Genomic DNA, 94,683 nt, shown 5'->3' on the forward strand with positions numbered 1-94,683 from the left:
GCCGCCGGGGGGGAAAAAGGCAAAGCTCGCCCTCACGGTATTCTCCCGATGAGGGTTTTTTCATGGCTACGCAAATGGATTCAGCCACGTCAACCGCCGCCCGCACCTCGCCCGTTCCGGGCACGCACGCGGCCGTGGTCGGGCTGCAATGGGGCGACGAAGGCAAGGGCAAGATCGTCGATCTGCTCTGCGAGCAGTACGACGTGATCGTCCGCTACAACGGCGGCGCCAACGCCGGGCATACCGTCGTCGTCGGCGACCAGAAATACGCCCTGCATCTGCTCCCCTCCGGCATCATCAACCGCAACAAGCTCAACGTCATCGCCAACGGCGTCGTCATCGACCCGGCCAAGCTGCTGGAGGAAATCGACGGGCTGGCGACGCGCGGCGTCGAAGTCGGCGACAACCTCCGCATCTCCGATCGCGCCCATCTCGTCCTGCCCTATCACAAACAGCAGGACCTGCTCATGGAAGCCGCGATCAGTAAAGCGCGCGGCGAAGGCAAGAAGATCGGCACGACCGGCCGGGGCATCGGCCCCGCCTACGCCGACAAGGCCACGCGCAGCACCGCCTTCCGCGTCGGCGAGCTTTACGACGAAAAGCACTTCACCGAGAAGATGGCCCAGGTCGTCATCATCAAGAACGCCATGCTCGAATCCCTCGCCAAACTCGCCGGCGAAACTTTCGAGCCGATTCATGCGGGGCATCTGGCCGAACAGTACCTGGAGTTCGGCGAGATTCTCAAGCCCCATGTCTGCGACACGACGCCGCTGCTTCATGATGCGATGCGCCGCGGCAGGAAGCTGCTCTTTGAAGGCGCCAACGCCTGCATGCTCGACATCGATCACGGCACGTATCCGTATGTGACTTCGAGCAACTGCTCGTCGCTGGGCATTTACCCCGGCTCGGGCGTACCCGGCGGGCGCGTCGGCCGCATGGTCGGCATCGTCAAGGCGTACACCACGCGCGTCGGCGGCGGCCCCTTCCCGACCGAACTCAATGACGCCGTCGGCCAGCGCATGCGCGACAAGGGCCACGAATACGGCACCACCACCGGACGCCCCCGCCGTTGCGGCTGGCTCGACCTGGTCGTCCTCAAATACTCCGCTCAAATCTGCGGCGCGACGGAGCTTTCGATCATGAAGCTCGACGTCCTCGCCGGTCACGACAAGCTTGATATCTGCACGGGCTACGAAGTCGATGGCAAAAAACTCGACCATTTCCCGGCGGATGCCGATGTGCTGGAGCGCGTCAAGCCGATCTATGAAACGGTCGAGGGCTTCAGTGAGGAAGTCACCGATTGTCGGAGTTTTGACGAACTTCCCAAGGCGGCCCAACGTTACATTCAGCGGATCGAACAATTCGTCGGAGCGCCGGTGAGCTTGATCAGCGTCGGCCCCGAACGCTCGCAAACGCTCAGGAAATGAACCCACCTTCGACCACTTCGACGCTGGAGCTTCCCGCCGGTCTGGATCGGCGGACGATGCCGCGTCATGTGGCGATCATCATGGACGGCAACGGACGCTGGGCCGCTCAGCAGGACAAGCCCCGCATGTACGGGCATCAGAAAGGCGCGCTCACCACGCAGCGCATCGTCGCCGAGTCCGCCCGGCTGGGCATCGGGTGTCTGACGCTCTACTCGTTCAGCATCGAGAACTGGAAGCGCCCCACGCCCGAGGTGCAGTTCCTCATGGACCTGTGCCGCGAGCGGCTCAAGGTCGAGCTCGAACTGATGATGGACAACAACGTCCGATTCGTTCACGTCGGCCGGCGCGAAGGGCTCGACGAGCAGGTGCTCGCGGACCTCGATGAAACGGTGCGACTCACAGCCGGGAACACGGGCATGACGCTCGCATTGGCATGGAACTACGGCTCGCGCGCCGAGATCACCAGCGCCGCCAAACGCATCGCCCAGCGATGCCTCGACGGCGAACTGACGCCCGATCAGATCACCGATCAAACCATCAGCGATCATCTGCTGACCGCCGGCCTGCCGGACCCGGACCTGCTGATCCGCACGGCGGGCGAGATGCGCGTGAGCAATTTTCTTTTGTGGCAGATCAGCTACGCCGAACTGCATGTGACTGATGTGCTCTGGCCCGCCTTTACGGCCGAGAACTTTCACGCGGCGCTGCGGGACTACGCCTCCCGTCAGCGCCGATTCGGCGGGGTTGATGCCGCCCATGAATAGCAGCCGCCTGATCATCGGACCCGTGCTGATTGTCCTGGCGCTGGGGCTTTTCTGGCTCGACGTGCAGCTTCAGAAGCCGGGCATGATCCTTTATGGCCTGCTCGTGCTCGTCTACCCGCTCGCGTCGATCGAGCTGGCGTCGATGGCCAAGCTCAAAGGCATGCCCGCCAATGCGTGGATCATGTGTCTGGCGGCGATCGCGCTGGCGGGGACGATGTATCTCTGCGACGACGTGCGGGCGCTGCCGACGATGATCGTGCTCACGTTCATGGTCAGCATCCTCTGGCACTGCCGCAAGGCGCAGCCCGCCGGCGCGATCGGCGCGGCGGGGGTGACGCTATTGGGCGCGATCTACCTCGGCGTCCTCGGCGGGTTCTATCTGATCATGTGCAAGGAGCACAGCGCCTGGGTCGTCCTCGCCGTGATCCTCATCACCAAGATGGGCGACAGCGGCGCGTATTTCACCGGACATGCGATGGGCAAGCACAAGCTCATTCTCTGGCTCAGCCCCGGCAAAACATGGGAAGGGTTCATCGGCGCGATGGTGTGGGCGGCGGCGTTCGCGGCGCTGTTCGCATGGATCGGCCGGTACATGACCCCGGCGCACGAATTCAACATCGCCGGGGCGGCCCTCGGCGGCGTCCTGCTGGCGATCATCGGTCACGCCGGCGACCTGACGATGAGTCTTTTCAAGCGCGACGCCGGCATCAAGGACTCGGGGGCCCTGCTGCCGGGCTTCGGCGGCGTGCTGGACATTCTCGACTCGATCCTGCTCACCGCCCCCGCTGCTTATTGGATGCTTCACCTGCTATGAAACACGCCCTCGCCCTCCTCGCTGTTTTGTCATGCGCGGTGTCGACCGCGCAAGCCGCCCAACTGACCTCGCCCGATGGGCGACTCGCCGTTTCGGTGAGCGTCAACGATGCGGGCACGATCCTGTATCACGTCACGCGCGACGGCAAAACAATTCTCGCCGACGCCCCGCTGGGCCTCGTCTTCGATCGCGGCCGGCTCGATCGTGATGCGAAACTCACCGATACGGGCAAGGTCATCGAGCACGACGAAACATGGAAACCCGTCTGCGGCGAGCGCGACAAGGTGCGCGATCACTACCGGGAGCAGTCGCTGATCTTCGCATCGACGACCTCGCCGGCGATGACCAACACCTTGACGCTGCGGGCGTACGACGAAGGCGTCGCTTGGCGCTACGAAGTGGCCGGCGGAAGCGAAGCGCATCTCATCACCGATGAAATCACGCAGTTCCGTTTCCCGCATGACGCGCCGGCGTGGGCGGTGTACACGGCTCAGGGCGAATACGAACGAACCTCCCTCAGCGCGATCAAGCCCGGCTGCGAGCGCCCGCTCGTCGTGCAGCTTGACGACGCCTGCTATGTCGCCCTCGCCGAGGCGCGGCTCGTCGACTACGCACGCATGAAGCTCTCGCCGGTCGTAGGAGCGCCGCTGACGCTTGTCAGCGATCTGGCCGGCCATGTCGTCATCGGCGAGCATCTGGCCACGCCCTGGCGCGTCGTCATGGTCGCCGATTCGCCCGGAAAACTCCTCGAAAACAACGATCTGATCCGCAACCTTAATGACCCGTGCGCGGTCGCGGACACAAGCTGGATCAAGCCCGGGAAGGTCATCCGTGAAGTCACGCTGACGACCGACGGGGCGAAGCGCTGCGTGGACTTCGCGGCCAAGCATCACATCGCCTACATGCTCTTTGACGCTGGGTGGTACGGCAACGAATACAACCCCGCCTCCGACGCGACGACGATCAGCGTCGACCCGGAGCGTTCGCCCGGCCCGCTCGATCTGCATGACGTCATCGACTACGCCAACCAGCGCGGCGTCGGCATCATTCTCTACGTCAATCATCTCGCCCTCGAACGCCAGCTCGACGAGTTGCTGCCGCTCTACGAGAAATGGGGCGTCAAGGGCGTGAAGTTCGGGTTCGTGAACGTCGGCGAGCAGCAGTGGACCGCGTGGCTGCACGATGCGATCCGCAAGGCGGCGGCGCATCATCTGATGGTCGATGTGCATGACGAATATCGCCCGACGGGATTCAGCCGCACGTATCCGAATTTCATGACGCAGGAGGGCATCGGCGGCGACGAGACCAGCCCGAGCGCGGCGCAGACGCTCACGCTGGCGTTCACGCGCCTGCTCGCCGGCGCGGCGGACAACACGATCTGTTACTACGATCCGCGCGTCGATGCGAATGCGAACCACGCGTTTCAACTCGCCAAGGCGGTGTGCCTGTACAGCCCGTGGCAATGCCTCTACTGGTACGACAAACCGGCGGGCCCGGGGGCGGACGACAAGCCCGATGGGATGAACCACGTCATCGGCGACGAGCCGGAGCTTCGGTTCTTTGACGAGGTGCCGACGGTGTGGGACGAAACGCGCGTGCTGGACGGCGCGATCGGGCAGTACGCCCTCATCGCCCGTCGCAGCGGGACGGACTGGTACATCGGCGCGATGAACGGCGACGAACCCCGCACGTTCACCGTCAAGCTCGACATGCTCCCGGCGAAGCAGACGTACCGGATGAGCGTCTACGCCGACAACGACAAGTCGGGCACGCGCACGCATGTGAGCATCGACCGGCGGAACGTCATGCGCGACGCCACGCTCACCATCGCGCTCAAATCGCACGACGGTCAGGCCATTCATCTGACCCCCGCCGGCGAAACCGATGCGCGGCTCCAGTCCGACGGCCCCGGCTGGCGGCTCCAACAAGCCAACATCGTCGACCCCAACCGCCCCCGCGTCCTGCTCATCGGCGACTCCATCGTCAACGGCTACGCCAGCCCCGTCATCGCGGCGATCGGCGACAAGGCGTACGTCGATGCGTGGATCAATCCGTACTGCCAGGGTTCGTACAAGCTTGACGAAATGGTGCGCGATGTGCTCGCACACGGGCCTTACGATGTGATCCATTTCAACATGGGTCTGCACGGCTGGCAGAAAGGGCGCATCCCCGATGGACAGTTCATTCCGCTCACGCAGAAGCTCGTCGACACGATCCGCGCCGCCAATCCGAACGCAAGTCTGATCTGGGCCTCGAGCACGCCGGTCACGAAGAAGGACCACCCCGGCGAACTGGAGCCGGACATCAACCCGGTGATCGTCGAGCACAATCGCATGGCGGCGCAGGTCATGACCGACAATCACATTCCCATCGACGACCTGTACGGGCTCATGTCGACCCACCTGGACCTCGCCCGCGGCGACAGCTTCCACTGGACCGGCCCCGGCGTGAAACTTCAGGCGGAGGCGGTGACGAAGATCATCCTTGATACGCTCGCCGATCGTGCGAAGAAGTAGGTCGTCCTGTCCTGATGCTTTTCAATGACCATTGACAAATGCCTCATGCCTGATGACAAATGAATTGGTCATTAGGCATTAGGCATTTGTCATTGGCCATATCGGATCGCCCCTTTGGTTCTCCTTGTCCGGTCGTCCATGGTTCTCCCTCACGTTTGAACTTTGCCGCCCGCCGATTAAACTCTGTCAATGCGGGAACACATTGACAGGGTGCTCATCAATCGTCACATCATCGCCCGGCGGGTCGGGGAGATGGCGGATCAGATCGCCGCCGACTTCAAGAAGGCCGAAGGCGACGTCCCCACGCCGCACATCACGCTCGTGCCGATCCTCACCGGCTCATTGATCTTCCTGGCCGACCTGATGCGGCAGCTTCCGATGATGATGCGGATTCAGCTTGTCACGGTCAGTTCGTACCCCGGCACGGCGACCAAGTCGCAGGGCGTGCAGCTCAAGGGGCAGCTCCCGGAAGACCTTACCGGGCATCACGTGCTGGTCATCGACGACATCCTCGACTCGGGGCACACGATCGCCTTCGTCATGGACCTCATCAAGCAGCGCAATCCCGCCTCGTTCAAGTCGTGCATGCTCCTCCGCAAGCAGATTCCCAGCGCCATGAACACCCACGCCGACTATATCGGCTTCGACATCCCCGATGAATTCGTCGTCGGGTACGGGCTGGACTACAACGGGTTCTACCGCAATCTGCCGGATGTTTGCGTACTCAAAAAAGAGGTGTTCGGGTGAACGCCAACGCGCCCGATCCGGTGCTGGGCCTGACCGGCGACCGCGCCGCGGCGCTCTTGCCCGCCGACCTGCTTCAGGGCGACGAGACGATCATCCTGCTGCTCAAACCCAGCCCCTTGTACATCCTCCTTTCATGTGTGGGCACGCTGGGCGTGATCATCGTTTTGACGATGGCGGCGTTATGGGTGCACCGGCATCTGGGGCTGGGCGAATATGACCCGAGCAGTCTGATGACGCTGGCGGTCGGGCTGATGGGCTTGCGGCTGTTCTGGCAGTTTCTGGAATGGATGAGCCGGACGTACGTGCTGACGGATCGGCGGGTGATCCGCATCAAGGGCGTGCTGCGCGTCGAAGTGTTTCAGGCGGAGCTTGGGCGCATTCAGCATACGGACGTGATCATGAGCGTGCGCGAGCGGCTCTTCGGGCTGGGCACGATCAGCTTCGCCACCGCCGGCACGGGCTTCCCCGAAGCGTACTGGCTCATGCTGCGTAGACCGTACACCGTGCAGAAGCAGATTTTGCAGGCGATTCATCGGTATCGGTAAACGAAAGGCGTCAGTCATCAGCGGTCAGGTATCAGCTCAAAAGCAAGAACACGCGGACCGGAGTATGCTCCTGCTGACACCTGAACGCTGAGAGCTGAAAGCTTTTCGATGAACTACAAACTCCTCGCGCTCGATCTGGACGGCACCCTGCTCGATTCCAACGGCCACGTGCCGGAGGCGAATCGGCGGACGATTGAGCGGGCGCGGAAGGCGGGGATGATGGTGGCGCTGTGCACGGGGCGCGGGTTGGCCGAGTCGCGGCCGGCGATCAACGCCATCGACCACGTCGGGCCGGTCGTGCTGGCGGGCGGGGCGCTGGTGAGCGATCCGACGACGGGGCGGACGCTGCATCGCGCGACGATCGAGCCGCGCCTCGCGGCGGAACTGACGGAGCATTTTCTGCAATCCGGTCAGGCGGTGCTGATTCTCGTGGACCCCGATCCGCTCGATCACGATTATCTGGTCATCCGCGGCGACCGGCTGACGCCCAACACCCGATGGTGGTTCAAAATGATCGGCACGCGCGAGCGCTACGTCGACACGCCGACGCTGGAGGATCTGCATCACGTCCTGCGCGTCGGCATCGTCGGGCCCGAATCGGTCATGCCCCCGCTGACCGCCTCGCTGACCGACACGTTCGGCGAGCGCGTGTGTCTGCAAAGCTTCATGGCGGTCAAACTCGAGGATCATGAAGATGTGCATCTGCTCGAGGCCTTCGCCGGCGGAGTCAACAAGTGGTCGGGCCTGACGTGGCTGGCCAACGAGCACGGGATCGACCTGTCGCAGGTGGCGACGATCGGGGACCACGTCAACGACCTGGCGATGATCGAAGCGGCCGGCTGCGGGATCGCCATGGGCAACGCCATCGACGCCGTCAAGGCGGCGGCCAAACGTCAGACCGGGACCAACGACGAAGCGGGCGTGGCGACGGCGATCGAACGGCTGCTCGACGGGACATGGTGAGGGTCAAAGTGCGCGGACGGGATGGGCGGTGCCTTCTGGCGACTTGGCCAATGACGCCAGGTGCAGGTTTCTGCTGAGCATGGAATACATGGTGGGCCACGAAGGCGCGAAGACGCGAAGGAAGGCAGGGAGGAAGAGTGTGATGCGCGCCTCCTCCGTTATTCTTCTTCGCCTTCCTTCGCGTCTTCGCGCCTTCGTGGCCCATTTCGCCTTCGTCCACGCCCGTCATCTGGTGACAAAATCGCACATGGCGTCATTGAGAACTCGAAACCCCGAAACCAGCCAAACCCCGCTGCCGATTTCATGAGCCAATCGGGCGTTTGCGGGGGGCGTTTGTGGGAGCGTGACCCTCGATTTTTTGCTGGCAATGCGCGGGGGCCTGGGGTATAATTCGCTCGATGCGGATTCCTCACATGGAGGTGGACGAATCCGGCGAGCGACGCGGCCTGTGGGTGCGGCGTCCGTGAGAGAGATGGATCCCATGATGCGTAACACGTTTGTCGCCATCGCCCTGACCGCTGCCCTTGCATCCGTCGCCTCCCCGGCGAAGGCGGTGCTGCTCAATTTCGACACCGAGACGGCGACGACGATTCCGTCGATGACGCCCAATTCACCGACCCGCCCCGGCGCCCTGACGAGCATCAGCGGCGTGGTCGACGGGATCACGGTGACGATCTCCCGCTCCGGCGGACAATCCTTCGACATCATCGACAATGCCCAGCAGGGCAACCTCAAGGCGCCCAACGAACTGAACAACGGCAAGTGGGGCGCCCGCTCGATCGACCCGTTCATCAACACGACCAAGTCGCTGATCATCAGCTTCGACACCGCGGTGCACACGGTCTCGATGCTCATCGGCGACTTCGGGGCGGACACCGATGCGGTGCAGCTTAAGGCCTATTCCAACGCCAACGCCACGGGGCTCATCAAGACGACGACGACGGATCTGCCGACCTCGCCGACCGTGCCGGGGTCCAACAAGTTCACGGAGAAGCGCGTGAGCGTGTTCTCGTCGGCGGTCAATATCCGCAGCGTCGAACTGATCGCGGGAGCGGGCGTCAACAATGACCTGTTGAGCGTGTTCATCGATCGGCTGTTCTTCTCGGCGACGCCGGAAGTCGTCGACGCCACGCATATTCCCGACATTCCGATCAGCACGACGGAAGTGAGCTTCATGCTCAATTTTCTGGGCGTGGACAATCCGCTGAACCTCGGCGATCAGTTTTTCGTGGCCGGGGACACGGTGCCGGAGCCGACGGGCTTGGCGATGTTGGGGCTTGGCGCGGTGGCGATGATGCGTCGTCGGCGTCGGGCGTAAACCCCCTCCAAAACAGGCCGCGAGCGGCCTCGCTGAACAGATGAAATCGATCGCTTGACCGGGGGCGGTCAGCGTGCAACAATAACGGTCTCGACGCCTCCCCGGTTTGACTCCGCAATGGATGCCGGGGCGATGAGACACTCGGCCGGGACGGTTGCCCTCCCGGTGGCGAAACGAGACAAGACATGCAGCGTGCATTGTTGAACCCGAAACAAAGCGGCAACAGGATATCGAATCGACATGGCCAACTACACCGGTCCGAAGGTCAAGCTTTCGCGTCGCGTCGGCGTTCCCATCGCTGACATCCCCAAGCACACGCAGGTCCAGCTCGTCCCGCCGGGACAGCACGGGTTCCGCGGTCGCCGGCTGCGCGACTACGGCGTGCGTCTGAACGAAAAGCAGAAGCTGCGCTACCACTACAACGTGCTCGAGAAGCAGTTCCGCCGCACGCTCGAAATCGCCAGCCGCACCAAGGGCAACACCGGCGTCGTGCTGCTGATCCTCCTGGAAAAGCGTTTGGACAATGTGCTGCGCCGCCTCGGCTACGCCCGCACCATCTGGGCCGCCCGGCAGATGGTCGCGCACGGGCATGTGCTCGTCAACGGCCGCAAGACCGACCGCCCCAGCTACGTCGTGAGCGTCGGGGATCAGATCACCGTCAAGGAACGCGCTCACAAGCTCGTCCGCGAGAACCTCGAGTCGATGGCCGGCCATGACGTGCCCGCCTGGCTGAGCTTCGCTCCCGCCGACCTGACCGCCTCGGTCGTCGCCGAGCCGACCGTCGATCAGGTCCCCTTCGATGTGAACATGAACCTCATCGTCGAATTCTACCGCTGATCGAATTCGCTCAATCAACAAAACGGAGCGACCCGCGTCGCTCCGTTTTTTCATGCGCGCTCAAAATGACATTCCAACATTCTCAAAAATGTTGGAATGTCGCTTTGATAATGAAATGGTGTCGGCGTTCGCTCATCGCCACGTCATGACGCCATGTGCTTCACGCCGTCGCTTCGAGGATGGGGGCGATGTCGTGGTTGAAGACTTCCTGCAGAAGCTCGGCGGTGAGGCCCTGCGTCGAGTCGTGGTAGTGCACGGTGCGAGCCAGACACGCGACGCGTTCGCAGCTTGCGGCGATCGAGCGCAGATCATGGCTGACGATCACGACGGTCAGCCCGAGCTGCGCGTGCAGATTATGGATCAGGTCGGCGAAGCGGCGCTGACCGGCGAGGTCCACGCCGACCGTCGGCTCGTCCATGAGCAACACCTTCGGCCCCGCCGCCAACGCCCGCGCGATGAACACCCGCTGCTGCTGCCCGCCGCTCAGTTGCCCGATGGGCCGGGTCGCCAGTTCGCCGACGCCGACGAGCTTCATGAGCTCTTCGACGCGCTCCAGGTCCTCGCGCCGGTGCTTGCGAAAAAGCCCCGTTTTCCCAGCCAATCCCATCGTGATGACCTGCCGGACATTCACGGGAAATCGCCGCTCAAAATGATGCTGTTGCGGGACGTACCCGACGACGTCGCCGCGGCGGGTCACTTCGTCGGGGGTGAGCCCCATGACATGCACCGAGCCGGTGTATCCCGTAAGCTGCCCGAGGATGATTTTCAGCAGCGTCGTCTTCCCGCCCCCGTTGGGTCCGATGATCCCCAGGTTGCATCCCGCTTCAATGTGCAGCGTCACATCGCTCAGCGCCTCGACGTTCCCGTAGCGGTACGACACATGATCCAGACACACCGCGTCCACCCCCGCGTGATGCTCGCTGAGCGATCCGTGATGATGACAGGCGTGCAGCGAAGCGGGCGCGTGAGCGTGATCATGCGCATGGTCGTGCGAATGATCGTGGTCGTGGCCGCAGCAATGGTCGTGATCGTGCGTCATGGGCCGGACAGGGCGTCGACAAGCGTCCGCAGATTATATCGCATCAGATGTTGCCACGTATCCGCGATGGTCGAATTGGGATTGCCGATCGGGTCGAGCGTGTGAATCCTGATGCCCGTCTCGCGCGCGATGACATCCGCCACATCCGGCGGAAACTGCGGCTCGGCGAACACCGCCTGAACCCGCTTGTCATTGATCGCCTTCAGCGCCATCTCCAATCGCCGCGGCGTCATCGCCCCCGGCGCATCGACCGGCGAAAGCGTCACGACGACCTTGAGCCCGTAGCGAGCCGCGAGGCGATCGAACGCATTGTGAAACGTCACGATCCCCGCCCCCGGGAATTTCGCCAGCGCCGTTTTGTATTCCTCATCCACCGCCGCCACATCCGCCGCCAGCTTCTCATCGAGCGGCACACCGAGCTTCGCCGCCAACCCCGGCAGCGCCTTTTCGATCAACACCGGGTCGAGCCAGAGGTGCGGATTGGCCGCCAGACTTTCGTGATCCTCGTCATCGTCGTCCGCATCGCCGTCCTGATGATGATGCGCATGCCCCGTCAGCGCCCGATCGTCGATCCCCGCCAGCTCCGCCAGCGATACATGCTTGGCATCCTTCCCGCCCGTCGCCGCAAGCGACCGCTCCGCCCATGTGTCAAAACCCATCCCGACATTGACGAGCAGCGTCGCCCGGCTCAGTGCATCCGCATCCGCCGCCGTCGGCTCAAACCCGTGCGGACTGACCCCCGCCGGAACCAGACATACGACTTCCATCTTCTCCCCCACCATCTGCCGCACCAACGACGCCAGCGGCCAAATCGTCGTCACCACGACCGGCTTCCCCCCCGCGCCGGGAGCCGGATCGTGATGACACCCCCCAATCAACAACATCGCCACAAGCGCGGTCGCAACAGACAAACGATGAGCATTGACCATGGTGAACCTTTGATGTGCATGCCCATGCCCCGGTTACGCTCCGTCAAAGATCAAAGTTCGCGCTCCTTGCCGCCGCCCGGTCGCCTGTATACACTACTTCCTTCCCTCACGGGGCGGTAGCTCAACTGGGAGAGCGCCTGAATCGCATTCAGGAGGTTGTGGGTTCGATCCCCATCCGCTCCATTCTGCGACGCTCAGCTTCGCTGAGCTATGCAGAATGCCCTGCGTAGCACGGCGTCAGCCGGGCGAAGCAGGGCCGAACGCAAGTCATCTTCCGGGCTTCGGCATGTACGTTTACCAGATCCGATCCATCGCGAGCCCCGATGAGCGGTACATCGACTCGAGGCACAACCTCAAAAAACGCCTCGCCGAGCACAACGCCCGCTGCTCGCCTCATACCAGCAAACACGCCCCCTGGCGTCTTGAAGTGGCCCTGCACTTCGCTGACCCCGCCAAGGCCGCCGCCTTCGAGCGCTACCTCAAGCATGGCTCCGGCCACGCCTTCGCCCACCGCCACTTCTGGTAACCCCCGACTAACCCTCCCCCAACCCCCCCCTCTTTTTTGTATAGATTCCCCTCCGTCGACGAACCTATTTGACGGAGAGTTCCATGCCCATCGATCAGCACACGCTTGTCCGCACGCTGCTTCGCGATCGCAGCAAGCTGTTCGCCTACATTCTCTCCATCGTCCGTGATGAGCATCTGGCCGAGGATGTGTTTCAGGATGTGAGCATCCTCGCCCTCGACAAGTGCAGCGAGATCCGCGATGTCCAGGCCCTGCCGGTCTGGATCCGCCGGGCCGCCCGGTTCAAGGCCCTCGCCGCTCTGGAAAAAGACGCCCGCACCCCCGCCAGCTTCGACAACGAACTGCTCGACCTCATCGACGGTGAATGGCCCCGCTTCGACGCCCTGGCCCCCAGCGACCTCAACGAAGCCCTCCGCCAGTGCCTTTCCGAGCTGACCCCCAACAATCATCAGATCATCGAGATGCGCTACGGCCAGAACCTCAAGTCCGGCCAGATCGCCCAATCCCTCGGCCGCACCGCCCACGCCGTCTACATCGCCCTCGCGCGCATCCACAAACAACTCGCCGCCTGCATCGAGCACCGCCTCCGGCAGGAGCGCGCCGATGCCTAAAGCAGCCCCCTCCATCGCCGAACTGACCTTCGCCTACCTCGAGCGCGACATCGCCCCCGAGTCCCTCGCCGATCTGCGTGAGCGGCTCGCCGCCGACTCCGCCGCCCGCCGCACCTTCATCCTGACCTGCCTCCAGTCCCGCCTCCTCGTCGACCGATTCAACGAACGCACGGATCAGACGCTTCGCCGCGAAGCGCCGCTTCCTTCGGCCAAGCTCAAGGCAGGCAGCGCCGGCGTGGGCCTGCCACAAGCGACTTCCGCATCCCCCCACGCCGACGCTGAGCCCGCCCCGGGGCGAAGCGTCTGGTACACCAAAGGGTTCAGGGTTCAGGGTTCAGGGTTCAGCTTCAAAGCAGCGATCGCCGCGCTCATTCTCCTCGCCGCCGCGCTGCTCTATGTCTTCCTGCCCACTGCTCCGAACTCCCCGCTCCCCGCTCCCCACTCCGCCGCCCCGGCATCTTTCGCCATCCTCTCCGACCGCTCCGACGACGCTCAGTTCGCCGATGCCGACCTCTCCCTCGGCGAAGGCCTCAACACGCCAATCAAACTCACCGCCGGCCGCGCTCAAGTCATGTTCAAGTCCACCGCCGTCGTCGATCTGACCGGCCCGTGCGAGTTTGCGATGACCGGCCCCAACCGCGGGCGTCTCGCCTCCGGCAAACTCGAAGCATACTGCCGTCCCGAAGCGCGTGGGTTCACCGTCGATTTGCCCGACGGCTCGCGCATCGTTGATCTGGGAACCGCCTTCGTCCTCCAGATCGACCCGGTCGGCAATGCGTTTGTTCAGGTTACCGAAGGTCACGTTCGACTCGAGGGTCGCGCTGACAAACCGATCGAACTGGCCGCCGGCCAGCGCGGCACGATCGATCGCTTCGGACGCGCCACCGACACGGATCAGCTCGCCGACGATCACCTGGCCGGCGTGTACGACTTTGAATCCGCACAGGCCAGTCCCCGCGGCGTGCCCCTTGATCAGCCCAACGGCAACGACGGTTGGAAACGCGTCGGCGGGACCGGACAGAACCACACCATGCGCGTGCGCAATGACCATCCGCCCGATGCGAACTTCAAAGGCAACTACCTCGACGCCCGCGCGGACAACGCCGGCGATGAAATGTACGTTCGCCCGGCCGATGCCGCGTTCGCACCCCGCATCGCCTCCGATGCACAGGTGGTGTCCGTCTCCTTCATCGTCAATCAGGCCGAGGACCCCCTCGCCCAGGCCTTTGTCGGCATCGGCTCGCCCGGTGCCGGACATATCCGCTTCGGCATGACGCATCTGAACCAATGGACCGTCCGCAACACCGACGAAACATTCGCATTTGAGGCGCCCGGGCCCGGCCCCGCCCGGATCGACCGTCAACCCCGAACCTACCGCGCCACGCTCAACATCTTCATCAATCACGATAACCCCGCGCAAACCACCGCCAGTCTGCGCGTCGAGAATCTCACCGACGGCGGGTCGACCTTCGTCGCCTCGCGCATTGCCCTGCCCTTGTCCGCCGCCGCCGCCGATCCGTCGAAATGGACCAGTTTATCTGCCCGCGTGCGCCGCGCCGCCGTCGATGACATCGTCATCGGCTACACGCTCGCCCCCCCATCCGATCGATCTGAACCCACATCCAAAGCACCGGCCGATCGCCATCGCGAAGCGACCGCCCGAGGCCCGCTCCCGAAGGAAGTTCCTTTCGGAGAAAAATGACCCTTTCTGGAGATTCAAGCATGACACAACGAACACGCCTGTTGATGATCCTCGCCTTGGCGACCGCAGGGCTCGCCGCGCCCGCCTTGGCGAACGTCATCACGGTCAACGCGGGAACCTACGACTTCTCGACCGCCACCGCCTCCGCCGCCGGGGTATCCATCACCGGCAACGATAACTGGACCCGGATTGGCGGCACCGGCATCGGCACCGACGATCTGGTCCGCAGCGCCGGCCAACCGGATGCCAACTTCGTGGGTAATTGGCTCTCCGGTTCCGGTGGCGACGACCTCTACACCCGTGCCAATAACGGCGCCTTCACATACAGCGTCCCCGCCACGGCCCTGACCGTCTCGCTCGCCTACACCCTGCGGACCAATAACGCCACGCAGGTCATCTTCGGCGTCAATACGACGGGCGGGATTCTGCAATTCGGGACCAACGCCACCGATGACTGGTGGTTCCGCGAGTTCAACGGCACCATCCACACCCTCGCCGACGGCTCGGGCACGCCCGACGACCTGACGGCCACCCTGCGCACCTACCGCGCCACGCTCACCGTCGACGTGGCCGCCAAGACGGTCTCCCTCTCGGTGGCGAACCTGTCGCTGGGCGGGTCGGCCACCGTCGCCAGCGGCGTCGCGCTCGACAGCGCCACGTTCGTCAATCCGTCGAACTGGAACGGCCTGTTCACGCGCACCCGCGGCGCGATCGACAACTTCAACATCAGCTACACCGTCCAGGAGATACCCACTCCCGCGGCCCTGCCCGCGGGACTGCTGCTGCTCACCTTGGCGGCGCAACGCCGATGGCGGTAACCGCGCTGCCGGACCCGGGCCGGGCCCGGCGCGTCCGGTCCGCACAGACCGAGCTGACCATGAAACGTTCCCCACATGGCTTCACCCTCGTCGAACTGATGGTCGTCGTCGCGATCATCCTCGCACTGCTGGCGATCCTCCTGCCGGCGATGGGGCGCGCGCGGGAGGCGGCCAACCGCGCCACCTGCGCGTCGCGGCTCCATCAGCTCGGCGTCGGCTCTCTCGTCTTTGCCGGCGACCGGTTCGGTCGACTGCCCGATCTGGGCCCCGGAACCGCCTCCGTCTCGCAAGGCAACCACCCTGTCATCTTCATGTGGAGCATCCCCGACACCGACATCCTCCTCGGCGGATATCTGGGCAACGACTACCGTCTCATGCAATGCCCGACCTATGACGCCGCATTTGACCTCGCTCACCATCTCAGCGGCAACCCCGACGCGCACGGGTTCAACTACCGCTACGCCGGGTTCATCACGACGCTGACCTATCGCTGTCAGCCGGCGTATCCCAACGGCACGATCGATCTGAACGGCGATGGCATGGGCGAGCGCCTCCGAGCACTGACGCTTCACGACCAACTGGTCGTCGAGCCGATGCTCTTCGGCGACATCGTCACCGAGTTCACGCCGGGCATTTACTCCTGGAACGGGATGCCCGTCTCGCACGCAGCGGGCAGCAGCGCCAAACCGGCCGGCGGCAACAATCTCTGGCGCGACGGCCATGTCGCCTGGACCGACTTCGACCAGATGACCGCCAACTACTCCCACGCGTCGCCGCCGGGCGTAGGCACCGGTCTTCGAGACATGTTCTGGCGCCTTACCCCCTGATCGATCGCGCGACATCGCCCGGCGATTTCCCCCGTCCTCCATGACTTCGACCACGCGCCGACCACCGACTTCACCCACCTCCGGTTGGGTCATTTCACCCATTTTGCGCACAACCGTTTCGTCATTCGCGCACCGGGAAGGCAAATCGGACGCGGCGGTGCGCACGCGTTTTTGTAAGTCCTTATTCGATCGCGCACCGGCGCGCCGCGATTGCCGCGCCGATGCGCACAGGTCCGCCCGGTGCGCGCGATGGGCCGTGATGATGCGTCAAATCCCCGATTTTTGAGCCGGCAACGGGGGCGCACGGGAAGGGCGAAAAAACGCGGACCTGCCGCGCCCGTGCGAACGGGTGATCCGCCCCAAAACTCAGAACACGCGGTTGAGCCCGTTGAGCGCCGCGACGCGGTAGGCCTCGGCCATGGTGGGGTAGTTGAAGGTCGTGTTGACAAAGTAGTCGAGGGTGTTTTGCGGAGCGGGTTGGGTCATGATGGCCTGACCGATGTGGATGATCTCGGGGGCCTGGTCGCCGAAGCAGTGAATACCGAGGATTTCCAGCGTTTCGCGGTGGAACAGGAGCTTGAGCATGCCCATGGTGTTCCCGGTGATCTGAGCGCGGGCGAGGGAGCGGAAGAGCGCCCGGCCGACTTCGTAGGGGACCTTCGCCTCGGTGAGCTGGCGTTCGGTGCGGCCGACGCTGGAGATGCCGGGGGTGGTGTAAATGCCGGTGGGGATGTACTGGACGAGGTGATGATGGACGTTGGGGTCGATGATATGCGACGCGGCGAATCGGCCTTGATCGTAGGCGGCGCTGGCGAGCGCCGGGGGGCCGATCACGTCGCCGACGGCGTAGATGTGCGGCAGCTTCGTCTGATAGTCCTGATTGACGGCGATCTGCCCGCGGTGGTTGGGCTCAAGGCCGATGTCTTCGAGGCCCATCCCATCGGTGTTGCCGGTCCGTCCGTTGGCCCAGAGGAGGGCTTCGGTCTTGAGCGCTTTGCCGGACTTGAGGTAGAGCACGACGCCATCGTCGAGCGGCTCGATCCGCTCGCATTCCTCGTCGTGACGAATCAGCGTGCCGGTGTCGCGCATGTGATACGCCAGCGCGTCGATGATCTCATCGTCGAGAAATTCCAGCAGTTTCGAGCGTGTATTGACCAGGTTGATCTTCACATCCAGCCCGCGGAACATCGAGGCGTATTCACAGCCGATCACCCCGGCCCCGTAGATCGTCAGCGACGAGGGCGTGTCGCGCATCTTCAATACGGTGTCAGCGTCGAAGATACGCGGGTGATTGAAATCGACGTCGACGGGCCGATAGGGACGAGAGCCGGTGGCGATGATGAAGTGGGCGGCTTCGTAGTGCTCCTCGATGCCGTGATGGGTGCGGATGCAGATGGTATTGGCGTTGTGAAAGCGGGCGTGACCGGCGATGATCGGGACGTTGTTGCGGCCGTAGAACCCCTCGCGCATGGACACCTGCGAACGGACGACGGACTCGGCGGTGCGGACAATCTGTCCGAACGGCGGGCGGTCGTTGTAGCCGCGCGGGGCGAAGGGGGAGCGGAGGCATTCGTTCATGCGGGCGATGGCATGGCGCAGGGCTTTCGAGGGGATCGTGCCCCAATGCGTGCATCCGCCGCCGACGGTGGCGTAGCGTTCGACGACTGCGACGCGCTTGCCTTCCTTGGCGGCCTTCATCGCCGCGCCTTCGCCGCCGGGTCCGCTGCCGATCACAATCACGTCAAAATATCGTTGGGTCATGGCTCATCCCTGAGTTCATCATCGGGCCGGTGAAAGTGCATGTTAAGCCACTGGACCGCGCCTGTCATTGTGGGTAAGTTAGATTCCGACGCGAACACGCATTGCGGGTCCGGTGCGTTGGGCCCATCGAGGTCGGCAATGATCGTCGGTATTCCGCGTGAAACCTATCCGAACGAGCGTCGGGCGGCGCTAGCGCCCGAGGCGATCCCCCTGCTGCAAAAGCTCGGCCTTTCCGTGCTGATCGAACCCGACGCCGGCGCCGCCGCCGGGTTCACCAATGAGGCCTACCGGCACAAAGGCGCGACGCTGGCAAGTGATCGCGCCGAAGTCTTCGCGAAAGCAAACATTGTTGCCCAAGTCCGATGCCCCGGCGCCAATCCCGAGCATGGCCCCGCCGACATCGCCCTGCTGCGTGCGGATCATGTGTTGATCGGTCACTCCGAACCGCTTCTCGCATACGAACTCAACCAGTCGATCGCCCGCTCCGGCGCGACGCTTTTCGCCATGGAGCTGATCCCCCGCATCTCGCGGGCTCAGTCGATGGACGCCCTGTCGAGCCAAGCGAATCTGGCTGGCTACAAGGCCGTGCTGCTTGCCGCCGAGCATATGCGGCGGATTTACCCCATGATGATGACCGCCGCCGGGACCCTCAAACCCGCCCGCGTCTTCGTCATCGGCGCCGGCGTGGCGGGCCTGCAGGCGATCGCCACGGCCAAGCGCCTCGGGGCCGTCGTCAGCGCGATCGATGTGCGGCCGGACGTGAAGGATCAGGTCGAATCGCTCGGCGCCCGCTTCGTCATGCCGCCGAGCATGGCGGAGGGCGAAGGCGGCTACGCGAAGGAAATGACCGACGCGCAGAAGCAGGAGCAGCAGAAGATGATGGCCGACACGATCGCCGAGTCGGATGTCGTCATCACCACCGCCGCCATCCCCGGTCGCCCCTCGCCCAAACTCATCGCCGCCGAAACGGTCGACCGCATGGCCCCGGGGTCCGTCATCGTCGACCTCGCCGCCGAGCGCGGCGGCAATTGCGCCCTGACCCACCCCGACAAAATCATCACGCATCACGACGTCACGATCATCGGCATCAACAATGTCCCGAGTCTCGTCCCGCAGGACGCGACGACGATGTACGCCGGCAACATCACCAAACTCCTCCAGCACATCGTCAACAAAAAAGGCGAAATCGTCATCGACATGACCGACGCCATCACCGGCGGCACCGTCCTGTGTCGCAACGGCGAAGTGGTGCATCCGCGCGTGCGGGAGTTGATGGGGTTGCCGAAACTCGAAGCTGCTAAGCCGCCGTCAGATCCCGAGCGGGTCGAGGGGCAAGCGGCGGGAGGAAATCCGTAATGGACTTCATCATTCTTCTGACCGTCTTCGTGCTCGCGATTTTCATCGGGTTTGAGATCATCACCAAGGTCCCCCCGACGCTGCACACGCCGCTCATGTCCGGGTCCAACGCCATCTCCGGCATCACCATCGTCGGCGCCCTGCTCGCGACGCACCTCGAAAACACATGGGTCGGCACCACCCTCGCCTTCTTCGCCATCGTCATGGCGATGATCAATGTCGTCGGCGGATACATGGTCACGCACCGCATGCTTGGCATGTTCAAAAAGAAATAGCCGTCTATGCCTGACTGGCTCATCAATCTCGCGTACCTCGTCGCCTCCGTGCTGTTCATCCTCGGCATCAAGGGCATGACGCACCCGCGCACCGCCGTCCGGGGCAATCTCATCAGCGCCATCGGCATGGCGATCGCCATCATCGTCACCCTCGCACACGGCGGGATCAACTACGGCGTCATCGCCGGCGGCGTCATCGTCGGTTCCGCCATCGGCGCACTCTTCGCCATCCGTGTGCCCATGACCGGCATGCCGCAGATGGTCGCCCTGCTCAATGGTTTCGGCGGCGGCGCGAGCGTCTGCGTGGCGTGGGCCGAGCTGATCAATCCCGCGACGCATTACGAGGTACAGGGCACCAGTGCCATCGCCCTGACCGGCTTCGTCGGCGCGATCACGTTCTGGGGCTCCGGCGTGGCGTGGGCGAAACTTGAGGAAATCAAGCAGTTCAAGAACCCCATCGCCTTCCCGATGCAGCAGCTTGCCAATGCGGTGATGATGCTCATCGTGATCGGGCTCGGCGTCTGGATGGTCCTGCAACCGGAGCACGGGCTGATTGCGTTCATCTTCATCGTCATCGTGTCGTCGGTCATGGGCTTCACACTGACGAGCCCCATCGGCGGGGCCGACATGCCCGTCGTCATCGCCCTGCTCAACAGCTACTCCGGCATCGCCGCCGCCATGGCCGGGTTCATCATCGACAACACCGTCCTCATCATCACCGGCTCCCTCGTCGGCGCGTCGGGCGTCATTTTGACTTCGATCATGTGCAAGGCGATGAACCGCTCGCTGGCGAATGTCATCTTCGGCAACATCGACGCCTCCGCCGCGACCGCCACCGCCGACGAAGTCTACGAAGGCAAGATCAAAGCCGTCAGCCCCGAAGAAATCGCCATGATGCTCGACGGCGTGCAGCGCGTCGTCATCGTGCCCGGCTACGGCATGGCCGTCGCGCAGGCGCAGCACGCCGTGCGCGATCTGTATCAGCTTCTGCAGGACCGCGGCGTCAATGTCGAGTTCGCCATCCACCCCGTCGCCGGCCGCATGCCCGGGCACATGAACGTCCTGCTCGCCGAGGTGGACATTCCCTACGACAAACTCATCGAAATGGACCAGATCAACGCCGAGTTCGCGCAAGTCGATGTGGCGATCGTGCTCGGCGCCAACGATGTCGTCAACCCCGACGCCCGCAAGACCAACAGCCCCATCGCCGGCATGCCCATTCTCGACGTCGACAAGGCCCGCACCGTCATCGTCGTCAAACGCAGCTTGAGCCCCGGCTTCGCGGGCATCCCCAATCCGCTCTTCGCGGCGGACAATTGCCTGATGTACTTCGCTGACGGCAAAAAAGCCGTCATGGACCTCATCGCGGCGATGAAGGAGAATTGATCGCGAAGGGCTTCCCGCACTCCCGCGGGTTTGGGGGATCAGGATCGAATTGACCAATGACAAATGCCTAATGACAAATTGAATCGGTCATCAGGCATTAGGCGTTTGTCATTGACGCCATGTGCAAGTTTCCGCCGGGCATGGAATCCATTTTTAAGACAGCGTGGGCCACGAAGACGCGAAGAAAGACAGGGAGGAAGCGTGTGATTCGCGTCTGTTCGGTCATTCTTCATCGCCTTCCTTCGCGTCTTCGCGCCTTCGTGGCTCATTTCGCCTTCTTCCATGCCCGTCATCCAATGACAAAAACCCGCACATGGCGTCATTGGGCAATTTCGACCAGCATCTAAACCGAACGAACCATGTTGATCGTAGTGGATTCTTCTTGCCGGCGTGATGCGGTACAATCTTCATCATTGACCACCCTGAATCGAAGTGCGGGTCCGTACATCGCCCCTCGGTCGTGTCGTCTTTTATCAGGAGTTCCCGATGACCTCTCCCAATCATGTCGAAGACGCGGTGCTGGAGCGATACGCGCGGGGCGCTGAGGCCGTCGAACCGGCGTTGTGTTGTCCGGTGGAGGATTATGAAGGTCAATACCTGGCCGCGCTGCCGAAGGAGATCATCGAAAAAGACTACGGCTGCGGCAATCCGTCGCGCTGGGCGCGCGAGGGCGATGTCGTCGTCGACCTCGGCTCCGGTGCGGGCAAAATCTGTTACATCCTCGCGCAAAAGGTCGGTCCGATGGGGCAGGTCATCGGCGTCGACTTCAACGACGCCATGCTCAACATCGCACGCAAATATCAGAATCCCCTCGCCGAGCAGTTCGGCTATGGCAACACGCGCTTCGTCAAGGCGAAGATTCAGGACCTGGCGCTCGATCTGGATCGCATGGCGGCGTGGCTGGCGGAGCATCCGGTCACGTCGATCGCGGACATGCAGCGCTATGAGGCCGAGTGCGATCGGCTTCGGAGCGACGAGCCGATGATCGCTGATGCGAGCGTCGATCTGGTCGTGAGCAACTGCGTACTGAACCTGGTGCGGGCGCGGGACAAACAGCAGCTTTTCGCCGAGATTTTCCGCGTGCTCAAGCGCGGCGGGCGAGCCGTCATCAGCGACATCGTCTGCGATGAAGACCCGACGCCCGACATCATTGCCGACCCCGAACTCTGGTCCGGGTGCATCAGCGGCGCATTCCGCGAAGATCGATTCCTGGCCATGTTCGAGGAAGCCGGTTTCCACGGCGTCGAGATTCTTGCGCGGGCCGGCGAGCCGTGGCGAACGATCGACGGCGTGGAGTTTCGCTCGATGACCGTGCGGGCGTACAAGGGTAAGGACGGTCCGTGCATGGATCGCCGTCAGGCGGCGGTGTACAAGGGGCCGTGGAAAACGGTCACGGATGATGATGGTCACACCTATGTGCGCGGACGGCGGATGGCGGTGTGCGAGAAGACGTTCGCACTGCTCACCGAGCCGAGCGGGCCGTACGCGGCGCAGATGATCGGCATCGAGCCGTACGACACGGTGCCGCACGAGCGCGCCGAGCCGATGGACTGCCGGCGGAATATGTTCCGCGCGACGACGGAAACGAAAGGCGAAGCATATCCCAAGACGGACGGCGAGCCCGATGCGTCGTGCTGCGATCCGGGCAATGGCAAGTGCTGCTGAGCGGAAGGATTGATGATGGCAACGATGGGTCACACGACGAGCGATCCGAATGCGTTCGATGCGGCGGTCGGCGGCGAACTCCGCGCAGCGGAGGCCATCACGACGATTCAGGTCAACGTCGGCCTGACGTGCAATCTCGCTTGTCATCATTGCCATGTCGTGTCGGGGCCGAACCGCACGGAGCAGATGCGTTGGGCGACGATGGAGCATGTGCTGGCGGCGGCGGCCCGGAGCGGCGCGACCTTGCTGGACATCACGGGCGGCGCGCCGGAGATGAACCCCCACTTCCGCGCGTTCGTCGAGGCGGCGCGGCGCATGGGCCTCGAGGTGATGGTCCGTACGAATCTGACGATTCTGCTTCAGGCGGACTGCACCGATTTGCCCGGGTTTTTCCGACGTCATCGCGTGCATCTCGTCGCATCGCTGCCGTGCTACCTTCAGAAGAATGTCGATCAACAGCGCGGGCGGCATGTGTACGTCGAGAGCATCGAGGCGATGAAGCGGCTCAACGCCGTCGGGTACGGCATCGATGCGGACCTGCCGCTCGATCTGGTGTACAACCCGCTGGGACCGAGTCTGCCGCCGGATCAGGGGTCGCTCGAAGCGGACTACCGGCGCATGCTCGCGTCGATGCACGGCGTGCGGTTCACGCGGCTGTTGACGATCACGAACATGGCGATCGGTCGGTTTCTGCATGACCTTGAGCGCGACGGAAAGGCCGAGGCGTATCAGCAATTGCTGCGCGAATCGTTCAACCCCGCCGCCGTCGATCCGCTCATGTGCCGGCATCAATTGCATGTCAGCTTCGACGGGCGCGTGCATGATTGCGACTTCAACTACGCGTTGAATCTGCAGTGCGATCCGGCGCTGCCGGCAACGATCGATCGCTTCGACCCGGCGGCGTTCGCGCGACGTCGCATCGTCACGGGCGACCACTGCTTCGGCTGCACCGCCGGCTGTGGATCGAGCTGCGGCGGCGCCCTCGTCGAAAGCGCGCCGACGGGATGAAATCGCTCCGGCCCATCCTGATCGGCATCGTGCTCATCGCCGCCGCGGCGTGCCTCTTCCTCCTGCCGGTCAAGACGTACCTGCGGGACTTTCTGCAATGGGTCGACGGGCTGGGCGTGTGGGGGCCGGTGCTGGTCGCCGCCGTCTATGTGCCCGCCACCGTACTCTTCATCCCCGGCTCGATCATCACACTCGGCGCCGGCGCGATCTTCGGCGTCGTCGTCGGAACCGTCGCCGTCTCCATCGGCAGCACGCTCGGCTCGACGTGCGCGTTTCTGATCGCCCGCTTCGCCGCTCGCGACTGGGTCGCCCAAAAAGTCGCCGGCAGCCCCAAGTTCGCCGCCATCGACCGGGCCGTCGGCCGCGAGGGATTCAAGATCGTCCTGCTCACGCGACTTTCCCCCGTGTTTCCGTACAACCTGCTGGGCTATTTGTATGGGATCACGAACGTGAAGCTTCGTGATTATTTTCTGGCGAGTTGGGTCGGCATGATTCCCGGCACGGTGTTGTACGTCTATCTCGGTTCGCTGGGCGGCTCGCTCGCCAAGGTCGCCGCCGGCGAAGCGCCCAAGGCCGGGGCGCTGCAGTGGTCGCTTTACGCGCTGGGCTTCATCGCCACCGTGTTCGTCACCGTGCTCATCACGCGCATCGCCACGCGTGCCATGCGAGCCGACCTCGACCTGTCCGAGGAAGCGCAGGCATGAGCAAACCTGTGAACGTTATGCCGATGGATGCCTACAACGCGCGGCTCGTTGAAGCCGTGCATCCGCCGACGTGGGTGAACCCCAAGCCGACGGGCGTGTACGACATGCTCGTCATCGGGGCCGGCACGGCGGGGTTGGTGACGGCGATCGCCTGCCGCGGATTCGGCAAACGTGTCGCGCTGATCGAGCGTCATCTGATGGGCGGCGACTGCCTGAACGTCGGCTGCGTGCCGAGCAAGGCGCTCATCCGGGCGGCACGCGCCGCGGCGGAGGTGCGCGATGCGGAGAAGTTGGGCGTGAAGATCAGCGGGTACGCGGTGGACTTTCCCGCCGTGATGGAGCGGATGCGGAAATTGCGGGCGGAAATCGCGCCGCATGACGGGGCAAAGCGTTTCGCGTCGCTGGGAATCGATGTGTTTTTGGGTGATGCGAAGTTCGAGGGACCGGATTCGGTGAGCGTCGGCGGGACGACGCTGGAATTTCACAAGGCGTGCATCGCCACCGGCGGTCGCCCGGCCGCGCCGGACATGCCGGGGCTCGCCTCGGCGGGATATCTGACGAACGAGACGATCTTCACGCTGACTGAACTGCCCGCGCGGCTGGCGGTCATCGGGGCCGGGCCGATCGGGTGCGAGATGGCGCAGGCCTTCGCGCGATTCGGGTCACAAGTGACGCTCATCACGACCGATCACGGCGTGCTCCCCCACGAGGAACCGGCGGCGAGCGCGATCGTCCGGGCATCACTACATCGCGACGGCGTGACGATTCACGAAGGCGGGCGTCATGCACGCATCGAAACGCACGGCCCGACGAAGCGGATCGTTCTCGGTTCAAACGTCATCGACGTCGATGCGATTCTCCTGGCCGCGGGGCGGCGGCCCAATGTCGAGGGCCTGGGCCTGGAGCGCGCCGGCGTCGACTACGACCCGCGCGGCGTGAAGGTCGATGACCATCTGCGAACGACCAATCGTCGCATTTTCGCGGCGGGCGACATCTGTTTTCCGTACAAGTTCACGCACGCCGCCGATGCGTGTGCGCGGATCGTGACGCGCAACGCCATGCTGCCGTGGCTGCCGTTTGCAGCGAAAGCGTCGAAGCTGGTGATGCCCTGGTGCACGTACACGGACCCGGAAGTCGCCCGCGTCGGCCGATCGGCGCTCGAACTGACGGAGGCGGGCGTCGACATTGAGACGGTGACGATCGAGATGGGCGAGGTCGACCGGGCGATGCTCGATGAGCAGACGAAGGGCGTGCTGATCGTGCATGTCAAACGACGCTCGGGGCGTATCCTCGGGGCGACGCTCGTGTCCGCTCACGCCGGCGAGACGATCGGCGAATTGACGGCCGCGATGACGCATGGATTGACACTGCAATCACTTTCCAAAGTGATTCATCCGTACCCGACGCAGGCGGAGGCGATCAAGCGGGCGGGCGATGCATACTTCCGCATACTGCTTTTGCGATGGCGCGACCGGTTGACTCACCTTTTTTCCGGGAAGTCGGTAAAGTAGCGGCATGAAGCGCCGCCTGATCATCTTCACGCGCTACCCCGAACCAGGCAAAGTCAAAACTCGTCTCATCCCGTCACTCGGCCCCGAGGGCGCGGCGAATCTGCAACATCAACTGACGCATCACACGCTGGGCTGGGCCGACGAGGTGCGCGATATCGAAGTCGAAATGCGCTACACCGGCGGCGATGCACAGCAGATGGCGTCGCTGTACGGCGCGCGGCGGTACGTCGATCAGGGCGACGGCGATCTGGGGCAGCGGCTGGCGCGGGCGTTCAGCGAGGCGTTCGCGGAGGGCTGTCAGCGCGTGGCGGCGATCGGGACGGACTGCCCCGACCTGACCGACCGCGTGATTCACCGGGCGCTGGAGCTTCAGAACAACGAAGTGCTCATTCGGCCGGCGACCGACGGCGGATATTGTCTGATTGCGCTGTCGGGCCCGCATGTCGCGGTGTTTGAAGGCATCGAATGGGGCACCGGCCGCGTGTTCGCGCAGACGTTTCAGCGCGCCGCGGCGCTGGGGCTTGTCGTCAAGGACGATCTGCCGGCGTTGCACGACATTGATCGGCCGGAGGATCTGGTTCACTTTCCGTCTCTGAGTGTGATTGTGCCGACGCTCAATGAGGAAGCACACTTGGCGTCGACGCTGGAGCGTGTGCGGACGGCGCCGGGCGTCGAGGTCATCGTCAGCGACGGCGGGAGCACGGACAGGACGCTCGCCGTCGCCGAGCAACTTGAGGCGCAGATCATCACGGGTCCGCCCGGACGGGCGCGACAGATGAATGCGGGAGCGGCGGCGGCGACGGGCGCGATCCTGATATTCTGTCACGCCGACACGCTGCTGCCGACGGGGTACGAGCGGTATGTGCGACGGGTATGCAAGGACCCGAAGATGATCGGCGCGTTCGGGCTGCGCGTGGACAAGACGGGGCTGTCGATGCAGCTTATCGAGAAACTCGTGAAGATGCGGCGCACGCCTTACGGCGATCAGGCGCTGTTCATGCACCGCGCGGCTTTTGAAGCGCTCGAAGGTTTTACCGACATGCCGCTGCTGGAGGACGTGGACCTGATCCGCCGGGCGCGGCGGAACGGCTGCCCCATCGAGTGGCTCGAACAGCATGTCACGACCAGCGGGCGATTCTGGCGGAAGCACGGCGTATGGCGCGCGACGATGATCAACCAGATGGTGCTGCTGGCGTACACGCTGGGTGTCAGCGTCGACAAACTGGCGCGCTTCCGCGGGGGGCGGTGAAAGAAAAACGGCGGGACTGAAGTCCCGCCGCCTTGGGGAAGCATGTTGAATGGGTCAGGCCGGCGAGGGGAAGGCATTGCCGGTGTCGGGACCTGGGTCGATGCGGCGGCCGGTCTTCGGATCGGTGGTGCGGACGGGGGGCTTGGTGTCTTCGGCGTCGAGCATGTCCGAGACGCTGGGCTTGCGAAGCTGTTCGCCACGCATGAGTTTGTCCACGTCGTCGGCATCGAGCGTTTCATATTTGAGGAGCGCTTCGGCGATGGCGATGACCTTGTCCCAGTTTTCCTCGATGACTTTCTCAGCGTCGCCGAACGCTTCGTCGATGAGGCGTTTGACTTCTTCGTCGACGATCAGCGCGGTCGATTCGGAGTAGCTCTTTTCGGGCATGATGGATTCGGGATTGTCGTGACGCGAGTAGTCGACGAACCCGAGACGGTCGCTCATGCCCCATTCAAGGACCATGTGCCGGGCATAGGCAGTCGCCATGCGGATATCCATCGAGGCGCCGCTGGTGATGTCGCCGGTCTTGCGCTGCTCGGCGATGCGCCCGCCGCAGAGGACGCGCATCGTGTCGGCGATGTAGCGGAGGCCGTATCCGTAGCGGTCCTTTTCGGGGAGACTGAAGGTGGCGCCCATGGCCTGACCGCGCGGGATGATGGTCACCTTGTGCAGCGGGTCGGCATTGGGCAGGAGCTTCTGAATGATGGCGTGACCGGCTTCGTGGTAGGCAGTGCCGACACGCTCGGTTTCCTCGATCTTGCGGCTCTTGTTGGCCCGGCCGAAGCGGACCTTGTCGCGGGCTTCCTCAAGGTCGGCCTGCTCGACGAAGTCCTTGTTGGCGAGGGTCGCGATGATGGCGGCTTCGTTGATGATGGCGGCGAGGTCGGCGCCGCTGAACATCGGGGTGCCGCGCGCCATGCGCTCCAGGTCCACCTGCGGGCTCATCTTGACCTTCTTGGCGTGCACCTTGAGGATCGCGAGTCGACCGGCGACATCGGGAAGGTTGACGGTAATCTGTCGGTCGAAGCGGCCGGGACGCGTCAGGGCGGGATCGAGCACGTCGGCCCGGTTGGTGGCGGCGATGACGATGACCTGATCGTTGGTCTCGAAGCCGTCCATTTCGACGAGGATGGCGTTGAGCGTCTGCTCACGTTCATCATGACCGCCGCTGGAGAAACCCGACCCGCGGCGACGACCGACGGCGTCGATCTCATCGAGGAAGATGATGCACGGCGAGTTATCCTTGGCCTGTTTGAACAGGTCGCGAACACGGCTGGCGCCCACGCCGACGAACATTTCGACGAAGTCGGAGCCGCTGATGGAGAAGAACGGCACTTCCGCTTCACCGGCGACGGCCTTGGCGAGCAGGGTCTTGCCGCAGCCGGGGGAGCCGATGAGCAGCACGCCGCGCGGGATGCGTCCGCCGAGGCGCTGAAAGCGCTTGGGGTTCTTGAGGAACTCGACGATTTCGCCCACTTCGTCCTTGGCTTCCTCGACGCCGGCGACGTCGGAGAGCGTCACATTGGTCATCTCCTTGGAGATGATCTTGTGGCGCGAGCGGCCGAAGTTGCCGAGCATCCCGCCGCCGCCGCCCGCTCCGCGCAGACCGCGGAAGAGGAAGAACCAGATGAGGGCGAAGAACAGGAGCCACGGCAGGATGTTGATCATCACATGGAAGAACAGCCCGCTGTTGGGGTCTTCGGAGACGATCGCCGGATTGAGCTTCATCAGCTCCTTGAAGAGGTAGTCCTTGCCTTCGGAGCTGACCTCGACGTAGATATGGCTGTTGCGGACGGCACCCTGATGGTCGTCTTTCAACGTCGCTTCGATGCGGTCGGCCTTGAAAATGACTTCCTTGACCTGATCGCTGTTGACGAGGTTGATGAGTTCCCCGGGCTTCTTCTCGTCGGCGTTGGACTGGGCCCGGGAGAGGAAGACGAAGAGGATGACCACGACGGCGATGAGCATCAGCCAGCCGAACATCCCGCGATTCATTTTCGGGGGCGTGGGCCCGCCGCGGCGCGGAGAATCACCCTCATCATCCCGGCCACTTCGATCATCGCGATAGTCGTCCACGTCGTCCTCGGCAAATGGGCGCCGGAGTCCGCTCCGACGCGGGGTGGGTCACGCAGGATGTACGCCTGTGCGGACCTGTGAGTTCTATATCGGCTTACCAGTCGTTTCGCATAACCGAAACAATTTCGCGCGCCAGTTCCGAAACCGCCCCGTACCGGGCGACCTCTTCGGGCTCGCCCACGGGTGCACGGGGCACGTATTCGGCGGCGCCGACGACGCTGGAGCGCTTGCGGATGATCTTGCCGGTGCGCAGATCCTTCCACTCGATGCTGGCGGTGATGACCACCTGCGCTTCCTGCGTCACGCCCGAGTCGAAATCACGGCTCAGGAGCCGCTTGTCAACGCGGACGATTGTACCTGTGAGCATGGTATCCGCGTCGCTGCCACGGGTCACCTTATAGGGCGTTCGCGATTCGATTTCCTTGATCAGGGCTTCGCTGAGCTGAAATTCCGTTTCGCGGAAGAAGCTTCGATTGGCGAAGATGGGGACGGCGACGGTATGGATGTTCGGATCAAAGGTCTCGCCGGTCTTGTACGCGCCGTCGGAGGCACAGCCGCTCAGCAGAGCCATCGCCGCAAGAAGCAATAATGAAGCGTGCTTGAGCATCATGGCGCGGCGGCCTCTTTCTTGACAGGTTCGGACCTGGAGGGCTCGATCGGCTCGGACTGATCGGGCGAGAGACTCACGCCCTTGACCTGCGTCGCCTTGACCGGCGGCTCGACGGCCGGCTCCTGTGCGAAGCGCTCGGGCTCAAGGGCCCGAAGCGACGCCAGCGCCTGTTTGGCCGCGGCGGAGCCGGGGTGGTCGGTGATCACGCGCTGGTACATGACGCCGGCGCTGACGCGCTTGCCGGTGTGCTCGTACCACCGGGCGACGAGCAGGTCGCGCGTGGCGAGCGTTTCGTCGACGCGCGTCAGCATGGCGTCGGCGCCGATCTGCTCGGCGGCGGCGGGATACGACTGCTTGTAGTCCTGCAGACGGCGCTGGGCTTCGATCAGGCCGGTGGCGTCGAAGGTCGGGCCTTTGAAGGTCGCGAGATTGGAGAGAATCTGGCGCTGCATGGCGTGCTCACGCCACTGACTTTCGGGGAAGTTCTGAAGAAACAATTCGTAGGCGTCGGCGGCGGGGCCCATCTGACTCGCGCCATAGTAATAGTCGGCCAGCGCGATGCCGGCGCGCTCGGCGATCTTGGAGCCGGGGGCGCGCTCCTGAATGCGGATGTAAAGTTCCTCGGCTTCGCCGTACGCCGGGAGGATCCGCATGCCCCATAGCCGGCGCTTCACGCCCGACGCGAAGGTGTCGGCCACCTTCAACTCGCGATCGAGCGCGATGTCGAATTGCGACGACTCGGGGTACTGGCGGCAGATGTACTCGTAGTCGAAGAGGGCTTTGAAGAAGTGATTGACGCTGACCCGCGCATCGCCGCGGAGCAGATAGGCCTCGGGCAGCAGCGGGTGATTGGGGTGATTATCGATCCAGTCCTTGGCGGCTTCGACCGCGTCCTTGCCCTTGCCGTCGGCGATGAGCCGGCGGATCGCCATCAGTTCGCCTTCAGGGCTCTTGGGGTCGGGCTCGGCGACCTTCTCAAAGCCCTTCTCGCCCAGCTCGAAGGTTTGCTTTTCCTGCGCGCCCGCCCGCAGCGGCATCACGGCCAGACACACCGCGAAGGCGACGCCCGCGATGAATCGGCCGCGTGTTGACATCCGTGTTAACAGCGAATGCTTCATGAGTGTTGAGCATGATAATCGTGGCGAGGCGATGCGGCAAACGATGACGATGCATTCGCGGGGACAAATAGAGCGGATCAACGGCCGTCGGGAGCAGCGGCACATCCGACCTTTCGAGCGGCGGTCGCCAGCGCACGGTCTAGCGTCCAAATCGCGCATCCATCCAGCACACACGACGCCAGCAGATGCACGTCCACGAGGCCCAACCCGGCGCCAGCCAGTTGATGTTCATCGATGAAATGCAGCACTTCGTCATCGTCCGCCTTGCCCAGCGTGGGCAGCGCCGCAAGGAGCGTCAGAAAGGCGGTTCGATCCCGAATGCCGCCGCACGCCAGTTCGCCGATGACGAACGGATGCGTCGCCGCCCACTCAGCGTGCAGAAGCGCCGCCAATCGGGTGTTGCCGCGTCGCAGATGATCCACCCAGATCGACGTATCGACGAGAATCAAGCCCCGGTCCTCCGGCGACGAATCGGCTTGAGCTTTCTATTGCTGCCCCCCATCTTCGCCAGTCGTGCCGCGCTCTCCCGCGCGATCAGTGCATCCAGCCCCATCTTCACCAGCGTCGTCTTCTCGCTTACCCCCGTCAGTTCAGAAGCCCGCGATAATGCCGCGTCGTCGATGTTCAGTGTCGTTCGCATGCAGCATTGTATGCATCGTTCGTATGCACCGGTCAAGCGGCTCAGGGTGCGACAAACGCTTCGCGCAGCAGCTTGGCCATTTCGTCGGGGTTGTCCGGGAGCGATGTGAAGCGGCTTTCGCCGGCGAAGAAGCCGGGCAGGCGATGCACCTTGAGCCGCGCGACGATGTCCTCGTCGCGCGCGATCATCTTCCGCACGCGGCCGTCCGTGCGGTTCGCCTCGAAGAATGAAATGCCCGCCAGTTCATGCGCCTTGTCGAGGGCGTCCTGACGCGAAATCTTCAGTTGGTTCTCGAACAGCCAGTCGTGATACGCCGCATACTTGCCCGGATCGGTGAGCCACAGCGCCTGCGCCAGCTCCACGATAAAACACGAATCGACGAACCGCGGCTCCGTCTCCTCCACGCTCGGGTTGCAATCGGCATTGAGCGGGAACGTGAGCACGAGGATGGCATAATCCGGCCCGAGCTTCGGCAGCGTGTCGCGCATCAGTTCGTAAGCGTGCAGACAATGCGGGCAGTTGTAGTCGATGGCTTCGACGATGATATGCTTGGCCGTCTCGGAGCCGATCATCGGATGGCCGGCGGTGTCGAGCACGATCGCGCCGCCGTCGAGTTTGACGGCGTCTCCGGGCGCGGCGTCTTCGACGTAGCCCTTGTCGCCTTCGGTCTTGCCGATGACAAGCTGCTTGTGCACGTAGGTCGGCGTGTGAAGAAGCTGCCCGCCGATGAGGATCGCCGTGGCGAGTAGGCCCAGTCCGACCGCCCCGCCGACGCGCCGCGGGCGGCCCACACGATGCACGAAGATCAGGAACGCCAGCGTCAGGCCGATGGCGTGTTCAGCCATGCAGTACTGACAGATTTTGCCGATGGCGAGAAGTTGGATGCCCACGAACCACAGCGCCGCCGTCGCCGCCGCGACCGCCCCCGCCGCCAGCCACCATCCGATCCGCCCCCGCCGTGCGTCCGACTTCGCCTTGTCGACGAGGCCCAGTCCGATGAGCATGCCCAGATAGACGACGACGCCCGCCATAGAGACCGGAATGCCAAACCAGTTGGACCAGCGCGGATGCGAAATGACCGTCTCGCAATCGAGCCACGAAAACGCAGAGCAAAACGGCACTTTCGCGGTCTGCTGCTTGATGGACCACGCCACGTCGATCGTCAACAAAAAGACGCCGATCGCCAAGGCGACGAGCGTCAGAATGCGCATCGTCCAGAGCACGGAACGCGACGGAAGTTGTGGGGAGGGTTCATTCATGAATGACCAAGCACCAATGACCAAGGAAGGAACGGCCTGCGGCCTTTTGACATTGAAGCATTTGAACATTCCCTTGGTCATTGGGATTTGGTCATTGGTCATTCCCGCCACCGGCGGGCCTTGGTCATTTGCGAATCTGACCATTGCCGCGCACGACCCATTTGTACGTCGTCATGTCGGCCGCGCCCATCGGGCCTCGGGCGTGCAGCTTGTCGGTCGAGATGCCGATCTCCGCGCCGAGGCCGTACTCGCCGCCGTCGGAAAAGCGCGTCGATGTGTTGACCATGACGTTCGCCGAGTCGACCGCCCGGACGAACGCGTCGGCCGCGCGGACGTCGGCCGTCAGAATGGCGTCGGTATGCCGCGAGCCATAGCGATTGATGTGCGCGATCGCCTCGTCCAGATCGTCGACGACCTTGATCGCCACGATCTTGTCGAGAAACTCCGTCGCCCAGTCCGATTCGTCGGCGGGCTTGGCCTGCTTGACGATCGCCCTTGTCCGTTCGCAGCCGCGCATCTCCACGCCCGCCGCCGCCAGTGCTTCGCCCACCTTGGCGAGCAGGTCCGTGGCGTCCGCATGGAACAGCATCGACTCCGCCGCGTTGCAAACGCCCGGCCGCTGCACCTTGGCGTTCACGCAGATGTCGATCACCGTCTTCTCGCCCAGCGCCCCGGCGTGCTGATCGACGTAGACATGACAATTGCCGGTGTAGTGTTTGATGACGGGAATGTGCGACTGCTCGACGACGGCGCGGATCAGCGACTCGCCCCCGCGCGGGATCACCACGTCGATGCGATCGTCCATTTTCAGAAGCGTCCCCACCGCCGCGCGGTCCGGCGTCGATACGAACTGCACCGCATCGGCGTCGATCCCCGCCGCCGTCAGCGCCTCGCGAATCACCGCCGTGATGGCGGCGTTCGATTCGCTCGCTTCCTTGCCCCCGCGGAGGATCAGCGCGTTGCCGCTTTTGATGCACAGGGCCGCCGCGTCGCTGGTGACGTTCGGTCGGCTTTCGTAGATGAAGAACACCACGCCCAGCGGCACGCGCACCTTCTGAATGCTCAGCCCGTTGGGCCGCACGTACCCTTCGATGACCTGCCCCACCGGGTCGACCTGCTGGGCGATCTGGCGCACGCTCGCCGCCATCTTCCCGATGCGCGCCGCGTCGAGCTTGAGTCGGTCGATCATCGCCGCCCCGAGCCCCGCATTCTCCGCCCGCATCAGGTCGCGCGCGTTTGCTTCGACAATCTCCGGTGTCCGCTGCTCCAATAGCACCGCCATGCGCGACAGCGCCGCGTTCCGCTGCTCGCCGCTGAGCAGCGACAGCTTCCGGCTCACCGCCAGCGCGCGGTCCGCAAGGCCGTTGCAGTATTGTTCGAGGTCCGGTTCCGTTTGGGTATGTGCGTGCGTGGTCATGGCGGGGTTATTCTACCCGCCTCACGACGCCCGATCGTGAAACGCACGCTCGTCACCGTCGTCTGAATCGCCAGCGGCGCGGGAATATCGAAGCGCACCGCCCCCGTCGTCTCCGTGCCGACCCCCTTGGCCAGATCGTCGCTGCTTAAACGCACCGTCGCGATCACCGGGATCAACCCGTCGCGCACCTTCTGCACCATATCCGACGGCCCCGTCACGACGACATCCTTGAGCACGCGATTGTCGTCCGACAGCTTCACCGTGTACTTGTCCGTGTCCTCCGGCGGCAAAGTCACCCATACCGGCACGCTCGGCAGCTTCACCGTGTCTTCCTTCTTGTCGATCGTCAACGTCATCTCCACCCGGTCCGGCGAAAGCTTCACCTGCGGATCATCCCCCAGCTTCGCCGGCAGCTTCACGCGCCCCGTGATCGTCTGCTGCACGCCCGGCGCCAATGTCCGCAGCGGCGTCGCCGGCTCCGCTTCGAGCGTCAACTTGTCCAGGTCCACGCCCAGCGACGCGAGCTTGCCCTGCGGGGCCGTCAGCGAAACCGCCTCCGGCGAAATCTTGAGCGACCCCGTCACAAGCTGCACCTCCGCCGGCGTGAACGTCACCGGCACCGACTTGGTCACCAGCTTGTCCACCACCACCGTCAACGCCGGCGGATCCACCCGCGCCAGACTCACGCGGATGTCCTGCATCGACTCGGCCCGAGGAATCATCTGCTCCAGCGAAATGTTCTTCTCGCCCGGCTCCGTCGCATCCAACGGAATCGTCAAGCCCGACGGCAGCACGCGCCGCAGCTTCATGATCTCCCCGCGCGCCCCCTTGCACTCGAGTTTCACCGACGGACGCGACTGACTGACCACCACGAGCTGCGGCGAAGTCAGCGAGATCGTCACCGGAATCGCCTCCTCCGGCGCATACGACTCGACCGTCCGCCCCTCCGCGTAAAGCCAGACGAGCACGGTGATCGCCGTGACAAGCGTGTAATCCTGTAATCGTCGCGTCAGTGTCATTGCTTAAACTTCACGCCGCGGTTTTGTCGGCGGCGGCGGGAGGTTCCTTGTCTTGATCCGCCTTGTCGCTCTTGGCGGGCGGCGGCGCGGCGGCGGATTCGCCTTCGGGCTTGGGCGTCTGCTGACCGAGTCCGCGACGCAGCATCGCGCGCAGTCCGTCCGCGGAGAGCCGGCGAAGCAGTTGCCCGCGTTCGGCCAGACTGATCGCGCCGCTTTCTTCGCTGACGACGACGATCAAGCTGTCGGTTTCCTGGCTGAGCCCCAGCGCCGCCCGGTGGCGCGAGCCGAGTTCCTGGCTGATCTCCCCGCCTTCGGCGAGCGGGAACTGCACGCCGGCGGCGAGAATCTGATCGCCGCGGATGACCACGCCCATGTCGTGCAGCGCGCTGCCGGGCCAGAAGATCGTCTTGAGCAGTTCCGCGCTGACCTTCGCCTCCATGCGCGTGCCCGCTTCGACGATACCTTCGAGCCCCACATCGCGCTCGATGGCGAGGATCGCGCCGATCTTGTTCTTCGACAGATACTCCGCCGCCTTGACGACTTCCTCGATCACGCCTTCGCGATCGACGCCGGTCCCTCGGAAGAGCCGTGCTTCGCCAAGACGCACCAGTCCCCGGCGCAGCTCCGGCTGAAACACGATGACCAGCGCGATGGTGGCGAAGCCCAGGAAGTTCTCCAGGAGATACCGCAGCGGCAGGAACGTCGAGTTCTCCCCGCCGAGCACCGCGACGAGCACCATCGCCAGCGCCAACACCAGCCCGACCCCCTTGAGCACGCGCGCTCCGCGCGTCCCGCGCAGGAAGCGGAAAATGATGTACACCACGACCCAGATCATGGCGAGCTGGATCAGCACTTCGAAGGGGTTGTAACCTCGAAGTCGGGTGGCAACCTGTACAAGCCGCTCGAGCAAAACGGGTGTTCCTTACCGGGTGTCGGTGGGGCACTGCGCACGTGAGGGCGGACTCATGCCCCGTTGAATTATACACTTATCGGTTGCGTTGCAAAATTTTGTGCAACCTATAAAATCGATCAGATTGTCCGTGAAGATCGTCACGGACGCAGAGAATTCCAGCCAGGGAAGGCGAACCATGCCCAGTTCCGCGACCTCGTCCATGTCCAACGCTTCCAAACCGCGCGGCCGCGATGCCGACGCGATGGCCCAACAGCAACGCGAGATCTCCGTCAGCGAGTTCTTCGCCAAGAACCGACATCTGCTCGGGTTCGACAATCCGCGCAAAGCCCTGATGACCACCATCAAGGAAGCGGTCGACAACGCGCTGGACGCCTGCGAGGAGGCGGGCATCCTGCCGGACATCTTCGTCGGCATTGAGCAACTTGGTGAGACGCGCTTCCGTGTGACCGTCCGTGACAACGGGCCGGGCATCGTCCGCAAGCAGGTCGAGAACGTGTTTGGCCGGCTGCTCTACGGATCGAAGTTCCATCGCCTGAAAATGTCGCGCGGCCAGCAGGGCATCGGCATCGCCGCGGCGGGCATGTACGCACTGATGACCACGGGCAAGCCGATGGTCATCCACACCAAGCCGCACAAGAACAAACCCAGCCACAAGCTCACGCTCGCCATCGACACGAAGAAGAACAAGGCGGACGTCGGCGATGAGGAGGAGCGGCACGACTTTCCGACGCCGACCGGGACCGAAGTCGCGCTCGAACTGGAAGCACGTTATCAGCGGGGCAAGCAGAGCGTTGACGAATATCTGAAGCAGACCGCCATCGCCAACCCGCACGCCCAGATCATCTATCAGCCGCCCGATGCATGCGTCACGAAGACCGACGAGAGCGGCGCGCCGACGACATTGATGCCGACCCGCGCGGAAGACTACAGCACCGCCGAGGAAATGGCCAAAAGGATCGGCGAAACCGAATCGACGCCGGGCGGGACGGTGGTGTTCCCGCGGGCGGTGAAGGAACTGCCGGAGGAGCCCAAGGAGATCAAGCCGCACCCGTACGGCATCGAGATGGGCACGCTCCTGAAGATGCTCAAGGATTCGACGCACAAGCATCTGGGCGGGTTTTTGACCAACGAATTCTCGCGCGTCAGCTCGAAAGTGTCACAGGAGCTTTGCGACAAGTCGGGGATGACGACGCGGACGTGGACCAATGCGGTTACGCACACGGATGCGGAGAAGCTTTTCAAGGCGATTCAGGACACGAAACTCATGTCCCCGCCGACGGATTGCCTGTCGCCCATCGGCGCCAAGCATCTGCTCGCCGGCCTGCTCAAGGGCGAGAAGGCCGAGTTCTACACGGCCACGACGCGCCCGCCGGCGGTGTATCGCGGCAACCCGTTCCAGATCGAAGTCGGCGTGGCCTTCGGCGGATCGCTCAGTGCCGACGACCCGGCCCGCATCATCCGCTTCGCCAACCGCGTCCCCCTGCTCTATCAGCAGTCGGCCTGCGCGGCGTTCAAGGCGGTCGGCGACACCACATGGCGCAACTACGGCATGAGCCAACCCAAGGGATCGCTGCCGGTCGGCCCGCTGGTCGTCATGATCCACATGGCCAGCGTGTGGGTCCCGTTCACCAGCGAATCGAAGGAAGCCATCGCCGACTATGACGAAATCCGCAAGGAGATGAAGCTCGCGCTGTCCGAATGCGGGCGCAAGCTCAAGACCTACCTGTCGCGCCGCGCCCGGATGCGACGCGAAGGCGAGCGGCGCGACGTGTTCTTCCGCTACATCAGCGAAGTCGTCCGCTCGCTCAATGTCATCAACGCCAAGCTCGATCCCGTCAAGCTCAAGTCGCAATTCGAGGCGGTGGCCAAGCGGGCGACGATGCAGGCGGACATGGAGTTCGATGCCGACGGCAATCCGATCAAGCGCAAGAGCGGTCGCGATGAACTGGCCGCCGATGAGACGACGGTCATCATCGAAGACCGCAGCACACTCAGCAGCGAGATCGACGATCTCGCATCCGATGGCGAAAGCGCCCCCGCCCCGAAGAAGTCCAAGCGCGACGCCGATGATGATTACGATCAGGAAGGGCTGTTTGACTGACTTTGCCTTACTCCTCCCCCTCCGAGGGGGAGGTTGGGTAGGGGTGAATCACATCAGACCAAGTCTGCGCCCGCATCGAAAAGCACAATGATACAACTGATTCGCTTCACCCTCCCCCCGCCCCACACTCAAGGGCGGGGAGTGATGCCGAGCGATCATCGCACACGACGATCCGGCACGCGGGTGTCGAGCGGCGGGGAGCCGACGCGGGAGTTGATCGGGCCTTGCATCGGCAGCGGGCGGTAGCGCATCGGCTCAGACACATCGACTTTCTTTTCCGCCGCGAAGCTTCGCAGATCAAACGGCTCCGTCGACACATGCGACACGTCCAGCGTGCGGCCGTCGATTTCGACGATGCGCTCGCCAAAGGCGGTCAGGTTGTCGCCGCGGCGGCGCAGATGAAGCGGGCCGCGCCATGCGTCGGGCTCAATGGTTCGGGTCACTTCGCCGCTCCGTGGGTCGAACACGCGCACCGCCGCCGGTTCGTCGCCGATGACGACCAGCCCGCCGGGCACCAGCGCCATGCGCTGACGGATCCACGGCGAGACGGCCTGCGACGCGCCGTTCGGATCGATCTCGTCATTGGCGCCGCGCAGGAGGGTCATCCATGTAACCGCCCCGCTGTCGGCGCCGAGCCGCCCCACCGCCACGGACCCGAACGCCGCGTACAGTCCCCCATCGCCGATGGCCAGCTCGCAGAGTTCGGACTTCGGCGGGCGATTCGAGGCGGAGGATCGGCTCAATAGCCGCTTGGACCAGAAGAGCGAACCATCGGCAAACCGCAGGGACACGACGATGTACTGACGTAGATTCGCCGGGCCTGTCAACGCCAGCGACGCGTATACGCGATCGCCCGCCAGCAGCGGCCGCCCCGCCCACGCGGCGTCCTTCCAGGTGGCATTGAGCTCGACCGGCCGCCGGGTCCAGCCGGCGTCCGCGCCGCCGCGCGATTCGCAGATGAGCACCAGCGGTTGGGACGGCTGGCCGTTCCAGTTGTCGAGCCGGAGCCGCACGCCCGGCCGAGGGTCGTCCGCGGCGGCGACGTCGAATGTCTTGACCCGCCGGACCAATGGCAGCAGATCGTCGAGTCGATCGCCGGCGTTCAATGCCTGAAGCTGCCGACCATGCTCGGCGATGGCGGGCAGGTCATGGCGATATGCGGCGGCGAGGACGGCGAGTGTGTGAGCGTCGGCAGCGCGGTCTGCGAGACCGGGTTGATCGATGAGCGCGTCCATGAGTTCGGCGGCTTGGGCGAAGTCGGCGCGTTCGATGAGCAGTCCCGCCGCCTCCAGCGCCGCGCGCTGGCCGGCGACGGTCCATGCGAACCGGTCGAACACGGAGCGCATCGCCGCGACATCGCCGCGGGCGTGATCCAGTGCCCGCGTCGCCTCGTGTTCATCATGGGCCCGGATCGCCGCAAGCAGTTGCGGATGTTTCGTCGCTTCGTCGAGCACGACGCGCTGCACGCGCACGAAGCGCTCGTCATCGTCGCTGACCAGCGCCTCGCGGTGATGCAAGAGAAGATCCCCCGCCGTCCACGCCGCCTCGTCCCACTGCTGATCGGCCAGCAGATCGCGCAACTGGCGCAGCGCCCCGCGCGACTCGAGCGACTGCTCGACGAACACCTCCGCCCGGCCTGAGGTCGAGATGACCAGCAGGCCCAGCGCGACAAGCATCGTGATGCGGCGGGTTGGCCCCATGCCCCTATCCATCGGCACATTGTAGGAACGCATGACAACACGGCCGGGAAAATTCGGGGCCCAAGCTCATCGCCGGCGAATTGACGCCTCAGCGGCGGCGGCGACGCACGGCGGCGGCGCCGGCGAGGACGAGGCCGATCACGCCGGCGCCGGGCATCGGCACGGCGCTTTCGACGTTGCCGACCAGGCCGTACTGGTATTCGTTGCCGTCGCCTCCGAAGGACGCATCTTCGTCGGTGAGGATCGATAGCGTGGCGGCGTGCAGACCGTCGGTCATGTCGCCGGTGAATTTAAGCGTCAGGGACAGCATGCCGCCCTTGGCAATGACGCCGGGCACGAAGCCGACCACCATGAAGTCATCGGCGTCAGGCCCGCTGATGAGGGCGTCGAGAATCGACAGCCCGGTCAGGGCGATGTCATCGGGGAGGTCGAGCGTCACGTTGAAGATATCCAGGCCGCGGGTGCTCATGGCGCCGGTGCCGACGGTGCCGAAGTCGATGATGCTGCTCGGCACGGGCGTCGAGTCATAAACGGGGCCGACGCCGGTGCCGCTCAGGGCGACGTTCTGCGTGATGGCGGAGTTGGAGCCGTCGGGGTTGCCATTATCGAGGGCAAGCTGGACGTTCGTCGAGTCGGTGGTGTGCGCGGTCGGGGTGTAGGTGAAGTCGAAGGCCTGCATCGAGCCGTCGGTCAGATTGAGCAGACCGCCGGAGCCGTTGAAGGCGCCGGCGCTGGAAGCAAGGGAGCCCTTGAGGTTGGAGATGTCGCCGAGGCCGGATTCGTTGCCGTCGCCGATGTTGTTGACCTTGGCGGTGGCGGTGCCGGTGGAGCCGATGCGGACGAAGCCGGCGTCGCCGTCGACGGCTTCGGCGACGGGGGCGACGCCCTTGCCCATGAGCGTCAGGTTCTCGGTGTTGTTGTTGGAGGTGATGGTCAGTGTGTCGGAGGCATCGCCGCGGCTGGCGGGCGAGAAGGTGTAGTCACGCGTGGCCTGCTCGCCGAGCTGGAGCGGGCCGTAGGCGGCGTCGCTGGCGGGGGCGAAGGGACTCGACACGGCGCCGAAGGAGCCCGAGAGCGTGCTGCCGTCATCGCCGACGTTCTCGGCGGTGACGGTCTGCGTGCCGGTCTGACCGACGAGCACCGCGCCGAAGTCGACGGGGTTCGGCGACGCACCGAGGATCGGGCCGACCACCTTGCCCGTCACAAGCAGTTCGATCGGGCTCAGGGCCGTCATCGACGAGGCGTTGTCGGAGCTGGGCGAGAGCGTGAGCGTGTGCGAGAAGGTGCCGGTCATCGCGTCGTGCAGCGTGACGCTGAATCCGCCCTGCGCGGTCTGGCCGGCCACGGCGCTGAACGGATCGAAGCCGCTGAAGGCGAAGGCGCTTGTGGCGCCGCCGAGGTTCCAGGCGCCCGAGAGCGTGTCGGAGTTGGCGGCGGGCGCATCGTTGGCGACATTGAACATCGCCAGCGCATCGCCGCCGTTGATGTTGATCGCGCCAAGGTCCAGCACATAGTGCGTCGCGTCATTCTGCATGAGCGTGCCGACGCCGGTGAGGCCATTGAGGATCGGGGCGGCGAAGTTGTTGACCTGGGCGTTGATGTTGATCGTCTGTACACCCAGCGGAATGTTGGTCCCGAAGCCGAAGTCGGACCCGTTGGACTCGAAGGCGAAGGTCGCGGTGCCGGACTTGGCGCCGGCGGTCGAGGTATCGGCGGCGACCTTGAAGACGTTGTTGCTGGCGCCGGGGGCCAGGTCGTTGAAGTTGCCGAAGGCGGAAACGGCCGGTCCGCCGATCACCGTCGTCGCCGAGCCGACGAGCTTCTCGCTGAACCCGTCGTTGGCGGCGGTGTTGGTGACCATCAGGTTCTGCATGACCATGCCCGACCCATCGCCGACATGCACGACGCCGAAGTTGACGTCATTGAGCATGCTGGCGGCGGCGGGACGGATGACGCTCGCGGTGACATGGACGGTCTGGCTGGGCAGATTCGTGATGCCCAGGCCGCTGGACCCGTCGCCGTTTGAGGCGAGACTGATCGTGGCGGTGCCGGACTTGGCGCCGGCGGTCGAGGTGTCGACGCCGACCTTGAGCGACGCGTTGTTCGTCGCGCCGGGGGCAAGCTTGCTGATCGACCCGCTGGCGGTGATCGGCAAGCCGTCGGTGGCGATCGACGCGTCGAGCGCTTCGCTGAATCCGTCATTGGGCACGTCGTTGGTGATCGACAGATTCTGATTCACCATCGCGCCCAGGCGTACATTGCCGAAATTGACGGGCTCGGGGCTGTGCGCGGTGGGGTTGGCGTAGCGGAAGGCAGCGCCGGTGATGTTCAGGTCCGTGCCGGCGACATTGTCGAAGTTCGATTCAAAGTGCAGGGTCTGCCCGGTCAGCGCGCCGGCGGAAGTGGCGTTGAAAGTCACGCTCTGCGGGCCGGAACCGGAGCCGGCGGCGATCGGACCCAGCAGGCCTTCGCTCGCGCCCGCGCCGCTGATGCGGCCGTCGGTGATGTTGCCGCCGTTGACGGCGGTCTGCACGGCGACGCGCACGTCGGGGCTCTGATCCACCGTGCCGTCGTTGAACACTTCGTAGCTGAGCATGTTCACATCGCCCACGTGCACATTGCCGAAGGCGACATCGCCGCTCGTCGAAATCGTGAACGGATCGCTGGCGAGAATCTGGCCCGTGCCGCTCACGTTGGCGCGCTTGTTGAAGCTGTTGCCCGAGCCGAAGTTCGCATTGTTGTAGTCCTTGCGAACGAGGAGGTCGTGCGAACCGAGGTTCAGATCATCGCCATTGTGCGTGAGGAAGTCGGTGTCGGAGTCGCCGCCGGTGCCGGACAGGTCCAGCGAGGCGCCGGGGTCGACGATGATCGTGCCGGACTGGCCGTCGATGATGCCCTGCGCGACGAGGGTTCCGTTGGCAGCCCGGACGGTGCCGTGATTGAGAACGATGTCGGCGATGACGCCGTGACCGAAGATTTCACCATTGTTGATAATCGACCCGTTGGAGTTGAGGGTCGCATCCAGCAGGCCCGCGCCGCCGAGTTCGACGACGCCGGCGTTGGTGAGCTGGTTGGCCATGTTGAAGGTGTGATTGTCGTAGATCTTGAACAGGCCGTTGTTGGTCGTCAGCGAGTTGAACAGGTCGAGGCCGCCGCCGGTGCCCGCGACGAACTTGGCCTGCACGCCGGACATTTCGACGGTGGTGCCTTCGCCGATGGTGGTGATGGCGGTGGAGGCGGAGCTGAGGAAGTTCATCAGCGGCGCGGTGTTGATCGCCGGATCGAAATCGACGACGCGGTAGATCCCGCCGCTCAGCACGCCGCCCGAGAGATTGGTCAACGTGGCGTTGTTCCCGGTCAGGATGGTCGAGCCGTGGCCGAGGACTTCAAATGTGCCGTTATTGGTAAAGGTTCCGCCGCCATTGCCCGAGAGATTGAGCTGAGCGCTGTTGGACGCGCGGACGATGCCGGTCGTGTCATTGATGAACGCATCGGCGACGTTCGCGGGATCGACGGTGATGTTGCGACCAGCGACGTTGGACTGGATCACGCCCTTGTTAGTGATCGCCATCGAATTGACGCCGATCTGACCGATGCCCTGGATCGTGTGGTTCTGACCATTGGTCAGACGGCTGGTTCCGTCGGGGGCGAAGATACGGTTGGCGTCGCCGTTGTTCATGTTCCAGACGCCGTTGCCCGCGAAGGTGGTGTCGCCCTGAATCTGGGCATCGGTGTTATTGCCGCCGGTGTTCTGATTGACCGACCCGTTGTTGGTGAACAATCCGACGAAGATCGGATCGATGTCGTTGGAGATGGACATCTTCGAGCCGGTCGTGAGCGTCACGTGGTCGAGCTTCACGGAGTTCTGGGTGATGCGGATGTCGCCGGTGCCGCTCGTCGAGAGATTGCCGCCGACGATGGTCGCCCCGGCGAGCAGGTTCACGACCGACCCGTCGAGGGCTTCGATCGTGCTGTTGTTGGTGAAGGTGCCGTCGGCAAGCTGCAGGGTGCCGCCGGCCGATGCGCGGAGGATGTTGTTATTGACCACACCCGGACCGGCCGAAGGATCGATCGTCAGTGTGTTGGACACATTGGCGATGATGAGCCCGTTGTTGATCAGGCCCATGCTGTTGGCGCCGATCTGACCGGCGCCCTGGATGGTGTGCCCGGCAGCGTTCGTGAGCACATCGTTGGCGTTGTTGAAGGCGAACATGCGATTGGCCGTCGTGTTGGACATCGTCCACGTGCCGTTGCCGGTAAAGGTCGTGTCGCCGTCGATGCGGACATCGGTCGTGTTGCCGCCGGAATTCTGGTGCACCGAGCCGTTGTTCGTGAACATGCCCGTGAAGATCGGGTCGATGTCGTTGGCGATGTTCAGCGTCGAGCCGGCGGTCAAGGTGGCGTTCTGAATCGTCACGAGGTTCTGCGTGATATTGATCGACCCGGAGCCGGACGTCTTGAAGTTTCCGCCGACGATGGTCGCCCCGGACAGCAGGTTCACGACGGACATGTCCTGCGCTTCGATGTCGCCGTTGTTGGTGAACGTGCCGCCGGTGAGCTGGAGCGAGCCGCCGGCGGAGGCGCGAAGCGTGCTGTTGTTGATGACGTTGGCGATCGAGGGATCAATGGTCAGCGTGCTGCTGACGTTGGCGTCGATGAGCCCGTTATTGATGATGCCCAGCGAGTTGATGCCCAACTGGCCGGCGCCCTGGATCTTGAATCCGCTGGCGATCGTCAGCACATCGGTGGGCGTGTCGGAGAAGATGCGGTTCTGGATGCTGTTCGACATCGTCCAGACACCGGTGCCCGTGACCGTCGAATTGCCGACGATGTGGACATCGGTGGAGTTGCCGGCCGAGTTCTGAAGCAGCGAGCCGTTGAGGGTGATCAGGCCCTCGAACTGCGGGTCAATGTCGTTGTTGATGATCATCGAGCTGCCGGTGGTCAGCGTGATGTCGCGCAGTCGGACGGTGTTGCCGACGATGCGGATGAAGCTGTTGTTGCCGCTGTCGGTGGCCAGCGAGCCGCCGAAGATGGTCGCGCCGCCGGCGAGTTCGACTTCGCCGTCGTTGATCGCCTTGATGGTGCCGCCATTGTTGTTGAACACGCCGCCGACGAGCTGGAGGATGCCGTTGTTGTCGGCCTGCATGAGACCGGCGTTGCGGACATCGGAGCCCAGTCCGTCGACATCGGCATCGCCGGGATTGATGAACAGCCGATTGCTGCTGTTGTTGTTGGCGATAATCGTGCCGTTGTTGATCAAGCCGATAGTGCCGGTGCCGATCTGCCCCGAACCGGTGAACGTGTGGGCCGCACTGTTAGTAAGGATATCGCCCGCCGTCAGACCGAAGATGCGGTTGTTGACATTGTCGGACATGGCCCAGGTGCCCGACCCGGCGAAGGTCGTCGAACCGTCGATACGGACATCGGTGGCGTTGCCGAGGGAATTCTGATGGACGGTGCCGTTGTTGGTGAACAGGGTCTTGAAGATCGGGTCTTGGTCATTGTTGATGACGAGGTTGGAGCCCGAAGTGAGCGTGGTGCTTTCAAGCGTCACGAAGTTCTGGGTGATGCGGATTTCACCGGTGCCGGAGGTCTTAAGGTTGCCGCCGACAATGGTCGTCCCGGTCAGCAGATTCACGACGGACATGTCCTGCGCTTCGATATCGCCATTGTTGGTGAACGTTCCGTCCGTGAGCTGCAGGACGCCGGCGGTCGTCGCGCGGAGGGTGCCGTTGTTGAGCAGGCCCGCGGCGGAGGGATTGATCGTCATCGTGTTGCCGGCATCGGCGACGATCAGGTTCTTGTTGGTGATGCCGATCTCATTGGCGCCGAGCTGGCCGCCGCCGCTGATCTTGGCATTGGTGTCGACGGTCAGCGTGCCCGTGCCGCGTACACGGTTGTTCACGTTGGAGCTGATGGCGAAATTGCCGTTGCCGGTCAGCAGCACATCGCCGTTGAGGACGAAGTCCGTGGCGTTGCCGAGGGAGTTGATCTGGAACGTGCCGTTGTTCGTGAACGTGCCGGTATAGACGGTGCTCTGGGCATTACCGATCCGCATGAGACTGCCGGCGGTGAGCGTGACGTTCTGCAGGCCCGACCCGCTGAACAGGTCGATGGCGCCGGAGCCGGTCGACGAAAGATTGCCGTTGGAGACGACAGCGCCGCCCTTGATCTGGACGAGGGAGGCGTCCTGCGCGAGGATGGTTCCGGCGGTATTGATGTAGGCGCCGGACTGGAATTCGAGGGTGCCGCCGGCGGAGGCGCGCAGGGTGCCGTCATTGGTGACGCTGGCGAGGGGATCGAAGGAGAGCAGAGCGGCATTGGCCTCGACGACGCCGTGGTTGACGACGTCGATCTGGTTGAGGCCGATCTGGCCGCCTCCCTTGATGGTGTGCGTGGCGCTGTTGATGAGCGTGCCGGTGCCGCGGATGCGGTTGTTGATATTGCCGCCCATGACGACCATACCGGAGCCGTCCAGTGTCAGGGCGGTGTCAACGACGATGTCGGTGGCGTTACCGATGGAGTTGAGCTGAAGGGTGCCGTTATTGGTGATCGTGCCGGAGAGGGTCGGGATCTGATTGTTGTTGATGCGAACGAGACTGCCGGCGGTGATGGTCAGGTTCTTGGTGGTCGAGCCGGTGAACAGGTCGATGCTGCCCGAGCCGCTCGTGCTCAGGTTGCCGCCGGAGACGACGGCTCCGTTGAGGACCTGCACAAGCGAGGCATCCGCGGCGGAGATGGTGCCGTTGGTGTTGTCGTACATTCCGCCGCCCAGATTCAGCGAGCCGCCGCTGACGGCGCGGAGCGTGGCGTTGTTGGTGAGGATGGTGGCGGGGTCGATGGTCATCGTGGCGGCATTGGCTTCGATGACGCCGTTGTTGACGATGTCGATGGCGTTGGAGCCGATGGCCCCGCCGCCGGTGATGGTGTGCATGGCGCCGTTCGTGAGTGTGCCGGTGCCGCGAATGCGATTGTTGGCGTTGGCGCCGAGGACCAGCTTGCCGGAGCCGCTGAGCGTCAGGTCGGGCGACGCGCCGCCGAGGATGAGTTCGGTGGCGTTGCCGACGGAGTTGAGCAAGATCGTGCCGTTGTTGGTGACGTCGCCTGCGATGGTCAGCGACTGAGCATTGTTGAACGTGAGCTGATCATCGGAGCCGATCGTCAGATTGTTGATCGTGCGCGAGACGTTGAGGAAGACGGTGACGGCGGTGTCGCCGTCGTCGATGATGGCGTTGAACGTATTGTTGATCGGCTCACCGTTGTCCCAGTTGGCGCCGGTGTTCCAGTTGCCGTCGCCGTTGAAGGTCCATGTCGAATCGACGGCCATCGCCATCGGCTCACACACCAGCGCCGACATCACCGCCGCAATCACCGCGCCTTGACCCATCCGCCGACCGACAGCTTTGAGCTTGTTCATCTATCTACCTTTCTCGATACACCGCATCGTTCATCGACGTGCGGCCCGGACCATCGTCTTTCTTTGGCACACCCGTCAAGACTACCCAATGCCTCACAAAACGCCCAATATAGTGCCACAGCGGCATATAGACAGCAAGTGAAAATTTCCTCACAGACGCGTTTACAAACCTCTAACGAGCGATGGCATCATTCCCGCCGCCGAGCGCTCCGCTTCCGTTTAACGCGAGTGAATTTTCTTCACACGCCGACTAACCAACAAAAGTCAACGACTTACATCACTTGCCCGCGCGGCGGGCCGTCGCATGTTCTTAACAATCCGGGGCATTGGGGGGGAGCGCGGCCGCGAACTGCGGCCATGAAAAAACCCGCAAGATTTCTTGCGGGTTCGGAGGGTTAAAACCATTAAAAATGTCGCCCAATCACCGGCTGACTTTCGCGCCGCCGACGTTGACGTTGATCTGCGGGCGGACTTCGGCGCGGTCGAGAATGTCGCGGACGCTGCGGGCGATGCCCTCGGCGTCGATGCCCGCCTCGGCAAGCTGGCCGCCGCGACCGCCCTGATAAATCCAGCGATCGGGAAGGCCGATGCGGTGAATGAGCGACGTGTTGAGCTTCGCTTCGTGCGCCGCTTCGAGCACGCACGAACCGAACCCGCTCACGAGCGCGTGATCTTCGACCGTCAGAATCGGCGTGCCGGCTTCGATGAGCTTGGTGATCAGTTCGATGTCGACGGGCTTGGCGAAGCGTGCATCGTACACGGCGACGCTGTACCCCTGCTCGGCGAGCTTCTGACGCGCGACGAGCGCATGATTGGCGGGGAACCCGTAGGCGAGGATCGCCAGGTCCGTGCCTTCGGCGATGCAGTGCGCCTTGCCGAGTTTGAACGGCGGGGGATTGTCGTTGATCGAAGGCGTGGCGACATTGTCGCGCGGGTAACGACAAGCGGAGGGACCGGCGTCGTAGTGGCGCATGAACTCCAGCGCGCCGCGGAGCGTCGGCTCGTCGATCGGCGCGACCAGCGCCATCTTCGGGAACACGCGCAGGAAGCCGATGTCGCAGAAGCCATGATGCACTGCGCCGTCGCCGCCGACGACGCCCGCGCGGTCCATGCAGAAACGCACGGGCAAGCCCTGCAGCGCACATTCCTGAAAGACCTGGTCGAACGCGCGCTGCATGAACGTCGAGTAGATCGTGACGAACGGCTTGAGTCCGGCCTTGGCCATGCCGGCGCACATGTCGGTGGCGTGGCTTTCCGCGATGCCAACGTCGAACGCGCGGTCGGGGAACTTGGGGATCACATGATTGAGACCGGTCCCGTCGGGCATGCCGGCGGTGACGCAGGTGACTTTCTCATCGCGCTCCATCAGGTCGATCAGCGCCTCGGAGTACGCGGCCGTGAAGCTGCGCCCGCCCTTCTGCACTTCGACCCGGCAGCCCTCGACGCGGAAGGGCTTGGGCGAATGGAACTGCGTCGGATCGTTGGAGGCGAAGTCAAAGCCCTTGCCCTTGATCGTCTTGGTGTGCACGAGCACGGGGCGATCCAGGTCCTTCACTTCATTGAACATCTCGATGAGACCGGCGACATCGTGCCCGTCGATCGGCCCGACGCACAGCAGGCCGAAGTGCTCATAAAGATGCTCGTGCGAGATGGCCGCCTTGGTCATCTCACCGAGGCGATGATAGATGCCTTCCAGCACCGACCCGCCGGGGATCTGCTTGAGCATTTCATGGGCGCGGTCCTTGATGGACTTGTACGTCGGGTTGAGGCGGACCTTGTCGAAATAAGTGGCGAGGGCTCCCTGCGGCTGCCCGATGCTCATGCCGTTGTCATTGAGCACGATGAGGAACTGCCGCTTGAGCGTGCCGGCATTGTTGATGCCTTCCATCGCCAACCCGTTGACGATCGACGAGTCGCCGATGAGCGCGACGGTGCGGCGGTCCGGTTCGCCATTGATCTGATCGCCGCGCGCCATGCCGACGGCCGTCGAGATGGCCGTGCCGGCGTGACCGACGCTGAACAGGTCGTATCCGCTCTCGCGCGGCTCGGGGAACCCGGCCATGCCGCCATTCTGGCGCAGCTTGCCGAGCAGGTGCTGGCGACCGGTCAGCAGTTTGTGCGGATAGCACTGATGACCGACATCAAAGAGGAAGCGGTCATGCCCGAAGTCGAACACATAATGCAGCGCGATCGTCAGTTCGACGACGCCGAGGTTCGGAGCGAGGTGTCCGCCGGACTTGGAGACCTGATCGCAGATGGCTTGACGGATTTCCCCGGCGAGCTGATCGAGTTGTTCGATTTTGAGCTGTTTGAGGTCAGCGGGGGATTTGATCGTCGAAAGCAAAGTCTCAGACATGCGCGGGGTCCTTCGCGGGGGTGGCGATAGCACGGCCGTCAGTGGCTGGCCGTGTGTTTGATCCATCGGGCGGCCTTGCCCTTGGTGGTTCGGATGGGGGTATGCGGACGCTGCATAATTGCCATTAGGGTATGCTTATTTGGTCCTTACGGCAAGGAAGTCGCACAAATCTCTCAGATGCCCCGCCGCCTCGCCCAGGGGCTCCAAAGCCGCATGCGCCTCGACCCGCAGGGCCTCGACCTGCCGCCGGCTCTCATCGAGCCCGAGCACCGCCGGGTAGGTCAGCTTGTCCTGCTCCACGTCTTTCCCAGCCGTCTTGCCCAGTTGTTCGGTCGTCTGCGTCACGTCCAGCACATCGTCGACGATCTGGAACATGAGCCCGACCGCGTCGCCGTAGCGTGTCACCGCTTCGAGCTGCTTGCCGTCCGCCCCGCCGCACAGGGCGCCCATGCGCACCGACGCCCGGATGAGCGCCCCGGTCTTGTTGCGGTGAATCGTGCGGAGCCGCTCGACCGGCGCGACCGTTTCGTCGAAGTCCGGCAGCGTGTCGTAGACCTGACCAGCGATCATGGCGTTCGTCCCCGTCGCAAGCTCCGTGCAGATCGCGGCGGCGAGCGAAGCGGGCGAAAGATGCGTGACGATCAACTCGAAGGCCAGGCCCATCATGGCGTCGCCGGCGAGGATCGCCATCGCTTCGTTGGTGTGCTTGTGCAGCGTCGGTCGGCCGCGCCGCAGGTCGTCATCGTCCATCGCCGGCAGGTCGTCGTGGATGAGCGAAAAGCAATGGATCATCTCGATCGCCGCCGCGGCGGGCAGACACTGATCGATCGTCCCCCCCACTGCTTCACATCCCCGCACCACCAGAATCGGCCTCATCCGCTTGCCCGGCCCAAGCAGCGAGTACGACATCGCCGCCACCAGATTCCGCGGAAGCGCCTTCTGCGCCGCCATGTAGTCGGCCATATACGCTTCGACCCGCGCCGCCGGAGCGGTCATGTCGTTACTCTTCGTCTTCGTCACCACGAGCGCATCCCTGTTCAAGTTCACGTCCAACCGCCGCCGCGCCCCCCCCCGCCGCTTGCGGCCTGGCATCCCCAATCGGGCTTCAAGTATAGACCATCCCCCTCGCTCACGCACCCGCCCCCCGCTATGCTCATCGCACCGGAGTCCACCCATGCTGCCCTGGCCCGAGTACCTTAAGTTCCTCATCTCCGTGCTCGTCATCATCGACCCGCCCGGCGTGGTCCCCATGTTCCTTTCCGCCACCGCTGATCAAAACCGCATCCAGCGCCGACGCACCGCTCGCGTCGCCGCCATGTCCGTCGCACTCATCCTCATCGTCGTCGCCATCGGCGGCGGCCCCGTCCTCGAATACCTGGGCATCCGCATCGCCGCCTTCCGCATCGCCGGCGGCATCCTGCTCCTGCTCATGGGCATCTCCATGCTGCATGCCCGCGTCTCCCCCGCTGTCCAGACACCCGAGGAAGCACGCGAAGCTGAACTCGCCGACGACGTCGCCGTCGTCCCCCTCGCCATCCCACTCCTCGCCGGCCCCGGCGCCATCAGCGCCGTCGTCATCTACTCCCTCCGCGAGCAGACTTGGATGCACATCGCCGTCATCTGCGGCGTGCTCGTCATCGTCGCGATCATCACCTGGCTCGTCCTCCGTCTCGCCACCGCCATCGAACCGATGATCTCCCGCACCGGTCTCAAAGTCGTCACCCGACTCTTCGGCCTGATCCTCGCCGCCATCGCCGTCGAGTTCATGGTCCAAGGCCTCCTCGAAGTCTTCCCCGCACTCGGCTCACCGCCTTGATCCCTCAAATGGAAAATGGAAACTGGAAAATCGTGTTCATTTTCCATTTTCCATTTCCCGTTTTCCATTTATCATGAAGAAGTTCACCCGCCGTGTGCCTCTCCGCGCCTTTTTCAGGAGCCCCCGATGTCCAAGCAATCCTTCCTCCTCCCCCTCCTTCTTTTGACCTGCACGGTCTTTGCCGCCGACACCGTCACGCCCTTCAACGGCAAAGACCTGGCCGGCTGGACCGGCCGCGGCAAAGATGGCGCGACCGGCGGATGGACCGTCGGGGCCGCACGCGTCTCCCCCGATCACCCCGACCAGCTTGTCGCCGACGCCGGGGGCGATCAACTCATCAACATCAGCGCCGGGCATGGCAAGAGCGTCGACCTCTTCACCCAACAGAAATTCGGCGACGTCACCGTCGAACTCGAACTGATGGTCCCCAAGGGCTCCAACTCCGGCGTCTACCTCATGGGTGAATACGAAGTGCAGGTTCTCGACTCGTATGGCAAGGACGACTCCGCCGGCAAGGGCGACCTCGGTGCGATCTACAACGTGCAGGCCCCGACGAGCCCGCACTACAAAAAGCCCGGCGAATGGCAGACGCTCAAGATCGAATTCCTCGCCCCTCGCTTCGACACCGCCGGCAAGAAGATCGCCAACGCCAAATTCACCCGCGTCGAACTCAACGGCTCCGTCATCCAGACCAACGTCGAAGCCCCCCACCCCACCGGCTCCCAGCTCTCCAACACAGAAACCCCCACCGGCCCCCTCATGTTTCAGGGCGACCACGGCGCCGTCGCCTACCGCAATATCAAAATCACCCCCGCCGACTAAGACACACCGCCGCGGAGATTTCGTCATGGCCGATGCTGATCTATCCATCGGTTCCTCCGCACGTCCGAGCGGCTGGCGCATCCTCGGGTTCGGCAAACATCCGCAGATGGCCGCCGCCGTGGAAGCCGAGCTGCGCGCGGTCGGCATCAACGCGACGAACTTCGCGCTGACCAATGATCAAGCCGGCGACGCCCGCCTTGTCGCCGCGCTCAAGCAAGCCGACTACGACGGCGTCGCCATCGAGCGCGTCCTTGGACACACCACCTCCCGCCACCGACCCGTCCTGAACCTCAACGGAAAATCGGAACCCGAAAGCGCCCGGTGAGAATGCGGATTCGTTTTCCGTGACCCCGGCAAACGCGCACCCCCATCGCCGGCGCCCCGGGCGTCGAGGCCTTGGGCATGGCCTTGCGCGGCGCCCCTTCGGATATGATCCAAGGCCGTTGGACGAGGGGTCCAGGTCGGGCGGAAGACTGGGGAGCGGATCCATGCGGAAAAAATATTCGGAAAATGTGGAATTGGATGTTGAATGATGGTCGAGTGATGTGCGTAATGAGGTGGAGTTCACTCATGGCGATCAGCGGTCCTGAGATTGTTCGCGAGATATCCCGGTTGAGGCCGAATCTGCTGGCCTATGCGGTTTCGATTGTGGGGGATGAGCATCTGGGCGACGATCTGCTGCAGGACGTTCTGGTGTCCGCGTACGAAAAACGCGAGACGATCGCCGACGTCGATCATTTTGCCGGTTGGGTCCGCGTGGCGGTGCGGCACGCCGCGCTGAATGCGATCCGCAATCGCCGCAATAAGCCCACGCTGGATCCGAGCGTGATCGACATGATGGACGCTCATTGGGACAAGTACGACAAGGTCGATCATTCGTCGACCGTGGAGGCGCTGCGTCGGTGCATCGGCGAGCTGTCGGAGTATTCGCAGGAGATCGTCCGTCTGCGCTATACGGAAGGCCTGATGGGGCAGAATCTGGCGGATCGCCTCAGCCGTAAATTGCCCGCGGTTTATGCGGCCCTGACGCGGACGCACAAGGCGCTGGCCGAGTGCGTGCGGCGGCGGATTGCCGATAAGGGGGCGACATTGTGAGGGAGCAGGCGGCAATCCAGCGTTCGATCTGCGATATGGACAACGACCGTTTCCTCGCCGCGGTATTGTCGTACCACGATGGCCTGGCCACCGAGGCCGAGGTCAGCATGCTGTCCGACACGCTCAGCGCCGATCCGTCGATGCGTGACGTGTTCGCTTCGATCCTGATTCATATCCGTCAGGTTCAGGAAGCCGGCGCCTCGCCGAATATCGCGCCGAGTCGGACCCGAGGGAAAGTCGTCGCCGCGCGTCCGCGCGATCATCGCCTTGGTTCAATCGGCAAGTCGAACCCCGGCATGGCGTGGACGCGCATCGCCATCGCCGCCGCGGTTCTGCTCGTCGGCGCGGTTGTCGCGGTCTACGTGCTTAGCACGAATCGGCCGGCGAAGCCGACCCGTGACTGGTCCGCCGTCCGCACATCGCCCTCGATCGCCACATTGACCGACCTGTCCGACAATGCGACGTTCGGCGAATCGACGGCAGATGGCGAAGCGATGCGACTGGGCAAGGATCTGTCGGCCGGTCCGATCAATCTGGTTTCCGGCAAGGCGCAGATCATGTTCGCCTCCACGGCCGTGGTCGAGATCACCGGGCCAAGCACATTCGAAATGACCGGACGGAATCATGGCAAACTGAGCATGGGCACACTCAATGCCTACGTCCCCGCGGCCGCGCACGGGTTCACCGTCGAGCTTCCGAGCGGCGTCCGGATCATCGACCTCGGCACGGCGTTCGAACTTCGGGTCGGGGCATCGGGCGGTGCGCGACTCTTCGTGCGTCAGGGACAGGTGTCTGCGACGAATGCATCCGGCGCGCCTGTCACCGTAGGCGCGGGATATGGCGTTGCTTTCGATGCTGCGGGCCGGCGGGTCGACAGCGATTCGGATCCATGGCTGCGACGGCGTCTGGCGATCGCGGCCTTGCATCGCGATCCGTCGATGGTCCGGTTCATTGATCCGGAATCGGGCGCGTCGCAGGACGGCGTGGTGGTCGTGCGCGAAGGCACGGATGATGCCGCGTTGAAGTTTGACGGAAGCGGCGCGCAAGTGATGTTGACGGACCTGGGTGTGAAGGGATCGTTGACGATTGCCGCGTGGATCAAGCCGGCGCGGGTAGATTCAGAGTTTTCGGCGATCGTGATGACGCCCCATTGGTTGCCCGGCGGCGTTCATTTTCAGCTTCACAACGATCAGCTCAAGGTCAACCTGCATGATCAGGTCGAACTGGCGGCGAAGACGCCGATCATCGCGGGACGTTGGCAATACGTCGCGGCGGTGATCGACATGGCGGCGCGTCGCGTTCGGCTGTTCATCGACGGGCGCCCGGCTGGTGAAGCGGACATTGCCCAGTCCATCGCGCCGGACATGGACAAGGCCAGCGTGGGTGTATGGGTTTCAGATGTCCAAAACGGCTCACCGGTGATCAATCGTCCCTACACCGGAGAGATGAACGACGTGGCGATCTTCGACAGAGCGTTGAGTGATACTGAAATCACCGAGTTCTATCAGGCCACAAATCCGCTTCCGTGAGCGGGCACACACCCTTTACTTTCGAGGAACTGACATGAGAAACGAGAATGCGTCAAAAGTGATCTGGACCCTGACGGCCGCCCTGTGCCTGTCGATCGGCGCCACCGCCCATGCGGCGGTGACCGACCTGGCCGTGTATCACCTGACGGGAACAGCCGGCGACCCGGCGGGGTTGCCGGTGGACAGTTCGGGCAACGGCAACGACTTCGCCGGCGGCACCGTCCCGCCGGCACCGGTCTATTCAGGCGACGTGCCGGTCGGCACCGGAGGCGGCACATCGGTAAGTTTCCCCACCGGCCCGTCGGGCTTCTACTTCACCACCGCCGCGTTCCCGGAGGACAACTTCGGTTTCGAAGTCTGGGCGAAGACCACGCAGGCCGCCGCGGATGGACACCTGCTGGGCAACTCCTCCAACGCGTCGGGCATCGAAGTCGGCACGACCGGCAATAACTTCTACGCCGCGATCTCCAGCGTCGCCTTTGTCGCGCAGGTTCCGATTGTGGACAATGTCTGGACGCACCTTGCGCTGGTCCGCGACAACGGCACGACCAGCTTCTACATCAACGGTGTGTTCATTGCTTCCAGCGCGCTGGCCCCGATCCCGCTGCCGAATTCTGGTCCTCCATTCCCAATCGGCGCCAACGCTCACTTCGGCGTCGATGCGGGCGGATCGAGCGGATACGAAGGTCTGGCCGACGAGGCGCATTTCTTCACATTCGATCCCGGTGCTTTTGAAGTCGGCGACTTGTCCTTCTTCGCCGCCCCCGCGCCGGCGGCGCTTCCCTCCGGCCTTGTGCTGATGAGCATGCTCGCAGGCCGTCGGCGTCGCGCCTGAACCGTCATGACTGTCGCGATGGCGCGGCGAGAGCCGTGCCGTCGCCTTGATCGACTTGGCAATACCCCAACGCTGAAAGCTGCTTCATGCGTCGAAACGCATTCACTTTGATCGAACTGCTCGTCGTCGTGAGCATCATCGCCATGCTCATCGCGATCCTGCTGCCCTCGTTCGACAAGGCGCGTGAGACGGCGCGCCGGGCAGTGTGCCTGAGCAATCTGCATCAACAGCATGTGGGAACGATGGCGTTCGGCGTGGACAACAAGGGCGTGCTGCCGCCGGACCCGCATCTGTACTGGGGTCCGGGCATCGGCGGCGGGGCGCTGATGATGGTGCCCGCTGTCTACGACAAGCAGCCGTACGGACACTACTCGAGCCAAGGCATCCTGATGCGGCGCAACTATCTGCCCATCAACGGACGCATCCTCTACTGCCCGAGTTTCCGCTACCCCGACATGCAATTGGAAACATGGACCGGCGCCTTGGGCGTCGGATTCCAGGCGGGCCTGACCACCGGCGGGGGCTGGTGGCCGGACCCGGCGAAAATTCCCGCCGGTCAGGACTGGCTCAAGTGCGCGTACATCTATCGCAACAACGCGTTCGCGCCGACCGGCTCGTGGCAGCCGCTGTCGATGACCAGCAAGGGCGCCGAGCCGATGATCGCCGACCATTTCAATTTCATTCCCGCGATCATCTCCGAATACCAGCACGGCGGTAAGGACTACATGACCATCAACATCGGCGGCTCCGGCTACGCCGTCCATGACGAGTATTACGAAATCCGCGACCAGCGGGGCGGCGCGACCTACAACGTCAACGCCGATCAGCTTGTCACCGACGCGGTTTGGGAAAACTACTTCAAGAACCCCCGCTGACCGCAAACGAGAGCATTTATCCATGAAACAACTCCTGCTTCTGACAGTTGTGACTTGGCTTGCGATCGGGATCGCCCCGGTCCGCGCCGCGGACATCGACTACGCGCGCGACATCAAGCCGATCTTCGCCGAACATTGCTATCAGTGTCACGGGGTCGACAAGCAGCGTCATTCCCTGCGCGTCGACAATCGGTCCGCGCTGCTGCGCGGCGGCGACAGCGGGGAGCCGGGCGTGATTCCCGGCGATGCGGACGGCAGTTATCTGATCAAGCGGCTGACCGATCCGGATTCCGAACATCGCATGCCGTTCGACAAGCCCCCATTGCCCGCGGCGCAGATCGATCTGATCAAACAATGGATCAAGTCGGGGGCGCAGATGCCCGGCGACGACGGCCCGCTCGACACGACGACGCATCACTGGTCGTTTCAGCCGGTCATTCGCCCGCCTGTGCCGGCGGGAGATGCGGGGGACGCCAATCCGATCGACGCATTCATCGGCGCCCGTCTGCGCGAAAAGGGATTGAGCTTTTCGCCCGAAGCGGATCGGCGGACGCTGATTCGTCGGCTGTATCTAGTCATGCTGGGTCTGCCGCCGACGCCGCAACAGATTGATGCGTTCGTCGCCGACACATCGGCGGATGCGTGGGCGAAGCTCGTCGATCAGGTGCTGGCCAGTCCGCACTACGGCGAGCGCTGGGCGCAGCACTGGCTCGATGTGGTGCGCTACGCCGACACGCATGGCTTTGAAGTCAATACGCCGCGTGAGGACGCATGGCCGTATCGCGATTGGGTGATCGCGGCGATCAACAGCGACATGCCCTATGACCAGTTCATGTTCGACCAGGTCGCCGGCGACAGCGTGCGGGCGGACGCGGCGACGGGCATGCTCGTCGCGGGCCCGGTCGTGCTGCCCGGTCAGGTCGGACAGGACGAGGCGTCCATCAAGATGGCGCGGCATGATCAGCTTGATGAAATCGTCAAGGGTGTGAGCGGTACGTTCCTCGGACTCACCATCGGCTGCGCCAAATGCCACAACCACAAATTCGATCCGATCACGCAAGCTGACTACTACAAGATGCAGGCGATCTTCTCGGGGGTTCATTTCGGATCGCACCCGATGCGCACGGACGAGGATCCGGATCGCGCCGCCAAGCGAGCGGCGATCGCCGCGCAGATCGAACAACTGCAAAAGCGTCTGTCCGCGATGGCGTCCCCCGCGTGCCCCGGCCGCACGATCATGATCGATGACGAAGATATCGGGCGCGTCGAGCTGCTCGCCGAAAAGGCGGGCAATGGCGTGAACCCCGAAGGCGTGGAGCGGGGATTCGCCGGCGATCCGGGCGGCGTGAATCGCGTGCCGAATCTGAGCGGCGGGCGCTACACGTGGTTCCAGGGCACGGGCCTGCGCGATGTGATGGCGTATCGGCCGCAGGCGAGCGGGCGGTTCCGGGTGTGGCTCTCGTGGGGCTGCGGGTGGCATACGCACTGCGCCGATGCGCGCTACGTGCTCGACACGGACGGCGACCCTTCGACGACCGACGACCAGCGCGTCATCGCCACGGTCGATCAGCGCCTCTTCGCCGACGGCTCGGGCCAGCCGGGCTCGACGCCCCTTTGGAGCGGTCTGTACGACGCCGGCGTTCACGAAATGACGCCGACGACGCGCCTGATCCTGCGTCGTGGCGAGAGCGGCGTGGCGACGACCGCGGACCTGGTCGTCTTTCAGGAAGAACCCGCCGGCGCCGCCGATCCCATCCAGCCGCACCTCCGCCGGCCGGTCGACGCCGCGCATAACCTCGATCGCTTCGCACCAACGACGACACGCAGCGTCCGATTCGTCGTCGAATCCACCAACAACGGCAATAACCCATGCATCGACGAACTGGAAGTCTTCGCCGGCGATCGCAATGTCGCGCTGGCTTCGCTTGGCGTCACCGCCACATCGTCAGGCGACTACGACAATGGGACGATGCATCGCCTGTTGAACATCAATGACGGACTGGGGGGCAACGATCACAGTTGGATTTCCAGCGAAGCCGGCCGCGGCTGGGTCGCGCTGCGGTTTGCCGACCCGGTTACGATCGACCGCGTCGCCTGGGCACGCGATCGGGAAGGACGCTTCAACGATCGGCTTGCCGTGAGCTATCACATCGACGTCATGAATGAAGATGGATCATGGCGCACCGTGGCGGGTTCGACGGACCGGCTGGCCCCGATGATGGTGCATGCTCCGTTGGATCAATTGGCGCTGAGCGGGCTTGGCGGCGCCAAGCGGGACGAAGCGGTTCGAGCGATCGGCGAACTGGCGAATCTTCAATCCGAAGCCGCCAAGCTGACTCCGGCACAGCAGACCGTTTATGCCGGCGTCTTCAGCATGCCCGAAACGATCCATCGACTCTATCGCGGCGATGCCATGTCGCCGCGCGAGCAGGTCGCGCCCGATACGCCCACGGCGCTGGGCACGCTGGGCATGACGGTCGACGCGCCCGATGTGGATCGGCGCGTGACGTTCGGCCGCTGGCTGGGGCGGGCGGACAATCCGCTGACGCCGCGCGTGATCGTCAATCGCATCTGGCAGGGTCAGTTCGGCGCCGGACTGGTGGCCACGCCCAGCGACTTCGGCGGCAACGGAGTCGCGCCGACGCATCCGCAACTGCTCGACTGGCTCGCCGCCGAGCTGATCGAGCACGGATGGTCGCTCAAGTATCTGCATCGATTGATTCTCACGTCGCGCACCTGGCGGCAGGCGGACCTTGCTGAGCCCAAGGCGATGGTGGTCGATTCGCACACGCAGCTCTTGTGGCGCTATCCGCCGCACCGGCTCGCCGCCGAACCGATTCGCGACAGCATGCTTGGCGTGTCGGACCTGCTCGATCCGTCGATGGGCGGGCCGGGGTTCAGCATGTATGAGCCCAATGACAACTACGTTCGCAATTACGAACCGCTTGAGAAATGGGGCCCGGCCGAGTTCCGCCGCATGATCTACGCCGCCAAAGTTCGCATGGAGGTCGTGCCGGTCGTCGGTGCCTTCGACTGCCCCGATGCGGGCCAGAGCCAGCCCAAGCGTGCGCGATCCACAACGCCCATTCAGGCGCTGAACCTGTTCAATTCGACGTTCACACTGACCGTCGCGGATCATCTGGCGCAGCGGATTCGTCGCGAAGCGGGCGACGATCCCAAGGCGCAGATCGACTGTGCGTTCCGCATCATGTTCGGACGCAAACCGACCGCCACCGAGCAAAGCGCCGCCGTCGAATTCCTTGATAGTGAGGACCTGGCGGCATTGGCGCGCGTACTGCTCAACACCAACGAATTTCTGTTCATCCCGTAATTCATGCGAAAGGAGTCTCCGCATGCACAATCCCGAATCCATCTCCCCCAACGGTCGCGATCTTCTGAACCGCCGTCAATTCCTCGGCCACACCGGCACGGGCCTCGGCGCGATCGCATTGGCAAGTCTGCTCAACAACGATCGACTGCTCGCGGCACCAATTGCGCCCGACATCGATCCGAGCCGACCGCAAGCCGCTCGCAAGCCGCACTTCGCGCCGCGCGCACGCAACGTCATCGTGATCTTCTGCTCCGGGGCGCTGAGCCATATCGACACGTTCGACTACAAACCGACGCTCTATAACTACGATGGCAAGCCGCTGCCCGGCTCCGCCGCGAATTTCAAGACGTTTCAGGGCGAAAACGGCAACGTGGCGGCGCCGCTCTACAAGTTCCGACCGCGCGGGCGATGCGGCAAAATGACCAGTGACCTGCTGCCCCGCCTCGGCGATCTCGCCGACGAGTTCTGCTTTATCCATTCGATGACCAGTCGGACCAACACGCATGGCCCCGGCGAAAACTTCATGTCCACAGGCAATGTCCTCGACGGTTTCCCCTCCATGGGCGCGTGGGTGAACTACGCCCTGGGCTCCGAGGCCGACGACCTGCCTGCTTTCGTGGCGATCCCCGATCCGCGCGGCGTTCCGCAGAGCTCCGTCAACAACTGGGGCCCCGGGTTTTTGCCGGCCGTGTTTCAGGGCACCCCCTTCAGCGCCAGTCATCCGATCCGTAACCTCAAGGCACCCGTCGCGTCGGCCCATGACCGCGCCGCTCGTGATCTGCTTGCACGCTTCAATGCCGAACACCTGGAACGCAATCCCAACGACAACGAGCTGGCCGCACGCATCGCCAGCTACGAACTCGCCGCCAAAATGCAGTTGTCCGTCCCGAAAGTCATGGATATCAGCTCCGAGCCGGCCCATGTGCTTTCGATGTACGGCGCCGATTCGCCCAGCAATCCCGTCAAGGCCGGGTTCGCCCGCAACTGCATCCTCGCCCGCCGACTCATCGAGCGCGGCGTGCGATTTGTGCAGCTATTCAACGGCGCGTACGCCATGGGCGAAGGCGTCGGCAACTGGGACGGCCACCGCAAGCTCAAGCCGCAGTACGACATTCATGGCGAAATCCTCGACCAACCCGCCGCCGCGCTCATCGCCGACCTCAAGCAGCGCGGCCTGCTCGAGGAAACGCTCGTCGTCTTCTGCACCGAGTACGGCCGCATGCCCACCTTCCAGAAAGGCGCCACCGGTCGCGACCATAATCCCGACGGATTCACCTGCATGCTCGCCGGCGCCGGCGTCCGCGCCCCGTTCAGCTACGGCGCCACCGACGAGTTCGGCCACAAAGCCGTGCAGGACGTGGCCTCCGTCTACGCTTACCACGGGACGATTCTCAAACTCCTCGGCCTCGACTTCGATCGCCTCAGCTACTACTACGACGGCTTCGAACGCAAACTCACCGACGTCCACGGCCGCGTGATCGAGGACGTCATCGCCTGAACCCGCCCAACCCGCCTGCCGACAGCGCACGCGCCATGTGACGGCGGCAACACATGTTCATCAGACATGTTCCATCCATGCACCCCAGAACCACCCGTAGAAATGTCCAATCACTGTACGTCGAATCGGGGCGGCCGGATTTGAACCGACGACTTCGTGCACCCAAAGCACGCGCTCTACCAAACTGAGCTACGCCCCGCGATGGTGTTACGGTGGATTAGCGTATCGCGGAGTTGAAGGGTGGTCCAGTGGAGCGGAAAAGCACGCCGCGAGCGGCGTCGCTGAACGGGGGAGGGGGCAGCGTTATTCGCTCGGTGCGGGGGCGGGCTGACGCTCGATGTTCAGGGCCTTGTAGACTTCGTCGAGCAGGTCGTCGACCTTGAAGGGCTTGTAGAGCACGGCTTCGAGACCCTCCTGCGAAGCGCGGACGATCGCGTGGTTGGGGTCGTATCCGAAGCCGGTCATGAGGATGACGGGCAGCGTTTCGGAGATGCGCCGGGCGGCAGCGAAGATTTCGTAGCCGTTGCGATGCGGCATGCGGATGTCGGAGATGATCAGATCGAGCGGCTGCGTCTCGATCAGGTTCGACGCTTCATGTCCATCGCGACACGTGAACACCTGGCACTCGAACTTCTTGAGCACATCGGTGATCGTGTTGCGGATGTTCGCTTCGTCGTCGGCGACGAGAATCCGCTTGCCGGCGAGCGGCGAGGCGGCGTCGGCCTTGACGTCCTTGGAGCCGAGCACGGTCTTGGGGCCCTGCGTCACGTCCTTGACGGCCTGCCGAATGGACTCGACATGATCGATGATCTTATGCAGGCGGTGACGCATGTCGTCGTGGCCGATGTACTCTTCGATGAGACTTTGCGTTTCGGTGATGATGTCGTTGAGCGGCGCGGACATCTCGCGGACGATGTTCTGAGCCATCCGGTCGGCGAGCGTGTAGCGTTCGACGACCATGAGGTCCAGCACGTTGAGGGCGACGGCGATGTACCGGCCGAAGATTTCGGCGAACTGGCGATCGTCTTCGTTGAAAGTGCCCGGCTGCTGGCCCTCGATGTTGAAGACGCCGATGACCTTGTCGTGCAGGCGCAGCGGGACGGTCAGCGAGCTTTTGGCATGGCCGAGCCCCAGCACGTAGCGCGGGTCTTTTTCCACGTCATGACAGATGTAGCTGCGGCCGGTGGCGGCGACGTAGCCGGAGATGCCGTTCCCTTCGGGCTGTGCGTAAAGATCGACCTCCAGCGCTTCGGGCGGCAGGCCCACGCTGATGACCGGCTCGAGCTTGTTGTTCTTCTTATTGAGCAGGCGGATGATGAAGTGATCGAAATGCATCAGATCGCTGGTGTAGCGGATGATCTTCTCTTCCAGAAGGCGCAGGCGCTCGGCGACGGTGAGCTTGCTGATGGCTTCAGCTTCGAGGCGGACGAGTTCGCGGCCGGCGGCGTCGATGGCATCGATCTTCTGTTGAAGTCGTCGACCCGAAGAGGCGTCCCACACGACCGCGACGACCTGCGTCACATTCCCGCGATCGTCGATGACCGGCGAGACATATGCTTCGTAGTATCGATCGGATCCGACCTGGAAACCGAACTTCTTTGACCGCTTGCGGAGTCGATCGGTGGGCTTCATCGGCGTGACCTGCTCGGCGAAGATCTGCCGGGCGCTGATGCACGTCTGCTTCACCCGATCATAAACCTCCGGCGGGAAGGCCTGCATGCGATTGTTCGCCCACACGCATTCGCCGTGATCATTCACCACACAGACGCCTTCACCGATCGTGTTGAGCACGAGCGACGCCTGCTGCTCGACGAGCGCACGCTCGAGCGGCAGGAAGTCGCCGACGTCGGCGAAGATCGCATGATACATGGCGCCGGAACGAAGCGATGCCATCGCGGCGTCGACATCGTTGAACGTATCCACATCGAACTGCTGGCGCAACTGGTCCGCCACCTGATGGCAGCTCGTCAGCTTACCCGCCAGAAACAACACACGCGGACGATAGTCACCCATGCGGTCGGACTCACCAATGCCGGATTGAGCAATTTCGCAAACCTTAGATGCTATCGGCCATCCGTCGATGCTGTCAACGAATTTCGGGTAAACCCTGCCTGTTTTATGCGGCGGGGGGAATGTTGGGGTTTCGCCCCGCATTGGTCCGATAGAATCTGTAAACGCGAGGTTTACGCCGATCATGACCGTCGAAACATTGCTTGCGAAACTGCCGATCCGGCAGGTCTGTGGCCCCGCCGAGGTGGCGTTGCGCGGCGTGTCGGACGATTCGCGTTTGATCGAGCCGGGCTTTTTGTTCATCGCACGGACCGGTCGCACCGCCGATGGAGCGCGTTTCATCGACAGCGCCATCGAGCGCGGCGCCGTCGCCGTGCTGACGCATCAGCCGGTCACGCTGCCCGGTCACGTTACAGGTCTCGTCGCCGATGACCCGGCGAAGCTCGGCATCAACATCGCCAACGAACTCTACAACCGCCCCGCCGATCGACTCAAGCTCATCGGCGTCACCGGCACGAACGGCAAGACGACGACGGCGTTCATGATCCGCCATCTGCTCGGAGCCGCCGGTCATCGCTGCGGGCTCATCGGCACGATCGAGATCGACGACGGCTCTAAGCCGCGAACGGCTGAATTGACGACGCCCGGCGCGGTGCAGATGATCGCGCTGCTGGGGGCGATGGTCAACAATGGATGCACGCACGCTGTGATGGAAGTGTCGAGCCACGCGCTGCATCAGGGCCGTGTGAGTATGCTCCGCTTTGACGCCGCGATCTTCACGAACCTGTCCGGCGACCATCTGGATTACCACGGCTCGATGGACGCCTATGCCGACGCCAAGGCGATGCTGTTCGCGTCGCTCGCGCCGACCGCGACCGCGATCATCAACGCCGACGACCCGGCGGGCGAGCGTATGCGGCGCAACTGTCGCGCGAACGTGCTGACGTTCGGGTTCAACAGCGGGCGCGACATTCGCGCGACCGTGCTGGCCGCTTCGCCGCGAGGGACGGACTGCGTGTACGACGGGCCGTGGGGCAAGCTGCCGGTCGCCCTGCCGCTGACGGGTAAACACAATGTCATGAACATGGCTGGCGCTCTCGGCGCGATGCACGCCCTGGGTTTGAACGTATCGCGACTTGCCGACGCCATCGCCGACTGCGCCATCGTGCCGGGCCGACTGGAGCCGGTGCGTGTCGCGGGCGTGCCGTTCACCGTGTTGGTCGACTACGCACATACGGATGATGCTTTAGCGAATGTGCTCACCGCACTACGTCCACTGACGCAGGGTCGCCTGCGCGTTCTCTTCGGTTGCGGCGGCGATCGCGATGCGACCAAGCGCCCGCGCATGGCGAAGGTCGCCGCTGAGTTCGCTGACGAACTTGTCATCACCTCCGACAACCCCCGCACCGAAAATCCGCTTTCGATCATCGATCAGATTCTCGCGGGAATTCCTGCCGCTCGGCGTGAGCAAGTCGTCGTCGAACCCGACCGCGCCGCGGCGATCGAAGCGATCATCACCAGCGCCAAGAGCGGCGATGTCGTGCTGCTGGCGGGCAAAGGTCACGAAGACTATCAGATCATCGGCACCACCAAGCGCCACTTCGACGACCGCGAAGCCGCGCGGGCTGTGCTCGAGAAATTGTTCACACGGGCGCCGGGCGTCGGCATGGAGAAGTAGGATGTTCTGGTCGCCGCAGAATCTTCAGACAATCACCGCCGGTCGGTTCCTGATCAAGCCCGCCGACGGATCGCCCCCCGCCGCGATGACCGGCGTCAGCACCGACAGCCGCGCCCTTCGCCCCGGTCAGGTCTTCGTCGCCCTGCGCGGCGAGAAGTTCGACGGGCACGATTACCTCAACATCGCGATCGAATCGGGGACGCCGATGCTGATCGTCGATCGGGCCGAGTCGGCCAATGAGCTGCGCCGCGGGGCGTATCACGTTCTGCTCGTCGACAACACGACGACCGCGCTGGCGCAGCTCGCCGCCGCGTATCGCAATACGCTCCCCGGTCGGATCATCGCCGTGACGGGCTCCGTCGGCAAAACGACGACGAAACAGATGATCGACACCGTGCTGGGCGTGCGTTTCACCGGACGGGCGTCGCCCAAAAGCTTCAACAATCACATCGGCGTTCCCCTGACGCTCCTCAACGCCGAGCCGACCGATGCGTACATCGTCTGCGAAGTCGGCACGAACGCGCCCGGCGAAATCGGGGCGCTGGCGAAGATCATCCGACCCGACATCGCCATCATCACCGCCGTCGGCGTCGCGCATCTGGAGGGCCTTGGCGACCGCGCCGGCGTGCTGCGCGAAAAAGCTTCGCTGCTGAGCCATCTCCGCGAAGGCGGCCTCGCCATCGTCAACGGCGACGTGCCCGGCCTGACCGACTATCGCAAGGTCGCCCCGTCGATGGTGACCTACGGGCGCGGAACCGATTGCGACATGCGCCTCACCGACTACCTCGCCGAGGCGGACAGCTCGTTTTTCGTGCTCAATAATCGCTGGAAATATCACCTGCCGCTATTGGGCGAGCACAATGCGTTTAACGCGCTGGCGGCGATCGCCGTGGCGCGGCACATGAAGATGACCGAGGATCAGATCGCCGCGGGCTTCGAGCGTGTCACCCCCCCCGCCGGTCGTCTCGCCACGCAAACCATCGGGCCGATCACGATCATCGACGACTCGTACAACGCCAACCCCGATTCGATGGCCGCCGCGCTGAGCGTGCTCTCGAAGCTCCCGACGAGAGGGCGGCGCATCGCTGTGCTCGGCGACATGCTCGAACTGGGCGAAGCGTCGCCGCAGTTTCACCGGGAACTCGGCGAGGACGTCGTCGCCTCCGACATCGACCTGGTCATCACGATCGGCCGTATGACCATGTTCACCGCGGAAATCGTCACGAAACAGTGGCCAGGAGATCGCGTGTACGCCGTCCCGACGTGGACCGACGCCGCCGGCGAGGCGATCGTCGATCGACTCGCGCCCGGCGACACCGTACTGCTCAAGGCATCGCGCGGCATGGCCGTCGAGCGACTCGTCCCCATCATTCGCAAACGCTTCGAAACCAATCACACCGCCGGCGTCTGACACCGTACGCCCCGGAATCGGAATGCGATGATCTACAACTTCATCAACGCCTGGCACGATCAACTGGTCCACATCGGACTCTACCGCTACTTGCAGGTGTTCCAGTACGCCAGTTTCCGCACGCTCTGCGCCATCATCTTCTGCTTCGCCTTTATCCTCATTTTCGGCCGGCGCACCATCCTCTGGCTCATCAAGCAAAAGATCGGCGACAACCCCGACTTCGATCACGCGGACCTCAACCAGCTCACGAAACAGAAATCCAACACGCCGACGATGGGCGGCATCCTGATTTCCTCCGCGATTCTTTCATCAACGCTGCTGCTGGCGGACATGACGAACTTCTACGTGCAGGCGGCGATGGTGTGTCTGGTGGCGTATACGGCCGTGGGGTTCGCGGACGACTATCTGAAGCTGACCGCCGCGCGGCGCGGGCCCGGCTCGCGACAGGGACTCCACTCGTGGGAGAAATTCCTTTTCCAGATCGGCTTCGCCCTCATCCTCGGATTCTTCATTCACTACCACGGCTCCAACAACCCCGACACGCAGGTCTTCAACATCTTCAACATCTTCTTCCAGCGCACCTACGACCCGCACACGTTCGACCCCGAAACCGGTCTGCAACTATCGAACAATCTGATCCGCCTCGGTGCGTGGGCGTTTGCGATTCTGACGGTCATCGTCATCGCCGGGGCGTCCAACGCCGTCAACCTCACCGACGGGATGGACGGCCTGGCGTCGGGCATCATGAGCATCATCGGCTTCGCGTTCCTGCTCCTGTGCCTCATCAGCGGGTCGGCCCAGTGGGCGCAGAACATGCTCGTCCCGCAGGTGCCCACCAGCGATGAATTGGCCGTCGTGTGCGGCGCGATCGCCGGGGCGTGCATCGGATTTCTCTGGTTCAACTGCCACCCGGCGCAGGTCTTCATGGGCGACACCGGCTCGCTCCCGCTGGGCGCCCTCATCGGCTACATCGCCATCGTCATCCGGCAGGAACTCCTGCTCTTCCTCATCGGCGGCATACTCGTCGTCGAAACGCTCAGCGTCATTCTCCAGGTCGGCTACTTCAAACTCTCGGGCGGCTCGCGCATCTTCCGATGCGCCCCCATCCATCACCACTTCCACCTCTCCGGATGGACCGAACAGCAGGTCGTCGTCCGCTTCTGGCTCATCACCGCGCTGTTGACGGCGATCGGACTCGCGTCGCTGAAGCTTCGTTGAACCATCGAAAAAGCGGGGTGACTCAAGTCACCCCGCCTCTTGAATGTGCGTAGCAATTGCCTCAGCGCCGACGGCGTGAGCGCATCGGCGCGGCGAGGCCGAGCAGCCCCAAGAGCGCGATGCCGGTCGGCTCGGGCACATTGGACACCTCGACGCTGCCGGTCAGAATGACTTCGTCACCGGGGGAGATGAGGAATTCGAGCTGCACGCCGAGGTTGTTCCACGGTGGATCATCGCCGAAGCCCGCGAAAGGGAACGTCACCGAATCGATGTAGTCGGCGAACGGCTGCGTCATGCGGGAGAAGTGAAACGTCTCATCACCGCCGGTCGGCACGGTGATGGGCGCGTCCTCCAGGCCGTTGGAGAAGCTGAATCCGAACGTAGACACGCCGGCCCGAATCCCACGGAACCCGTCCTGAATCGTGGTGCTCAGAACCCCGGTGATATTGCCCACCGCATCGTGATCGAAGAGCGTAAAGTGCGGCGTCAGCGTCGCGCCGTCGCCGTTGCGGTCGATCAGACGCACATCGAGCTTCTCAATTGCATGAAAGAGCGGCCCCTGAAAGATGGCTGAATCTGTGCGAAGCAGAAGCCGACCGCCGAGCGTCTGATCCGATTCGTTCTGAAAATCCAATTGGTACTTGACGAATGGATCCTTGTTAACGTGAACATCGTGCAGATCGAAAAGCGCTTCCAATACCGGCGTGCCACCGCTGAAGAATCGCACGATGTCAAAATCACCGGGTTGGTCGAAAAACTGCTTGTTCGGCTCGGGAATGGTTTTATCATCGCCGGCCTGCCGGTTGCCGTCGGCATCGATGATGCCGGCGGAGTAGATCAAAAAATCCTGTGCGAACGCTGCCGGTGCGGCGGCAAGGGCGCCGATCGTCAGACAACCACCCACGACAAGAGCCGACCGTAAGTTCATCATTTAATTTTGTCTCCGATCTCGATCGAATTGGGCCGGACGATGCCTGCCGCTTTCAATGTATCGCGCCAGCCCTGATTTCGACAAGAAAAAAATCCCCGCTGAGCGACAGCGGGGATGAAACAGACGATCAGGGAAACAGCTACATCGCGAGCGGATTGGGGGGTCAGAACTTATAGCGAATCTCGAAGCGGACGCCGGCGACGGGGTCGGCTTCTTCGCGCCAGCCGTACATGGTGTCGAAGCGGAGGATGACGGCGTTGGAGATCGGGTGCTGATAGCGGAGGCCGACGGCGTACTGATCGCCGGGGGCGTTGCGGGTCTTGTTGTCGTCGAAGGCCTGCACGAAGGCGAATTCGAGGACGAGCTGGTTTTCGAAGTTCTGGCCGAGCAGATTCACGCCGAGGGCGCCGCCCCATGTGTTGTTGGCGGTGGCGTCGAGCGTGGGGTAGCCGGTCAGGCCGTCTGATTCGAAGTTGATGCCGGTGTTGACGAGGACGCCGCCGGCGCCGGCGTCGCGCGCCAGGGGCTGCGGGCGGTCGAAGCCGACGAAGAAGTTGAAGTATGGGACGAAGTTGGAGGGGGCGTCGGTGATGAGCGAGTTTTCGAACAGCAGCAGCACGCCGTCGGCGGTCTGCGTCAGCCCGCGATGCGGATGCTGACCGGCGTTGCCGATGAACCGGACGGAATTGGAGAGCCAGCCGAAGTAGCGATGCGTGAAGGCGATTGTGAAGTTGTGATAGTCAAAGCCGTCGCCGTTGTCGTCTTCGGTGTAGCCGTAGCCCGCTTCGATGTATCCGCCGAGGGTTTCAAAGAATCCGGTCACGCCGTAGATGCGTGCGGTGTGATCCTTGCCGGGCAGGGCGCCGGTGGTGACCTTGTCGAAACCGGCAAAGAAGGTGATGTCGAAGTTGGAGATGTCCAGTGCCCGGCTGTTGCGGGCGGGGATGGTGAAGGCGAATCCCTGAAAGGCGTCCTGCACCCAGATGCCGTTCTGGAACAAAAGCGGAATGAGACCCGCCGCGATGGGCATGTCGAATTTCGATTCGGTGTTCGTCAGCCCGCCGATGATCGCGCCGGCGTCGCCCTCGAAGAACAGCGCGTCGGCATTGCCGTCGATCTCGGGATCGAATTCGTGATTATCGCCGGAGAAGTCCAGGCGGGTGAACTGGCCGTTGCGGTCAAGCGGGCGGAAGAAGGCATGCACGCGCTCGGTGGCGGTGATGCGGCCGTCCACGTCGAGGTTCAGGCGATGGGCCCACGTGCCCTGCTCCTTGGCGCCATTGTCGTTGTAGGCGACGGCGGTGCGATAATCGCCGAAGACGAGCAACTGCGGATCAAGCGGATTGGTCTTGCCCAGCCATTCGGGCTGCTGCTGGAACGGCCCATACTGATAGAGTTCGCGGCCGAGTTCGACCAGCGGGCGCTGATTGGGATTCATGTGCTTGGCGCCATAGATATCGAGCTGCGCCTTGGGGTCGTAGTCCTTACCGGAGTAGTCGGGGTCGGACTTGAACACGCCCGGGTCATGCGGCACAAGGAGGAATCCTTCGGGCACTTCGGGCTTGTGTTCGATTTCCTCGGGCGGGACGATGCGCGGCTTGGCGTTCGACTCGGCGCCGATGTGCGTGCCTTTGATCTCCTGTGTCGGGTGCTCGACGGGCTTGGGCTTGGCCTTGGGCGCCGGGGCCGAGTCGTCGAGAAGGTCGTCGCCGCCGCTCTTGGGCGCGTCTTTCTTCGGCGCCGGTTTGGCCGAATCGTCCAGAAGCGCATCGTCCGCCGCGCGGACGGGCGCCCCGCCACAGTGCATCGCCGCGATGATGATGACCAGCATGGCTGATAAGCGTGTATTCACGTTGAGAGATCCCTGAACAAGAATGGAGGGAGGTACCCGACGCATTCGATTACTTGACTTCGAACTCCACGGTGTACGCATGCAGGTTGATCATCCACTGATTCATCGCCTGCTCCATCTCCGTCGTCGCACCGCAGAACGCCATGAAATAGATCGGCTCCGCCCGGCTGCGCATCCGCACCGCAAGCTTGTATTTGCCCGGCTTGGCCATCACGTCGCCCGGCACGCTGTAGCTGGCCTTGCGATCCTTGAGCGGCGGCAGCGAGCGGCTTTCCATGCGGATGAACGGCGGATGGTTCATCACCGTCGTCGGCTGACCGGCGGGACGGATGAACGGCAACTGATCGATATCGAGATTGACCGGCAGGTACATCTCGCGGTCGGTGCCCTTGACGTTGGTGATCAGGAACTTGGTCTGGAGGTTCACAAGCTGATCGTCATGCGGAATCTTGCCGGTGCGGACGTCGCGCGAATGCACGTCGCACATGTCGCCGAACGAGTCGACGTAGCCGGACTCCCAGACGGTTTTGCCATCGGGATCGACGAGCGCGACGTTGATCCATAGCTCCGGCTGAGCGCCGAGCGAACCGCTGGGCAGGTTATGCCCGGGGTTGATGTTCGTGACGCGGTAGTAGAAATCCAGGTCTTTTCCGGCCTTGGGCGTACCGGACATGAAGGGTCCGTCGATCTTGGAGCCGTTTTCCATCACCTGCCGGCGCAGATCTCGCTTCTGCTCGAGTTTCTTGAGGTTTTCCTCGATGATCTCGCGCGCGTCGTAGCGGTCGTCGGCGTTGGCCCATTCCGGCGGGAAGGTCGGCTTGATCTTGCCGGTGTCCACATCATGCTCGAACGCCTCCGTGCCCCAACCGGCGCGGTAGTCGAACTTGAGCCAGGTTTCGATGGGGAAGCGCGTGTTGCGCGGGTTCTGAGGGAAAATGCCCGGATGCGCGATCGGATAGCCGGGGCCGAAGAATGCGTGGTTGTGATGCTCGCGCTCCGGTTCGATGGGCTTTCCGGCGATGACGGCGACGGGACCGGTGTTGTAGCCATCGTTGACGCCGGGCGTCTTGCCCATGTGACACGCCTGACAGGTCACGCCCTCTTTCGCCGCCGGCGAACCGCGGTACTGGTCCCACACCACTTCGAGCTTGATGCCCGGGTGCACGGCGACCTGGTGGCACGAAAGGCAGAAGTCGGAGCGAGAAAGCTGCTCGAACTGAATCGCCGCGGCGTGAATCTTCACGCCGGGGCCTTTGTCTTCCTCGGACGGCTTGACCTTGTAAAAATCCTTCTGCTCGAGCACCTTCGCGAGCCCGCCGCCATCAGAGATGCCGTAGACCGGGTCGTGAATGTCGCCCTGCTCGATGCGACGCTCGCCGTTGACCTTGCTGAACTCGATCTTGACGCGGTGGCAGGTCACGCAGGTGATGCCTTCGCGCGAGACGGGGGCGCGCTCCCAGAGGGGCATGTCGCGCTGCTCCTTGAGCGTCGTGCCGACGGAGGCGTGACAGCGCATGCAGAAGTAGCCGATCGTGCCCTGGGCCAGATCGTTGATGCGCTGCTCGAACTTGTGGAACATCGGGGAGATCGAGGCGTAGGCGTGGTTGGAGCTGGCCCACTCGTCGTAGATCTGTTTGTGACAAGTCGCGCACTGGGCGGCGGAAGGAAATTCGTTCTGCGCATACAAGGCGGCATGCGCCGCTTCGGCGTCGGTCTTGGGCGTGATGGGCTTGGCGCCGCCGCCGGTCTTTTCGGGCGCGGGGCCTTCCAGCAGCGCGTCGCCGCCTTTCGCCGGCGCGTCCTTCTTGGACGCATCCTTCTTGGCGGGCGGGCTGTCGAGCAGATCATCCGCCGCGATCGCGGACGATGCGAGCCCGCACCCGAGCGTCAGAGCCGCCGCCAGCATGACGAGATTCAGTTTTCCAAGACCACGACGATACGACATACAGCGCTTCACCATATCCACAGACCTCCGGGCCTTTCGCCGCAGGACTGACCCTACTGACCGCGTTCACTTTTGGAAGACCTTACACCACCCTGCACAACAGCATACTTATCGGCCACATCCATCATAATCATCAAAAACCTGGCCGCTTTCTGATCAACTTTTAAGTATTATAACCATGGTGTCCCGCAAAACGCAATAGGCCCGCACGTGGTCACGCCTGGACCTTCTCGCGTTCATGCCGCCCGTCCCCGAGCAGTGACTAGAACTGATAGAGCACTTCAAAACGGGCGCCCATGCCCGGCTGCTGGTTGTTGGTCGCCTCACCGAAAAGGTCGAACTGAATGACCCAGTTCTGGCCGAACGCCTGCTGGTATCGGCCTCCGACGGCGATGGTGGACTGGTCCATGTCGGTGCGGGTGCGCCCGCCCAGTTCGAGGATGAGCTGCTGGCGATGATCGGCATCGAGGAACATCTGATAGCCGATCGCCCCGCCGGCCGAGTCGTCGACGCGATTACCCAGCGCCGCGCCGTACCGCCCCAGTCCCACGGCGGCGAACATGATGCCGACGTTGCCGAGCGGCCCGCCGGTCGTCGCGCCGCGCGCCGCCGAGGCGAATTCGTCGATGCCGTAGAACGCATTGATATACAGGAGGTCATCGGAGGCGGGCATGGTCCATGAAAGCTGACCGAACAGCAGATGTCCGCTGCTCATCGCCGCCGACTCGCTTTCCAGCGCCTGCGAGCCGAGGTAGCGCAGCGTGAGATTCGTCTTGCCGATGCGCGACACGCTGCTCAGACCCCAGAAGAATCCGTCGCTCGCTTCGGTCGGGTCGTGAATGTAGACGAAGTCGCCGGTGAGCGTCGCCCAGGGCGTATCCGCCTGATTGAACAGGCCGTACATCTGGGCCGAGCCGTGATCGGTGTTGTCATCGCGATCGATCTCGTTCCATGCGAAGATGAACGTCGAGCGGAGATTTGATCCGCCGGGCAACAGGATGTTGTTGCGCGTGAAACCGACCGCGTCCATCGAATCGTTGATGAGCATGCCGTCCTGAAACGACAGCGGCTGGCGCCCGACGGAAAAGCCCCAGTCGCGCGCGCCAAGGTCGGTGAAGTCGGGGAACATTTCGCCGATGTTGCCCTCGAAGAACAGCGTCGAGAGCCGGCTTGACGTATTGTCCTGCCAACCTTCGGGCGCGCCTTCGATGTTGTACCCGCTGAACTGCCCGCTTTCGGTGTTGAACGGCTGGAAGCCGACGAGCACGCGCTCCGTGCCGGAAAGCTGAAGGTTGCCGAAGATGTCCAGGCGATTGGCCCATTCGCTGTTGGCGTTGCCGTTGATGCGGAACGTCTGCACCGCGCTGCGCAGCGTGCCGAACACGTAGAACGACGGCTGCCACACCTGCCCGCCCGGCAGCTTGAATCCGGGGTCGATGTTGCCGTTGCCGAGGAAGGCGTTGCCGATTTCGATGATCGGCTTGGGACGCAGCACATCCTCCGTCTTCATCAGCGGCACCGGCTCGTCGGAAAGCCGCGGCTCGTGCCCCTGCTCGGCCATCTCCTTGTGCCCGTCCTTCACTTCTTCTTTCTTCATCTCAGGCGCCGCCGCATCGTCCGCCGCACGCGACGAGGCGCTGAGCGACAAAAGCAACACCGTCATCCCGATGAGCATGCGATGCGAAAAGGCAACCGCCCACCGACCGCTGACATGGTTCCGATTGATCATGTTTTACCCGCTGTCCGTCAGTTCTTGGAAGGAATGTTCACATCCAGCGTCCGCGTCCAGACAATCTGGTGCCCCGCCACAACCGCATCCGCCACATCGCGCGCGCTGAGCCCGTAATCGAAGCCCACCGACGAAATCGCATCGACGAGATTCACCGGGATCATGCCCGCCTTGAGTTCGACGGTCACGTGGTATGGCCCGCTGTGACCTTTGAGCATCTTCGAATCAACGCGGTAGTTGGCCCACCGTTCGCCGCCGGGCTCGATGCCCATGCGGTGCTTGCGCGCATTGCCCGGATCGCCTGTCAGAATCGTCGACCGCGTCTGCGGACGAAGGAACGGCAAGGGGCTCAGCGAATAGTTGACGGCGATGACCTGCTCGCGCTCGCCGCCGCGGATGTTCGTCGTGAGGAATCGGCTCTGGAGACTGAAAAGCTGATCATCGAGCGGGCGCAGACCGTCATGTACGTACAACGAGTGCGTGTCGCGGACGTCGCCGTTGGGGTCCAGATCGCCCGACTCGAACACCGTGTTGCCGTCCTTGTCCGTCACGACGGTGTGGAGCCAGACGAGGCGCTCGGCGTCGAATCCGGTGGGCACGCCGTGCCCGTCGGTCCCGTTGGCGATGCGAATCTTGAAACGAAGGTCATCATCGCTCGCGGAGATGAGAATCGGATCGTCGAGCTTGTATCCGTTGCGCAGCAGTTTGAGCCGCTCGCCCTTGACCATATCCAGCAGCTTGAGACTCTGATCGATGATGGCCCGGCCGTCGTATCGGTCGTCGATCGTGCGCCAGCGTTCGGGGAACTTCATGTCCTTGGTGACCTTGTCCTCGAACGCATCGGTGCCCCAGCCGGCCTTGTAGTCGAAGGTCAACCACTGCCGGATCGTCGCCAGCCCCGGCGCCGTGGGGTCCTGCTTTTCGCTTTCTTCACGGATGGCATTGGCCGCCTGCGGGAAGAGCGCGGGGTGCAGCGCCGAGTAGTCGGGGCCGACGAACATGTGGTTCGACAACTTGCGCGGCGCGGTGGGCTTGCCGCCGACGACCGCCGCGGGGCCGATGTCGTAGTTGGTCTTCTCATCACCGCTGAACACGCCCGGCTCCTTGCCCATGTGGCAATCCTGGCAGGTCACGCCGTTCCTGGCGGCGGGCGAATTGAGATATTCGCTGTACGCCTCTTCGAGGCGGAACCCGTTGACGAGCGTGACATCGTGGCACGTCCCGCAGAATTTGGGCGAGACGATCGAAAAGAACCGCTTGGCCTCGCCATGAATCTTGCGGCCGTACTTCTTCGGATCGGGTGTCGCGCCGTTGGCGTGAATCACCTTTTGAATCTGCTCGTTGTTGCCGGTCGGACCGTAGACCGGCTGCGTCAGGTCGCCGGTCACGATCGGCAGTCGCCCGCTGATCTTGCCCAGCGATTCGTCGACGCGATGACAGACGATGCACGTGATGCCTTCGCGGCTCGTCGGATTGCGGTCGATGTTGGACATGAAGATCGGTTCGCTCAGATTCATGCCCACCGGCGTGTGGCAACGGATGCAAAAGTCGCCATTCGTCCCGTTGGTCTGCTTGAGCAGCGTGCCGGCGAAGGCGTTGAACACCGGGCTCATCTGCGCGTATGCATGCTGCGAGATCGACCACTGCCGATACTGCGTCGGATGACAGCCGGCGCACTGCGTCGCTGACGGGTACTTGTTGCGCGCGATCAGATCGGCGTGCACCTCCGCCGAACTCTTGCCTTCGTCTTCCTTGGCCGGCTCTTCATACTTGTCGCCCTTGTCGGCGGGCTTGGTGGTTTTGGCGGGCGGCGCGTCGAGCAGCAGGTCGTCGCTGCCGCCTTTCTTGGGCGCGGGCTTGGTGTCGTCGAGCAGCAGATCGTCGCCGCCGACGTCCTTTTTCATGGGCTTCTTCGGTTTGGCCGGCGCGTCGTCGAGCAGCAGATCGTCGCCGCCTTTGGGCGCTTCCTTCTTCGCCGCATCCTTCTTGGCGGGCTTGGCGGGCGTATCGTCAAGCAGCAGATCGTCCGCCGCGTAGGTCAGATGGCCGACCCCCTGCGCGACGATCACGAAAAGCATGACGAAAAAACTGACTTTCCATAGATCACGACGGTGACCGGTCCCTGATCGCTTCGACATGACTTTGTCTCCGGGGCGGAAAACCACCCGAACGGAACGGAATCAATAACTACCCTCGCACCATGACCACTGCAACTTCAGCGCCCATCGTAACGGTCACCCGAAACCGTCGCAACCATTTCCGTTGATTTTGCGCAATAATTACGGCTCTTTTTTTAGTCGCCGCTAATTAGGTTAAGCCCCTGCATCCAACGCACCAATAGCTCCGGCCAGAGATTGAGCTTCGGATCATTCGCCGCCAGCCCCACGCCGTGACGGCCCGTGCGGAAGATGTGCATCTCCGCCGGCACGCCCGCCTCGTGACACGCAATGTAGAACCTGACCGAGTTCATCACCGGCACCGCGCCGTCGTCGCTTGTGTGAAAAATGAACACCGGCGGCGTGTCCTTCGTGACCTGCTTCTCCGCCGACATCTCATCGACAAGCTCCTGCGGCGGATTGTCGCCGAGCAGATTCTTGCGCGAGCCCATGTGCGTGATCTTCTCGTCCATGCTCAATACGCCGTAGCACAACACCGAAAAATCCGGCCGGCACGACACGCGGTCGATCGGGTCCGCCGCGTTCGGATCGCCGGCGTCGTAGTGCGTCGTGACCGACCCAGCCAGATGCCCGCCCGCCGAGAAGCCCATCACGCCGATGCGCTTCGGGTCGATCTTGTACTGCTCAGCATGCGCGCGGACCCAGCGGATGGCACGCTGCGCATCGTGCATCTCGACCGGATGACGGTACCCCGTCGAGCCCAGCCGATACCGCGTCACGAACGCCGCCACGCCATGCGCCTGATAAAACCGCCCGATGTCCATGCCTTCATGTCCCATCGCCAGCCCGCCGTACCCCCCGCCGGGATACACCACCACCGCCGTCCCGTTCGCCTTGTCCGCATCGGGCAGGTACAGATCGATCGTCGGCGTATCGAGTTCGCCCTCGCCCTTCGCGTCCGGCGCGCCATCGGGCCAGAGCTTGATGCGCTCGATGCCCTCCGGCGGCGGACTCGCAGCACCAAGCCCCGCTTGCGCGATCACCGTCAACGTCATGATCCACATCAGCGTCAGTGCATTCCGCATATCAGTCCTTTCAAAAGGCGGCTCGCGCCGCTACGACTCGTCGACCCAGTGGGCCTCGTCGATGACCTCGATCACGTATCCGTTGGGGTCCCGGAAAAAGAATCGCTCAAACGGCGTCGGGCGGATCGGGTCCATCAGCTCCGCCCCGCGCGCGACAAGCCGTTCCTTGAGCGCGGGGAAATCGGGGCCGGGGTGGAACACCGCCAGGTGACGCCCGAACTCCGCTTCAAACGGCGAGGGTTCGAATCCGTCGACGCCGAGGATGTGAATCGCCTGGTTGGGTCCGATGCGGATCCACGCCGCTTCGATCGGCGTGTTGCCCGGAATTTTGATGCGCCGCCAGCGCAGCGTCGCCTCGTAAAAGGCGCACGTCCCCTCCACATCGCGCGTCGCCAGCGTCATGTGTGCGAAACTCATTCCGCGAGTCTACCGCTTCGCCGAGGGCTCACGCAAATTGCCTCAGGCATTGACCAGTTTCTCCGACACGTTGCCCTCGTTCATGTCGATGCGCTCGGGCCGGCCCTTGTGCAGATACAGCAGCTTCGTGTGGTCGAGCCCCATCATGTGGCAGATCGACGCATGAATATCGTGTACATGCACGCGATCCTGCACGGCGTGCAACCCGACTTCGTCCGTCGCGCCGATGACCCGCCCGCCGGGCAGGCCCGCACCGGCCATCCACATCGTGAACCCGGTCGGGTTGTGATCGCGGCCGTCGCCCTTTTCGCTCATCGGCGTCCGCCCGAACTCGCCGCCCCAGATGACCAGCGTCGATTCGAGCAGCCCGCGCTGCTTCAGATCGCGCAGCAGCCCGGCGACCGGCAGGTCCATCTCGCCGCACAGCTTCGTGTGATTGGATTCGATGTGCGAATGCGCGTCCCACTGACTGCCCGCCCCGTGATAAAGCTGCACGAAGCGCACGCCGCGCTCGACGAGCCGGCGCGCCAGAAGGCATCGCCCGCCAAAGGATTCGGTTTCCTTGCGGTCCATGCCGTACATCGCGCGCGTCGCCGCCGACTCGCCGCTGATGTCCACCACGTCCGGCGCCTCCGCCTGCATGCGGAAGGCCAGCTCGTAGCTGCGGATGCGCGCATCCAGCTCCGTGTTGTCCGCGTGCCGGTCGGCGAAGGACTGATTCATCGACGCGAGCATCGCCAGCTTGCTGCGCTGACGGGCATCGCTCACGCCGCTGGGCGACATGAGGTTGGGAATCGGCTCGCCCCCGCTGCTTAAGCGCATGCCCTGATACACCGCGGGCATGAACCCGGCGCCCCACATGCGCGGCCCGCCGACGACCTGCGCCTTGCCGTCGAGCATCACCACGAACGCCGGCATGTCCTGGTTTTCCGTGCCCAATCCGTAGGTGATCCAACTGCCCAGCGACGGCCGGCCCACGACCAGCGAGCCGGTGTTCATCTGACACACGCCGCCGGCGTGATTGATCCCGTCCGAGACGCACGAGCGCACGATCGTCATATCGTCGACGCACTCGGCGATATGCGGCAGCCAGTCGGACACTTCGATGCCGCTCTTGCCGTACTTGCGCCACTGACGCTTGGAAGCGAGAATCGGCGAGCCGGCTTCGCCCATCGCCGTGATGACCTTGCCGAAGCTCGCCGGCACGGGTTTGCCCGCCAGTTCGTTGATGAGCGGTTTGTGGTCGAATGTGTCGAGGTGGCTCGGCCCGCCTTCCATGAACAGGAAGATCACGCTGCGCGCCTGCGTCATAAAATGCGGCGGGCGGGCAGCGAGCGGGTTGACTGCGCCGCCGAGCGTCGATGATGCATTGGCCTTGTTGAGCCCGAGCAGATACGTCAGCGCCAGCGCCCCGAATCCCCCGCCGCCGCGCACGAGCATGTCGCGCCGGCTCATGGCGGGAACGTAGTGCGGTTGACGGAGCTTTTCATAATCATGGGGAGTCTTCATGTTTGTCACTCCACGTATACGAATTCGCTGGAATTCAAAAGCACATGGCAGAAATCGACCAGCGCCGCGTCCGACGCATGCGGGTCGCTTCCCTGATAGCCGGGGGCGAGCGTGCGGTCGTGGCCGGACTCGTCCTTAAGGACGCCCGGCTTGTTCTCGAATCGCCAGTACGCCACGGTGTCGGGCCGGCTGTGCGCCGAAGCGTTGAGCAGTTCATCGGCGCCGAGCACGCGGTTGCTGATGCGTACTTCGTCGATGAGTCCGTCCCATCCGCTGCTGCTGCGCCCGTTGCGCCCGCCGACGATCAGCGGGGATTTGGATGTGTATCCGCCGATGACTTTGTGCTCGACGTGCGCGGTCTGCATTTCGAACGTCGGGTCCGACAGATCGCGCAGATAGAACGTCACGCCGCCGGCCGATGCGTCATTGGGGTCGAATGCGAATCCGACGTAATACGGCCGGCCCAGTTCAAGGTGCAGCCCCGAGGCGAGCACTTCGTACTTGCGCTCGCCCTTGCCCGTCTGCCCCACGATCTGCACGATCAGATTCCGCGGCGTGTACGCCGACTTTTCGCTGGTCACGCCCAGCGACCAGCCCGGCTCGCCGTTGTCGCCGTTCCACTGCGATGCGATGATCCGCACCGCGGCGTTCTCGTAAAGCGAATCAAGCTGAACGACCGCTTCGACCGTCAACTCCTTGCTCGGCAGCGTCGGGTCGTAGGGAACCTCAAAGCGATCCTCCGCCATGCCGTTGCGGATGACGATCGCCTGTGTGCTTTCGCCGGGGAAGGGCTTGACGACGTAAGTCGACGCCTTGACCTTCCGATCCGTGATGACGTCTGTCTGCTGATTGATGAACGCCACGCCGATCTTGCGCTCGTCGGTGGTGGCGGATCGTCCGTAGGCCAGTCGATACGCCAGGTCTACTTGGGCCGCGCGATCGCCCGGGTGCGCTTTGCTGACACGTTCGGCCAGCGCCGCCGCCTGTTTGATCGGCCAGTCGCCGTTGAGCATGAGCAGCGCCTGCGAGGCGGTCGTCGTGACATTGCGCGTCGGCGTCGAACCAAGACCGTCCGCCCCGTCGAAGGCATTGAGCAGTTCGTCGGGCGTAAGCCGGCGATTCTGTACGTAAAGCGAGCGGCGGGGTTCATTGCCGCTGACGCTGCGCCCGCCCATGTCCTCCGACAGCGACCCGCTGACCATGAGGATCGCATCGCGGACCTGCTCCGCTTCGAGGCGCCGCGTGTTCATGCGCCAAAGGAGCCGATTGGACGGATCGATGCGGGCGGCAAGGTCGGGCGTGTCGCGCTCGGCGGTCTGCTGATAGGTGGCGGATAGGACGATGAGCCGGTGCAGGTCCTTAAGTGACCAGTTGTGCTCGATGAACGTGGCGGCGAGCCAGTCGAGCAATTCGGGATGCGACGGCGGCTCACCGAGCTTGCCCAGTTCGCTGGGCGTGATGACCAGTCCCTGCCCGAAATGCTCCTGCCAGATGCGATTGACGATCACGCGCGCCGTCAGCGGGTTCTTCGCGTCGGCGATCCAGTTTGCCAGCGCCGTCCGTCGGCCCGTCGACGCGCCGGTGCTCGGCGGATGGATGGCGGCGGGCTCGGGGTCGAGAATGCTGATGAACCCCGGTTCGATGACGCGATTGCGTTTGTCGCCGGGAATCGTCGTCGGCGGAGCGCTGGGGCCGATGTCCGTCGCCGTCATTGCCGACGGCAACTCGCCGGGCTTCAGTTCGTCGAACTCCTTGAGCTTCGCGTTGATCTCATCGCGCTTCTTCTTGTCCTCGTCGCCCCACTTGACGCGCTCCCGCTCGTAATCGACCTGCCGCCCGATCAGGTAGCACATCTGCTTCTCGAACGGCGTGCGCTCCGCTTCGGGCTTCTTCCACATCGCCTGAAGCTCCTCCGTGAACTTGATCACCGCCGTGTGCGCCGCCTTGTCGTCGTACTTCCGCTCCAGGGGCTCCAGTTCCGCGCGGAGCGAAGCGGTCTTCTCGTTCCACGCCGCCAGCTTCGCGTCATGCTTCTTCTTTTCCGCCGGCGTCACGGGCGCGACATCATCCCGCCAGACCACCGGCTCGAAAAACGCACGCAGCCGGTAATAGTCCTCGTGCAGGATCGGGTCGAACTTGTGGTTGTGACAGCGGGCGCAGCCCATCGACAGCCCCAGAAACACATCGCTGGTCACCGCCGTGATGTCATCGAGAATCGTGTTTTCCTGCAGGTAGCAGTCGCGCTGGTTCCATTCATACACGCCCAGCCGCAGATACCCCGTCGCGACGAGCGCATCCGGGTCGTCGGGCGCGATCTCGTCGCCGGCGATCTGCTCGCGGACGAACTGGTCATAGGGCTTGTCCGCGTTGAAGGACCGCACGACGTAATCGCGATAGCGCCAGATGTCGGGCCGGTACCCGTCCGCCCGGTAGCCGTCCGAGTCGGCGTAGCGCACCAGGTCGAGCCACTGTCGCGCCATACGCTCGCCGTACTGCGGGCTGGCCAGCAGGCGATTGACCACTTTCTCATACGCATTGGGCGACGTGTCTTCGACGAACGCGTCGATCTCCGCCATCGTCGGCGGCAGCCCGGTCAGATCGAACGTCACGCGGCGAATCAGAGCCGCGCGGTCGGCGGACTTGGCGGGCGTGAGCCCGTTGTCGATGAGCTTCTGATAGACGAAGCGGTCGATTGGATTGCGCGACCAGCCGTGATCGTCCATCTCCGGCGGCTCGGCTTTTCTGACCGGCTGAATGGCCCACCAGGCGCGGTCCTGCTCCGTGAACTGCGGGCCCGGTCGAATCGGGCCGGCGCCCGGCCAGGGCGCGCCGATTTTGACCCATCGCACCAGCGTCTGGATTTGTGCGTCGGACAGTTTGGGCTTGTCCTTGGGCATCTGAAGGTCGGCATCGACATGACGGATCGCGCGGATCATCTCCGACTTGTCGGGGTCGCCGGGCACGATGACCGGGCCGTTTTTCCCGCCGTTGATCATGCCCGCCAGTGAATCGAGCCGCAGGCCGTTGCGCTTCTTGTCGGGGCCGTGACATTCGTAGCAGTTGTCCGCCAGCAGCGGGCGCACTTCGTTTTCGAAAAACTTGATCTGCTCGGCGGTGGGCTCGGCGCGAACAGCCGCCGCGCCAAGCAGCGTCAGCACGCCGGCGGTGAAAAACCAATGCCAAATGCTCGTGCGATGTTTCATGCGTCTAACCATTCAATACCGTGAGGAAGCGCGGGGCAAACCCGAATCGGCAATTCACCACCAGTAGGCGCGAATTCCGGAGGGATTGCTCGCGGTGAAGGTATCCCGGACGATCATGTCGGCGAGCGGCTTCCATACCGCTGATCCATCCACCGACGCGACGTTGCCGCCAAGCGGAGGCCCGCCCGGGTATTGAGGGTGAGGCGGACAGGAGAAGCCGACGAAACCCGGCACGTACCAGTCGTTGGTGATGCTCAGCGTGACGTCCGCCAGCAGCATGCTGCCGGCCTTCGCGTCCACGAGATTCGACACGCGCTGCGGGCCGTTCGGATACGAGATGTACGTGCGGGGCGTGGTCTTGGGATCGAGAATCAGCGCGGTGCCGACGAAGTAGGAGGTCACGCGTCGCAGCGGCATGAAGTTCCGCCAACTGTTGTTGAATTCCCAGAATCCCTCGCGCGTAGTGTAGTAGTTGGTGTTGCTCTTCATGTAGCCGGGGCAGTAGAAGAGGCGCAGGTCGCCGTGCAGGTAGTTGTCGAGCATGTCCAGCGCGGGGTCCTTGCCCCACGAATGCAGCACATCGCTGTTCTGCGACGCGGTCATCGAATCGGGCAGGACGCCGTGGCTTTCGATGGCCCGGGTGATCATCGCCGCGGCGAACTGATGCTGCTGCGCGGCGCAGAGGGTGACGTTGGCGGTGTCGCGCGCCTTGGCGAGCGCGGGCAGCAGGATCGCGATCAGCAGCGTGATGATGCTCACCACGACAAGCAGCTCGATCAGCGTAAATGCGTTGGGTCTCGTGTTCATGTTGCTCATCACAAGATCATGCGATCCGAGTCGCAGCACCGGCTCACCACCAGAACTGCCATCCGCCGCGCGTGGCCTCCGGGGCCATGTCGCCGAAGTTTTTCCATTCCACGTGCCCGTCGAGATAGCCGACGTTCGTACCGGTGGGGCCATCGACGACGTCGTCGAAATGGTTGGAGCCCCGCGCCTTGTCGAAGCGGTACCAGCCCACGCCGCCGATCTGCCGGTTCAGGTCGGCCCAGAGCGTCTGATACATGGGTTTGTCGGTGACGCGGTCGGCGAAGGCGTCGCGCGTTCCCGCCAGATAGTTCCACATGCCAAACCCCTTCGGCGCCGCGGCGGTGTAGATGTATCCGAACACCGATTCGAGCGAACCGAAGTTCCAGAAGTCATCGCGGTTCCACCAGTCATCGTGATTCGACGGACAGTAGAACATGTCGCGCACCAGGCCGTAGGTCTTGAGCATGTAGTCCCGAGCATCGCGGTCGAACGTGTGCAGATTCGGCTCGGAAGGGAACATCCAGTTCGTGCCCCACCGGCCCGAGTCATTGTGCCAGTCCGGATACTGCCCGCGCCATTCGACGCTGTAGGCGATGCTCACCGTCGAAAGCTGCCGGATGTTCGCCGCACACGTGACGGTCTTCGCCGCGTCGCGCGCCCGCTTGAGCGAAGGCAGCAAAATCGCGATCAGCAGCGCGATGATGCTGACGACAACCAGCAGTTCGATCAATGTAAAGGCGCGTCTGATCATGTTCATCCGTGTCGGCGTCGGAGCGAAAACAGTCCTAGAAGTCCCAGACCCGCCGGAAGGGCGGTCGGCGTGGGCACGATCAACAGTTGACTGGCCGTGAGCACCGTGTTGGAGAGCCGCACTTCGTCGATCGCCCCGTTCCACGGACTCGACGAGCCGTTGAATGTACCGATGCGCAGGAACGTGTTGGAGTCGAAGAGGGAGGCGATGGTGTGGCTCTTGGTGACGACCTGAAGCGGGCCGCCATCGGTGAGGTTCTGGATGTAGAACGTCACGCCGGAGGCGAAATTCGATTCGTCGAACGACACGGCGACGTAGTAGTCCTTGTTGAGCGCGATGTCGATGCCGGAGACGACGACGCCGGCATCGGAGCCCGCGTCGCTGAGGCCGATGAACAGATCGTTTGCGCTGCCGGGATTGCCGCTGATGTCGCTCGTTCCCGCCACGCCGAAGGACCAGCTTCGCTGGTTGCCGCTGACGAGCCACTGCGAGGCGATGTACTGCGTGCCGGACGTGTTCGCCGTCTTGGTGATGAACGCTTCGGCGGTGAAGTCGTGCACCGTAAGGATCGGGGCGTCGGCGACGGCGAGGTATCCGCCGTTGGGGAAGGTCGCCGCTTTAGTGTTCGACTGCGAACCGCTGGGGACGGGATTGGGATACTTGGAGCCCGTTCCGCTACCCGGCAGGTTGTACTGCGTGACGGTCGGCGTCCCGGCGGTGCTCAGCGCCAAGCCGTTGCCGCTGTAGTCATCAAGAAAATCATTGTTGGCGCCCGCGGTCACCGTCGCCGCGCCTTCAAAGCGCCAATAGCCGACGGTCGCGCCGATGACCGGTGTGCCGCCCATGAAGGGCAGTGCGAAAAGCGATGCGACGATGAAAGTCCGTTGAACTTGCCTCATTGATCAATTCTCCAATGGCCGACGCGGCCGCGCCGACGCAACGTCACGATACCCATGAGCATCATCCCCGCCGACAGCCCCATCGGCGTCGGCACGGGGTATGCCTCCACGGTGATGTTGTCGATGCCGAAGCCATCCGAAGCGTTGGAACTGCTGATGACGACCTGATCGAACGCGAAGTCGGTCGAGAAGTAGAGCGTGGTCGCGTTGAGGTTGGGAATGTTGCGGACATAGTACGCCTGCAGCTCGCCGTCGCGGAAGAAATTGAAAGTGAAATCCGCCACGGCCTGGTCGGCGAAGACGATGCCGATCAGGTTGAGCGTATGATCAAAACTCAAGGTATAGATCTGCCCGCCGCCAAACGTCGTCGACGCACCGTCCTGAATGACCAGGAACTGCGAGCCGTTGTAGAACAGCGCCTTGTTGTCGGGTGTCGCGTTATTGAATGCGTCGCTGGAGCCGGCGCCGCCGGTCGCCGTGACGGTCAGGCCCAGCGTCGGGAACGAACCGCTGAGCGACTGACCATTGGAGAATGACTCGAAGTCCACGACCTGGGGGTCGATGAAGTCGCTCAGCGCCGCATCATGCACGGCGTCAAAGAGAATGTTGTCGATGCCCCATCCGTCCCCCGCCGCTCCGCCGGAGATCACCACGCGATCGAACTCGGCGGCGCTTTCGACGACGAAGCGCGTCGTGGCGACCTGGGCGATGCTCTTGGTCTCGGACCCGATGAGCGTCGCGCCGTCATACATGTCGATCGTGAAATTGCCGGCGACCTGGTCGGTGAAGCTCACGCCGAAGGCCTTGTGCCCGCGGGCGAAGTCGATGGTGAAACTGGTGGTTTCACCGAAGGTCGTCGTGTTCTCGTTGGCCTTGAGGATGAACATCTCGCTGGCGCTCGCGTACAGGGCCGCCCCGCTGCCGGCGTTGTTCTGCACGTCGGACCCGTTGGCGGCGACGGCGCTGACGCCGGAGATGCCCACATCGGAAAAGAGCGGCTCGGCGCCGGTGACGACGGTCTTATTGATCGCGTCATAATCGGAAAAGTCGATCGTGTACTCGCCGGTCACCGCGGCGGTCGAACTCTGATACGTCACAGGCACGACGTCGTACAGCTTCGTGCCGAGCTTCAGTTCGTCCACGGCCCACCGATCGTCGGACTCGTTGTTGGCCGTACGGATGCCGATGGCGGAAATGGTGTTCGAACTGGACCCGATCACGCCGGAGGAGTCGGGCGTCTGCAGCGCCGCGATGCTTCGCGCCGCCGCCCCGGCGTCAAACGCCCACAATTCCCACTTGTCATAGTCGTTGGCGTTCGTCGAGTTGCTGCCCTTGGACAGGTGCGCCACGATCAGGAACGCATTGGTCGACGTGCTGCCGCCGGCGGTGGCCCATGACGACGAATTGGAGTTGCTCAGCCGTGCGACGAACTGGTTGTTGTTGGTCGTCTCGTCGTAGACGCCGATATTGCCGACCGTACCGTGCCCGCCGCTGGTAGTGTTGTCGAGCCACCAGACCGCAAAATCGTCGAGCGCGCTGTTGTTGGCGGAGGAGCCGGCGGTGCGCTGGATCAAAAAGCTCATGTACAGATCATTGCCGCTGTAGCTCGAAGCGAGCGTCCGAGTGATCAGATTGTCGTTGTTGGTTCCCCCGATTTGAAGTGCCCGATCGCCCCCGTTGATCGAGTCGCCCTGCGTGAACGTATACGAGAGCGAACTGCCGGTCGTGTCGATGACTTGTTGGCCCGATACGGCGGCCCAGTTGGCGGACCACCCCGATCCCGAACCCTGCCCGTTGAGACTTGTCGCAGCCGTCAACCCCTCGAAAGACTCGTCCGCCAGCGGCGCCGCCCACGCTTGCGTCCCCATGAGCGCGATCAGCGCCCCCGCCCCGAACTTCATTCTCTTGCTCATTGCGATTCTCCTGTTTCGCGCTTCACTTTCCCCACGCCGAGGCGCGACGCCTCATCCGATTCATACACGCGCACATGACGGAACCACGCATCCGCCTTCCCGTGCGCATCGTCGTCCGCGAAGAACACGATCTGCTTCGCGCGGCCCTTGAAATGCTTGCCCATCGCCACACGGTACAACTGCCACTGCGACGGCGCTTCGTCGCTGTAATAGGCGCTGCTCGCGGACGGATGCTGCTTGTCGTGACCGGCCAGCAGCAGCATGTGCCTGCCCGTGCCGACGTTGTTATCGTCGTCCATCCCGATGCCGAGCATCTCGCCCGGCGCGTCGGAGCGGAACTCGAATTCGAGAATCGTCCGGTCCGTCACGTCATAATCGACGTCGATGTGCTTCCACGCATTGCCCCAGATGTGCAGCGTGCCGTCGCCGTCGAGGAGCGCCGCATTGGTCGGCTGACCCATGATGCCGTCCTGATTGGAGTACGACGGCAGGCCGAACGGCGGGAACATCACGCGCCCGCCGGCGTCGAGCGAATGCCAGGTCGTCGGAATCGGCGGGTCGAAGCGGCCGTAGTGATTATTGAATCGCGCGACCGTCGCCTCGTGCGGATCGAGCCGCACCGATTCGTCGTGATTGACGGTCACCAGCGCCGGCGCCCGCCTGGCGTCGCCCGGCAGCGTCGCCATCACCTTGCCTTCCATCACATGCACCTCGACCCGCCCCGCGTCGTCGACGTTGACGTCGAACACGGTGCCAAGATCGGTGATCGAAATGCCCGCGGCGTTGATGGTGAACCCGCTCGTGCCTTCCTGCACGGCGATCGTCACCCGCCCGCGCGTCAGTTCCATGTGCATCGCATCGATGAGTCGCGCCTGCACCTTGCCGATGAAGCTCACGTTCACGCCCGACAGCAGGTACACCTCCGACCGTCCGCCCTCGGAGTTCATCGGGCCGGCGCTGAGCGACTGGCCCTGCGTCAATGCTTCGTCGTCGCCTGCGGCGCCGGAGCGCCAGAGCGTGTCTTCGCCCTGCACGACGACGCCGACCGCCGGCCCGTCATCGTGATGACGCGCCGCCGTCGTATCCGTGTCGCGCTCGCCGCGCCATGTCTGCATCACGTAGCCGACGCTGACGATCAGCGCGATCGCCGCCGCCAGCGCCGTGATCGGCCGGCGCCATCGCGTCCGCGGCCGCAGCGCCGCTTCGTGCGCCGTCGAAACCGCCGAGTCGATCCGGCTCACCGTCGCGCGCCGCCGCAGCGACTCGCGCATCGACAAACGCTGCTCCGCGATTTTCACCAGCAGGTTCGCCGCCGTGCCGTCCGATGCGATCGTGTCCGAAAGCTGCGCGATGTCCGCGTCGCTCGCCGACTGATCGAGGTAGCGCAGAATCAGCTCGATCGTCGCGTCGCGGGCGTCGCCGGGCTGGGCTTCGAAAATTTCCATCGCATCGCTCATCGTGTATCCGTCCGTCGGCCGAGCCGCTCATCGACGCAGTCGGCCAGCGTGCGATGAATGCGGCTCAAGGCCACATAGATCGTGTTCAGTTTCCGCCCCACCTTCGCTGCCAGATCCGTCCCGCTCACGCCTTCGCCGTAGCGCAGTTCGACGAGCCGGCGGGCGTACGGGCTCAGTCCGTCAATGCAGTCGCGCAGCGCATCGGAGCGATCGCTTTGCTCGTGCGTCGCCGGCTGGGCCCAGACCTGTTCGAGTTTGTCGAGCACCGCATCGTTGAAAACGATCGGCCGGCGCGCCAGTTTCCGCACCGCCGCGATGCCGTGAAACCGAGCCGCCTGCCGCAGCCACGCCTCCAGATGCTTCACATCCGAAATCTCGCCTCGCTTCCGCAACACCGCCACGCTCACTTCCTGAAACACATCCTCCGCCAGGTGCTCATCGCGCACGATGACCTCCAGATACGACAACAGGGCGATCCGTTGTCGCCAAAGCTCGCGTACGATCGTGGCCTCATCCAGCGCCATGCATCTGCTCCATCCTTTAATAGCGCGCCGCCCGACGGACTTTACATGAGCGGCCCCAATAATTTTCCGCCGGCTTTCCGGCAGACCTATCCAAAGATAACATCAATGGTTACATCCCACCGCCGGCAAACGCCTCTTCGGAGCCGCTCATCGAACCCTCTGATCCATCCCCGGTTCCCCCGCCCTCGCCGATGGCCCGACTCATCGACTTCCTGGGCATCCGACGCAGCATCGTCGGCCTGCTGAGCATGGTCATCCTCGTCGGCCTCGGCGAGCACATGGCCGAGCAGTTCCTCCCGCTCTACCTCGTCGCGCTCGGCGGCGGATTCATCTCCGTCGGCTTCCTCAACGGCATGGACAATCTGCTGGGCGCGATCTACTCCTACTTCGGCGGATACCTCTCCGACCGCCTCGGCGACAAACGCGCTCTGCTTCTGTTCAACATCCTTTCGATGATCGGATTCCTGATCGTCGCGCTGATCCCGACGTGGCAGGCCGTGCTCGGCGGCGCGGTGCTGTTTCTTTCATGGACCGCCATCTCACTGCCTTCCACCATGAGTCTCGTCGCCCGCGTCCTGCCCAAGAACAAGCGCACCATGGGCGTGTCCGTCCATTCGCTCGTCCGCCGCGTGCCCATGGCGCTGGGCCCGATCATCGGCGGTGCGTGCATCGGCGTCTGGGGCGTCGAAGCCGGCGTGCGGATCGCCTTCGTGTTCGCGCTGGCGATGGCGATCGTCGCGGCGATCGCGCAGCAGGTGCTCATCGAAGACGATCCCAAACGCGACGCCCCGCCGGCGCGCCGCCTCGCATCCTGGTCCGACCTCGATGGCGATCTGCGGCGTCTGCTCATCGCCGACATCCTCGTGCGGTTCAGCGAGCAGATTCCCTACGCCTTCGTCGTCATCTGGGCCGTGGGCACCGCCGATCATCCCGGGCCGATCAACTCGCTCGAGTTCGGCGTCCTGCGCACGATCGAAATGGCCACCGCGATCCTCATCTACATTCCCGTCGCCTACCTCGCCGACCGCGGACACAAAAAGCCCTTCGTCGTCATCACCTTCATGTTCTTCACCGCCTTCCCCCTCGTGCTGCTGTATTCGCATTCGATGACGATGCTCGTGATCGCCTTCATCGTGCGCGGCCTCAAGGAGTTCGGCGAGCCGACGCGAAAAGCCCTCATCATGGACCTCGCCCCCGACGATCGCAAAGCCGCCGTGTTCGGGCTTTACTACCTGATCCGCGACGTGATCGTCTCCATCGCGGCGTTCGGCGGGGCGTTCCTCTGGCAACATTCGCCGGCGACGAATCTCCTCGCCGCCTTCGCCTGCGGCGTGATCGGCACCCTCTGGTTCGCCGCCTTCGGCCGCGATCTGAAGCGCGCGTGATCACACTCATTCGCAATGCGGCCGGCGATCGTCGGGTATGATCTGAAGTCACGAGGACACGCCGCATGCGATCAATCGTTCCCGCCGTCATCGGACTACTGCTGTGCCGGCTCGCCGCGCCGTGTTGGGCCGAGGCGCGTGTCGTCTCGGTCGATGTGTGCATCTACACCGCCACGCCCTCGGGCATTCTCGCCGCCGTCGCCGCGAAGCAAGCCGGTCGTTCGGTCATCATCGTCGAACCCGGCCGATGGGTCGGCGGCATGCTCGGCGCAGGCCTCAAACCCATGCAGGACTGCCCCAACTTCGCCGCCACCGGCGGCATGACGCATGACCTGCTCGCTTCGCTCGGTCAGCCCCACGATGACTCCCCGCGCCGCAGCACCAGCCAGCTCAACCCCCGCGACATCGAAGCCGACTTCGCCGCCCTGCTCCACCAGCACGGCGTCGAAGTGATCTTCGATCATCGCATCGCGTCATGCGACAAGCGCGGACCGACGATCGCCGCCGCCTTGTTCGACCGGGCCCCGTTCGACGAACTGGGCTGCCCGGTCGCCGAACCCACCGAGCGCGGCGACCTGCGCGTGACGGCGAAAGTGTTCATCGACGCCGGGTACGAAGGCGACCTGATGGCGGCGGCGGGCGTGTCGTATCGCACCGGGCGCGAAGCGGCGGACGCCTTCGATGAACCCTACGCCGGCGTGCAGCCGCCGATGGAACTCGCCCCGATCGACCCGTTCGTCGAACCCGGCCGCCCCGACAGCGGACTGCTCAAGTGGGTCGAGAACGATCACGGCAAGCCCCTCGGCGCCGCCGACGAATACACGCAGGCCTACAACTACCGCTACTACACCACCGCCGACCCCGACCATCGCATTCCCATCTCGCCCCCGCCCAACTACGCGCCCGCCGACTTCGAACTCGTCGGCCGATACGTCGCCTACCTCGTGCAGGCGACCGATGACCCGAAGAAGCTCCACGATCAACTCGTGGGCATCTGCCCGGGGTGGAGGAATTCGGGCGAATGGAATTATCAAAGGTCTTCGCTCTTTTCGATGGCGCCCGTCGGCGTGAGCCAGATCTACGCCGATGCAAACGCCGCCGAAAAGGCCCGCATCTGGAAGCTGCATCAAAACTATCTGCGCGGGCTCTTCGAATTCATGCGCACCGATCCCCGCGTGCCCCAAAGCTATCGCGATGAGCTTGCACAACTCGGTCTCGACGATCGCATCCACCCCGATACGCACGGCTGGCCGCACCAGCTCTACATCCGCGTCGCCCGCCGCCTCAAAGGCCGCTACACCATCACCGCTCACGACGTCTACAACAAACACAGCGACATCGATGACCCGATCGGCCTCGCCCAGTACGGCATCGACACGTACCCGGCGCGCCGCATCTGGATCGAGCGCGACGGACAAATCTTCGTCGGCCTCGAAGGAAAAATGTTCGTCGGCGGCAACAAGGGACCGACGAATGTGCCTTACCCGATCCCCTATCGCGCCATCACCCCCCGCGCCGACGAATGCACCAACCTGCTCGTGCCCGTGTGTTTCTCCGCGACGCACCTGGGCTACGCCTCGGCTCGCATGGAGCCCGTCTTCATGATCTGCGGCCAATCCGCCGGCATCGCCGCCGCGCAGGCAATCGCGCAAAACGCCGCCGTGCAGAACATCGACATGACCCAATTCGAATCCGCCCTTCAGCACGCCGGTCAGAAACTCCGATGGGACGGCCAGCGCGATCGATCGACTGACGACGACGCCGGCGACTCCGCCCTGACGTTCGCCCGCCTGCTCGGCGCCGCCGACCGCGATGGCGACAAGCGGGTTTCACCCGAGGAATGGAACGCCGACAAGCCCGGCTGGGAATGGCTCTTCGCCGTCATCGACACCGATCACAACCATCGGATCGACGCCAACGAGTACGACGCCTTTCAGAAGTACAAAGCGGCGCACCCCGACTGGCGGAAGCTGCGGCCGGCCCAATGATGCGAACATCGCGCGTCAGAATTTGCGATCCAGCAGCCGATACTGAATCGCCTCTCCGACATGGTCCACGCTGATCGCCTCCGCCCCGGCCAGGTCGGCGATCGTCCGCGCGACGCGACGCACCTTGTCGTACGCCCGGGCCGAGAGCCCCAGTTCCGTCATCGCACGCTGCATGAGCTGCGATCCCGCCGCGTCGAACACCGCCAGCTTGTCCAGCTCGCGCCCGCGCAGATGGCTGTTCGTCCGCAGCGGTCCGCCGTTGCGCTGCGACTGAATCTGCCGGGCGCGCATCACCTCCGAACGCATCGTCGCCGAGTTCGTCCCCGTCGGTTTCGTCGCGAGCTGATCGTACGGCACGCGCGGCACTTCGATGTGAATATCAATGCGATCCACCAGCGGACCCGACACGCGCGACAGATACTTGTCCATCTGCTGCTGAGACGCCTCGTCCGTCGCGAACTCGCCGCCCGGCGTCGGGTTCATGGCGGCGACCAACATGAACCGCGCCGGAAATCGAATCGTCGAATGCGCCCGCGCCACCGTCACGACCGCGTCTTCGAGCGGCTGACGCAGCGTCTCCAGCACGCCCCGCGGAAACTCGGGCATCTCGTCCAGAAATAGAATCCCGTGATGGGCCAGACTCACCTCGCCCGGCCTCGGAATCGCCCCGCCGCCGACGATGGCGGGGCTCGAAGCCGTGTGATGCGGCATCCGAACAGGACGACGCGCCATCAGCGACGTCCCACGCTCGATCAGTCCCGCCGCCGAATAAATCCGCGTCGTCTCCAACGCCTCATCCCGAGACAGCGGCGGTAAAATCCCCGGCAACGCCTTGGCCATCATCGTCTTGCCCGTCCCCGCCGGACCGATCATCAGCACGTTATGACCCCCCGCCGCCGAAATCGTCAGCGCCCGCTTGACCGCCTCCTGACCCCGCACATCCGCGAAGTCGATCTCCGCCGCCGTGTCGACAATCACACGCTCCGCATCCATCTCCGGCAACGGCTCCAGCGCACGCACATCATTCAGATGCCCCACCACGCTCGTGAGCGAATCCGCCGGATAAACCTCGATCCCCCCGACCGCCGCCGCTTCGGCGGCGTTGTCGAGCGGGACAATAATGCCCCGCACGCCCAGTTGCCGCGCCAGCATCGCCATGCTGATCACGCCCCGCACCGGACGCAGCCGCCCGTCCAGCGCCAGTTCGCTGGCCATGAGCAGGTCGCGATGATGCTGCGTCTCGATGGTCTGATTGGCGATGAGCAGGCCGACCGCGATCGGCAGGTCGTACATCGGCCCTTCCTTCTTCACATCCGCCGGCGCCAGATTCACCAGCAGCCGCGACACCGGAAAAGGAAACCCGCAATTCATCGTCGCCGCCCGGACGCGCTCAATCGACTCCTTCACCGACGCGTCCGGCAAGCCGACAATCGTCGTCTTCGTCAATCCTCTGTCAGCGACGTCGACTTCGATCTCGCACGGCGCAGCTTCGATCCCCTGGAGCACAAAACTATGAACCTGTGAAAGCATGGGCAGAGTGTAACAACGCCCCCCAGACCGGCAAGCCGACCGCCGATCCCTCCCGCAAACCGCCGCCGAACGCCCCCCTGTTCAGCGACGCCGCCTCCGGCGTGTTCTTCCCCACAACCCCACCCGCTCCGCCCTCAGCACGTTACGATCCACCTGCCGCAATTTCATACGTCCAGCCCAGCCCGAACACGAAAGACAAGTTGCTGATCGACGATCGTTGAATGTTCATCGCGTGACGCATGTTCGTTTGTATCATGTTTGCAGGATCGTCATTCGTGTCCGGGCAGGCCCGGAGCTACACCGGAGCCGGACCTACGGCACTTGACGGGTTAGAATGGTTGAACTACTACAAAAGAAGCCGCACTTGATGCGGGGGGGGATTCGTGGACTTCACACGCGCGTGCGGCGAGGTTGTGGATTGTGTTCGTGACGATCGAGGCGCGGGGGAGAAGCGGGGAGGAAGACCGGCCCGGGGGCGGGCCGGCTCGGAGAAGGCAGGGCTCGGAGAAGGCGAAGGCGGCTCGGAGCGGGCGGGACGCGGGGCGGATTCTGTTTTTGTCTTATCAGAGCCGGCCCGCCCTCGGGCCGGGGATCGC

General features: G+C 63.7%; 70 protein-coding genes, 2 tRNA genes and 1 pseudogene. 39 read left to right on the forward strand and 34 right to left on the reverse strand.

Annotated features, from left to right (window positions below):
- Window positions 1-74 precede the first annotated feature (74 nt).
- The 9 genes from GC162_15175 (at window position 75) to rpsD (ending at window position 9,931) form a co-directional block, all read left to right on the forward strand.
- Window positions 75-1,427 (forward strand): adenylosuccinate synthase, encoded by a 1,353-nt coding sequence (locus GC162_15175; GenBank protein ID MBI1369983.1) that lies wholly within the window; start codon window positions 75-77, stop codon window positions 1,425-1,427.
- Window positions 1,424-2,191: an isoprenyl transferase gene (locus GC162_15180; GenBank protein ID MBI1369984.1), complete on the forward strand. Its 768-nt coding sequence runs from the start codon at window positions 1,424-1,426 to the stop codon at window positions 2,189-2,191. Before GC162_15175 ends, GC162_15180 begins: the two co-directional genes overlap by 4 nt.
- Window positions 2,088-3,005: a hypothetical protein gene (locus tag GC162_15185; GenBank protein MBI1369985.1), complete on the forward strand. Its 918-nt coding sequence runs from the start codon at window positions 2,088-2,090 to the stop codon at window positions 3,003-3,005. The genes GC162_15180 and GC162_15185 overlap by 104 nt, the downstream gene beginning before the upstream one ends.
- Window positions 3,002-5,521 carry an alpha-glucosidase gene (locus tag GC162_15190; GenBank protein ID MBI1369986.1) on the forward strand — a complete coding sequence of 840 codons (2,520 nt, stop codon included), beginning with the start codon at window positions 3,002-3,004 and terminating at the stop codon, window positions 5,519-5,521. Before GC162_15185 ends, GC162_15190 begins: the two co-directional genes overlap by 4 nt.
- A 189-nt stretch (window positions 5,522-5,710) precedes the next feature.
- Complete coding sequence (gene hpt / locus GC162_15195) at window positions 5,711-6,268, forward strand: hypoxanthine phosphoribosyltransferase (GenBank protein MBI1369987.1); 558 nt, start codon at window positions 5,711-5,713, stop codon at window positions 6,266-6,268.
- Window positions 6,265-6,813 carry a PH domain-containing protein gene (locus GC162_15200; GenBank protein MBI1369988.1) on the forward strand — a complete coding sequence of 183 codons (549 nt, stop codon included), beginning with the start codon at window positions 6,265-6,267 and terminating at the stop codon, window positions 6,811-6,813. Before hpt ends, GC162_15200 begins: the two co-directional genes overlap by 4 nt.
- A gap of 108 nt (window positions 6,814-6,921) precedes the next feature.
- On the forward strand, window positions 6,922-7,776 hold the full coding sequence (locus tag GC162_15205) for an HAD hydrolase family protein (GenBank protein ID MBI1369989.1): 855 nt from the start codon (window positions 6,922-6,924) through the stop codon (window positions 7,774-7,776).
- Window positions 7,777-8,119: 343 nt separating this feature from the next.
- Window positions 8,120-9,094: a PEP-CTERM sorting domain-containing protein gene (locus GC162_15210; protein ID MBI1369990.1), complete on the forward strand. Its 975-nt coding sequence runs from the start codon at window positions 8,120-8,122 to the stop codon at window positions 9,092-9,094.
- Window positions 9,095-9,334: 240 nt separating this feature from the next.
- A complete protein-coding gene (rpsD, locus tag GC162_15215) occupies window positions 9,335-9,931 on the forward strand; it encodes a 30S ribosomal protein S4 (GenBank protein MBI1369991.1) in 597 nt (198 codons plus the stop codon).
- Between the two features lie 160 nt (window positions 9,932-10,091).
- On the opposite strand, the gene GC162_15220 is transcribed toward rpsD, so the two are convergent.
- The gene (locus GC162_15220; GenBank protein MBI1369992.1) at window positions 10,092-10,970 is read right to left on the reverse strand and encodes an ATP-binding cassette domain-containing protein; all 879 of its coding nucleotides are present in this window, start codon (window positions 10,968-10,970) and stop codon (window positions 10,092-10,094) included.
- On the reverse strand, window positions 10,967-11,899 hold the full coding sequence (locus tag GC162_15225) for a hypothetical protein (protein ID MBI1369993.1): 933 nt from the start codon (window positions 11,897-11,899) through the stop codon (window positions 10,967-10,969). The genes GC162_15220 and GC162_15225 overlap by 4 nt, the downstream gene beginning before the upstream one ends.
- A gap of 110 nt (window positions 11,900-12,009) precedes the next feature.
- Here GC162_15225 and GC162_15230 point away from each other — a divergent pair.
- The 6 genes from GC162_15230 (at window position 12,010) to GC162_15255 (ending at window position 16,383) form a co-directional block, all read left to right on the forward strand.
- Window positions 12,010-12,082, forward strand: a tRNA-Ala gene (locus GC162_15230).
- Between the two features lie 34 nt (window positions 12,083-12,116).
- The gene (locus tag GC162_15235) at window positions 12,117-12,425 is read left to right on the forward strand and encodes a GIY-YIG nuclease family protein (protein MBI1369994.1); all 309 of its coding nucleotides are present in this window, start codon (window positions 12,117-12,119) and stop codon (window positions 12,423-12,425) included.
- 83 nt (window positions 12,426-12,508) lie between these two features.
- Window positions 12,509-13,036, forward strand: a complete 528-nt coding sequence (locus tag GC162_15240) for a sigma-70 family RNA polymerase sigma factor (protein MBI1369995.1) — start codon at window positions 12,509-12,511, stop codon at window positions 13,034-13,036.
- Window positions 13,029-14,738, forward strand: coding sequence for a hypothetical protein (locus GC162_15245; GenBank protein MBI1369996.1), 1,710 nt, complete (start codon window positions 13,029-13,031; stop codon window positions 14,736-14,738). The genes GC162_15240 and GC162_15245 overlap by 8 nt, the downstream gene beginning before the upstream one ends.
- A 20-nt stretch (window positions 14,739-14,758) precedes the next feature.
- Window positions 14,759-15,556, forward strand: a complete 798-nt coding sequence (locus GC162_15250) for a hypothetical protein (GenBank protein ID MBI1369997.1) — start codon at window positions 14,759-14,761, stop codon at window positions 15,554-15,556.
- The gene (locus tag GC162_15255; GenBank protein MBI1369998.1) at window positions 15,547-16,383 is read left to right on the forward strand and encodes a prepilin-type N-terminal cleavage/methylation domain-containing protein; all 837 of its coding nucleotides are present in this window, start codon (window positions 15,547-15,549) and stop codon (window positions 16,381-16,383) included. The genes GC162_15250 and GC162_15255 overlap by 10 nt, the downstream gene beginning before the upstream one ends.
- A gap of 366 nt (window positions 16,384-16,749) precedes the next feature.
- Here the strand turns inward: GC162_15255 and GC162_15260 are convergent, their stop codons facing one another.
- On the reverse strand, window positions 16,750-18,144 hold the full coding sequence (locus GC162_15260; protein MBI1369999.1) for a Si-specific NAD(P)(+) transhydrogenase: 1,395 nt from the start codon (window positions 18,142-18,144) through the stop codon (window positions 16,750-16,752).
- A 138-nt stretch (window positions 18,145-18,282) separates the two neighbouring features.
- Here GC162_15260 and GC162_15265 point away from each other — a divergent pair, with 138 nt between their 5' ends.
- The 9 genes and pseudogenes from GC162_15265 to GC162_15305 all read left to right on the forward strand — a co-directional run bounded on the left by GC162_15265 (window position 18,283) and on the right by GC162_15305 (window position 27,298).
- Window positions 18,283-19,500 carry a Re/Si-specific NAD(P)(+) transhydrogenase subunit alpha gene (locus tag GC162_15265; protein ID MBI1370000.1) on the forward strand — a complete coding sequence of 406 codons (1,218 nt, stop codon included), beginning with the start codon at window positions 18,283-18,285 and terminating at the stop codon, window positions 19,498-19,500.
- Window positions 19,500-19,775: an NAD(P) transhydrogenase subunit alpha gene (locus GC162_15270; GenBank protein ID MBI1370001.1), complete on the forward strand. Its 276-nt coding sequence runs from the start codon at window positions 19,500-19,502 to the stop codon at window positions 19,773-19,775. The genes GC162_15265 and GC162_15270 overlap by 1 nt, the downstream gene beginning before the upstream one ends.
- A gap of 6 nt (window positions 19,776-19,781) precedes the next feature.
- Entirely contained in the window at window positions 19,782-21,161 is a 1,380-nt protein-coding gene (locus GC162_15275; GenBank protein MBI1370002.1) for an NAD synthetase, read from the forward strand.
- A gap of 486 nt (window positions 21,162-21,647) precedes the next feature.
- Window positions 21,648-22,826, forward strand: a complete 1,179-nt coding sequence (locus GC162_15280; protein ID MBI1370003.1) for a methyltransferase domain-containing protein — start codon at window positions 21,648-21,650, stop codon at window positions 22,824-22,826.
- 24 nt (window positions 22,827-22,850) lie between these two features.
- Window positions 22,851-23,834 (forward strand): radical SAM/Cys-rich domain protein, encoded by a 984-nt coding sequence (locus GC162_15285; GenBank protein MBI1370004.1) that lies wholly within the window; start codon window positions 22,851-22,853, stop codon window positions 23,832-23,834.
- On the forward strand, window positions 23,831-24,538 hold the full coding sequence (locus tag GC162_15290; GenBank protein MBI1370005.1) for a hypothetical protein: 708 nt from the start codon (window positions 23,831-23,833) through the stop codon (window positions 24,536-24,538). The genes GC162_15285 and GC162_15290 overlap by 4 nt, the downstream gene beginning before the upstream one ends.
- On the forward strand, window positions 24,535-26,049 hold the full coding sequence (locus GC162_15295) for an FAD-containing oxidoreductase (protein ID MBI1370006.1): 1,515 nt from the start codon (window positions 24,535-24,537) through the stop codon (window positions 26,047-26,049). The genes GC162_15290 and GC162_15295 overlap by 4 nt, the downstream gene beginning before the upstream one ends.
- 4 nt (window positions 26,050-26,053) lie before the next feature.
- Window positions 26,054-26,626 (forward strand): annotated as a pseudogene (locus tag GC162_15300) (DUF2064 domain-containing protein).
- Window positions 26,627-26,641: 15 nt separating this feature from the next.
- On the forward strand, window positions 26,642-27,298 hold the full coding sequence (locus GC162_15305; protein ID MBI1370007.1) for a glycosyltransferase: 657 nt from the start codon (window positions 26,642-26,644) through the stop codon (window positions 27,296-27,298).
- Between the two features lie 54 nt (window positions 27,299-27,352).
- Here GC162_15305 and hflB read toward each other — a convergent pair whose 3' ends face one another.
- The 9 genes from hflB to GC162_15350 form a co-directional block, all read right to left on the reverse strand.
- The gene (hflB, locus tag GC162_15310) at window positions 27,353-29,293 is read right to left on the reverse strand and encodes an ATP-dependent zinc metalloprotease FtsH (GenBank protein ID MBI1370008.1); all 1,941 of its coding nucleotides are present in this window, start codon (window positions 29,291-29,293) and stop codon (window positions 27,353-27,355) included.
- A gap of 175 nt (window positions 29,294-29,468) precedes the next feature.
- On the reverse strand, window positions 29,469-29,984 hold the full coding sequence (locus GC162_15315; protein MBI1370009.1) for a hypothetical protein: 516 nt from the start codon (window positions 29,982-29,984) through the stop codon (window positions 29,469-29,471).
- Window positions 29,981-31,261, reverse strand: a complete 1,281-nt coding sequence (bamD, locus tag GC162_15320; GenBank protein ID MBI1370010.1) for an outer membrane protein assembly factor BamD — start codon at window positions 31,259-31,261, stop codon at window positions 29,981-29,983. The genes GC162_15315 and bamD overlap by 4 nt, the downstream gene beginning before the upstream one ends.
- Window positions 31,180-31,551, reverse strand: coding sequence for a PIN domain-containing protein (locus GC162_15325; protein MBI1370011.1), 372 nt, complete (start codon window positions 31,549-31,551; stop codon window positions 31,180-31,182). The genes bamD and GC162_15325 overlap by 82 nt, the downstream gene beginning before the upstream one ends.
- Window positions 31,548-31,742, reverse strand: a complete 195-nt coding sequence (locus tag GC162_15330; GenBank protein MBI1370012.1) for a type II toxin-antitoxin system VapB family antitoxin — start codon at window positions 31,740-31,742, stop codon at window positions 31,548-31,550. The genes GC162_15325 and GC162_15330 overlap by 4 nt, the downstream gene beginning before the upstream one ends.
- 41 nt (window positions 31,743-31,783) lie before the next feature.
- Window positions 31,784-33,145: a hypothetical protein gene (locus GC162_15335; protein MBI1370013.1), complete on the reverse strand. Its 1,362-nt coding sequence runs from the start codon at window positions 33,143-33,145 to the stop codon at window positions 31,784-31,786.
- Window positions 33,126-34,418, reverse strand: coding sequence for a glutamate-5-semialdehyde dehydrogenase (locus tag GC162_15340; protein ID MBI1370014.1), 1,293 nt, complete (start codon window positions 34,416-34,418; stop codon window positions 33,126-33,128). Before GC162_15340 ends, GC162_15335 begins: the two co-directional genes overlap by 20 nt.
- Entirely contained in the window at window positions 34,415-35,437 is a 1,023-nt protein-coding gene (locus GC162_15345; GenBank protein MBI1370015.1) for a hypothetical protein, read from the reverse strand. The genes GC162_15340 and GC162_15345 overlap by 4 nt, the downstream gene beginning before the upstream one ends.
- 10 nt (window positions 35,438-35,447) lie before the next feature.
- Entirely contained in the window at window positions 35,448-36,347 is a 900-nt protein-coding gene (locus GC162_15350; GenBank protein MBI1370016.1) for a TIGR00159 family protein, read from the reverse strand.
- Between the two features lie 178 nt (window positions 36,348-36,525).
- Between GC162_15350 and GC162_15355 the strand changes: the two genes are divergently transcribed.
- Window positions 36,526-38,451 (forward strand): DNA topoisomerase VI subunit B, encoded by a 1,926-nt coding sequence (locus tag GC162_15355; protein ID MBI1370017.1) that lies wholly within the window; start codon window positions 36,526-36,528, stop codon window positions 38,449-38,451.
- Window positions 38,452-38,606: 155 nt separating this feature from the next.
- Here the strand turns inward: GC162_15355 and GC162_15360 are convergent, their stop codons facing one another.
- The 4 genes from GC162_15360 to GC162_15375 all read right to left on the reverse strand — a co-directional run bounded on the left by GC162_15360 (window position 38,607) and on the right by GC162_15375 (window position 50,923).
- Window positions 38,607-40,163 (reverse strand): hypothetical protein, encoded by a 1,557-nt coding sequence (locus GC162_15360; GenBank protein ID MBI1370018.1) that lies wholly within the window; start codon window positions 40,161-40,163, stop codon window positions 38,607-38,609.
- Window positions 40,164-40,239: 76 nt separating this feature from the next.
- Window positions 40,240-47,571: a choice-of-anchor D domain-containing protein gene (locus tag GC162_15365; protein ID MBI1370019.1), complete on the reverse strand. Its 7,332-nt coding sequence runs from the start codon at window positions 47,569-47,571 to the stop codon at window positions 40,240-40,242.
- 421 nt (window positions 47,572-47,992) lie between these two features.
- Complete coding sequence (dxs, locus tag GC162_15370; protein MBI1370020.1) at window positions 47,993-49,993, reverse strand: 1-deoxy-D-xylulose-5-phosphate synthase; 2,001 nt, start codon at window positions 49,991-49,993, stop codon at window positions 47,993-47,995.
- A 69-nt stretch (window positions 49,994-50,062) separates the two neighbouring features.
- The gene (locus GC162_15375; protein ID MBI1370021.1) at window positions 50,063-50,923 is read right to left on the reverse strand and encodes a hypothetical protein; all 861 of its coding nucleotides are present in this window, start codon (window positions 50,921-50,923) and stop codon (window positions 50,063-50,065) included.
- Here GC162_15375 and GC162_15380 point away from each other — a divergent pair.
- The 9 genes from GC162_15380 to GC162_15420 all read left to right on the forward strand — a co-directional run bounded on the left by GC162_15380 (window position 50,922) and on the right by GC162_15420 (window position 61,728).
- The gene (locus GC162_15380) at window positions 50,922-51,743 is read left to right on the forward strand and encodes an NAAT family transporter (protein ID MBI1370022.1); all 822 of its coding nucleotides are present in this window, start codon (window positions 50,922-50,924) and stop codon (window positions 51,741-51,743) included. The genes GC162_15375 and GC162_15380 overlap by 2 nt on opposite strands.
- Before the next feature lie 126 nt (window positions 51,744-51,869).
- Window positions 51,870-52,565: a DUF1080 domain-containing protein gene (locus GC162_15385; GenBank protein ID MBI1370023.1), complete on the forward strand. Its 696-nt coding sequence runs from the start codon at window positions 51,870-51,872 to the stop codon at window positions 52,563-52,565.
- 25 nt (window positions 52,566-52,590) lie between these two features.
- Window positions 52,591-52,890 carry a hypothetical protein gene (locus GC162_15390; GenBank protein ID MBI1370024.1) on the forward strand — a complete coding sequence of 100 codons (300 nt, stop codon included), beginning with the start codon at window positions 52,591-52,593 and terminating at the stop codon, window positions 52,888-52,890.
- A 77-nt stretch (window positions 52,891-52,967) separates the two neighbouring features.
- Window positions 52,968-53,660 carry a sigma-70 family RNA polymerase sigma factor gene (locus tag GC162_15395; GenBank protein ID MBI1370025.1) on the forward strand — a complete coding sequence of 231 codons (693 nt, stop codon included), beginning with the start codon at window positions 52,968-52,970 and terminating at the stop codon, window positions 53,658-53,660.
- A gap of 35 nt (window positions 53,661-53,695) precedes the next feature.
- Window positions 53,696-55,189, forward strand: coding sequence for a hypothetical protein (locus tag GC162_15400; GenBank protein ID MBI1370026.1), 1,494 nt, complete (start codon window positions 53,696-53,698; stop codon window positions 55,187-55,189).
- Window positions 55,190-55,223: 34 nt separating this feature from the next.
- Complete coding sequence (locus GC162_15405) at window positions 55,224-56,024, forward strand: hypothetical protein (GenBank protein MBI1370027.1); 801 nt, start codon at window positions 55,224-55,226, stop codon at window positions 56,022-56,024.
- An 86-nt stretch (window positions 56,025-56,110) separates the two neighbouring features.
- Entirely contained in the window at window positions 56,111-56,899 is a 789-nt protein-coding gene (locus GC162_15410) for a prepilin-type N-terminal cleavage/methylation domain-containing protein (protein ID MBI1370028.1), read from the forward strand.
- Window positions 56,787-60,230: a DUF1553 domain-containing protein gene (locus GC162_15415; protein ID MBI1370029.1), complete on the forward strand. Its 3,444-nt coding sequence runs from the start codon at window positions 56,787-56,789 to the stop codon at window positions 60,228-60,230. Before GC162_15410 ends, GC162_15415 begins: the two co-directional genes overlap by 113 nt.
- A 22-nt stretch (window positions 60,231-60,252) precedes the next feature.
- A complete protein-coding gene (locus tag GC162_15420; GenBank protein MBI1370030.1) occupies window positions 60,253-61,728 on the forward strand; it encodes a DUF1501 domain-containing protein in 1,476 nt (491 codons plus the stop codon).
- A 125-nt stretch (window positions 61,729-61,853) separates the two neighbouring features.
- Here GC162_15420 and GC162_15425 read toward each other — a convergent pair.
- Both GC162_15425 and GC162_15430 read right to left on the reverse strand, forming a co-directional pair.
- Window positions 61,854-61,927 (reverse strand) — tRNA-Pro (locus GC162_15425).
- A 104-nt stretch (window positions 61,928-62,031) separates the two neighbouring features.
- Window positions 62,032-64,041 (reverse strand): response regulator, encoded by a 2,010-nt coding sequence (locus GC162_15430; protein MBI1370031.1) that lies wholly within the window; start codon window positions 64,039-64,041, stop codon window positions 62,032-62,034.
- On the opposite strand from GC162_15430, the gene GC162_15435 reads away from it, so the two are divergent.
- Genes GC162_15435 through GC162_15445 form a run of 3 tightly spaced genes read left to right on the forward strand, consistent with a single transcriptional unit; the run spans window position 63,923 to window position 68,045 of the window.
- Window positions 63,923-65,416 (forward strand): UDP-N-acetylmuramoyl-L-alanyl-D-glutamate--2,6-diaminopimelate ligase, encoded by a 1,494-nt coding sequence (locus GC162_15435; protein MBI1370032.1) that lies wholly within the window; start codon window positions 63,923-63,925, stop codon window positions 65,414-65,416. The genes GC162_15430 and GC162_15435 overlap by 119 nt on opposite strands.
- Window positions 65,274-66,827, forward strand: coding sequence for a UDP-N-acetylmuramoyl-tripeptide--D-alanyl-D-alanine ligase (gene murF / locus GC162_15440; GenBank protein ID MBI1370033.1), 1,554 nt, complete (start codon window positions 65,274-65,276; stop codon window positions 66,825-66,827). The genes GC162_15435 and murF overlap by 143 nt, the downstream gene beginning before the upstream one ends.
- 27 nt (window positions 66,828-66,854) lie before the next feature.
- Window positions 66,855-68,045 carry a phospho-N-acetylmuramoyl-pentapeptide-transferase gene (locus GC162_15445; GenBank protein MBI1370034.1) on the forward strand — a complete coding sequence of 397 codons (1,191 nt, stop codon included), beginning with the start codon at window positions 66,855-66,857 and terminating at the stop codon, window positions 68,043-68,045.
- 61 nt (window positions 68,046-68,106) lie between these two features.
- Here the strand turns inward: GC162_15445 and GC162_15450 are convergent, their stop codons facing one another.
- The 15 genes from GC162_15450 to GC162_15520 all read right to left on the reverse strand — a co-directional run bounded on the left by GC162_15450 (window position 68,107) and on the right by GC162_15520 (window position 89,184).
- Complete coding sequence (locus tag GC162_15450; GenBank protein MBI1370035.1) at window positions 68,107-68,973, reverse strand: hypothetical protein; 867 nt, start codon at window positions 68,971-68,973, stop codon at window positions 68,107-68,109.
- 166 nt (window positions 68,974-69,139) lie between these two features.
- On the reverse strand, window positions 69,140-70,828 hold the full coding sequence (locus GC162_15455; protein MBI1370036.1) for a hypothetical protein: 1,689 nt from the start codon (window positions 70,826-70,828) through the stop codon (window positions 69,140-69,142).
- Between the two features lie 49 nt (window positions 70,829-70,877).
- The gene (locus GC162_15460; GenBank protein ID MBI1370037.1) at window positions 70,878-72,734 is read right to left on the reverse strand and encodes a cytochrome C; all 1,857 of its coding nucleotides are present in this window, start codon (window positions 72,732-72,734) and stop codon (window positions 70,878-70,880) included.
- A gap of 301 nt (window positions 72,735-73,035) precedes the next feature.
- Window positions 73,036-74,502 (reverse strand): hypothetical protein, encoded by a 1,467-nt coding sequence (locus GC162_15465; protein ID MBI1370038.1) that lies wholly within the window; start codon window positions 74,500-74,502, stop codon window positions 73,036-73,038.
- Between the two features lie 17 nt (window positions 74,503-74,519).
- Window positions 74,520-76,640: a hypothetical protein gene (locus GC162_15470; protein MBI1370039.1), complete on the reverse strand. Its 2,121-nt coding sequence runs from the start codon at window positions 76,638-76,640 to the stop codon at window positions 74,520-74,522.
- 155 nt (window positions 76,641-76,795) lie between these two features.
- Window positions 76,796-77,704 (reverse strand): prolyl oligopeptidase family serine peptidase, encoded by a 909-nt coding sequence (locus tag GC162_15475; protein MBI1370040.1) that lies wholly within the window; start codon window positions 77,702-77,704, stop codon window positions 76,796-76,798.
- A 30-nt stretch (window positions 77,705-77,734) separates the two neighbouring features.
- Window positions 77,735-78,121 carry a hypothetical protein gene (locus GC162_15480; GenBank protein MBI1370041.1) on the reverse strand — a complete coding sequence of 129 codons (387 nt, stop codon included), beginning with the start codon at window positions 78,119-78,121 and terminating at the stop codon, window positions 77,735-77,737.
- A 42-nt stretch (window positions 78,122-78,163) separates the two neighbouring features.
- Window positions 78,164-79,630 carry a DUF1501 domain-containing protein gene (locus tag GC162_15485; protein MBI1370042.1) on the reverse strand — a complete coding sequence of 489 codons (1,467 nt, stop codon included), beginning with the start codon at window positions 79,628-79,630 and terminating at the stop codon, window positions 78,164-78,166.
- Window positions 79,631-79,635: 5 nt separating this feature from the next.
- A complete protein-coding gene (locus GC162_15490) occupies window positions 79,636-82,845 on the reverse strand; it encodes a DUF1549 domain-containing protein (GenBank protein MBI1370043.1) in 3,210 nt (1,069 codons plus the stop codon).
- A 42-nt stretch (window positions 82,846-82,887) separates the two neighbouring features.
- Window positions 82,888-83,640: a prepilin-type N-terminal cleavage/methylation domain-containing protein gene (locus tag GC162_15495; protein ID MBI1370044.1), complete on the reverse strand. Its 753-nt coding sequence runs from the start codon at window positions 83,638-83,640 to the stop codon at window positions 82,888-82,890.
- A 43-nt stretch (window positions 83,641-83,683) separates the two neighbouring features.
- Window positions 83,684-84,388 (reverse strand): prepilin-type N-terminal cleavage/methylation domain-containing protein, encoded by a 705-nt coding sequence (locus tag GC162_15500; GenBank protein ID MBI1370045.1) that lies wholly within the window; start codon window positions 84,386-84,388, stop codon window positions 83,684-83,686.
- 5 nt (window positions 84,389-84,393) lie between these two features.
- A complete protein-coding gene (locus tag GC162_15505) occupies window positions 84,394-85,290 on the reverse strand; it encodes a hypothetical protein (protein MBI1370046.1) in 897 nt (298 codons plus the stop codon).
- Complete coding sequence (locus GC162_15510; GenBank protein ID MBI1370047.1) at window positions 85,287-87,203, reverse strand: hypothetical protein; 1,917 nt, start codon at window positions 87,201-87,203, stop codon at window positions 85,287-85,289. The genes GC162_15505 and GC162_15510 overlap by 4 nt, the downstream gene beginning before the upstream one ends.
- On the reverse strand, window positions 87,200-88,660 hold the full coding sequence (locus GC162_15515; GenBank protein ID MBI1370048.1) for a hypothetical protein: 1,461 nt from the start codon (window positions 88,658-88,660) through the stop codon (window positions 87,200-87,202). The genes GC162_15510 and GC162_15515 overlap by 4 nt, the downstream gene beginning before the upstream one ends.
- Window positions 88,657-89,184, reverse strand: coding sequence for a sigma-70 family RNA polymerase sigma factor (locus tag GC162_15520; GenBank protein ID MBI1370049.1), 528 nt, complete (start codon window positions 89,182-89,184; stop codon window positions 88,657-88,659). Before GC162_15520 ends, GC162_15515 begins: the two co-directional genes overlap by 4 nt.
- A 191-nt stretch (window positions 89,185-89,375) precedes the next feature.
- Between GC162_15520 and GC162_15525 the strand changes: the two genes are divergently transcribed.
- Window positions 89,376-90,569: an MFS transporter gene (locus GC162_15525; protein ID MBI1370050.1), complete on the forward strand. Its 1,194-nt coding sequence runs from the start codon at window positions 89,376-89,378 to the stop codon at window positions 90,567-90,569.
- Window positions 90,570-90,634: 65 nt separating this feature from the next.
- Window positions 90,635-92,557 (forward strand): FAD-dependent oxidoreductase, encoded by a 1,923-nt coding sequence (locus GC162_15530; protein ID MBI1370051.1) that lies wholly within the window; start codon window positions 90,635-90,637, stop codon window positions 92,555-92,557.
- 15 nt (window positions 92,558-92,572) lie between these two features.
- Here GC162_15530 and GC162_15535 read toward each other — a convergent pair whose 3' ends face one another.
- Window positions 92,573-94,087 (reverse strand): YifB family Mg chelatase-like AAA ATPase, encoded by a 1,515-nt coding sequence (locus tag GC162_15535; GenBank protein MBI1370052.1) that lies wholly within the window; start codon window positions 94,085-94,087, stop codon window positions 92,573-92,575.
- Between the last annotated feature and the right edge of the window lie 596 nt (window positions 94,088-94,683).

Source organism: Planctomycetota bacterium (genome assembly GCA_016125255.1).
Classification (GTDB): domain Bacteria; phylum Planctomycetota; class Phycisphaerae; order Phycisphaerales; family Zrk34; genus RI-421.

What these genes read in the sequence shown, in the direction of transcription:
- GC162_15175 (MBI1369983.1), top strand. Translation starts at nt 75, where the DNA reads ATGGATTCAGCCACGTCAACCGCCGCCCGCACCTCGCCCGTTCCGGGC.
- GC162_15180 (MBI1369984.1), top strand. Translation starts at nt 1,424, where the DNA reads ATGAACCCACCTTCGACCACTTCGACGCTGGAGCTTCCCGCCGGTCTG.
- GC162_15185 (MBI1369985.1), top strand. Translation starts at nt 2,088, where the DNA reads ATGTGCTCTGGCCCGCCTTTACGGCCGAGAACTTTCACGCGGCGCTGC.
- GC162_15190 (MBI1369986.1), top strand. Translation starts at nt 3,002, where the DNA reads ATGAAACACGCCCTCGCCCTCCTCGCTGTTTTGTCATGCGCGGTGTCG.
- hpt (MBI1369987.1), top strand. Translation starts at nt 5,711, where the DNA reads ATGCGGGAACACATTGACAGGGTGCTCATCAATCGTCACATCATCGCC.
- GC162_15205 (MBI1369989.1), top strand. Translation starts at nt 6,922, where the DNA reads ATGAACTACAAACTCCTCGCGCTCGATCTGGACGGCACCCTGCTCGAT.
- rpsD (MBI1369991.1), top strand. Translation starts at nt 9,335, where the DNA reads ATGGCCAACTACACCGGTCCGAAGGTCAAGCTTTCGCGTCGCGTCGGC.
- GC162_15220 (MBI1369992.1), bottom strand. Translation starts at nt 10,970, where the DNA reads ATGACGCACGATCACGACCATTGCTGCGGCCACGACCACGATCATTCG.
- GC162_15225 (MBI1369993.1), bottom strand. Translation starts at nt 11,899, where the DNA reads ATGGTCAATGCTCATCGTTTGTCTGTTGCGACCGCGCTTGTGGCGATG.
- GC162_15235 (MBI1369994.1), top strand. Translation starts at nt 12,117, where the DNA reads ATGCCCTGCGTAGCACGGCGTCAGCCGGGCGAAGCAGGGCCGAACGCA.
- GC162_15240 (MBI1369995.1), top strand. Translation starts at nt 12,509, where the DNA reads ATGCCCATCGATCAGCACACGCTTGTCCGCACGCTGCTTCGCGATCGC.
- GC162_15245 (MBI1369996.1), top strand. Translation starts at nt 13,029, where the DNA reads ATGCCTAAAGCAGCCCCCTCCATCGCCGAACTGACCTTCGCCTACCTC.
- GC162_15250 (MBI1369997.1), top strand. Translation starts at nt 14,759, where the DNA reads ATGACACAACGAACACGCCTGTTGATGATCCTCGCCTTGGCGACCGCA.
- GC162_15255 (MBI1369998.1), top strand. Translation starts at nt 15,547, where the DNA reads ATGGCGGTAACCGCGCTGCCGGACCCGGGCCGGGCCCGGCGCGTCCGG.
- GC162_15260 (MBI1369999.1), bottom strand. Translation starts at nt 18,144, where the DNA reads ATGACCCAACGATATTTTGACGTGATTGTGATCGGCAGCGGACCCGGC.
- GC162_15265 (MBI1370000.1), top strand. Translation starts at nt 18,283, where the DNA reads ATGATCGTCGGTATTCCGCGTGAAACCTATCCGAACGAGCGTCGGGCG.
- GC162_15270 (MBI1370001.1), top strand. Translation starts at nt 19,500, where the DNA reads ATGGACTTCATCATTCTTCTGACCGTCTTCGTGCTCGCGATTTTCATC.
- GC162_15275 (MBI1370002.1), top strand. Translation starts at nt 19,782, where the DNA reads ATGCCTGACTGGCTCATCAATCTCGCGTACCTCGTCGCCTCCGTGCTG.
- GC162_15280 (MBI1370003.1), top strand. Translation starts at nt 21,648, where the DNA reads ATGACCTCTCCCAATCATGTCGAAGACGCGGTGCTGGAGCGATACGCG.
- GC162_15285 (MBI1370004.1), top strand. Translation starts at nt 22,851, where the DNA reads ATGGGTCACACGACGAGCGATCCGAATGCGTTCGATGCGGCGGTCGGC.
- GC162_15290 (MBI1370005.1), top strand. Translation starts at nt 23,831, where the DNA reads ATGAAATCGCTCCGGCCCATCCTGATCGGCATCGTGCTCATCGCCGCC.
- GC162_15295 (MBI1370006.1), top strand. Translation starts at nt 24,535, where the DNA reads ATGAGCAAACCTGTGAACGTTATGCCGATGGATGCCTACAACGCGCGG.
- hflB (MBI1370008.1), bottom strand. Translation starts at nt 29,293, where the DNA reads ATGAATCGCGGGATGTTCGGCTGGCTGATGCTCATCGCCGTCGTGGTC.
- GC162_15315 (MBI1370009.1), bottom strand. Translation starts at nt 29,984, where the DNA reads ATGATGCTCAAGCACGCTTCATTATTGCTTCTTGCGGCGATGGCTCTG.
- bamD (MBI1370010.1), bottom strand. Translation starts at nt 31,261, where the DNA reads ATGCGCGATTTGGACGCTAGACCGTGCGCTGGCGACCGCCGCTCGAAA.
- GC162_15330 (MBI1370012.1), bottom strand. Translation starts at nt 31,742, where the DNA reads ATGCGAACGACACTGAACATCGACGACGCGGCATTATCGCGGGCTTCT.
- GC162_15335 (MBI1370013.1), bottom strand. Translation starts at nt 33,145, where the DNA reads ATGGTCAGATTCGCAAATGACCAAGGCCCGCCGGTGGCGGGAATGACC.
- GC162_15340 (MBI1370014.1), bottom strand. Translation starts at nt 34,418, where the DNA reads ATGACCACGCACGCACATACCCAAACGGAACCGGACCTCGAACAATAC.
- GC162_15345 (MBI1370015.1), bottom strand. Translation starts at nt 35,437, where the DNA reads ATGACACTGACGCGACGATTACAGGATTACACGCTTGTCACGGCGATC.
- GC162_15355 (MBI1370017.1), top strand. Translation starts at nt 36,526, where the DNA reads ATGCCCAGTTCCGCGACCTCGTCCATGTCCAACGCTTCCAAACCGCGC.
- GC162_15360 (MBI1370018.1), bottom strand. Translation starts at nt 40,163, where the DNA reads ATGGATAGGGGCATGGGGCCAACCCGCCGCATCACGATGCTTGTCGCG.
- GC162_15365 (MBI1370019.1), bottom strand. Translation starts at nt 47,571, where the DNA reads ATGAACAAGCTCAAAGCTGTCGGTCGGCGGATGGGTCAAGGCGCGGTG.
- dxs (MBI1370020.1), bottom strand. Translation starts at nt 49,993, where the DNA reads ATGGATCAAACACACGGCCAGCCACTGACGGCCGTGCTATCGCCACCC.
- GC162_15380 (MBI1370022.1), top strand. Translation starts at nt 50,922, where the DNA reads ATGTCGTTACTCTTCGTCTTCGTCACCACGAGCGCATCCCTGTTCAAG.
- GC162_15375 (MBI1370021.1), bottom strand. Translation starts at nt 50,923, where the DNA reads ATGACCGCTCCGGCGGCGCGGGTCGAAGCGTATATGGCCGACTACATG.
- GC162_15385 (MBI1370023.1), top strand. Translation starts at nt 51,870, where the DNA reads ATGTCCAAGCAATCCTTCCTCCTCCCCCTCCTTCTTTTGACCTGCACG.
- GC162_15390 (MBI1370024.1), top strand. Translation starts at nt 52,591, where the DNA reads ATGGCCGATGCTGATCTATCCATCGGTTCCTCCGCACGTCCGAGCGGC.
- GC162_15395 (MBI1370025.1), top strand. Translation starts at nt 52,968, where the DNA reads ATGGCCTTGCGCGGCGCCCCTTCGGATATGATCCAAGGCCGTTGGACG.
- GC162_15400 (MBI1370026.1), top strand. Translation starts at nt 53,696, where the DNA reads ATGGACAACGACCGTTTCCTCGCCGCGGTATTGTCGTACCACGATGGC.
- GC162_15405 (MBI1370027.1), top strand. Translation starts at nt 55,224, where the DNA reads ATGAGAAACGAGAATGCGTCAAAAGTGATCTGGACCCTGACGGCCGCC.
- GC162_15410 (MBI1370028.1), top strand. Translation starts at nt 56,111, where the DNA reads ATGCGTCGAAACGCATTCACTTTGATCGAACTGCTCGTCGTCGTGAGC.
- GC162_15415 (MBI1370029.1), top strand. Translation starts at nt 56,787, where the DNA reads ATGACGAGTATTACGAAATCCGCGACCAGCGGGGCGGCGCGACCTACA.
- GC162_15420 (MBI1370030.1), top strand. Translation starts at nt 60,253, where the DNA reads ATGCACAATCCCGAATCCATCTCCCCCAACGGTCGCGATCTTCTGAAC.
- GC162_15435 (MBI1370032.1), top strand. Translation starts at nt 63,923, where the DNA reads ATGACCGTCGAAACATTGCTTGCGAAACTGCCGATCCGGCAGGTCTGT.
- GC162_15430 (MBI1370031.1), bottom strand. Translation starts at nt 64,041, where the DNA reads ATGAACAAAAAGCCCGGCTCGATCAAACGCGAATCGTCCGACACGCCG.
- murF (MBI1370033.1), top strand. Translation starts at nt 65,274, where the DNA reads ATGTCGTGCTGCTGGCGGGCAAAGGTCACGAAGACTATCAGATCATCG.
- GC162_15445 (MBI1370034.1), top strand. Translation starts at nt 66,855, where the DNA reads ATGATCTACAACTTCATCAACGCCTGGCACGATCAACTGGTCCACATC.
- GC162_15450 (MBI1370035.1), bottom strand. Translation starts at nt 68,973, where the DNA reads ATGAACTTACGGTCGGCTCTTGTCGTGGGTGGTTGTCTGACGATCGGC.
- GC162_15460 (MBI1370037.1), bottom strand. Translation starts at nt 72,734, where the DNA reads ATGCTGGCGGCGGCTCTGACGCTCGGGTGCGGGCTCGCATCGTCCGCG.
- GC162_15465 (MBI1370038.1), bottom strand. Translation starts at nt 74,502, where the DNA reads ATGATCAATCGGAACCATGTCAGCGGTCGGTGGGCGGTTGCCTTTTCG.
- GC162_15470 (MBI1370039.1), bottom strand. Translation starts at nt 76,640, where the DNA reads ATGTCGAAGCGATCAGGGACCGGTCACCGTCGTGATCTATGGAAAGTC.
- GC162_15475 (MBI1370040.1), bottom strand. Translation starts at nt 77,704, where the DNA reads ATGCGGAATGCACTGACGCTGATGTGGATCATGACGTTGACGGTGATC.
- GC162_15480 (MBI1370041.1), bottom strand. Translation starts at nt 78,121, where the DNA reads ATGAGTTTCGCACACATGACGCTGGCGACGCGCGATGTGGAGGGGACG.
- GC162_15485 (MBI1370042.1), bottom strand. Translation starts at nt 79,630, where the DNA reads ATGAAGACTCCCCATGATTATGAAAAGCTCCGTCAACCGCACTACGTT.
- GC162_15490 (MBI1370043.1), bottom strand. Translation starts at nt 82,845, where the DNA reads ATGGTTAGACGCATGAAACATCGCACGAGCATTTGGCATTGGTTTTTC.
- GC162_15495 (MBI1370044.1), bottom strand. Translation starts at nt 83,640, where the DNA reads ATGAACACGAGACCCAACGCATTTACGCTGATCGAGCTGCTTGTCGTG.
- GC162_15505 (MBI1370046.1), bottom strand. Translation starts at nt 85,290, where the DNA reads ATGAGGCAAGTTCAACGGACTTTCATCGTCGCATCGCTTTTCGCACTG.
- GC162_15510 (MBI1370047.1), bottom strand. Translation starts at nt 87,203, where the DNA reads ATGAGCAAGAGAATGAAGTTCGGGGCGGGGGCGCTGATCGCGCTCATG.
- GC162_15515 (MBI1370048.1), bottom strand. Translation starts at nt 88,660, where the DNA reads ATGAGCGATGCGATGGAAATTTTCGAAGCCCAGCCCGGCGACGCCCGC.
- GC162_15520 (MBI1370049.1), bottom strand. Translation starts at nt 89,184, where the DNA reads ATGGCGCTGGATGAGGCCACGATCGTACGCGAGCTTTGGCGACAACGG.
- GC162_15525 (MBI1370050.1), top strand. Translation starts at nt 89,376, where the DNA reads ATGGCCCGACTCATCGACTTCCTGGGCATCCGACGCAGCATCGTCGGC.
- GC162_15530 (MBI1370051.1), top strand. Translation starts at nt 90,635, where the DNA reads ATGCGATCAATCGTTCCCGCCGTCATCGGACTACTGCTGTGCCGGCTC.
- GC162_15535 (MBI1370052.1), bottom strand. Translation starts at nt 94,087, where the DNA reads ATGCTTTCACAGGTTCATAGTTTTGTGCTCCAGGGGATCGAAGCTGCG.